Raw genomic sequence first — 115343 nt, forward strand, 5'->3', positions numbered from 1 at the left:
TGAAGTGCCGGCGTGTGCTTGATATCTTCATTGGACAACCTCCTCACAAGAAATATCGCTCTTTTTGGGGTGTCCACCAAAACATAGCAACTCCACCCCTTTCCCTTGCAAAGGGAAAGGGGACAGGGGATAGAGTTGTATCTCATCTTTCGAGCATCCCAGCAACTTGCTCCAAGACCATATGACGCTTCCCACCGCAGAGTGCACTCGGGAATAAACAGTCTGATGGAGCGCAGGAGCAGATATTTAATTTCCTGAGCAAAGTTAATAGCCAATAAAAAAAATAAAGAAATTCCTCAAAATTGACTATCCTCGCAGCAGAGCAACGAGGTATTGAGCCAATTTTGTGGTTTTACCACCGGAATTTCTTTGGCAACAACTACCAATAATCACCCGCGACGCAAGCGTCGGGGAATTCTTTGATTAAACACCTTTCGGACAGATATCGTTGAACCTTGGTAATAAAAATCTTGTCGCTCGATCTACCGGCATAAATTGATTTCTTTTATATTATCCTGTCCATCCTGTCAATCCTGTCAGAAAAAACAAAAGCGCCCCGGCTCTGGGGCGCTTTAATCAGACTCACCACTCGTTCTCGGTAACTACAGAAGCGATTTCGCGTTCTCCACCACATTCTCCACGGTGAAGCCGAAGTGCTTGAAGGCGTCTTGGCCTGGAGCTGAAGTACCGTAAGTCTCCATGGTGATGAATGCCGAGTTCCAGCCGGCGTATTTGTCCCAGCCGGTGCGGCGGCCTGCCTCGATGACCACGCGCTTGTCGACGGAACGCGGCAGGACGCTTTCGCGGTACTCGTCGGTCTGCTCGTCGAACAGCTCCCACGAGCACATATTCACGACGCGGGAGTCCACGCCTTCTTCGGCGAGGGCATCCTGGGCGCCGAGCGCCAGTTCCACCTCGGAACCAGAGGCCAGGAAGATAATCTCCGGATCGTCGCCGGAGTCGTTCATCACGTAACCACCCTTCCGCACGTTAGATGCTGCGGCGTATTTACTGCGATCGTAGATCGGGAGTCCCTGGCGGGTCAATGCGAACGCCGTGGGCCGGTCTGTCTGTTCCAGTGCGATTTTCCAGCACTCCACCACTTCGTTGGCGTCCGCGGGACGCAGCGTCAGGAAGTTGGGAATGGCGCGAAGCGACGCCACCTGTTCGATGGGCTGGTGCGTCGGGCCGTCCTCGCCGACGCCGATGGAGTCGTGGGTGAACACGTAAATGTTCGGGAGTCCCATCATGGCTGCGAGACGGAGCGTCGGGCGGAGATAGTCGGAGAATATCAGGAACGTCGCCCCGTAGGGTCGCACACCCTTGGTCAGCGACATGCCACTTACAATGGAGCTCATGGCGTGCTCACGAACGCCGAAATGCAGATTCCGCTGGTCGTAGGCATCTCTGGCGAAATTCTTTTCGGCATCGATGTAGGTTTTGTTGGATGGTTCCAGGTCCGCCGAGCCACCGATAAGTTCGGGTATGTTAGCCGACAGTGGCTGAATAGTGGCTCCGGACGCCTTCCGGGTGGCCATGCGGCCGTCTTCCGGACTGAAGACCGGCAGATCCTTGTCCCAGTCCTCCGGCAGCGATCCGCGCATCCGGCGTTCAAATTCCGAGGCCAGTTCCGGATACTCCTCGCGATAGGAGTCAAACATCTCCTGCCATTCGCCATACGCTTCAGCACGTTCGGTGACCTGTTCCTTGATGTGTTCGCTGACTTCATCCGGCACGTAAAAATGCTTCTCCGGATCCCAGCCGAGATTCTCCTTGGTCAGTGCCACTTCCTCTTCGCCCAGTGGCGAACCGTGGGCTGCGGAAGTATCCTGCTGATTCGGACTGCCGTACCCGATGTGCGTCCGGACAGCGATGAGATGCGGTTTGCCCTTCACTTCTTTGGCCGTCTCGATTGCCGACGACAGCGCATCCAGATTGTTGACATCATCAACCACCTGCACGTGCCAGTCGTATGACTCAAATCGTGTCGGTACATCTTCGGAAAAGGCCAAATCCGTGCTACCATCGATGGTAATTTTATTATCGTCATACAGGTAGATGACATCGTCCAGTCCCAGGTGTCCCGCCAGCGAGGCCGCCTCGGAGGAGATGCCCTCCATCAGGTCGCCGTCGCTGCATATGGCGTAAATGTTGTGATCAATGATGGGATAATCATCTTTGTTAAACTTTGCCGCAAGATGCTTGGCCGCCAGCGCCATCCCGATTCCGTTGGTAAAACCCTGCCCCAGCGGACCGGTAGTGGTTTCGATGCCTGGGACATCCCAGTATTCCGGATGTCCTGCGGTTTTGCTGCCCAGCTGACGGAACTGCTTCAACTGATCGAGCGGCATTCCGTAACCGGTAAGATGCAGCATGCTGTACAGCAGCATAGAGCCGTGTCCGGCGGAGAGCACGAACCGGTCGCGATCCGGCCAGTCCGGCACTTCCGGCGTGTGTTTCATGTATTGCGTGTACAATAAATACGCGATCGGCGCACAGCCCATGGGCATTCCGGGATGCCCGGAACCGGCTTTCTGTACGCCGTCCATCGCAAGGGTGCGAATGGTGTTAATGCTTAATGTTGAGATGTCAGACGTTGCCATAAATCACTCCCCGTTAAGGTTTCAACTACAGTGTTAGAGTATTCAAGTGTTCGTGTGTTCAGGTTAAAAGCGGTGTTATAGTGTTTATATTTGGCAATTTTTCCTTATCAAATTCCTTCGCAGTGTTAGGACTTTACGGTAAAATTTTGGGCGTTTTATCAGCGGTTATCTGCTTAATCTGCGTCATCTGTGTGCTATTTATCAGTTCTTCGCTTGCTTCATGCTCAGCCCGATCCGGTTTCGCTCCTCATCTACGCTCAGCACCTTTACCTTCACCACCTGGCCGACCTTCACCTCTTCATGCGGGTCATCCACAAATTTATCAGCTATTTCGGAAATATGCACTAATCCATCCTGGTGAACTCCCACATCCACGAACGCGCCGAAGTGGGTCACGTTGGTCACCGTCCCCTCCAGCAGCATTCCCTCTTTCAGGTCACCGATTTCCTCGACGCCCTCCTTGAACTCGGCGGTTTTGAATTCGTCCCGGGGATCGCGACCAGGGCGACGGAGTTCTGTGAGAATATCCTTTACCGTCGGGAGCCCTTTTTCGTCGTCCACATACTTTTTGGGATCCACGTCAATGCCCTTTCCAACGATAGCTCCCAGCGATTTGCCTACGTCTTTGGCCATTTTCTCTACGATATAATACGATTCCGGATGCACGTTGCTGTTGTCCAGCGGATTCTTCCCGCCCGGAATCTTCAGGAAGCCCGCGCACTGCTCAAAGGTGACCGCGCCGATGCCGGGTACATCTTTTATCTCCTCCCGTGATTTGAATTTCCCGTTGGATTCCCGCTGGTCCACGATATTTTCTGCAGTAGAAGTTGTCAGCCCGGAGACGTGGGTTAGCAGCTGTTTGGACGCGGTATTGATATCCACGCCCACCGCGTTGACGCAGCTGGAGATCACGGTGTCCAGTTCCTCCTTCAGCTTGGTCTGATTCACGTCATGCTGATACTGCCCCACGCCGATGCTCTTGGGATCGATCTTCACCAACTCCGCCAGCGGATCCTGTAAACGTCTTCCAATAGATATAGCCCCACGAACGGTGAGATCCAGATCCGGGAACTCCTCCGAAGCAACCTCGGACGCCGAATAGACCGACGCGCCGGATTCGTTCACCATCACCGGTATGGCCGGGAGATTCTGTTCGCGTACCACTTCTTTGGTAAAAGCTTCCGTCTCCCGTCCAGCCGTGCCGTTGCCAATGGCGATGAGTTCGATGTCGTACTTTTCCGCAAGAAATTTGATAATTTGCGCTGCTTCTTTCCGCTTCTCCTGCGGCGGATGGGGATAAATCGTCTCATTCTCCAGGAACTGTCCGGTTTCGTTCAGGACGGCGATCTTGCACCCTGTGCGGAATCCTGGGTCAATGGCCATGGTTCGCTTGTGCCCCGCCGGCGCCGCCATCAGCAGGTCACGGACATTCTTGGCAAAGACATCGATGGCTTCCTCTTCCGACTCCTCCCGCACTTCGGAGAGGATGGAACTGCTGATGGAAAGCGAGAGTAACCGGCCGTAGGCGTCTTCGATTACTTCCTGCAAGAATTCCTTGTATGGACTGTCCTCTGTTAAGACCTCTCGGGCGATATACTCGAACACCGGTTCGGGCTCAACATCGATGGAATAGTTGATGATGTCCTCATCCGCGCCGCGGCGGATGGCCAGAAATCGGTGTCCGGCGACCTTTTTCACCGGTTCGCTGTAGTCGTAATACTGCTCGAACTTGGACTGCTTTCCCCGCCACTCCTTTTTGGCCTTGGTCACCAGGAGCCCGTTCTGATACATGTACTCCCGCAGCCACTGCCGAATGTCGGGATCGTCAGCGATACGCTCGGCCAAAATATCGTGCGCACCGGCCAGAGCATCTTCAACCGACTCAACTTCATCGGATAAGTATTCCAACGCCAGATCCGCCAGCGGATCGCCGTTGACCGGCTGCAGCCAGATGCTGTCCGCCAGCGGCTCCAATCCCTTTTCCCGCGCCTTTTGAGCCCGGGTGCGGCGCTTCGGCTTGTACGGCGCATAAAGATCTTCTAATTCGGTCTTCTCCCGGCACTCCAGGATGCGGGCCTTCAGCTCGTCCGTCAGTTTATCCTGTTTTTCGATCGTGGCGAGGACGGTCTCTTTACGCTCCTCCAGTTCGTCGTAATACTGGTAGGCGTTCCAGATTTCCTTCAGCTCGATTTCGTCCAGTTCGCCGGTGGCTTCCTTGCGGTAACGCGCCACGAACGGGATGGTGGCGCCCCCGGCCAGGAGCTCCAGCGCGGATTTCATCTGCCCGCGACGATACTTTAAATCCTCGGTGAGCCAGTTCAGAATTTTTGCGGGGATGGATGATTTCTGGTCAGACATTTTTGCAAGGGACCTTTTTTAAAAATTTTCCCAGAGAATCATTAGCCGATTCGCTTCTCTGGCAGCTATATTCCGGAAATTGCCACATTATTAAAGATACGAAAAAAATGAACTGTCAGACAAACGCTATCCGGTCTCCGGTACTGTCAATTAACTGCCGGCGGAACTGTTCTGCCAGAGATTGTCGTACCGCTACCGTTATCCGGATTTTTTCACCGTAATCTTGGTCGGTAATCCTGGCTTCCATGTTTTCAATCGTTCTCATCACTGCGCTGATATCCTCGTACGTTGTTTCCAGAGAAACCGTTTCAGTCAGGACTTTCCGGACGATGGTCGCATTCTCGATGGTCAGGTGTGCGGACTCCCCATAGGCTCGGATCAGTCCGCCGGTGCCCAGTTTGGTTCCCCCAAAGTATCGTGTGATGATTATAATGACATTTGTCAGATCAGCGCCGGTGATGGCCTGGTAGATCGGCTTGCCCGCCGTACCAGAAGGCTCCCCGTCGTCATCGTAGTGGAAATCGGTCTCATCGCCCAATCCGATCACATATGCTGAACAATTGTGCGTGGCGTCGTAGTACTCCTGCTTTACCTCGGAAAGTCGCTGCGCCGCGTCATCTCTGGAATTGACAGGATAAATATGTCCGATAAATTTGGAACCCTTTTCCTTGAACCGGGCAGTTGCGTACTCTTTTACAGTGAGGTATTCGTCCGTCATCGGATGAGCACGAATTTGCCTGTTTGGGTCTGGTTTCCGGCGTCGAGTCTCAGAAAATAGACCCCGCTGCTGAGCTTTCCGGTGCTCTGCCCTTCTATGGGAAGCGTTAACTGAATAGGCCCGGAATCAAATGCCTGACCACCGAAATTATACTTGAGCACTCTTCGTCCGGTGACATCAAACAGATCTGCACGTATTGGTCCGGCTTCATTCAACACAGTGTATATTTGGATATTGTTGCCGTGTTCGGCCGGTACGTAAGTGTTGGGGAAAAAGGTTACGATCTTTTTCTCCTGTGATATCGAGATGGATGTGGTGTCCACTACGGGATTAACAAGCGCTCCAACACCAGCCATTCCAGATTTAGGAAAGGTTAGGCTCAAGGTTTGTTTTCCAAGAAAGAAGTCCACCGGGTTTGTGGACCCAGGGATGGCAATGGACCCTCCCCCCCTTGCATCTAGCGGATTGAAATTCAATCGGTAATGTTCCAAACCAACACCTGTGTGCATGAGATCCTGGTATAATATATCTCTGGCAGGAATCGACCGAGCCACCGGCAACGAGTCGGGAATGGTGATGGCGCCGCTGGTGGTAATCTCAGGGTACTCTGCGGCATCCGGATAGCCGTATCCATTGATGGCACGACTGCCGGTTAGCAGGTTCCAGGCGCCGAATTTTCGATAGGAACCCGCGAACGAATATCCGATATCTTTGAGCGCGTGATCGATAGCGGGATACGCTCGTTCCGTGACAAAATTGGCCCAGATATCGCTCCAGACAGTGGGCTCGTTATAACTGTTTAATATATAACCATAATGGGCGGTTTTATATCCTCCGCTGGTATGCAGTGGCTGGCTTTGACTGGCAAAATATGAAGAGACGTACTGGATATAATCATTCACCGCAGGGTACACCAAATCTTCAAACCAGCTGCTGGAGATTTCATACCACCATACGTCTTCCAACTTAAGGGTATAGGCCAGATGAAACTGGTGAAACAGTTCGTGCGCAATGGTCGCCCGGAGCGCGTTAACGCCGTGGGTGTAATAATTTGCCTCTACGTAATCGTTGTCGATCTCCGTATAGCTGGCGCGGGCCATATCGCTTGTGGGTGTTTTGATAACCTCATCTTCCCACCTGGTGATGCCATAAATTGATCCCGACAGATCGTGGATGTAAATATCCCGTGCCCCACCGGACGGATCACCATCCCGCCGGTCCCCTTCATCTGGATACGATTGGCTATCCATGGGCGGCGGTGGAAATCCCATCGAATCCACCAGCGTGAAGTAGGATTTGTGCAATGCTTTTTCTGCCTCATACACCCAATCCGGGATACCCTGGCTGTTGGTGCTGGTGGGATCGATAGCGTCCCCGCCTTCCAGGCTATAATGAATCAGGAAGACCGAATCCTGCGTCAGATACCGGTATTGCAGAGATGGGCGCTGCATCTGTGCCGCAGTGATTTTCCCCAGTTTTGCCTGCTCCATCAGCACGGAAAATCCGCATTTGACCGGTTTGTCGGGTTGGGCGAATGTATCTTTTGTAAAAAATAAAAAGAGTGAAAGAGATATATAGAGGATGATCCGTTTCATACGATTGTATCAAATATGAGGTAATTGCTGGATTAGTTCCAAATGAAAATTCAATCTGCGCCTGAACAGTTTTCTATGGCTTAATTCAACCCCGTTGGTGGAGGTAATGAATAATGACCGGTATCCCCTGTTACCGGGGATTTCCGCGTAAGAATTCTCCGGGTTTTGTACAATCGTAGATGCCTCTGGGAAAATCTGTGATTTTGACAACATTTCCTTTTTGGGAAACTCTTACATTTATTGCCCGTTTTTTCTTGATAAAAAACGGGCAGAAAAAATCAAGGAAACTCAGAACTCGCACTCCTATTATCACGTGACGGTCTTTCACAATTATTTCAAAAAAATATCCGAATGCTTACGACATCTATTCGGGTGCTCAAACACTGAGTTTCCGTTAAAAACAACTATGGCTTACAATGGCCGGGGTTGAAAGATTGATGATTACCAGCCGCTACTTCTGCCGAAACGACAGCGTCAGCGGGACACCGAAGAAGCTCCACTTCTCGCGGATCTTGTGTTCGAGGAACCGCCGATAGTGTTCCGGAATCAATGACGGATCGTTCACGAAAAATGCGAACACCGGCGGCGCCGACTTCACCTGGGTGACGTATTTTATACGTACGAATTTTCCTTTGACCCGTGGCGGTGGAGTCCGGTCAATTACCTCCTGCAGATAGTCGTTCAGTGCGCTGGTTTTGATGCTCTTGCCGCGCTCTTCATAGATTTTAGCAGCCAGCTTTATCGGCTTGTACAGACGCTGACGATGCAGTACGCTGATAAATACAAATGGATAGAACTCCAGTTCCGGAAACCGGTACACGATATCATCCTGGAAAATCTTCGCCGTGTTGGTCTCCTTCTCAATCAGATCCCACTTGTTCACTGCAATGACTAATCCCTTTTTCTTGTCCAGCACGTACCGGATAATTTCGGCATCCCTGCGGGAAAAGCCTTTGTCGGCATCCACGATGACGATTCCCACTGCCGCAGAATCAATGGCCTGATATGTCCGAACCAGGCTGTAATACTCAATCTCTTCGGCTATCTTGGATCGCTTCCGGAGTCCAGCGGTATCAATGAGGCGGAATTTTTGTTCGTAGTACGTAAAATCTGAATGGACCGTGTCCCGGGTCGTCCCGGGAATGTCGGTGACGATAGAAACTTCCTCGTTCAGGATTGCATTAGTAAACGAGGATTTTCCAACGTTGGGCATTCCGACGATGGCCAGCGGAATTCTGTCCGGATCTTTCGCAGGCCGGGTAGCTTTCTCCGGGAATCGTTCCACCAGTCTGTCCAGCAGATCGCCGGTGAGTCTCCCACTTTCAGCAGAGACGCCTATCGGTTCTCCTAATCCAAGATTCCAGAACTCGTGCACGTCCAGAGCCTGGTTGTCCGAATCGACCTTATTCACGACCACCAATACCCGCTCGGCCTGGCTCCGGAGTTCATTGGCGAGTTCCTGCTCTACCGAGGTAATGCCGGTTGCAGCATCCACCACAAACAGGATAAAATCAGCCTGTTCAAGGGCAACTTCCACCTGACGCCGAACTGTGGCATCTATTTGTTCATCACTTCTGGGAATATAGCCGCCAGTATCAATGATAGTAAAGGTATGCCCGGCCCAGTCTACATTCCCATAGATGCGATCCCGGGTTGTTCCTTCAATTTTGGAGGTGATCGCCTGGCGCTGTCCGGTTAACCGGTTGAAGAGTGTGGATTTCCCGACGTTGGGGCGGCCGACGACGGCGACGGTAAGCGAGGATTCTGTGATGGGGACTTCCTGTGCGGTAACCATACCTCTCATCCCACCTGCCCAATGCCGCTCAACACCTCGACTGCAGTGCTGCGAGCATTAATATCGATTTCCGGTTCATCGTTGCCTGTGATAATTTTCATAAAGTCCTCATCGGTGACAAAGGTGGGGACGCCGAGGTGATTCTGAATATCTTCCGGCGTTTTGTCATCCAGGGTGATTCCATCGTCGTTTATGAATCGCATTGGCAGATAGAGTGCATCACCCAGGTTCCGTGCCGCCAGCTGACGGATGACGTCCTGTGCGGTGAGCAGTCCTGCCACCGTGACCATATCCCCCCAGAAGTCGTTCCGGATGGCATACAGGTTGGCGTGGAAGTTTTCGATTTCGTTCAATACCGGCATAATGTGTTCCCTGAAGATCGGTTCCGCCAGTTTTCCGGTGACCAGGCTGACTTCCCTGGGCTCCGGGAGGTTCTCAGGGAAACCGCGGGACTGCGCTTCGAAATCGTCAAGAAAAGAGCGTACTAAACCGACGCCGTTTTCAATCTGGTATGCGTTCCCGTAATAGTCCATCGGCGGAATTTCTTCATCAGCCAGGATAAACCACTCGTCACTGAGATAGACAAACCGCTCGCCCTCTTTGTTCCGGTACATCTCGTCATACTTCCGGACCTTCGGCATAAAATCGCTGGCATATTCCGGGGAGACTGATTCCAGTTCAGCCAGTCCTTCCCGGTGCTTCGTAAGCCCAACCGGCACAAGCGCGACCGACATCAGGTTTTCCCGGAATTGGTATAAGTCTTCAAGGGTTTTGTCGAGCACTTCTTCGTCGTTGACACCCGGGACCAACACAATCTGCGTGTGGACCTCGATCCCGTTGGAGACCAGATAGTCCAGCTTTTCCAGGATATCGTCCTCTTTTTTATATAGAATCAACTCTTTGCGAACTTCGGGATCGGTTACGTGGACGGACACATAAATGGGACTCAGTCCCTGGGTGGCGATCCGCTCCATTTCCTTCCAGCCGACGTTGGTGAGGGTGACATAATGCCCCTGCATAAACGAAAGGCGGTAGTCACCGTCACGGAATTTCAGTGAGTCCCGAACTTCTTCGGGATTCTGATCCACGAAGCAAAACAGACAGTCGTTGGCGCACTTCCGTATCTTGATGGGTTCGAAGGTGACGCCGAGCTGCTCATCCGGGTGCTTGGCGAACTCTTCGATCGTAACTCGTTCCCCCTCCCTGAAGATCACCATTTCGATGGTATCCTCGGTAAAATGGAAGCGGTAATCGATAATATCCCGCACCCGCTGTCCATTGATCCGCAACAGCTGATCCCCGACCCGCAGGCCGAGTTCTTCTCCCAAACTGTTCGGTTGTACGTCTGTGATTTTCATAGCTAACAAAAATAGGTGGGAGACCACGGATTCACAAACAAAAACAGTATCTTAAAACCGTGTTAAAGTGTTAGTGTGTTATCGTGTTATAGTTAATGGCGGTTAGGAGTCTTGAGTCCTATGTCCGTGTGTCAAGCATTTTAATAGTACCCACTTCAGTGGATATTCGTTAGTCGTGAGTTGTTGGTTGTTCGTTGCGTTCGTTCCCCTTCTCCTTCTTTCATCCTACAAAAATTCCACGTACAGCGAAAAAAATCGGATAAAAATATATTCGCAAGTCTTGTGATCAACGATCCACAAACAACGAGCTATCCACAGTTTTTCCCTTTCTGCCTTCTCCCTGCTCCCTCCAGCTTTCTCTTTTCCAGGTAACAACCGATTAAGAGTAAGATTATGATTAAGATTAAGAAATACCTTGCTCTCTATACCCTTGAGCCTAATCCCCTATATCCATATCCCCTATACCTCTTTTTCTTTTCCGGCCTCCGGCCTCCGGTCCCCCGGTTCCGAACTCCGGTTCTATACTCCTTCATTCTGCATTCTTCAATTGAGTTATGGTGTTGGGTAATTAGACATTGGATATTTGATCTGGTTCCTTCTACCTGATGAGAACTGACAACCCTTTCATGCTGTTACAACGAACTACCAACTACCAACAACGAATAGTTTTCCCGTCTGCCTTCTCCCTTCTCCTTTCTCCCTGCTCCTTTCTCCCATTTCCCCCTTTACCCCATACCTTATACCCCTTTTCCTTATTCCCCTTCTTGACATCGATACCGATTCAAACTATCTTTACTTTCAATTACGCGGGCGTCGTATAATGGCTATTACCCGAGCTTCCCAAGCTCGAGACGTGGGTTCGATTCCCATCGCCCGCTCAGCCGAATTAAAAACCCTAACTTATTGATAAACAGTGAGTTAGGGTTTTTTATTTTTTGTCGAATGGGTGATTTCGGAGCTTTAAACCTACGGTAACTTTTCAAATATATTACATAATCTTACATAGTTTTATTTGACCACGCCCTGCATAATGCCCTGCATATTTGCCTATATTGTGGGTCTCAGAACTCACTGGATTATTCATATAGATTTAACTGATTCTCGTTCGGATGAACTTTTTCAATCACCATCGTATCCTCTACCGTTTCCTCGCGGAATCCCAGTGCTCCGCGAGTTTACCGTTCTCGATGCGAAACATGTCGAACCAGGTTGTGGTATAGGTTTTTGATTCGTCATTGGGATCAGGATATTCACGCGCAAAACTCAGGACAACCATATCGCCTTCGGCAACAATTTCGATGAGCGGCATCTGAATAGTATCTTTAATTGGTTGCGGTTCACCAAACTGTGAGAAAAATTCTACGAAGGCCTCCCGGCCGGTGGCGACATTCGGGTTATGTTGGATATAATCCTCCTTCATATACTTTTCAGCCTGATCCAGATGGCGCGCCTCCAGTACAATTCGCCAGCAATCGTATACCAGCTTTTTATTTTTTTCTAATTCCGGATCGTCACTTTCCAGCAACGCCTGTTGGTCTTCCGCCGGCGTTGGTGGTATCTGCGCGGTCAGGTCCGGCTGACCAATTAGTATGACCAAACAGAATACCTTTATATAATGACGCATTGTTTAACTCCTTGTTTCTGGTTTCATTGGATTAAAAACACGTAGGCTTACTCCCCCATCCTCATTATTCCCCTGGTGAGGTTCTCTACCGCCTCTTCAGAGTATCGCAAGAACAGATTCGGTTCAATAAGTTCCAGTTCCATGAGCTTTTGGTTCCCATCCGCAGAGCGAATATAATCAATCCGGGCATACAATGGTTCGGGATCAATCGCACCAATGATTTCCTCTGCAAACCGGCGTACTTCCCTGGTTACCGGCAATAGTTCTTCTCCGCCCCCGTGCTGCGGCTGCACCCGGAATTCGCCTTCTTTGGCAAATTTCCGGATTAGATGACTGACTTTCCCATTGATGTACACGGCAGAATATTCCCCCTCGTTGAGGATTGCCTCCTGAAGCGGTTGAATCATGCACTCCCCAGTGTCGGGCAACTGATTCAGGGCGCTACTGATATCCGATGAAGACGGATTTTTCAACAGCAGCGCATGATAGCCACCGGCCGAGATCGAGGGTTTCAGCACCACGTCGCTCCACCCATTCTCTACGATAATTTCTTCAACCGATTCCGGTTCATAGTCAGCAGTATATGCCGTTTGTACCACTGGGATTCCATTAAACTCCAGATCATGCATATACCGTTTGTTCAAATTCCAGAGAACGGTTTCTGCAGAATTGAGTAATATCGTGCGAGTAGCAACTTCATTGATCCACTGGATAAACTGGGTATGTTTCCGGGTATAATCCCACACCGAGCGCAAAATAACAACGTTGAACTGGTCCCATTTGATGACAGCATTATCCCAGACAACTAATTCTGCGTCAACTCCATTTTGCCGAAGTGATTGCAGAACCAACGCATCATCGGTATTGGTTTGGACCTCACTCTCACATGTAGCTATCGCGACTTTCATAGTCCTGCAATTCTCTGTCTTTCCGTGTTACGATGATCCAATATACAAAATAGACGGCAACTTTTGGACATCGGTCCGAAATTCCGCTAATGAAGAAAACAGATCGACATATCCGCATCAGTATATTACATTTGTTTTGACTGATGAGTAAAAAGGACGGGATTCCAATGAAGAAGATCCTGCTAGGCATTACCAGTTCAATTGCAGCGTACCGGATGCCGAATCTAATCTCCCAGGGACGGAAACAGGGATACGAATTCCGTGTCATCGTGACCGAAAAAGCGGAACAGTTCGTTGCCGTCCAGGCATTGTCGGTCATGAGTCAGCACCAGTGTTATCGGGACCAGGACGAATGGGGTACTACCGAACAGGTGCTCCATATCGACCTTGCGAAGTGGTGCGATGCCTTTCTACTTGCGCCGTTGACGGCCAACACCCTCGCAAAGATGGCCAACGGCATCTGCGATAATCTCCTCACATCGGCGGTGCGAGCTCTTGGTGAAACGCCACTCATTATCGCTCCGGCAATGAACACCCGGATGTGGGAAAACGCGTTTACACAGGAGCATATTCAAAAATTACAGGAAGTATATAATTTGACTGTCATCGAACCAATTACAAAAAAACTGGCTGACGGAGACGAAGGTATTGGCGCCCTGGCTGAGGACGACACAATTCTGGGTGTTCTTTCTTCACTTTAGTTTAAGCATGACTACGGTGTATTATTGAGCAAGTATAGATCTGAATAACTCTTCACTATTTCTTCAAACTAAAGATAACTACTTACTATGTCATACACATTGAGCAATGAATTAGATCAGGCGTTCAATGCCATTAAAAAACAATATGATGTCCATGCCGATATCGCCCTGACTCTCGGCTCCGGACTTGGCTTTTTCGCCGACGAAATTAATCAGACTCAGGTCATTTCATATTCTGAAATTCCCAACTTTCCGCAATCCACCGTGGAGGGCCACGCCGGCCGCCTGGTCTTTGGCGAATGGGAAGGCAAATCCCTGGTGATTGCACAGGGCCGCCAGCACCACTATGAAGGTTATTCCCTGGACGAGGTCACCTTCGCTACCCGGCTTTTTCATCGTCTGGGAGCACATTCACTCGTAGTAACGAATGCCGCCGGCTGCGCCAATCCCGACTATAATCCCGGCGAATTTATGACCATAACGAATCATATCCCTATGGTGGAAAAAATGCTGCCGGATGCGTACAAGACACCGACACCATCAGAGGTGTGGGATACGGAGTCGGCCGCAACATTACGCGACATGGCAGAAGCCAGTGATATCGTAGTCCGGGATGGCACTTACGCCTGGGTAACCGGTCCGTCCTATGAAACACCGGCAGAGGTGCAATATCTGCAAGCCCGGGGCGCCGATTCCATCGGAATGTCGACCGTCCCCGAAGCCATTGCCGCGGCTCAACTCGGGATGCGGGTACTCGGTATTTCATGCTTTACGAATTACGCTACGGGATTATCGGAGACGGAGTTATCTCACGCGGAAGTAAGTGCTACGGCAGAGAGGGTGAAATCCCCTTTCGCACAACTTGTGCGGTTGGTCCTGAATTACTGGTAAATCTCCTATACTATTCCATGGTAAGATTCCCGCCTAAAACTCCAGGCTGAATCCGCCCACTGGAAAAATACCGGTCTGGTGCGCAAATACGGTTTCTTTGGTATCGTTGTTCCAGAATCGGGTGTGTTCATTCTGCCGGTTGTATACATTTTCGACGGAGAAATACGAGACCAGGGTAAAATTTTTGTAATACGTTCGATGGTCAAACCGCAGATCCAACCGGTGGTAGGGATCGTAACGCTCCGAATGAATCCTGTCAAGGTCGCTGCGCCCCTCTCCTGCTGCAATTGATGCCTCGCGATCAAACGGCGTATACGGCCGCCCTCCTGCAAATCGCCATTTCCCGCTGATTTCCCAGCGCTTGCTGAACCGATATCCTGCGACAATATTCAGCACATGCCGGTTATCGAATGCGCCCGGACGGAGTACATCGTCCAGCGCTGCATGTTCAATGACGGAATAGGAATAACTAACCAGTCCATACAAGTTTTCTATGGACTTCTTCTGCAATAAAAATTCGATGCCGGTGGCATGCCCGAAGCCCTCACTGACTCCGGCGCCGGTGCCAACCGATCCGTAACTCGCCCCGGAATTGGCCATGGTTATGTGGTCGTAGGCTGTGTCCGATGACACCGGATAATCGAAATAATTCTTACGAAAAATTTCCACGGAAAACAATGTGGCATCGGTTACCAGATATTCCATTCCAACGATGTAATGATCACTCCGGATGCTCGTGAGCCGGTTTTTATTTCCGGAATCGCCGGTGATGGTAATCAGCTCAGGACTCTGATAAAATATGCCGGTTGCGGCGTTCACAGTGAGTTTGTTGGAAAGCTGATAGCTGGTACTCACCCTTGGCGCCAGGTCATGAGTGTTCAGCAGGTCGAAAAAATCGTATCGTAACCCGATATTCACGGCCCAAAGCGGTTTTAATTGCCTCTTGTAGTCCACATAGATGCCGGCCTTCGGCGTCCAGTTTTGACTCATATCGGTGGTATCCGCGGTAATCCTGCGTCCGTAACTGTCAATCGTATCATCCGGCGTGGGTGTAAAGATAATCTCGTGATTATAGGACATCATTCTGCCATAACCGCCAAAATGCAGTTCATCACCCGATTCAAACAGATATACCCAGTCCGTTTTCAGATCATTTACCACCTCTACAGACGCATTCCTGAACAAATCATAGGTTTCAATAACCTGACTTTCCAAATCATCATCGTCAGGCCGGTAGACCCGTTTATCCTGCATATTCACGTCGGTGAAAAAGTGGGTTTCGTTCCGCGAAACCGTAAAATTCGAGTGCAGTTTTTGGGTCCAGATTTTTGAGAGATTTGCCCCGAATGTGTACTGCTGATTCTTATTCTGCACCCATTGATAGCTGTTTACCACAGTATCTCCGACCGCGAAATCGTCCGTTTCCAATGTTGGCTGGATAGTAATGCGATCCGTGCCTCCGACTCCGATCACAGAGAGCTTCGTATCACTCGTCAGATCGTATACGACCTTGCCCTGAGTGTTCGCATAGATGGGCACACCGCCGTAGTTCAGGAAATCGGAGGCAAAATCCAGGAAGCTTCTGTGCAGGGCAAACATCCATGCGCCCTGTCCTTCGTTAAACGGCCCCTCAAAATTTGCGCCGAGCCCGGCAAAGCTCAGGTCGAATTTTCCGTCGTATCCTTCGCGGTTTCCGTTGCGATAATTAATATCCATGACGCCCGAAAGCTTTTGCCCGTATTTTGCAGGAAAACCGCCGGCCATAAAATTCACATCTTCGATAAACTGGGAATTGACCATACTGATCGGTCCGCCGGTGGCACCCTGGGTCGGAAAATGGTTGGGGTTCGGGATCTCAATATTGTCGATCATGTACAGGACTTCAGACGGGCTCCCTCCGCGGATAATCAGGTCATTTCGGTCATCTGTGCTGGGCGAAACACCGGGCAGGTTCTGCACCATCCGCCCCACATCCTCCCTGGCCCCTGGTGAACGCCGAACTTCCTCGTAGTTGAGATTCCGGTAGCTCACCGGGATCTCCTCTTCTTTGGTGAAATAGCTGTATGCTGTGACCGTGATTTCTTCGTCGCTCTCCAAATAGGACTGCCGTAGATTTACGTTTTTATACATGGTCTGGTTTGAATTAACCAGCACGTCCGTTATGATCTGTTTTTCGTACCCGATCATCGAATAGACCACGGTGTAAATTCCAGTTTCCACGTCAGGAATGACATATCGGCCATTCTCATCCGTCGCCGCTCCGTAATTTGTACCTTGCAGGATGATATTTACGCCAATCAAGGGTTCTCTTGTCTGCTTATTCGTAACCGTCCCCTGGATCGTGCCGGTTTGTGCCATGGCTATACCGATGCATCCCAACAAGAGTACACCAATTTGTAATACGTATCGAACCATTGCGGATACCTAGACCTTACTTTTCACTTGGCGCAAATTTACAATTTCACTGGGCAGAAACAATACAATTTTCCTCATGAACTACCACTGTTGGCAGATGTGGATAACTCGTGAATAAATAGTGTATTCTGTTGAAAATTCATCACATGCTCACGCTCTAACTACCGCTACACTGCTAAACCAGTTTATTCCGGACTGGATACATGCTAGTATAAATAGACATTTTAAACATATTAAATTATTATTTTTATTGTATTTAAACTCGTTAGACATTTTCACGCATTAGCGAAAGACACGGATTTTGTGCTCGGTCACCAAGAAACCACTTCGGTCAAACGCTCAACAGTCGTTCCTGTAATGTATTACATGAGATAATGTGCATAACTTCCGGTTTATTCATAACAACTGCTATTTTCCCGATACGAAAACAGCTGCATATCTACAATTTATCGCAGCGGATACTCTATTAAGGTATAGTATAGATGTTTATCCGTATCATACCATCGGCCAACAATTATATTCCGATGGAGTGTTACATTTGTAACATCTTCACTCCACTTTCGATGATATGTGCCTGCATCAGTGATCTGCTCTTTTCGCAAAGATGATTTTCTCGCCGAAAGCGTCATGGCAATTTCACGGCGTGCCTCTTTTGCCGACTGTTCCCAGGCCTGGGGCACTTCCATGTACGGTTTACTAATTCCAATACCGTATATCGCACCCGGCGATTCAGGCACCGCTGTGATCCATGCCGGTTCTTCACCACTCGGGTATGCCTGTTCACCTAAAGATACTTCTGAAGCATCCGGCGTGCCCAGGTTCCTGCCGATGCTCACTAAGACGTAGTAATATTCCGTCGTCCTGGCGCTATCAATAACGATCGCATTGGCGGCACACCGTTGAAAATTTGACGAATCGACAGTTTCCGTCGTGTATCCAAAGGACAGGACTTTCCCGGTATGCTGTGATTCTGCTAATTTGGATTTAACGGAGGTGGAATACTGTTTGGTGAGTTCGGACACCGCATGTTGTCGGGCCATGACATAAGTGAGTGAATCGCTAGTGTAATACGGAGCGATTCCCACGCCGTACAAATGGCTGGCATCCCGGGGTGGATTGTATAACCACGCCGGAGGGGCCTGCGCGGTTATGGACAGAGGAAAAAACAGAAAAACAATCCACCCGAATACCAGGCATTTCCGGGATACCTGTCGCGTTATAAAAATGTCCGCCCGGAAATTCAAATTCACGGAAACGGTTTATTCCATGTTATTGATTTCTTCTTTGAGGGCGTCAAATCCCTGCTGTGCCTTAAATTCGTTATAGAGTGCTTCCTGCTTTTGGGCTTCACTCAAGGTGGACTGCCGCAGCGATTCCAGCGGATATTCTACCAATGCATAAAAGGTCCCATCCTTGGCAGGATAGACTTCTTTAACTTTACTGCCTTCCAGGGAAATATCCACGACCTGTTTGCTAACACTCTGAGTGAATTCCAATGCCTGCGCGTTTTCCCCTACGCCGGATTCCTGCATAAAGTCCTTTAACATTGAGGACACTTTAGTCTGCACCTGGGATGCGATATCGTCCCGCGCCCGCGCAATCGCAGACTTTCTTGCCAGAGAAGGGTTCTGTTTTTTGGCACTCCCGACGCCATAAATTGCATCTTCGGCTTCAGGCTGAACCAGAAACCATTCAGGCACATCCTTCATGGGACTTTCTTCCGTACTCCCGGAACGGGAAGAGCCACAATTCTGCAGGCTGATACTAAAAACAAAAACTATGACTAAGAGACTGACTAACGTACGAACTGATTTACCCATTGCTCCTACCTCCTTTGTTATTCTATGGAAATACCTTGTTTGCCTTCGATCCAGTCGGTTTGCTACAAATAAATCTGCATGGCTAACATACGCAGATTACGATTGGTTGTATGTGAGCGAAATCATGCCTTGCTCCCATTCTGAACTGAATAAAATTACCGCATCCGCTATCGAATTGCAAAATGAATTCGTGAAAGTGATAATGGGTTGCCGCACTACGCCTTTTTAAAATTTTTTCCGGGGAGTTGTTCAACAATCGACTTCAATTCCATACCCAAAAGTATGGTTAATACCTTCGGAGAAGGTTGTCCCAGCGATTGCGCAATTTCATCGATATGGACTGGCTCATCGGACAACATTTTATAAACGGATTCTTCGTCTGGCGATAAATCAACTTGATTCACCTTCGGCTTCTGGTTTCTCTGAAAGTCAAGTTGTCCCGACAGCTCCTCGAGTATATCATCAACCGTTTGAACCAGTTTTGCACCGTGTTTGATCAGGCGGTTTGCACCTATACTACGCTTGCTGTCGATACGTCCCGGTACAGCAAATACCTCCCGGTTTTGCTCCAGCGCAATTAATGCCGTTAATATCGCACCGCTCTTATGCCCCGCTTCAATGACTACGGTTCCCAGTGATAGTCCGCTGATTATCCGGTTTCGTTCTGGGAAATTTTTCGCATCGGGATCGGTACCAAGATAATATTCGGTGCAGACCATGCCCTGCTGTGCAATTTTCTTCGCCAACGCTGTATTTTCTCTGGGATAAATCTGGTCGATGCCGCTGCCCAGAACGGCGATTGTCCTGCCGCCGGAGTCCAGTGCGGTAGTATGCGCTTCTGTATCGATACCACGGGCCAGACCACTCACAATAGTAAATCCGTTCTTTACCAGTTCAGTGGTCAATTCTCTGGTCACCTGATTTCCGTACTTACTGCTGGATCGGGTACCGACGACCGCGATGGCCTGATCGTCCGCTTCTTTCAATTCGCCAACACCGTACAACAGGATCGGTGCATCTGGCACTTGCCGTAACCGTTCAGGATAGTTTGAGTTGAGGAAATGGAATATCCTGGTACCCGTTTCCTTGATTCGTCGGGCCTTTTCCCAGTGATCGTCTCTGACTTTGCAATCTTGCAGTGCGTCAGCGAGCTGCTTTTCAAATCCGGCGACGGATGCAAGTTCCGGGGGCGTACTTTCAAAAACCCGCTGTGCCGCTCGATAATGCGAAAGCAGGATCCTCGCACGCCGGACCCCGATTTTTTGGCAATCCATCAGAGCGTAGATGGCTGCCAATTCTTCTATGGTCAGGTCAATGTTCAATGGTATGCGTTCGGATTTTATCCAGGGTTGTGCCAACACGATTCCGCAAAGTATCTAAGCCCTCTCCGGACACAGACGAAATCGGCAGTACGTCTATTATCTTCTCGGGAACATCATCTATCTTGGGGATTTCCTGTACCGTATCCGTTTTCGAGAGCACCAAATACCGGGGCTTCCGGGTAATTTTCGGATCGTATGCTTCCAGCTCCCCAACCAGTTTCTGATATTTTTCCAGGATATCCTCTTCGTTCACATCTATGAGGACCAAAAGGACCTTTGTCCGTTCGATATGGCGCAAGAACTGATCCCCGAGCCCTTTGCCCGCGTGTGCTCCTTCTATCAGACCGGGGATATCGGCCATGACAAATGATTTAAAGTCACTGTACCTGACAACTCCAAGATTGGGTGTCAGAGTAGTAAACGGATAGTCTGCGATTTTCGGTTTTGCCGAGGAAATGCGGGAAATCAGCGTCGATTTTCCGGCATTCGGGAACCCGACAAGGCCAACATCAGCAAGGAGCTTCAATTCCAGGCTGATTTTCCGTTCTTCGCCGGCAAATCCCGGTGTCGCCTTCCGGGGAGCCCGGTTTGTGGAGGATTTGAAACGGGTATTTCCTTTACCGCCGTTTCCACCTTTCGCAACGATTACCTGATCCTCCGGTTCCTGTAAATCGGCGAGTACTTCTCCGGTATCTAAATCCTTAACCACTGTGCCGGGCGGTACCGATAACACCACATCCTTGCCGCTGGCACCCGTTTTATTGGCGCTGTCGCCATGTTTACCGCCAGGCGCCTTGTACTTGCTGTGATACCGAATATCCTGCAGCGTCTGCAACTGGGGATCGACTTTACAGAGAACCGATCCACCCTTGCCACCGTCACCACCATCAGGTCCACCCTTTGGTACAAACTTCTCACGGCGAAAACTGACGCAGCCCATGCCGCCATGACCGCCGGCAACCTCCACTTCAACGTAATCAATAAATTTCATTTTTTGTCCAGCATCATTGGTTCACACACTTATCAGCACAAGGTACGGGAAACTGATGATATTTAAAACTATCCCTGAGTCAGGATAACTACAACTTCAGATTGGCGGTACCCGGAATTATCGTAGTGATTCCGTCAATTTGTGGTACTTATTTCGATTTTTTTCGCAAATATTTCCCGAATAGATAATCCAGGGAGAACTTACCTGGTCCAATTATACCCACCGTGCCGGCCATGGTCAGATACATCAACGATTTTTCCCTGGTGCCGAAGGAATCGCCGGCATGCTGGAGAAACGCGGCCACAAACATGGTTCCTATAAGGAAAATAGCCGCAATACGGGTCCCGAGCCCCAATACGAGCATCCAGCCACCTGCAAATTCAGAAAGAGCCGCAAGCCATGCAAATAATTCGGGCAGCGGAAAACCCAGGTCGGCCACACCATTGGCAAATCCATCCATATTGCCAGAGAAAATTTTCCGATACCCGTGTGTCATAATCCCGAGGCCCATCAGGACGCGCAGCCACAGTAATCCGATGTCAATACGATGTTGTTTGATATATTCAACCATGAGAAGTTATAACCTCCGACTGAAGGCAAACCCTTCTGCTTCATTTTCCGCCCCAGGCAATTAAAAAGAAGGCGGAGCAAAATTGCTCCGCCTGTTCGTCCGAATCGTTTGTCCGGAAACTCCTACATGTTTTCTATGATAGCGCTGGCAAACTCGGATGTTTTGAGCTTTGTGGCTCCCTCCATCTGGCGTTCCAGGTCGTAAGTAACTTTTTTCTGTTCGATTGTCTTTTCCATGGCTGACTCCACCATTTCCATGGCTTCGTCCCAGCCAAGATATTCCAGCATCATCACAGCTGAGAGTATCAAGGAGCCCGGATTGACCTTATCCATGCCGGTATATTTCGGAGCCGTCCCGTGGGTGGCTTCGAACAGGGCCACGTAGTCGCCGATGTTTGCGCCGGGCGCCATACCCAGGCCTCCAACTTGTGCGGCACACGCATCGGACAGATAATCACCATTCAGGTTCGGCGTGGCGATAACCTCGTATTCATCGGGGCGCAGGAGCACCTGCTGGAACATGGCATCAGCAATCCGGTCCTTAATCAGGATCTTCCCCTCGGGAACCTGACCTTCATGCTTTTCCCAGACTTCGTCCTCCGAGATAGTAATATCACCGAACTGTTCACGGGCAACTTCGTAACCCCATTCCTTAAAAGCCCCTTCGGTGAACTTCATAATGTTTCCTTTATGCACGAGGGTTACGCTTTTGCGATTGTGATCGATAGCATATCGGATGGCCTTCGCAACGAGCTGTTTTGTCCCGGTAATGCTTATTGGCTTAATACCAATGCCCGAATCCTCCCGGACATTCTTTCCCATGGTATCGTTCAGAAAGTCAATAACCTTGCCTGCGTCCGCTGTTCCTTCCTGCCATTCGATACCGGCGTAGACGTCCTCGGTGTTTTCCCGGAAGATAACCACATCCAGTTTTTCGGGCTCTTTCACCGGACTGGGGACACCATTATACCAGCGGACCGGACGAACACAGGCATAGAGATTCAGTTGCTGTCTGAGTGCCACATTCAAGCTCCGAATACCACCACCGACCGGCGTGGTCAATGGGCCTTTAATGGCAACAATATATTCGGTGATTGCGGTTTTAGTATCCTCCGGAAGCCACTCATCGTATTTATCTTTCGCCTTTTCGCCGGCGTAGATTTCAAACCATTCAATTTCTTTATCGCCACCATATGATTTATCTACGGCGGCGTCAATGACTCGCTTGGTAGCTTTCCAGATATCAGGCCCGATGCCGTCCCCCTCGATAAAAGGGATGACAGGATTGTCGGGTACCTGAAGTTCGCCATTCTCCACGGTAATTTTGTCACCAGATGTTGGTGGAGTGAGCTGGGTAAACACAGTAAAGTCCTCCTCCTGCTTCAGATGTTAGTCAGATTCAGTATTAGTTTTTTTTGATTCCGAAGATGATGCGTCCGATTTCGTATTTGATTCACTCGACTTGGATGAACCCTTTCTTCCATTGTTACCGCCGGAACCATTTTTGTTTTTATAATCGGTGATGTAAAACCCGGTCCCCTTGAATATGAGTCCGGCGCCGCTACTCATAAGCCGTTCAACGCTCTCTTCACCACATTCGGGACAGATTTTGATGGGATCGTCCGACATGCTCTGAAACTCCTCAAATCGATGGCCGCATGCCTTACATCCGTATTCATAGGTTGGCATTGCTCTATTCGCTCCTTTTATTCCTTATACCCGTTTTATTACTCAGCATTTCCTGCCTGAACCGCTGCAATAGTAGCCACGAGGACCACATCGTCGGCTGAACAGCCTCTGGATAAATCGTGCATCGGCTGTTTTGTTCCCTGCACAATAGGCCCGAGTGCGGTACACCCGCCCAATCGCTGGGCAATTTTATAGCCGATATTTCCGCTGTCCAGATCCGGAAATATTAACACATTTGCGTGACCGGCAATTGCACTGTCTGGTGCCTTCCGTTTTCCGATATCCGGCATGATTGCCGCATCGAACTGCAATTCGCCATCGACCGGGAGATCCGGGGCCTTTTCTCTAAGCATAGATAATGCTCTGGTCACCTTATCCACGCGCTCATGGCTCGCACTACCCTTTGTTGAGAAAGAGAGCATGGCAACCTTCGGTTCTTCCTCAGTCAGCGCCTGATGCGTTTTCGCCGTTGAAATAGCAATATCAGCCAACTGCTCCGATGTTGGATCAGGTACGACGGCAGAATCAGCAAAAGAATAGTTCGTGCCATCCGGGGTAATCATCAAAAAATTCCCGGAGACAACTTTAATGCCCTCCGCCATTCCAATCCCCAGGATTGCAGCGCGTATCACTTTGCCCGTGGCGGTTGCAGCGCCGGCGACACATGCATCGGCTTCCCCCAGATGGACCATCATGGCTCCAAACATTACCGGGTTTAGCACTTCGTCCCGAGCCTGGTTCCTGTCGACGCCCTTGTGCTTTCGGTTTTCAAAAAACACTTCTATAGCTTCATTAAGATACGAAGTTTTCTGAGGAGTTACAATTTGAACGCCATCCAAAGCAATGCCAATTTCCTCAGCTTGTTTGCCGACATCATCGCTGTTTCCGATAAGCACAGGATTGACGAGTTTTTCCTTCGCAAGTGTAGCTGCCGCTTCCAGGATTCGTGCGTCTTCAGATTCCGGAAATACAACCGTTTTGCGTTCTGCCCTGGCGCGTGTTCGTAATGATTCAATAACATCCATACTGGTTCTACTCCGAAAATTTTTCCTTGAGGTATGTCACGATCTTCCCCGGGACATATGGGCTCACATCTCCGCCGAAGCTGGCGACTTCCCTGACAATTGATGAATTCAAGTGTGTATATTGTTCGTGCGGCATCAGAAATACCGTACTGAGTTCTTCCGAGAGTTTTCTGTTCACCAGGGCCATCTGGAATTCGTATTCAAAATCGCTGACAGCCCGGAGCCCGCGAATCAGAGCGATAGCCCCTTGTTCTTTGGCATATTCTACCAGCAAGCCCTGAAATCGGTCTACGGAAACATTTTTCACGTCACAGACTTCTTCAATCATCTTCACCCGTTCCTCGGCCGTAAACAGGGGATTCTTACCTGGATTCTCTGCCACACTGATGACCACATGATCAAATAGCCGAACAGCCCGTTTAATGATATCAAGATGTCCGAAGGTAATCGGATCGAATGTGCCGGGATATATTGCTTTTTTCATTCCAGTTCTCCGTAAACGGTTACGACAGTACCGCCCATCGATTCCTGCCGGATTTCTGTGATATGGTCCGGTAGTGTCCCGGTGATAGGCAGACTCGTTTCCAGAAAGAATCGTCCGGGTTCGGTAAGCCGGTCTACTGCCAGTGGGATGAGTTTCTCAATGTCCTCGTATTCATAGGGTGGGTCAGCCACTATAAGATCAAACAGAGCTCCCGCCTCCTTCAAAAACTTGAGAGCATCAAGGCGTATTACCTGAGTTCGGTCCTCATATTCGGTTAATGCAATATTTTCCGTGGTTAGTTTCACTGCCTTAGATGCCGAATCAACAAAGGTACAACGCGAAGCACCGCGACTGAGTGCTTCTATCCCGAGGTTGCCGGCGCCACAGAAAATATCAAGGACGGTTAATTCACTCACGTCATACAGGACTGAATAGATCCACTCTTTGGTTCGGTCGGTCGAAGGACGTATAGATTTCCCGGGGGGATTATGAAGATTGAGGCCTTTGTGCTCGCCAGCAATCACCCGGGTCATAGATTCTCTGCACCGAATAGTGTGATAAACAGTTTAAAAATATACTGGTCAGAAGTATTCGCATTTCCCCGGGGCGCATAAACATAAATTTTAGAGACCCCGAAATTGTACCCATAATTCTTCAGGGAATGAATCACCCGAATAATCCCGGTCTTTGTTCCGGCCATCTGGATATATAACGGTCCCCTATTCCAGCCATTGACGTTATTGACCTGTTTCGCGTTCCACTCGGTAAGTTCAATTGTCGGAATGCTTATCCATTCCTTTAGTTGGTGGTGTACATCACCGATATCGACCTGGCGGAGATCGGTAGACTCTGCTTGCCGTTCCAGCGCTGTCAGATTTGCATATACCGACACCTCGGTAAAATTGTCACTGGTGAGTCCGGTTACCTGAAATAATTCTATATTACGGATAATACTGGTGTTTGTTACCTGCCGGCGTATCCGGTTTGCAAATGAGGGCGATTCGGTGATCGCACTGAGCGTCAGATGTTCATTCCCGATGGATAAAAATCCGAGATCACTTTGGTTCTGGATACTACTCAATAGGCGATAAGCGCTTTCCAGTTTTTTCTTGCCATGTGCTACCGCATAACGTAATTCCTGATCGCTAAATTTCTGAAAATAGCCGGGGGATTCAGCTCTTTCCGGGATTTGTTTGGTCTCCGGCGGCACCTGCTGTGACGCTTCAGCGGCGGGCTGAGTAGTAACCGTATCCTGGGTAATTTCCTGTACCGTCGTATCCGTACTCACCGGCACCGGTTCCGGCATATCCGATTTGTGGAAAAAGGAAAAATAAGCCGTCACACCAATTGCAATAAGCAACAAGAATACAATAAATCCGGTAGAGGGCCCCCTGGATAATGCCGCATCTTTCGGGGGGCGCTTGCGGGGCGGCTGTCCCGGCTGTCGCTTCTTCCCTCTCGGGAGATGAACCTTTGGTTCACTATCTTCGGCTGGTTCCGTTTCCTGCAGTTCTTCTTCAGGCTCTGCTGCTTGTGTTTCCGCTTCCTCAGGGGGGACGCCGGTCGGTTCTTCTTTTGGAACACCAGCATCTTCGGGAAGGTCAGATTCCAGCGGATCCTGGCCCAGGCGATCTTTCTCAAGCAGATTTATCCTGATCATAATGTGCCTGCCACCGCCTGTCGAATAGCTCCGGCAACCTCCGCATACTTTGATTCACCCGCCAAATCAGCTTCATCTCTGAAATTGACATGGAATCCCGAAAATGAAGGGAGGTAACTGTACCCTGTCTCGGACTCCACAGCAAAATGAATGGCCTCCGGGATATCCAGCCCGTAAACATGAACCGGTATGGATCCCATCGACTCGCCACTCAAAACAGCGGACAAAACCGCTCGAAATTCTTGTGCGACCGACATCCCACCACTACACCGGAGTAACTGGGGGCTTTCATCAGGTTGCAACCGATACAATCCCGCCCCTTCAATAACCCCGTTACTGAATTGCGTAATTTCGACCGTGTCTGTGGTAAACCGGGCTAAATACCTCATTTCGTTGGCTTGCGGAATATTACTGGATGCACTAACTGCGCTTAACTCGGCTGACTCGATGGTCAGATGGATTTCGTCGGCTGCCGCCTTCAAATTTTGCAGCAGTTTCTCCGGAAGATTGACACTTAGAATTTCTTCTATGCCGTCAGAAGTTCGCATAGGATACAGCCGGGTTTCCAACCGCTCATATTGGGACCCGATCCGTTTTTTTGCCTCCCAGTGAAGAAATTCACGTTGCCGATCTGGTGGTAATGCGGTATCGACATGTGCAATGTAAGAATGAATCCATTCAGGAGGCAGAACAATACTCAGTATACGATCGGGAAAATGCAGATCATTTTTGACGATCTGAAGTATTTCGTGAATTTCGCCCCGGAAATCCGGGGTTGTAATATTTCCCAGGTGCCAATCAGACGAAAGGTGAGTTTGGCCGGCCATTTCAATAACCGGTTTTCCCCCGTCAGTAATTTGTTGGATATAAACAACAGCTTTCCCAAGGAAAGATACGCCAACCACCCTATTTTCGCCCCAATCTTAGTCGAAGGTTCACCACGGGATGTGTGGGGATTATTCCTCTTCCCAGCTTACTTCCCCGTCTTCAATAAATCCATGACTGGTATCTGAAAACGCAAAGACCACATAGCGGCGTTCTCTATATTCACCTTCGATGGGAGAAGTGATACGTAAGTGCTGGACATCTCCACCGGTAATTCGAATTTCGTACGGTTTGCCGGTGAGTGGACCATACAACCATTCTTTTGTTGGCCGGTTCTGAATAGTTTCGGTAATCCACCGGGTCTCTCTGGTAATGCTCGTATCAATAAATCGAATATTCTCATACCGGAACTGCATATCACTTAAATCCCGCTTGGGAAACCAAAGTGTATCCAAAGCCGTAGTATCTTCTTCATCGGCAGATATAATGGCATGGAAGGAAGTATCAAAGACCGTGGTTTCAGTACGTTTGGAGGTAACAAAGGTCGTGTCGTACGCGCCTGCGTAGTCGCGGCCGACGAATAAATCATATGTAAACGGAATCGTTACCGTCTGTTGCCCTGACCATGTCGTATCAGCTTTGACGGAATCATAGGCTGCAGAGAGGAGCATATGAGCAAATTGCCCGGAATTGGTGGAATCATCTACAGCTACATTGTTAACATACTCAACTAGTTCTTGCCAATACGCCTGATACGTGGTATCAGCCAGGGTCGAATCAATCCATTCAACGATAGCATTCCGTTCAACATTCAGAGTAAATGATTTAGGAGGAACCGTTAACGACTGGTTCCCATAGAATTCTACACTGTCTTGTAATGAATCGTAGACCGCATTGACAACGGTGATGGCGTTTTCACCGATTTCCGTATACGAATCGGTCAAATCAAAAAAGACATTTTCAACTTTCCACAAATTTTGCATATTCTGCCGGCTTTCCTGGCGATACTGTTCTTCCTCTTCCCATATCTGTTTTGGAATCATCAGAACGGCGAAAAGAACACCAACCAACAGTACAATCAGCAGGTTTAATCCCCAATGCTGTTTCGATTCAATTTCGTAAGCCACGCTACCTCCTAATTCATTATGGGCTGACTCGGTTTAAAAATAGATAAATGGTTTCAATTTTTGAATTGTAGCCGGGCCTATCCCCTTCACTTTCAGCAAATCTTCAAACGATTTAAAATATCCATTCTTTTCGCGATGTGCAATAATTCGTTTAGACATCGCGGGGCCAATCCGGGGTAATTCCATCAGGGATTCCCGGTCAGCAGTATTAATATTAAGCTGTAAGGAGACCCGTTGATTAACCATCGGAGCGAGGGCGGGCGTTTTGCTGGTGGGAGCCTGATGCGTTTTCACCAGAGAATCCACCTGAGTTGCTCGCGCAACCAGCAGGGAATCCGTAAATTGTTGTTGGGCTGTGGGAACGGAACGATACGATTGAACCAGCCGGATGCCGCCGCTAACAAACAGGGTGATGACCAGGAAAGTAACCACCCGACGTTCCTGTGTAGTCAGCCGCAAGTGCCCCTCTGCTAATTCACTTAAATTTAACTACTGATTGAGCATAAACTCAGTCAGGCGTTGAAGGCATTCTTGACTTTTTCAAACAAACCGCCTTCTCCGTTTTCCCGGTGTTCTTCATCGAATTCCCGGAGTTGCCGAAACAGTTCCTTTTCCTCATCGGTTATTTTCTGAGGTGTAAATACTTTCACCTTCACCAACTGGTCCCCCTTCCGGGAGCTTTCCAGGGATGGTAATCCTTTTTTCCGCATCCGGAGCACTTTTCCGGATTGAATTCCTGCTGGAATTTTCAGGCTGGCTTTTCCGTTCAGGGTCGGAACTTTTATTTCGTCACCCAACACCGCCTGGGAGATCGAGATGCGTGCTTCAAGAAGAATATCATCGCCTTTACGGGTAAAAAATTTGTGCGATTTTTCCTCAAACAGTACAATGAGATTTCCGGGTGGTCCGCCGTGGGGTCCTTTGTTGCCTTCGCCGCGAATTGTCATATAGTTCCCATTCGCCACGCCGGCCGGAACATCCACTGCAATAGTTTTTTCCTGCTTGACCAATCCGGATCCGCCACATGTCCTGCAGAGGTCCTCAATCACTTCACCAGTTCCATCACAGTTGGCGCATTGTCGTACGTTCACCATCTGCCCAAAGATGGATTGAGTGCTCTGACGTACTTCACCCTGTCCACCACATACCTGACACGTTTTCACGGCATCGGGATCTTTGGCACCGCTGCCGTTACATTCTTCGCAGCGTTCCAGACGCCGGACTTTGACTTTTTTGGAAACGCCTTCCGCAATTTCTTCCAAAGATAACTTGAGCCGGATTTTCAGGTCGCTTCCTTTGTCCGAGCCGCGTTGCCGGCGCCGACCGGAACGACGTGCTCCTCCGAAGATATCGCCGAATCCACCGAATCCGCTACCGCCACCACCGCCAAAGATATCGCCAAACGCATCGAAAATATCTTCCACATTGGAGAATCCACCAAAGCCCTGGGCACCAGCACCGCCTGCACCAGCACCACTACCGACGCCCTGATGTCCAAAGCGATCATACTTTTTCCGCTTTTCTTCATCCCCTAATACGGCGTAGGCCTCTGCGGCTTCCTTAAATTTCTTTTCAGCTTCAGGATCGTCCGGATTTTTATCCGGATGGTACTTCACGGCCTTTTTGCGATAGGCCTTTTTAATCTCATCCTGCGAGGCATTCCGGTCGATCCCTAAAACATCGTAATAATCTTTCGGCATATCTATTTACTCACCACAACTTTAGCATGTCGAAGAACTTTATCTCCCAATTTGTAGCCGCGTTCGAATTCCTCAACAACGGTTTCGGAATCGTATTCGTCCGACTCACGGACCATCATCGCTTCATGGAGTTCCGGATCAAACGGCTCACCGACAGAATCGATGGGTTCTACCCCGCGGCGCTCCAACAGGTTCTTGAAATTATTGTAGACCAGCATTACGCCCTCCTTTAATTTTTCGAAAGAGGATTCCTCCCTGGTCGAATTTACAGCCCGTTCCAGATCATCTAGGATCGGGAGCACATCCCTGAACAAATCTTCATTGGCAAACTGCACCTGCCGTGAAAATTCGCGATCGGTCCGTTTTTTATAATTCTCGAACTCCGCAGCAATTCGGAGGTACTTGTCGTTGAGTTCGTTGTACTGGGCCTGCAGTTCATTCAACTGCTGCTCTAACCGCTCTTCTTCCGAAAGTTCTTCCTCTTCCGAAGCCTCGACCTCACCCTCCTGTTCGTCGTTCGTCGTATCCGCCGGTTCTTCCTGTTGACCGTTTTGTCGACTATCTGCTTCTTCGTCGAATATTTCTTTATCTTCAGCACTTTCCTGTGCTTGATCTTTAGTCTCTTCTGCCATAATTAAATTCCTGTAATTCGCTTTCAATTACGTTTCATTTGATTGTTCACTGATTAAATTCGCCGTTACCCGCACTAATGCTGCAATCCGGTCATAATACATCCGTTTTGGGCCAAGAATGGCAATGGTCCCCGTGAGACCGCTATAATTATAGGTACTGGCGACGATACTATAATCCGAGATTACTGCCCGCTTATTCTCTGAGCCTATTGTTATAAAGAGGTCTTCGGTTGAATCCTCATATCCCTGGAAAAGATCCGCTAATTGCTCTCCCTGCTCGACCAACTCCATAAAACTGGTCATTTTTTCCGGATCCTGCAGTTCCGGCTGTCGCACGATATTCTTTGCGCCGGAGACATGGACATCCACCCTTTCGGTAAAATCAAACAACGAATCGGATTTTTCCAGGATCATCTGAATTAACTCATCATCCGAATCCTCCAGATCCCGGAAGCGTTCATCAATGGTTCGCTTTACCTCTTCCAACGTTAATCCGGCCAGCCGTTCATTTAAAAGCTGCGAGATGTCCGGAAGCCGTTCCCGGGGGATGGCATGTGCTACTTCGATAATCACGGTCTTCACGATTCCAGACTTAATGTTGATGACGACTAACAGTTTATCACTGGAGATTTCAACCAATTCGAGCTTTTTCAGGATGCCCTGATAAAACTGTGGAGCCAGAACTATCCCAAGCTCGTCGGACAACTGCCCCAGAACCCGGGAAGTCTTTTTCAGAATTTCTTCCACATCCTGAGCATTCTGATCCACTTCCAGAGTTAACAGACTCCGTTCTTCCTTGGTCAGACCGGAAATTTTCATTAGCCAGTCGACGTAGTACCGGTACCCCTTATCCGTCGGAATCCGGCCGGCAGAAGTATGCGGATGGGTCAGATAGCCCTTATCCTCCAGATCGGCCATAGCATTCCGAATCGTAGCCGCACTGACATCCAGCACCGAATTCTTTGCTACATTCCGGGAGCCTACCGGCTTTGCCGACTGGACAAAATCCAGGATGACGGCTTCCAGAACGGCATTTTCTCTATCTGTTAATATTTCAGCAACCATCTCCGTTACCTAATCAGTTTTCACCAGATTATATCTGGAAAAATTATCCCCTATTTCAAATAAAATCAAGATACAACTCCCCACTGTTATATCCGGATCTGGGTAATAAACATCTTGATTGACCTGTAACTCCCCAGTAATCCAAACAATATTCCTGCTCCAATTACCCCGACAATCATTGGTAAATCCATTGCCAGGTTCGCCTGAAAAAAACTGCGTAACAAATAATTTGTTCCCTGGATGGCCCCGTATAATATACCCAGTGACAGGCCTGCCCCGATAATCCCCTGGAGCAACCCTTCTATGATAAACGGCGTCTTAATAAAAAGATCCGTGGCGCCAACCAGGCGCATTATGCGAATGACTTCCCGCTTGGCAAAAATACTGAGTTTAATAGTGTTTGCCACTAATAATATGGCCGCTCCAAGAATTATAGCCAGAATGATCCCTCCTCCGATGAGGACGGCATTAAAATAGCGGTCCAGCAGGCGCAACAACCCTTGTCGATACTGTACCTCGTCCACCCCGTTCATGCGGGATAATTCCTGGGCCACCAAAGATACGTCATTATAATCGTGATTGCGGGCGTCCAGAAATACCGTATATGATTCCGGTAGCGGATTGGCATCCAACACCTCATTGATATTTTCACCGAATTCTTCCCGAAACCGTTTCGCCGCATCCTCTTTGGTAACATACTCCCACCCCGACACCAACTCCGACTGTTCTAACTGCTCCTCAATCCGGGAGCGGTCGTAATCTGTGGCGCTGGGCAGCAAAAATACCTCCACGCCAAACTGTGATTTCATGGCATTGAATCCACGATACAGATTGGTGCCTCCCAGGTACGCCATCCCCAGTAGTGTAAGTGATATAGTTATCGTCAGGATGGCGACGAACGAGGGAAATTTCGCACGTGTCAGCCCGGTGAACCCTTCCTTGATTAAAAATCCGGCGCTCATTGGTCCACCATGGCTCCCTCTTCTAATCTGATCCGACGAAACGGAGTCTCTTTAATCAGATTGTAGTTGTGCGTCGCCATCACAACAGCTGTTCCTTTTTCGTTGATGCGCCTCAGTAGTGCCAGTATTTCCCGGGCCACCTGTGGATCCAGATTCCCGGTGGGCTCATCCGCCAGGAGCACAATCGGCTCTTTTACTACAGCCCGGGCGATAGATACCCGCTGCTGTTCACCGCCTGAAAGCTCCTGCGGATAATACTGAGCTCGGTGGCCTATTCCAACACTGTTCAGAGCTTGCAGGACACGCTTCTTAATCTTACGCCGGCGGACACGCATCACACGCAATGCCAGGGCAACGTTATCGTATACATTCCGGTCGTGCAACAGTTGAAAATCCTGAAAGACCATTCCCACCCGCCGGCGCAGATACGGGACACCATCCTTTTGCAGCATGCTGCTGTCAAAGTTATCGACTACGACTTTTCCGGATGAGGGTTTTTCATCCATGTAGATTAATTTTAAAACGGTCGATTTCCCGGCCCCTGAAGGGCCAACAATACAGACGAATTCCCCTCTGTGGATGCTGAAATTGAGGTCGCGCACTCCGCTTCCCCGGGAAAATCTTTTCGAGACGTTATAAAAATAAATCATGGATTAAGTTAACATACCTTTTGTTGGAACGAAACTTAGTAAAATTCTCAACAGCACAAAGCACTAATTTCGCAGGATTACTTTTTTACCACGACATGCACTCGTTCAGCCTCGGATGTCGCCTCCCGGAAGGACTCATCTTCATAAAAAAACCACGCTGAGAATGGCGAATCCTGCAAACATTGGTCAATTTCTTCAATGGTATACATTTTTTGTAAATGCTTTTCCAGAAATACCTGCTCTTCCTCTGTATCCTGCTCCCAAATATAGAACTCCGTCAGATTCAGCCGCTTCCTGGGCATAAAAGTATTCACCCGCTCATAACCATAGCGATCCGCTTCGTAAATCTCATCCATATCGATGAAATTATTTCGGATATTGTCCACGGTAGAAAAATCAAAGAGATAACTTCCCTCAGCAGTGAGATGGGAATAGACATTCTCCAGATGGTGTTGCACCCGAGTGGGATCGGTATAATAATTGACGGAGTCCTGGATATTCATAATCAAATCAAACTGGAGTGTCGTCGGCAAATGCGACATGTCTCCTACCCAGGACCGGCTCCGGAAATTCGGAAAATATTCATACAATTTTCGTATCATCGGCAGGCTTTGATCCATACAATACAAGTTACCGCTCCAAGTCTTCATATATGGAATAGTCCGGCCTGTGCCGCAAGAAATGTCCAACGTACGCTCAGGTACAATATCGTGTTTTTCCGCCAGCGACTGATAATAGCCAATCCACACCTCATAATCGATGTGAGCCATTACGGTGTCATAAATTGCCGCTAATTTGCTGTACGGCGGTACTTCCGTTATCTGTTCAGATGGATACGCGCCCTGCCTCACAAGCGGAATAATCCGAAATTCAGTCTATTAGAATATCGCATAATGTAATCCGACGGTTGTGGACTCCTTAATCTGGCGTTTGGTATCGATATCCCGGTCATACCAGAGCGTGAATTGAAACTGGAGGGTAATATTTTTCCTGAATCGAACAGCAAGATAATTTTTCCAGAACACATCGACTGTATTGAGTGCTTTCAAATCAGAAAACAATTCAAACTTGCTCTTTACTTCGACATTATCGCTAAAATTCTGGCTGTAATCAGCGACGAATTCAAGACCGGATTCGATTTTGTAGGTATCTGTGGAATCATCCATCTGCTCCTTCGCATACTTCGGGGCGAATGTCTCTTTGACAGAGTAGCCCGCCCGCGTCACAAGGATTTCTTCGATAGCATGGGTAAATCCCAGAGATTGTGTGACGTATCCGGGGTCAAAAAAAGCAGAGTTTTGTGCGGTATTTTCACCATCTACATAATTATATCCCGGAAGCAACTGGGTTTTCATAGTGAGTGCAGCATAGGGATCCACTGGCGGCTTAATCGTAAAGGAGTAAATTGATTCCAGTTCGAGACGATCATCCGTCTTCTGGATTTCCTGGCGATCAACCCGGGTATAATCCAGCACATAAAACGCCGTGTTTCTCCATTTCGATTTTTCGTGTTCATAGGTGAACCGCATGTCGTTATACCAGTTCAGACTTAAGGTATTCCGTCCACCTTTGGACCAGTTATCAAAACTGGTATGTGCAAATGTAAGATCGGTGCCCCACGCATTTTCCCAGGCTTGTGTTGCCGTAGAGTCTTCTTGCGCAACGAGTGCCACTGGGGAAAAAACAAATAGGAACGAGAGTATACCTATACGAATCATATTCATGTGTCGTCCTCCTGTGCTACAATCAAAATGTTTTGTTTATGTAATGTACTGAACAAAATGTGGATTTTAACGGAAAAATGCGAAAGGACGGAGTTAGCCGTCAACGTACAGATTGTTTTTCGTGATATACTCTTCAACGGCCGGAAGGACCTGATATTTAATCGACTTTCCCGCTTTCATCCGGGTGCGGATGTCGCTGCCAGAGATTTCTATCTCCGGGAGATCCAGAAATTGAACCGCATTCCGATACGGGGTCTTTCCATCAATGGGAGCATTCGGACGAGCTGCAACCAGCACTGTACATTCACGGACTAGTTCGTCGGCCTGCTTCCAGGAGTCGAGTTCGATCAGGTTATCCGCACCGATAAACAGGCCAATATCTTTCCGTGTAAGTCCTTGCTCCTCTTTAATCTCCCGGACGGTATCGATAGTATAGCTGACCCCCTTACGATCGATTTCTCTGGGATCTACCTCAAAATATGGATTTCCCTTACAGATCAGCGAAAGCATTTCCAGACGATGATCCGGGCTGCTGATATCGGCATCCTGTTTGTGGGGCGGAATATACGCAGGAATGAATATAATCTGTTGAATACTATGGGAGTCGCGGAGAATCTCCGCCAAGAGCAGGTGGCCCCAATGCGGCGGATCGAAGGTTCCGCCCATCAGACAAATTTGCACGGAGAATTACTCCAGATCCTTGGAGTTATCAGCGACAGCCGGGGTCTCGCTCAGTTCCTGTAAAAGACTCTCGGCTTCAATGCGAATTTCCTCTTCCGGATCACGGTTTAATAATTCCCGGATCTGGGTGATTGCTTCTTCATCCCGATCCAGGTTCATCAATGATTTGGCTCGTTCAAGTCGGGTAATGTTTGCCCAGGGCGTATCGTAATACTGGCTGAGTAATTCATCGTAGTAGATAATCGCAGAATCATATTGCCGGAGCACATAGTAAAGGTGCCCGTTGCTGTACATTTTGTGCGCCAACTTTGCCCGCAGTTCATCGATCAGGCCGGTCAACTCTTCCGCATATTGACTGTAGGGGTAACTTTCCAGGAAGCTCTGCATGGTATTAATAGCTTGCCTGGTGTACTGTTGTTCCAGTTGATAGTGTGGTGAGAGTTCCACCAGGCACATCCCGAGTTTATATTGGGCTTGCTCCACCAGGGGACTCTCCGGATACCGGCGCATTAACCGGCGATATTCTGAGGAGGCGACTACATATTCCGAAAGTTCATAATGAGCATCAGCAACAAAGAGCTGTGCGTCATCAGCATGCTCACCACCGGGATTGTTCAGGACAACATAATTAAAATCCTCGATTGCCTTGTAATACTTTTCGTCCTGGAAATATTCTTTTCCACGGTTGAACCGGAACTCAACATCCTGCTGTTCCCGCCTGGCGCCCCGGTTGCATCCAAGGAAAATTATCGCAGTGAGCAGCAGGGTAAACCAATGTGTTGTGCGCATATGTTTCATCATAGTATCGTCAAAGGTATGGGTGGAATGCTTCGCTTTCAATGAGTTTTTACCATCTGCACTCCAGGTTCACGGTACTGATAATTTCATCCTGAACCTGAGCTGGTTGATACCGCATCTGCATACGAAACGCTGTCCCCTCGTCGGCCTCCGGGGGAAACAGAATTGTTTCAAATGCTGAGGCGATGTGGTTAAACAGGACCCCGTAAATAAACATGGTACTGGTTTCCGCGAAGCTGTTCGCTTTGTCCCGTAATAACTTATTCTCATACCGACTGGGATTGATTTCGTCCGAATCTGTCGTATTATCCGGGTTTGCCGGATCATATGTATCCCACCCCATAGCAAACTGATCATACTTGTAGGCGTTTTCGTATCCCTCGTGGTCCCAGACCATCTCCCAGTCTTCCGGGCAGGTGGTCGGCGGACACGGATAATCCACACTGTTGTTGGTCACCGGATAGGCAAACTCTTCCCCGGTTGGTTTATACCGGATATGTACGGTATGCGTTGACGGATCACTCTGTGGATTATACAGATCAAGCCAGTCAGTAACACTCCAGTGGTCCTTGGCATGGGCCTGAAATTCATCCTTTTTATCCGCATACTTCTGATCGTACACCGAGTATCCAACGAATGCCGCGACTTCTATTCCCAGGAATATGCCACTGTGAGTATATTTTTCCTGGGATAATTGTCCCCAGCCAGGAATAAGCGCTGATTTAAAAAAGTTCTTGTTAAGCGGTGACTGCGGCAATCCTATGGAATCCTCCTGCGCTTGCAGGAGATAGGTATTCCACTCAATTACCGGGGATCGGGTAAGCCGGTTCTCCGACCGGAGCTGCGTGGCAAAATCAGCTGCGGATACGACGCTGCAGAGAATGAGGAAAACGGTAAGCAGACTTGTTAAATAACGCATGGTATACTCCTGATTATGTATCGAACTCAAACAGTAATTTCAGGTAATACCGCCACTCTTCCCCGTAGCCTTCCGTGTCATCGGACTGGAGCGTGAATGAGTTAAATCCGTATGCTGCATCCAGGGTAATGGCGGTCGGATACATATAAAAGGAAAACCCGCCGATCCGCAATTCCATGCCGGCAGCCTGTTTCCACTCGATATTGTTAATTCCGTCCGTCCAGGCGTCGCCGATCTGGTAATACGGCCCCAGGTAGATATCCCGAAAATTAAACTGAACAAATCGCCAATTCGCACCGGTGACCAACGGTACCATCCATTGCACCGTGTTATTCCATAGCCGCGATCCTTCGATGCTATAAAACGGATATCCTTTGATACCGGGCATACCACCACCAAAAAAATGGAAAAAGTCATCCACATTTTCCTTGGAAATCCATCCGGTATGGATTTTTCCTGTGAGCGCACTCTTGTCCCAAAACGGCAGGGTGACGCCGACATTCAGTTGATTCTCGATTTTATGATAATTGTTTGGTGTATACACTTCTTCCAGCAGGCCGGATTCAGAGATACGGAAGTCGTTGATAAAGTCGTTCTGCTCGTAACTATAAGCAACACTCGTTTTCAGGTGGGTTCCGCTATTGATATACGACAGCCGGCCGGTACGAAGTTTAAACGGTTCCCAGTCTACATCGAAATGCAGATGGCGGCCTATATAGTACTCGTAGCGCAACTTGGAGATAAAATTATTTTTATCAGGGAGTGACGGAATTTCTTCTGCGGAAAGTAGATATTTTATGAAGGTACTATATTGTTCAAATCGACCGTACAAGTCCCAAGACAGCTTCCCTAGCGGAAACCGATACCACTCCCCTCTGACGCCGAAATTCGTTTGCATGAGTGTAAACCGAATATCCGCCTTTTCCTGGGGATCGTTTGGCCCGGTGAGTTCCTCATGGAAATAAATTTTCTCGGTAATATTCCGGGTCAGAAATGCCAGATCCGCATAGAGGGTGGGCTTCAATTTGTTATAGTCGAACGCCAGGAACAGGTCAATATCTTTGATACGGTTAATGCTGGCAGAACCAATCACGCTCATCTGCTCCAAAATTTCGTTGGAGAAGAAATAAACGCCTGGCTTTACGGTCCCGTATTCAATCATCAGGCGGGGGACGAGGAACATATGCGAGTATTGGGAGGTATATTCCTCTGCATCCAGGCCGACCATATTTTCATCATTATAGTCGGCGGATGGTATCTCCTCGGGAAAATTTTTGTATTCCATTGAATCCGGCGTAACCTCCCCGTTGGGCTCGAATCTTCCCAGGCGATAGCCAGCGTCCTCATACAGTGCCAAATAGAGCATTCCGGATTCGGTCACCTCCGGCATAAATGCCCCACCTGTTACATTCGTGAGCGCCCACTCTTCCCCGGTATCCAAATCCCTCTGGTAGATATTGAAGATTCCCGTGCGATCGTCAGCAAAGGTGAGTGTATCGTTTCGGAGGACCGGTGTCCGGACATCCCAGCGATAATCCATGAGGAGCGTGAGTTCGTCAGCGTTCAGAAAATACTGGTATATATCACGACCAAATGTGGTATTCATGTCAAAGACTATAGAGGAACCGTCCGCAGAGAACCGCGGAGCAAAAACCTGCTCACCGTTACTGAAATCAGTGATTTTCCGGCTGGAGTCCGCGGCAAAATCGTACAGATACAGGTTCTGCGATCCGTCAAAAGATGAGACGTACACCACAAGTGAGTCCGTTGGTGACCAATCCGGGTTTTTTACGCGTTTATTTTCAGTAAGCCGCTCTTCCTCCTCTTTCTCCAGATCGTAGAGGTAAAGATCGTCATAGAGCGATCCGTATTTTGTGGGCTGACTTGGATGCGTATACACCAGTTTTCTACCGTCCGGCGCCCATCCGGCGCTCGAAGTCGCAAACGGCGAGATCATCCGGGATTTCTCCTTCGCAACATCATACAGGAAAAGTCCGGTTTGGGAGAGATAATCGTTCCCCTTGTTTGAGAGATATGCCACCAGCGAATCGGTTGGACTCAGGCGGGGATAGAAATTACCCGTGCTCTCACCGGAGAGGACTTCGATATCGCTTTCGGCACCACGAATATTCGCGGTGTGAAACGAGTAAAACTGTCTTAGTGAATCGGCCCAGTCAGTATAGACACTCTGCCCTGACCTGCCAGTGACGCGGCGAACGGCGTTGTCAAAAGAGATTGCGAGCGGTGACTGCATCTCATCCGTAATTCTGTGCAGGGATTTGTCGCCGTATTCTCTGGCAATATAGGACACGAGCGAAAATCCCTGGTTATACACAGATTCATTTCCAACACCCTTTTTCCCAAAGACATTCATGCCGTTCCAGGACAACAGATTCTCATGGAGCACGCGGTCCCGGAGAATCATATCCCGGTGGGAATCCCAGTAATCGTATGGCGTTTCCCTTACATTGTACTGCGCAGCTCCCTCAGCGAACCACGGCGGAATTACCGTACCTGCCACAGGATACGAAACCAGCGTATTCGGATATCCCCGGATGACATCCTCCCGATGCTCCCGTTCCGGATTTATCCACTGGAAGTAAATTGCCGGGACTTTCCGGGTGAACTTCATAGAGGCGTAGAGCTGGACAATATGGGTGAATTCGTGAGTAATCACGTCCCGGAGCCAGTTATGGCTGCCGCGAAGTTCAAAATCCAGCGGAAGCGCCCAGATGACGATCTTGTTATCGTAATAATATGCCGCGCCATTGGAATAGTCGTCAGTATCCTTCAGAATGAGATGCGTCTTTGAATCAAGTTCCACATCATACAGGTCGGTGACCGGGCCGTGAACTTCTTCGGCTATTTTTGCCGCAACACGAGCAGAACGCTCTGTCTCCTCATAGAAATGGACGTAAAAATGCTCGGTTTCAATAGTGAACCATTCCAGTTCCGGATGATTAGGTGTATTCAGTTGAGCAGAACCTGATACCGCACTGAAAATCATAAATCCCAGGAAAAACGCATGAGCCAATCGTCTCATCGGGTGATCGCAACCTTTACAATCTCGGTCTGGTTGATTCCGTTTCCGGTCACTTCCACCTGGCCGAAATAGACGCCGCTTGGCAATTCGGAGGTACTCCATGCAAATTCATATACGGATTCATTGGAATGGACGTTTAGCTCCCAGTTTCTGATAAACCGACCGGAGAAATCATAGAGTGAGACAAGGATTCTATCCCCCGCATTCACTTCGATTCGGAATGTGGCAAATTTTGATTTTATTGGATTGGGATAGACATAGGCCCGGCGAATCGGCTTATCATCCGGAGTGCCTGGTTCTAATACAGAAGCCGGTACATATCTGCTGTTGGATGCGTTCCCGTTTCGGCCACTCCAGAGAGTACGTCCGGCTTCAACACCGGATTTAAGCGGTCGGGAATAATACCCGTAGACCTGTCCGGATTGCCCCTGCACGAGTACGGAGTGGTCGTTGTTTTCACTTCCGAAATACAATGGCGCACTCACCGGCTCACCGATATCGATTGGGAAGTAACTCAGAGTGCTGCCGTCAGATGCAAAACCATAGATCTGTCCGGAATCATTCGCCGCAAATATCTCCGGGGTTCCGTCGAGATTTGCATCGCTCACCCCGAACGAAAGGTTTCGGTAATCGCCGTCAAGGTCGATGGGAAAATTATTGACCAATGCATCATTATTATTGTATGCAAAAATTCGCCATTCACCTGTTTCAGTCTGTCCGAGTGCAACAAGTTCATTCCGGCCGTCTGCGTCCATATCTGCAGCAGCAATCGTATGGTACTGGATTGCACTTTGATCCGCGGCCTCAACATATGAGATGTCATTGGCCGAATACACCCTTAGTCCTCTGTCATTTCGAATATAGACCTCATTCCCGGAGGTAACTAACTCTGAGGCTGGCTCTTCATCCCGGAGCACAACATCCTGGCCATCTGTGCTCAAATACAGACCGTTCTCAGTGCCAATGTAGAGATTCCCGTTATTCGTCAAACTTATTGATTTTATCGAATCAGGCACCTCTATAACCCAATCCGCTCCCCCACTGGTATTAACTCGGTGAATCTGATTGTGATCCGTACCAAAGATATAACCGGTCGTGTCGTCAATCACCTGAGTGACCGGTCTCCCCGCTACTCCACTGAGCAACGAGCGTTGCACAAGACTTCCGTCGTTTTCAATGGTCAATGTCTCCACAAATACCGAATCCGGTCCCACCCCGGAATTCACTTCCAGCAATCCAAAGACTGCCTGGTTTTGTTCATTTATTCTGCCGGCAATCGACTCAATATTCCGGTTGACTCCACCTGCTGGAAATGTAACGATATTGTTTCGGTTCTTTATCCAGACTTCCAAAGAATCCGGAGTGTTTGCTCCTATGGCTGTACTCACTAAAAAGTGATTGCTCCCGTATCCCAGCGAAAGAAAATGCGCCGGATCGCTGGCCAGACCGGTGATCGGGTAACCCGGAACATCCAGGTCAAAATCCACATGCACCTGAACCAGGGAATCAGCGGCCGGTATCTCTGTGATCGCAATGCCGGAAAACGTCCCGCTGTTTGTATATGAATCCGGATGTGTCTCCGGAGTAAAGCCGATGGTAGAATCGGCGTCAGTTGAATAGTCGGGATTCAGATGGAAAAACCCATCATTCCCGGCGAACCACAGGTCAAAAAACCAGCCGTTTTCGCGACCGCCGCCAAACACACCATAATACTGCCCAATGTCCTGTGCTCCGTCAGCCTCCTCCAAATCGATCGCGCGTCTGTCCGGATCGGTGTTAATTGCATTCTCAGCAAGCCCTGCCTGGATCTGTGATTCATCCACGTGCCAAATCAGGAGTCCGTCACCCGGAATTCCGGCATCATATTCTTCTACATCGGTTATGACGTGTGTTTCCGGATCCCGTTCGACAAAAAGCGTATCAAAATTCACCATAAACGAGTCCAGCGAAGACGACCTGATCTGACGCAACCGGTTTTCCACGAGATAGTATTCCGAGTGATTGATGGGAATTTTGAGAATTGTCGGTTCCAGCCCTCCGGCTTCCGGCGACTGAACACTGTAATCACCGGAGCTATTGACCGTTTTGGCCGTGTCCCACCCGGCATAGAGCCGCGTCCAGGCGCTGGGATAGGACGGTGCAATGCCGTTGGCGTTATTTGATCCCAAATCCATAAGTCCGAACTTTCCAACAACGGAGGCCCCGGTTTCGGTGTTATACAAAGCCGGTAACCCGATCCTGGATCCAAAAAGCAATGCAAAGGTACCGGTTAGTCCGATACCGATATCCAGCTGGCTCTGCGTTTCCGGCAAAATGAGTACGTGTTCAATTCCGGCATTTTCTAGTTCTGCCCGCCGCGAATCCGAAAAATGGTCCTGGAGAAATTCCGCATCCAGATAGGCTGACTGGATATCGAATGGCGAGTCGTCCAGCGGAATATCAAAATCCTGTCCGACTCCGGCGTGCGCAATGACCAGTGTGGAATATTGGCTGAAATCCACATCACCTTTGGTGAGGTCATAAGTTTCATCAAGTAATTTCGCCCAGTTACTCTCCTGGGTGGTATCAGCGAACCCTTTACCGTAACCCCGCATGGTCTCGGACAGGGTATAAGCGCCGTCAGTATCATTGGGAAATATCGGGGAGTTTTGCCAATCGATGGTAAGTGTATTGTTGGACACGCGGGAGTAGTAATTATGGAGAGCAACCAATTGGTCCTTGAAATACGCCGCGTTGTGCGGTGGGGGATCGATGATGGTATCGGTAATCGTAGTGGTGTCACTCAGGTCAAAGGTTCCATCACCTGTGGTAAGCACCGACGTATCCGGCTGAAAATCAACCCGGACAATTGCCAGCCGGTGATTCCCGTTCACAACGTTGTTTGCTACAGTGAAATTACCGGACAGCTGCACATTGGATTTACCCGGAATCTGGGCGGTAATCACTGGGATATCTGCAATACAGACGAACAGAAAAGATAATACAAAGATATTTTTTGCGAGAGTGCGAGCTCCCCCGCTGAACAGAGAACCGTAATGTTTCAAGATGATGTCCCCGCTAGAATTGCATATTGAGCGAGAACCGCATCGTATTGTTCAGGGGGTGATTATCGTCACCGGCAATGTATCCAAAATCAAACCCGTAGTTGGCGTACCGGATTCCGGCACCAAAGGTCGGAATCGGATAGCCACCGGCTTCGCCCGGATCATCACTTCCGGAGGTGAAGTCACCTGACACCTGGTAGAACCCGCCCACGCGGATGGCAAACATTTGACTGTACCAGTACTCGGCGCCAAAGTTGTGCAGGATCTGGTTGATTTCCGTCTGGGGGTCATCATCGAACCAGCTGGTGAAAATCGCCTTGTAGAACGGAACCGCCCGGCCCTGGTCATCTTTGGCAACCAGCATCTTGCTGGCATCGTATACGATGTTGACGGTATTGTGTTCTCCCTGGATGGCCGCAATATTCACCCCGACCCGCAACGTGGTGGGCGGCGGATCAGCCTGGTCAGCGTCGATAAAGGTGACGCTGGGCCCCATATTGGAGAGCGTAGCGCCAAAAGCTAATCTATCTGTAAATAATTGTTTGTTTAAATATGCCAGGTCGAATGCAAAATCGGTAGAGGCACCGTCCTTATCCAGTTCGGCCGCGGCGCCCTCCGGCGCGAGAAACTGCCGGTACACCTTGGCATTCATCCCGAATGCGGAGTGGTCATTCAATGCCGCGCCATAGGAGAGGCTGATATTCCACATGTAGCTATAAAATGTATCCAGGGCGTCCGGACCGGTTTCGCCGGTTCGGATCTGTTCCCCGAGACTGAGATACACAAAGTGGGCGCCAAATGTCCCGAGATTCGGGACGTTACGCTGATAGGCAACGAATTCGTAATAAAGATCGTCTGCCAGTCCCGGAAGCCAGTTGACGTGCATGGCAGCCAGTTCCTGTTTATCCTGGAAGGCAAGCCCTGCAGGATTCCAGTAACTGGCGTATGCATCGTTGGCCAGCGCGACTTGCGCTTCGCCCATACCGCCGGCACGGGCCCCTGGTGCAATTAAAAGGAAAATACCGCTCGCTTCGCTCTGCGCGAAGATTAACCCCGGAGATCCGATCAGAAGCAGAACGAGCAGCGTGTTTCGTACAAGTGTATTAAGGGTTTTCAACATAAAGCCTCCTTCATGCGACAGAAATCGAATGCCCTTTCATTCGCGTCTGTCTCTGAACCTGAGTACAGGTACATGTTCACAGTCCGTATTTTGTTTTCGGCAGGATTTCCTGCCAGGATTGCCAGGCGTATACCTGGGTTTTCAGTTCCCTGATATCAAAGGTTCAGTAAACGATCTCCTTGGTTGTTGAATTACTTGCATAAAGCGAGAATCTATACGGGGGCGGTCCAAATGTCAAGCCCCAATGATTAGAAACTTTCCGCCTCATCAATGAGCATAATCGGGATGTCATTTTCGATATCATATTTCAGCCGACATTCATTGCAAATCAGTTTTTGATTCTCTTCGTCATATTCAAGTTCCTGCTTGCATTTTGGGCATGCTAAAATCTCTAACAATGTTTGATCGACCATGTTCCCTCCTAATTTTCAACCAAATTAATCACTTGGTAACCGTTGTACAACTAATTCGTGCACCTTGCCCCCAAAGGAGCCATGGCTTTGAACGGCGCCGTCAGGCTGTATGCGGTAGAAACGCTCGTTGTCGTAATCGGCAGTCAGGCACGTGCCATCCACAGGATTTACTGCGATGTCATACAACGAGCCGGCACCGGTAAACATGCGCGTCGACTCTTCCCCCTGATATCGATAGATCCTGTAGATTCCCAGGGATGAATTATAGCTCCTGATCCACAGGCTGTTGTCCAGATCGCTATACTCGATCTGAACCGGATTGTCCACTTCCGTGATTTCGCCTTCCTTGTTACCGTTCTGAAGTATAACCACCTTCCCCGCTTCCCGAAGCGCTAAAAACATCAGGTCATCGCCGGCATCGGCTATGGACGTAATTTCAGATTCTTCCGGCACCTCATAAAACCGAACTTTTTGATAATTCCCCGAACTCATCCAGAGCAGGGAATTGTCTTCAGCTATCCAGAGGCCGCCATTACTGCCAACAGCCCCGGCGGTGAGTTTTCCCGAGAACCGGACGGTTTGAGTGGTTTGGCTCTCGATATCCACAGCGACAACCGTACTGTCTTGCCGCAGCATAAAAATTTTTGACGACCCCGCCGTTTTAAAAATATCCAAGACCTGATCCAGCTCGCTGACAATGAGGGACGGTTCACTTCCTGGCTGATACCAATACAGGGCGCCTTCATACCGATCATAAATGAGTACCAGATTCCTGAATCCCGGTGCTATAATAAGTTCCGGGGCGATGAAGATACTAATCGACTCATTAAGGTGAAAACCATCATGAGACAGGTGAAGCATCGATTGCGCTCCATCTGATAACGCCCAGTACCGGGTCGGTCCGGGAATAATGGTATCCGGCGTCGCCAAAAACGTTTCATCCTCATTCCCATTCGCCGAGACACTGTAAACATATGGTGTAAGATTTGTGACATCCGTATCTGTAAACCGAGAAACCGAGTCGGCCACTGAGGCAAATTTGCTGAGCGTATTTCCTTGTAATGCCCGATAAATGTTATATCCAGTGAGATCCGGGCTGTCCACAGGACTCCAAGCCAGCGTCACCCTGTTGCCGGAAGATTCCACTCGTAAATTGAACGGTTCTGCCTGAGTGTCAGAGTTCGGGTCAAACGGATTAATGCGCTCCCTGTCGTAACAACCCGTTATTACAACCACAAGTATGATAAGCAAGAGCGTTCGCGTCCGATATTTGTGAAGTTGTTTCATTTTGTTAATCTGAATTACCGTTTAAGTCATAGGATGCGCCCGTAATAAATTCCTGAGCCAGCGGATGTCCTCCGTTCTCAAATTCTGAAGGCGTCATGACCGCCTGGATTTGCCCGTTCTCCAGCAGGGCGATCCGGTCGGCAACCTTCATCGTCGCCGCCATATCGTGTGTTACGATGATCGAAGTCGTCTCAAACTCCCGGTTAAATTTCAAAATCAGGTTCACAATCATGTCCCCGGTTACCGGATCAAGACCGGTGGTGGGTTCATCATACAGCAGATATTTCGGCTGCATGGTAATTGCGCGGGCAAAGGCGGCGCGTTTTTTCATCCCGCCACTTAGTTTTTCCGGTAAAAGATGAGCATTTTCCTCAAGCCCCACCTGTTGAAGACAGGTCATTACTTTTTCCCGGATCCTTTCTTCCGGTTCATTTGTAAGTTTGCGTAATCCCAGCCCTACATTCTCTTCAACCGTCAGTGAGTCCAGCAAAGCTGAGCTTTGAAAGACCATGCCAAACTTTAGCCGAAACTCTCGTTGCTGATCAATGGAAAGCGGGACAATATCTGTGCCCTCAATAATCACTTTCCCGCTGTCGGGGGCAATTAAACCAAGAATATGCTTCAGCAGAACGGACTTTCCTACGCCGCTTTTTCCCAGGATGACCGTAATTTCATTTTCGGGGATTGCCAGAGATAAATCCCGGTAGATTTGACGGTTATCGAATCGCTTATACAGGTTTTGTAATTCGATCATGAAAATTGGTGTAAACTAGTCCATACCCTGGATTTCGGCTTCAAACGCGCCCACATCCTGAAAATCCCGGTACACCGAAGCAAACCGGATGTACGCCACTTTATCCACAGTTTTCAAATGCTTCATCACCACTTCACCGATCTCCTTGGAATGGACTTCTCTGGGATAGTTACGTCGGATTTCGTTTTCAATATCTGTGACTAACTGCTCGATTTCTCCGCTGGAAAATCCTCGCTTGTTCAGCGCAATTTTCAACGAGTTGTACAGTTTGACACGGAAAAAATCTTCGCGCCCACCATTGGATTTAATGACGGTCAGCTGCTTCGGAGCGTAGTATTCGTAGGTGGTAAACCGTTCCTGACATTCGTCGCATACCCTTCGGCGCCGCACCGAATTATCCCGTTGAACATACCTGGTCTCAATCACGCTGGTCTCGGTATGCTGGCAGAAAGGGCACCACATGGTTACATACCGATCTCAGAATAGAGCGGGAATTCGCTGCAAAGCGACAGTACTTTTTCATGTACCGATTTTCTGGTCGCCTCACTGCCGATATCGGAGAGAATAGTATGAATCAACTCGGCCACCTCCCGCATTGCTTCTTCGTCAAACCCGCGTGTGGTCAGTGCCGGCGTCCCTACACGAATACCGCTTGTTACGAATGGACTTCGCTCATCGAACGGCACCATATTTTTATTTACGGTGATGCCAGCCGCTTCCAGAGCCTGCTCAGCGGCCTTGCCTGTAATACCAGTTGCAGTGAGATCGATCAACAGGAGATGCGTATCCGTTCCGCCGGAGACCAAATCATATCCATAATCGCTCAGGGCTCCTCCGAGTGCCTTCGCATTGGCGATAATTTGCTTGGTATAGGTTTCGAACTCTGGCTGCAGCGATTCTTTAAACGCAATGGCCTTTGCGGCAATAACATGCATCAACGGGCCGCCCTGGATGCCGGGCATCACGTTACTGTCCAGAATCTCCGACAGATTTTTCACACGTCCGCTTTTGGATGCCGTAATATTCCAGGGATTTTCTCCGTCTTCCCCCAGTAGAATGAGCCCCCCTCTGGGGCCGCGGAGTGTTTTATGCGTGGTAGAAGTAACAACATGGCAATACGGAATAGCGTCGGGAATGAGTTTTTTTGCGATAAGGCCGGCCGGGTGGGCAATATCCGCCATCAGAAATGCATCGACTTCATCGGCAATCTCACGAAATTTGCTGTAATCGATGGCTCTGGGATAGGCACTCGCTCCGCAGACGATCATCTGGGGTTTATGCTCCTGTGCCAATGCCCGTACTTCATCAAAATTTATCGTTCCCGTCTCCTTTTCGACACCGTACGGGACAATATTATACAATTTTCCGGAGAAGTTGACCGGACTGCCGTGGGTCAGATGCCCGCCATGCGCCAGGTTCATTCCGAGGATGGTATCTCCGGGCTCGATAAAGGTTTGGTAGACGGCCATATTCGCCTGGGAACCGGAATGCGGTTGAACGTTGGCATGTGCAGCTCCGAACAGTTCGCACACGCGCTCTCTCGCCAGGTTTTCCGCCTGATCTACCCATTCACAACCACCATAATATCGGCGGCCTGGATACCCTTCGGCATATTTATTCGTCATGATGTTTCCCGCGGCTTCCAATACTGCAGGACTTACAAAATTTTCCGATGCAATGAGTTCCAGCGTCTCCCGCTCACGCCGTAACTCCCCCTCGATTGAGCGATAGACCTCGGGATCCTGTTGACGAATAGTTGAAAACATTCCCTCTTCATCCTCCAGATTTCAGATTATTGAAAATAGCAGGAACCGGCAAAGTCATTGTCTCTGCCGGTTCCCTAAACTAAATCTACCAGAATTTAATTGCTCGGTCGGCTCACTGAACGATCCAACCAGCTATAGCAATCTTTGGACGGAGCGATCTCCGGCCCTTCATCTTCATGGAAGAACCAGTCCCCCTTGGATGGAATAAAGTTCGTCAAATATTCAATCCGTGCGTTTATCTGACCATAGCCCATGGAGACAGCCTGCTGATAGTCCTCATACGCCATTTGATATACCAGTTTATCGTTAAAATCGGGACTACCTCCGGAGCATTCCGCTGCCAGATTTTCGTATACTTTACCCCGGGTTGCGTAACCAAGACCGTTTTCCGAACCGGTATTGATTGCCCGGCTGGCCCAGTCCATAGCCTGCTGAAATTCCTTCATCTGGATATACAGTTCGGCAATATCGGCCACGATATCTTTCCGCTGGGGATCGATATTCAGAATTCCCCGGTATGCTTCAATGGCTTTTGCCGGCTGTTCCAGATTATCGTAAGCAGCAGCCAGGCGGTTCCATGCCCGAATATTTTCAGAATCAATTGAGGTTACCTCTCGAAATACATTGACCGCCTTCTGGTATTCTCCGCGTTCAAATAACTTTTCACCGTATTCAACACCGTATGTTGAATTTTCCTTGTTGTTCTCCCAGCGGGTTTTCAGCGCGTCAATCGGATCTTTTCCGGCTTTTTCCATCGCCGTAATTAAACTGCTCTGTGCCACGGAATTTTGCGGATCAATTTCCAACACTTTTTGTAAAATCTCGATTTGTTTATCAAACTGATTCGTTGAAAAATAGAGATCCGCAAGATCCATTAGATATTCCACGTTGGTGGAATCCAACGCCACTAACTCTTCCTGTATTTCAATTTGTTTCTGGGTTTGATTGGTAATCTTATACATGTAGGCCAAATTCTGATGCAGATAAAGATTATCCGGCAAATGCTCAAGCCCCTCAGCATATACTGCGATGGCAGAGTCCTGTGTACCTACCTCGCGATACGCATTGCCTAAATACAGGTAAAGATTTTCTGCCATGCCGGGCCCACATCCGAGTTCTCTGACCTGCTCGTAATTTTCGATAGCTTTTTCCCAATTACGCTGCTTATAGTATTCATAGCCGTTACTCAGCATGAACTCACACTTCGCCTTGTTTGCCTGGAGGATCGAATCCTGTCGGGCCTGGGCAACGCTGTCTTCATAGGCTTTTCGTTCTTCAGGTGTCATTTGAGGGGGTTGACACCCGATACTTATCAAGGCAACAACCGCAATCATTCCTGCGATTGCGATGCCTGAATATTTCCTAATTAGAGCTTCCATCAGTTCAATCTCCTTTACCTGTTACGTATTCCGCCACGGAACCAAGGTTCACTCACTGTAATTCCGAGAGAAAATCCTACACTTGTTTCAATTGGATCTGTGTCTGCATATCCGTTTCGTCGGGCAAACGACACTGACAAATCCATCCGGTTCGCACTTTCACCGAACGGTACGCCGATACCACCAACCCATGTCAGTCCGATGGATTGGTTCCCATTGCCACCGGATGTCAGGTATTGTCGCCACCGTATTCCCGATCGAAAAGCCAGCGTCTGCCACCAGTCCTCGGCCTCGTAATCGCTTGCATATTCAATGCCGCCACCGATCTCCAGACCGTCATTATTCATAGAAAAATTACTGGATGTTATTGCATTCAAGTCGGCTGTCGGATGCCAATAATTGACTTCGGCGACCCCCAACCACCGCCCGGTTAACCGGGCCTGGTAACCGAAGCTCATTTCCAACGGCCACAAAATATCCTCAATTTCATCGGTGGTTACTTCCGGAGTATTTACACCATTGTAATATTCAGACTCTTTCCGCAACATCAGCGAGAGCGGAAGTTCGATGCGGAAACCGAGGTTGTCCGATTTCGTAATCAGTGACCGGTACGCTGCCCCCAGAACTATATTCCCGCCATATACATTCGTACTGCCATTCACATATCTTGATGAATAGGAGGGGTCTTGCATCTCCAGCGTCCGTCGGGTATCAATCTGTCCAACGAGTAACGAATATGCTGTGCCTATGGAAATTTTTTCAGAAATCCGCCATCCGAACCCGATAAAATTACTCCCAACACCACCAGAGCCGGTTAAATCAATGGAATACCCTACGTTTTCGGCAGGATTTTCCAAAGATGGAATGCTGTCCTGGCGTGCATAATGATAATTCACAAAACTCAGGGGGGCGAATCCCAAGGCGATGCCCACATGTTCTCCAATCGGGAGATGAAAGTTAAAGCCATCAAATGCCGACCGGTTATTGGCCCCACCGGCATCATTGGTTACCCGGCTGGACTGAATTTGCGTCGTAATCCCCGTAAAATCCAGATAATGCCAATACGCTGGATTGATTAGACTAATTTCCTGAAAATCCGGCATAGCGACACCATTAACACCCAGGCCGTCTGCCCGACTTGTGCTCGGGAGTGTCAGATCGCCAAAACCGGTACTGGAGTACATCGATTGTGCAGAGTTGCTTACAGGCCAGTTCAAAATCAGCAGCCCACAAGCGAACAGTAAGATCCATCGCTTCATATTACTCTTGCACCTCGCTGTACAGTAGATTGAGTGTACTCTTGCCTGGATTTATCCCCAAATGCTGGATACCTTCACCTTCGTTTCGGTACCCCAGAATTAACCCGGTATTCACCGAATCCCCATATACGATGCGTTGTATGTATCGTCTGAGGTAAGTATTAGTTTCCGTAGACTTCACAGTCACCATCGTGTCTTCAGAACTGACTGAAATAGAAAGAACCCCCGAAGATGACGGAACGCTGAGAGACGATAGATCCGCCGGGGCCTGCTCACCTAAAAATATTTGGTGATTGCGTCCACCAGTAAAGGACTGCTGCCGATTCAGTACAATATTCATTGACACGGAATGGATATACACGTTCTCCGACTGTAAACTATCCAGGAGTCCTGCCCAGCGAAAGCTCATGCGCTTGGCCTCAGACTGCTGTACAATAATATTATCACCCGTATCAGCCGGGTAAGTCCCCGGTTCCAGATGGGCATAATCGGCTGTCGCAGAAACCTGGACGGAAAAAGTAGAATCTTCATTGGCCGTATCAGCCACAGTAAAATTCAGATAGGGCAATGAAGCTGAAGCCCTTGAATTCGCAAAGATCAACAAATCTGAACTGGGCGACCGCACCAATAGTCCGTTATTTGCAGTAGAAGTATCCTGCCAGTCATCGACTAAAGATTGCTGGATAGAGAACCGAAGCGGATTATTGGTGATAGAGTCTGTCTGCGTGGGATAGGTAATACTGTCTATTGCCGTTGTAGCATCAAACATACTCCAGTCAATGCTTTCCGAATCTTCATCCCAATCAGCCTGAAATTGATGGAGATATACCGAAGTCATCGGAATTCCGGATGTCGTATCAAACTCCAGATAATTCACCGGCATAACGAGCTCAACTGAACGGATCTGCTCGTCAATAACATTGTTCAGAGCACCGAAACTCTCGAACTTTAACAGACTCATCCCGGTGTAATCCCGGTACCCACCTATCGGATTTATCCCCAGGATTTCCCAATGGACATCAACGGTCCCGGTATTCGTGATAAGTGAATCCAGGTGTATTTGACGAAACTGGTAATTCTCCCCAAACAAATTGTTGTTCGGCTCAAAAGGCTGATCTTGTTGGCAGCCAACGAGACTATAAACGGTAACAATTAAGATTAAAGCTGCGATTCTCTGCATAAATTCCATAATTCCATAATTAACCATAAAAAAAGTCAAACATCAAACGATGTTTGACTTTCTTTGTTTCAACCATTCGTAATTTAACGAAATGTTATTCTTGTTCGACCGTCTCTTGTAACACGATTTCGAACTGATCCGCGAGGTTTCCCCATGCTTCCCCGGTGTCTTCTTCCCAGGAAAGAACCTTGGGAGCACTGTCCCGTCCTGCCAGAACTTCCGATAATTGTTCATCCTCCTTGGCCAATTTCTCCATATTGATTTCCGGAGAATTCACGAGGACGACTTCATCGGCAACGGCTGCAGCCACATCGATTAGTCGGGTATCGTCATCCAGGTCCAGTCCGATACTATCCGGGTCCACGCCGGCATCAAACAATACGTCAGGTGTAAAACTCGCCAGTTCCTCAACACTATGGAGCGCCAGGATAGCCTTACTCTCAGCAAAAAACTCTTCCCTCGCAAATAACCGTTTTTGCAGGACGATGGCAAATGCAGACGCCCAATCGTTGGCGATGACGACTTCCGGCTGCCAAAACAGTTTTTCCAGGGTACGTAATGCGATCTTTGAAAACAGGCCGAACCGCTCGGTATTATCTTTCAGCGGGCGCCCGTTTTTCGCCTTATACAATAGATGCGAAACGTCTTCGAAATATGCTGGTAAATCAAGAAAATATACCTGCACCTTGGTCTCAGGTACAAAGGCTGACCGCACATTCCCGGTAATCACTTCTGTGCGCCACTTTGCTTCAATATCCCGTAACCGGATTACTTCCCGCAATACGTACTTGCGGGATGAGATAAATCCGTATTTCGGCATAATCAACCGGATATCGTGATCGTTTTCCTGGATATAGGGCGGCAGGTTGTTCATAAACGTTGCCAGCTGACTTTGCTGGGCAAACGGAGCAATCTCTGCAGATAACATATAAATTTTTAAGGCCATAAGACTTTCTGTGTTAGAGTTGGCGGAGATATTCCACTGCCTTGGATCTATAATCACTGTCCGGATAAAAATCTACCAGCCGCTGAAATTCTTCTCTGGCCTTGTCCCGTTGTCCAAGATTGAGATAACAGAGTCCGAGTTTTAATTGAGCATCGTCATCTTTATTTGATTCTTTAAAGGTAAAAACTTTTTCAAACTCAACGATTGCGCGTGTATAATTTTTTAGCCCGTAATAACATTCCCCGATCCAATACTGAGCATTATCTGAAAGGTCGCCTTCCGGGTTGCGTTCAATCAGATCGGTGAACAGGGTAATGGCACGGTTATAATCTTTCTGGCTGTACACATTGTACGCCTGTTGATACTTGTCCCGGTATGCCTCTTTGGAGAGTTTGTCCGCAGAGGAAGTCCCCGACTGTGAGGCAGTACCGGTGGAAGAGCCTGGCCCCCCGACTTGTGCTTCTAACTTTTCGAACCGCGTCAGCATGTCAAATTTTGTACTGTCAATAAAATCAATACGGTCCTCCAGCATTGATAGTCGATTTTCCATTTGGATAATTTTATCGGCGATTGCCTGTTCGTTATCCAGGTCAAATTTTTGCCCTTCCCGTTCGGCGAGCATGGATTTGAGCTCTGAATTTGACTGCTCCAGGGCATTAATCGTCTGGCGAAGTTGCTCAACCTTCTGCTGAAGCGAATCCGCATTTTCAGAATATTGTTCAAGCTGGGAATCGTGCTCACTTACCTGGCGTTGCAAATCCTCTGGGGCAGCTGACTGATCGCCGCCGGAGCCACACTGTAGCAAAAGCAGTGAGATCCCCAATACCGGGATCATTTTGAGCAGGTACCGTGTGGTTTTCATGCAGCCTCCAATGATTATAATAATGGATTTAATTTCAGTCACTCAGTATCCCTAAAATTTACTATTTTCTGTCCGAAAGTCAAACATTTAAATAGTTACAAAGGCTACTCGATCCGCTCAGAATTGCTATTCAAAAGGAGCCCGATTGCGGCAAAACTCATAACCAAAAATGATCCACCATAGCTAAAAAAGGGTAAGGGTAAACCCGTGACCGGCATCAAGCCTATAGTCATAGCAATATTGACTGCTACGTGGAAAAAGAGCAGGCTGCCTACTCCCATTAACACCATTCCACTGAATTTATCTCTGGCCTCAGATGCCAGATACGTAATTCGGAGAAGGAGTAGCATAAACAACACCAGCAATACAGCCACCACAATAAAGCCCATCTCCTCCCCGACCACGGAAAAGATAAAATCCGTGTGTTGTTCGGGTAGAAACTTCAAGTGCGTCTGGGTGCCCTGGCCGATACCCCGCCCCCACATGCCCCCTGACCCAATAGCTGTTTGCGACTGGAGAACCTGGTATCCTGAGCCCTGGGGATCGAGGGACATATCGAAAAGTGTCAAAATCCGCGTCTGTTGATATTCTTTCAGGCTGCTCCAAAGCAACGGAGTGACTAATCCCAGCGAAACATTTCCGATGAAGTGAAATACACTCAGGAACAACGGCCGACGGGAAAAATAGAGCACCACCAGAAGTATGCCGATCCAAATGGCAAAAGTCACAAAGTTAAACGCCGTCACAATTGACACAAATGGTGCAAGGATAGCAAACAGGTAAAATAGTGGGACATTCGCCCAAAATAGCATTGGGAACAGGATGGCAATGTAGACCATCGCGGTCCCCAGATCCGGCTGCTGAAAGACGATTACCGTTGGGAAAAGCGTTAACAAAAACGGAATGGCCAGGGTCTGGGGATTCTGAATATTTAACCGGTAGCTGCTCAGGTATTTCGCCAGCGCAAGAATGAGTGCAATTTTCATGAACTCCGACGGCTGGAACTGGATCGGGCCGAGCCGAAACCAGCGACTCGATCCGGCCCCCGTTCCAAAAAACAACGTCAGAACTAACAAGACGAGTACAACCCCGTAAATGAGATAACTCCATTCAAAGAGAACCTTCTTCTCGAGAAAGTAGATCGCAAACAAACCTGTTAACCCAAGGAGTCCCCAAAGAATCTGTTTATGGAAGTTGTTCCCAAAATATCCACCTGAGCTCTCTAGCGTTGCACTGTTTAATGCAATCAGTCCCACCGTGAACAGCACCAGGCAGATAGCCAGGATCCCCCAGTCAAGATCAGATAATTTCTTCTGAATCCAATAGTTATTCATTCCCAAGTTTCTCCGAGAGCATGGTGGGGATAGCTGTGTTGTTCCGTGATTCCCTCAGTTCGATACTTTTCCGCATAATTTTTCCGGCAATGGGGGCGGCAATACTTCCGCCGGAACCGCCGTTTTCAATCAAGACAGCGATAGCCTGTATATCCCCCTTATATTTCAGTATTCCGATAAACCAGGCATGGGATTCACCGTGAGGATTTTGTGCAGTTCCCGTTTTCCCGAAGACAAGCGCAGAAGGAATCCTCGCCCAGCGGCCAGTGCCGTGGTCTCCGTTGATAACCCGATACATCCCTTCCAGCACCGTTTTATACGTGCTCGAATCCAGCGCAGTGATCCTACTTGTGGGATATTCGAACTTCTCGAGGTATCCACCCTCAGTCTCATATGCCACTCCGATATGCGGCGTCACGACTTTTCCGGCCGTCGCCAGAATCCCTGCGAACTTCGCCATCTGCAACGGCGTAGTCAGCACATTTCCCTGCCCCACCGTCATATTTAATAAATGTCCCTCGGACCACCCCCGCTCACCATACCGGTTGTCCATCCATTGCCGATCAGGCAGTAAGCCGGCAGACTCTTCAGGCAAATCAACTCCGGTCCGTTCACCAAACTGGAAGATCCCGGCATATTTTGCCCAGTTATCTATACCGACTTTTCTGATAAGCTGATAAAAATACACATTGCACGATTGCTCAATAGCATCGTACATATCCACACGCCCATGGCCGCCTTCACGCCAGCATTTAAACACGCGCCTGCCGAGTCGATAGTACCCCGGACAATTCACCGTCCAGTCGGTTGGCACTATATCTTCTTCCAGCGCTGCAATCGCGGTCACTAACTTAAAGGTAGATCCGGGTGGATATGTCCCGACTGCGCCTCGATTAAAGAGCGGCCGGGTGGTATCAGCCTGCAAGGTATGCCAGTCGCTAGCATTGATGGCTCCCGAGAACACTGACAAATTGTAACTTGGAGAGCTCACAAAACTCAGGATCTCTCCATTCTCGGGATTCATCATGACGGCTGCTCCCCTCAGAGTATCGAACATGGATTCCGCATATGTCTGTAATTCCACATCCAGGCTCAGATACAGATTCGAACCCGGATGGGGCAGTACCGGTTCCTTGTCCGGGACCGGCCCTATCTCCTGGCCGGAAGCGTTGACCTGTACATACTCGTATCCCTTTTTACCGCGCAGCACCTGCTCATACTGCCGCTCTATCCCACTCCATCCCATAAGATCACCCAGCTGATATTTTCCGGATCGGCGAATCCGGTTCATTTCCCGCTCATCAACCTCCCGAAGATACCCGAGAACATGCGCCAGAGAAGCCTCACTGGGATAAAACCGAATGGGATCGTTGGAGAGAAAAATTCCCGGCAAGTCCAATCGGTGCTCCTCCAGTCTTGAGATCGTTGGAAATGTAAGGCCGCTGGTGAGCCGCACCGGAATGAACGCTCCCCGGTATCCCTCCTGGAGCTGGAGACGTAATTCATCTCTCGACATATCAACATACTGCGCCAGTTCAGGGATCACTTCCGGCGAACGCCGGACCTCCCATGGAATAGCCGAGAGCATATACGTAAATCGATTATCCACCAAAAGATTTCCGAGCCTATCCATAATTAATCCACGCGGACCGGGATGTGCAACTTCGCGAATTCTGTTGGCTTCAGCCCTGGAGGCAAATTTCTGATGCTGATAGATCTGAAGATCATAGAATCGTATCATTAACACCAGAAACGTCACAATTACCATTCCCAGGACCGTTACAAGCCGCCCCTGGGAGACAATATTATCTTTGGAAATCATAGATGTTCAACGTCAACGGGTATAACGAATAAGAGCAGACTGCCAACGACGAGCGTATAAATAAACGATGGTAAAACCAGGCGCTGGAGCATCAACCCAAATGAGATTGGTGCGCCGGCGTAATAAATACCGTAATAAATCAAATTTCCCAGTAAGATGAGCAAGACTACGATTGCATACAGGATAAAAGGATTAATCACGTGGAATTTCCTCTGAAGAAATCCGGCGCCAAATCCCAGGATAGATTTTATAAGGGAGGAGATACCAATAAACGCGCTCGCTGCTACCAAATCCTGTAACAAACCGAAGCCAAACCCAAACAGAATCCCCGGAACCTTCCCTTCCCGGTATCCTACGTAAATAATGAACAGCATTATAAAATCCGGTTTGATACCAGCCACTCTGATCCAGTTAGCCAGTGTCATCTGTAACAACAGAATCAGGAGCCCCGCGCCAATATATTGAAACACACGGACAATCATGACTTGGTCGCCAATGAGTCAACTTCAGGGCGTTTCACAACTACGAAGACCTCTTCCAGTTCGTTAAAATTTGCAGACGTTCGCACCTGGATTCGTTTGTGATAGCCCGGAATTTCATTCGATGCTGTTATCACCTGCCCTACCTGCAGCCCTTCCGGAAAAATGTCGCTGTACCCTGATGTAATGACCGTATCTCCAACCTGAACGTCCAGTGTTTTCGGTACGTTATCCATGGTGCAAATATTATCGTGCTGCCAGAGAAGAATTCCGTTAGCGCGTGTCCGTTGGGTTTTTACGCTCAACCGGAAATTGACATCGGTGAGTAGCTGAACGATTGAGGCTTTATCTCCTGCCTCAATGATTTTTCCTACGACGCCTTCGGAGACCACTACCGCCTGATTTTTGTGGATGCCGTCTGCTGCTCCCAGGTTGATGGTTGCAGAATTGACCAGCGATGAAGTGCCCAGGTTGATAATTTTTGCGGGCTTTATTTTCAGCTTCGATTCATTCTGAAATCGCAGGAGTTTCCGCAGACGCTGATTCTCCAGCATGGCCTCTCGTCGTTGTTGGAGTTGAATCGAGAGTTCCACGACCCGTTGATGTAGTCGGGTATTTTCTACCTGCAGTTCATTCAGACGTTCAATTTTAAGTAATGGTTCCTGAACAAAGGCAAAAAAGTCAACGGCTTCCGCCCGGAAGGCATTCACCTGGGGATTATCGTTAGAGAACATCAGGACAAATGAAACCAGTACTGCTAGAACAAGGAGAATGTATTCCCGGAATTTATATATAAAATCATACAGGAAACTCACAAATGGAACTCATGACCTTCGGTGTTATGAAAGAACATCTGCGAACTTGCTCAGATTGTCCAAGACTTTCCCGGTACCTTTGACAACGGAAAGCAGCGGCTCCTCGGCCACATTCACCGGTAAATCCGCTTCAAGACGAATTCGTTGATCCAGCCCTTTGAGAAGGCCTCCGCCACCAGTCAGGATAATCCCGCGATCCAGGATATCGGAAGAGAGCTCCGGCGGAGTCCGCTCCAGCGCTTTTTTGATAGCGTTCACCAATATATCGATGGTATCTTTCAGGCATTCGCGAACTTCATCACTGGGAATTTCGATGGTTTTCGGAATTCCGGTTACCAGGTTGCGACCTTTCACGCTAATCATGACTTCGTCAATCGGAACGGCCGAGCCAACGGCAATTTTTATGTTTTCCGCAGTCCGCTCACCAATGAGCAGGTTGTGCTCGCGCTTAAAGTGCTCAATGATGGCGTCATCCAGCTCATCACCGGCCACGCGGACAGATTCCTTCGTCACAATACCGTTCAGTGCAATCACGGCGATTTCGGTGGTCCCGCCGCCGATATCCACGATCATGTTCCCCACCGGCTTGCTGATATCAATACCGATACCAACGGCCGCCGCCACCGGCTCTTCAATGAGGTAGACCTCTCTGGCGTTAGAACGTTCGGCGGAATCCTTTACCGCCCGTCGCTCGACTTCCGTGATTCCCGTGGGGACACAGATCACCATCCGGGGCCGCGACACTCGCGAGAGACGCACCTTTCGGATAAATCCCTGCAGCAATCCGTCGGTCATTTCAAAGTCGGCAATAACGCCATCCTTGAGCGGACGAATCGTTTCGATATCCTGATGGGTTTTCCCGAGCATTTCTTTGGCTTCGTTGCCAACGGCGATGACCTGGCCGTTCTGCTTCGCCTTGGCCACAATAGACGGTTCATTAATCAGAATTCCACGTCCTTTGACGTAGATCAGGGTGTTAGCTGTGCCGAGATCAATGGCTAAATCGCCGGATATCCATGGTACGTTTGGTAATTTCATATAGTTGCTCTTCTGTTCCTGCCCCTAATGCTTAAAATGCCTGTTGCCTGTCATAATCATTGCCATATCACGCTCATCAGCGGCTGCAATCACCTTATCATCCCGAATCGATCCCCCAGGCTGAATCACGGATCGGATCCCGGCGTCATACGCAATCTCCACCGCATCCGGAAACGGGAAAAATGCATCGGAGGCCATGGAAGCGTCTTCCAGAGATAACCCGGCCTCTTCCGCTTTCCTGATAGCAATTTTCACCGAGTCGACGCGAGACATCTGGCCTGCTCCGACACCGACTGCCTGCTCCTGATTCGTGAACACAATCGCATTGGACTTGGTGTGCTTCACCAGACGCCATCCGAGCTTAAGTGCTTTCATTTCTGTGTCAGTTGGATGCCGCTTTGTAGCGGCATTCGCGGTGATTTCAGCTATTTGCGGATCGCGTTGCTGAACCAGATACCCAGTCAATGCGGGACGAATTTCGTATCCCCCATCGGACAATTCCCCAGGATAACAGCGTATTATACGTAAATTTTTCTTGGATTTAAAGATTTTGATAGCTTCATCCGAAAAATCCGGTGCGACGATGCATTCGAGAAATGACTCCGTCAATGCCGATGCTGTGGCGCCATCCACTTCTTCGTTAAATCCGACGATGCCGCCGAAATAGCTCACCGGATCGGTGGTCACGGCCCGGCGATACGCATCTTCCGTTGAGCTGCCGTAGGCAAAGCCACACGGATTACTGTGCTTGATAATCACGCACGCCGTCTCCTGAAATTCTCCAATGATGCGGAGCGCTGCGTCGAGGTCCATTAAATTGTTGTACGAAAGCGGCTTTCCCTGGAGCTGACGTTTCGAAAAGTCGAACGGCTCATTACCGAGCAGATCGAAATACGCCGCATCCTGGTGTGGATTTTCACCATACCGGAGCGAGAGCGACTGCGAAAAATTCAGCGGCAGCAGCTTTGGAAATTCCGCTTCCTGCTCGCTGCGGGATTGTTCGCTGAAGAATTCCGCGATACTCTGCTCATATTGCATAGTATAGGCAAATGCCGTTTTTGCAAATGGTAACCGCAATGCATCCAGGCTGTCGGCATTTGATTGCTCCAGCGCCCGGCTCACCAGATCATATTGGCTCTCATGGCATATCGGGAGTACACTCTGATGATTCTTTGCCGCCGCCCGAAGCATGGACGGCCCACCGATATCGATATTTTCGATAATCTCCTGGAAATCTGCGTCTTTATTCTGCACCGTAGCTGTGAACGGATAGAAATTCACAACGACCCCGATAATCGGCTTAATTCCCTGATCGGAGATCTCTTGATTGTGCTTTTCATTGGAATTATCGGCAAGAATACCACCAAAGATCTTCGGATGCAGAGTCTTTACCCGGCCATCCAGAATCTCGGGGAATCCAGTCACATCCGACACATCGGTAACTTCAATTCCCTGTTCCCGAAGATAGGATGCCGTCCCGCCGGTTGAATAGATTTCCGCACCGTGCTCTACGAATGCCGTGGCAATCTTTTCCACACCAGGTTTATGATATACGCTGATCAGAACTGCACCAGATAATTCCATCTCAGATCTCCCATTCCTTTTCCGGGCCGGTATAAACGGTTTTATTATCCTTTGTCTCTATCCAACCCTTACTCAGCCAGCGGACCACCTTGGGATACGCCTTGTGCTCATACTCCAGTACCCGCGATGCCAGCGATTCGGCTGTGTCGTCGTCCCGCACGCGCACCGGATACTGATAGATAATCGGGCCATGATCGTAGATTTCGTCCACAAAATGCAGGGTAACACCAGTATATTTTACGCCGCGATTAATCACTGCCTCATGGACGTTCATTCCGTAATACCCCTTGCCGCCGAATGACGGTAACAACGCCGGATGTATGTTGACCATCTTGTATTGATATTGCCGAACCAGTTCCGCGGGGATTTTTTTCATATATCCCGCTAACAGAATATAATCTATACTATGTGAATTGAGTAGTTCGGAGATGCGCTGTATGTAGGCATCGCTGGAATCAAATATCGACTCCGTCTCATGATAAGCGGTCAGACCGAATTCCTCTGCTTTGTCCAAAACCGGCGCGGAAGCATTGTTGCTAATCACGCACGAAATCTCCCCATCGATGTTTCCGGATTCGATCTCCTGATAGACTGCTAGGAAGTTGGATCCCCGTCCTGAAGCGAATACGGCAAATTGTGGACGTGCCAAGCGCGGAACTTTCTACTGGTTATGTTATCGGGTTTTATTCAACGTCGAAAAATAATCAAACTTTACACGGTAGTCAACGGGATAACGACAGTGTTAAAGTGTTCAGGTGTTACCGTGTTTTAGTTCGGCACCTTCTTAATCTTACTCTCCCCGTAGGGATCCCTCTGGCATACTTCTAAACGGAGTCCGTATGTTGTCCGTTGTTAGTTGTAGAGATTTTTCCCGGTTCGTTTCCTGTCCGCGTATTTATTTTTACAACGAACAACCAGCAACGAACCACAAATATTTTCCCTTTCTCCTTTCTCCATAATATTCCCCAATACCCTACACCTTTATACCTTTCTTCAACCAAAAATCGACTTCAACACCACCGGCATAATATCAGTTAATGATTTCACAGACTTTGCCAGGGTATGACTATGCTTTCCCCAAATAATTGTTGGGACTTTATTCCGGTTATGCGTATTCGTACTCAGATCTTCCAGGTTTCCGTGGTCACTGACCAGAACAATGGTATGTCGTTGCAAATCAATTTCCAGCAATAACGCGATCATCATCTCCTTAATCTGCGCAAGGCGAAAATGGGCCGCAGATATATCCTGACGATGTCCAATGACGTCTGTGAGAATATATTCAAAGAAAACGAAGTCGTGTTTACCCAATAGTGATGCGAGAATCCGGCCGGATTGCATCGACCGACGGACAGGGACTCCAAAGCCGAACCGGTTCATAAACCTGTTCGTGAGATCGTGGGAAACAGCAGTTCCACGGTGAAGATCATTCAAGTTATGATAGTCAATTCCTGCGGCGAGCCAGCTCCAGGTGCTGACTGAGAATCTACTGTGCCGACGGCCAAAATACCCGGCGTGATAGGCATTGGCGAAAACCGGGCGTCCACCCCGATCTTTGATGTACTTTAATAAACTTCGCTCCGAGATGAGTTGACGCAATGCGGTCGTCGGAAATGCATTGACATGTCTGCCGGCAACCTTGGCGGCATTCTGGCCAGTCAGAATAGTCGCCTGCCCGGTGGCACTTTGCGGTAGTCCCGGTAATCCAAGGGTGGCATCTGTGGGGCACAGAACTCCACCGTGAAAGTCATACTCAATTTCACTGACGGGAAACGGCCGGTTTATATACTGCGAGACAGGATTCACCCGATCATCCGGCGGTGCGATCCCCACTCCGTCAAAAAACAACAGCAATGTACTCATAGAATCAGTCGGATCCGGATTCGCCTGGACAATACGATTCGATGACCTGCATCAATTGGTTGACCTTTTTCGTGTCTTCAAACACGTTGAAATTATCGGCGTCTACTATATGGATAGGGATATCATCTTTGGCATTTTTAATCCACCGCTCGTATGCCACGTTCAGCTGGTGCAGGTATTCCGGGGAAATCCGCTTTTCGAACTCTCTGCCGCGTCTGCGGATCCGGGAGATAAGCGTATCCGTCGATGCCTTGAGATAGATAATCAGATCCGGCTTCTTAAGGTACTCGGTCATTATGCCGAACAAATCGCGGTAATTCTGATAATCTCTGGTGGTCATATTCCCCATTTGATGCAGGTTATAGGCAAAGATCTCCACATCCTCGTAGATGGTGCGATCCTGCACGGCGGAGAAATCGCCCTCGGTCATCCGCTTATGGGTTTCGAATCGCTTGGAGAGAAAATAAACCTGCAGATTGAAGCTCCAGCGCCGCATATTGGCATAGAAATCGTCCAGATACGGATTGTCGATGACGCTCTCGTAAAACGGCTTCCAGCCGAACCGATCGGCGATAATGTCAGTGAGCGTGGTTTTCCCAACGCCGATGTTGCCGGCGATACCAACGAAATATGTGGATTGTTCGGTCAATTATTCCAATGATTATGCAATGGTTAGGCCGCCTCGACCTGTTCCCGGATAACATTTCCCTTGAGATAGTCACCGTCCCGTTCGGTGAGTTGCACCGGTAGGAGTTCGTTAATCAGTTCAGGCTGATACGGTATCCGGACTCTGGCGTAATTGCCAGTCCAGCCGTCAAGGTAGGTTTCCCCGTCTCCTGGCTCCAACAACACATCCCGGACGGTTCCTACCTGTTTATCCAGGAATTCCCGACGCTTCCGTTTGCTCAGCTGTCTCAGGACAAAGCTCCGGCGCTGGTGCGTCTGCGGATCAACCTGATTTTCCATGTCTGCAGCATCGGTCCCCATCCGCTGGGAATAGGTGAAGACGTGCAGATATGAAAACGGCAGCGACTCGATTAACTCGCAGGTTTCGGCAAAGTCGTCATCGGTTTCACCGGGAAAGCCGACCATCACGTCGGCACCAAGTCCGGCATTAGGCATGAGTGCGAATGCTCGCTCCACGACGTCCCGGTATCGTTTTGTCTGGTAGCGACGTCGCATCTTTTTCAGGATGCGATCGCTCCCGTTTTGGAGCGGCAGATGGAGATGCATACAGATCTTCGGCCGTTCTGCAATGAGCTGTAGCATATCGTCGGTCATCCGATCCGGTTCCACCGAACTCAGTCGAATTCTTTCCAGACCCGGGAGTGTCGACAGCCGGTCGAGGACGTCGATTAATTGGTTCCCGTCATCGTCTAGATACGTCCCGGTATTGACGCCGGTGAGGACAATCTCCTTATATCCGTTTTCGGCAATCTGCTGGGCCTGGTCAACGACTTGTGACAGTGGCAGTGAGCGTCCCGAACCACGGACACTCGGTATAATACAGAATGAGCAATTGTAATCGCAGCCATCCTGAATCTTCAGGAAGATCCGGGTTTTGCCCTCCATCTCCAGGGTGGGCACCGACTCCATGGAGCGATAATCGCCGGCGTCACACGCCAGCATCACTTCCGGCGTCGGATTCTTCTGCCAGACGTTCTCGCCTTTGGATTCATTGGAGAGCATGTCAAGTAATTTGAACTTTTCCTCTGCTCCGAGGATGAGATCGACGCCATCAATGGAAGCAATTTCGTCCGGATTGTGCTCGGCGTAGCAGCCGACTACTGCGACAAACGCTTCCGGTGATATGCGCAATGCGCGCCGAATCTGGCTTCGGGCTTTGGAATCGGCTTTATGGGTCACGGTGCAGGTGTTGATTACGTACAAATCCGCCGGATCATCTATGTCGACAATCTCATATCCATGCTCGTCAAATTGATGGGCAATGGTGGAGGTCTCGGACTGATTCAGTTTGCAACCGAAAGTGTGAAACGCCACCCGTTTGACCTCTGACGGTCGGAATGTCTCTTCGATCTTTGGCATTACGCAGCCTCTCCTACATTGGAGTCCTGTCTGGCATACATGCATGCCGCCCAGTGATCGGGCCGCAGCTCTTCCAGATGCTGCTCGACTTCGCTGCAATTTTCTCTCGCCACCGGGCACCGGGGATGGAAATAACATCCGGGCGGTGTATTTGCCGGCGACGGCACATCCCCTTCCAGCACCGTCCGCTTCTTCTTGTATTCCGGGTCCGCCACGGGAATAGCGCTCAGCAGCGCCTTGGTATACGGATGCATCGGGTTACTGTAAATATCGTCCCCGTCAGCCAGTTCGACAATTTTTCCGAGATACATCACTGCCACCCGATCGCAGATATGCTCCACGACACTGAGATCATGGGCGATAAATAAGTAGGTGAGGCCAAACTCCTTCTGAAGATCCTGCAACAAGTTAATAATCTGTGCCTGAATGGAGACGTCCAATGCCGAGACCGGTTCATCGCAGACAATAAATTTTGGTTCCACCGAGAGCGCCCGGGCGATGCCAATGCGCTGGCGTTGTCCGCCTGAAAATTCATGGGGATAACGCCGGGCATGCCGCGGCGCTAATCCTACCGTGTCAAGCAACTCGGCAACCCGCGTCTGAATCTGATCTCTGGGAACAATATTATGCAGCTTCAGCGATTCGCTGAGCATACCGCCGACGGTCATCCTGGGATTTAGCGAGCCGTAGGGATCCTGAAATATAATCTGGATCTCTTTGCGCATCTCCCGGAGTTCATTCTTTTCCATGGCCATGAGGTCTTTTCCCTCAAATATCACCGATCCGGCGGTGGGCTCAATCAGTCGTAACAGCGAACGGCCGGCAGTGGTTTTTCCGCAGCCGGACTCCCCCACAAGCCCCAGCGTCTCACCCTTCCGTATTTCGAAGCTCACATCATCCACAGCCTTCACCTGTCCCTGTACTGTGGAAAAGAGCCCCTTTCTGATGGGAAAATATTTTTTCAGTCCGTCAACTTTAACCAGTGTTTTATTTGTACCGTTCATAAAATCCTATTTTTTTAATGGGTGGAAGTGTTCCTACTCTTCCGGACCATCAGAGTTTCATGGGACCGTTACGTTAATTCAATTCGACTCTGATTACCAATAATGAACCGGTGCGTCCGGGGCTTGGGTGAAGCTCTGATAATTTCTGCTTCTTTACCCAGCAGACTACTCTCAATGCGGAGCGCCACATCGTCGATACGGCAGTCGTCCAGAATAATACTGTACTCCACCTCGCTGTTCAGAATCACCGTATTATCATAGATGGAGGTGTACGGTCCCACATACGAGTTTTCGATAACACAATTTTCTCCAATGATGACCGGGCCACGAATGTTCGAGTTGATGATTCTGGCACTTTCAGCGATTTCGGCCCGCCCAAGCACTGCTGAGTCTTCATCAATGCTCAGATCTACATAATTCGTCTTGAGATTGTCCAAAACCAACCGGTTCGCTTCCAGCAAATCCAACGGTTTCCCGGTATCCTTCCACCACCCGGTAATTTCGGAAAAACTCACCTCGTACCCGTGTTCAATGAGATACTGGTGCGCATCGGAGATCTCCAATTCACCACGATCGCTGGGTTCAATGTTGTTTACCGCTTCGAAGATATGTTTGTCGTATAAGTAAATCCCGGAAACCGCAAAATTGCTTTTGGGGTGCTCCGGTTTTTCCTCCACCTGGATGATCCGGTTATCTTTGATTTTTGGGACACCAAACCGCTCCGGATCCTTCACCTTTGCCAGAACCAGGTGACAGTTACTCTTGGCCCGCTCGAATTCATCGATAAATCGCTGTACACCACCAACCACAATGTTATCACCAAGATAAAAGATAAAGTCATCATCACCGATGAAATCCTCGGAGATCTTAATCACATGCCCCAATCCCAACGGCGCGCTCTGGGGAATATAGGTGATCTCAACGCCCCATCGGCTGCCGTCGCCAATGGCATCCTGCACGTCGGTACTGTCGGCATTTGTCACTATGCCAACCTCTGTTATCCCTGCCTGGCTGGCATACTCCAGTGCGTAGTGCAGAATCGGCTTGTTCGCAATAGGGATCAGGTGCTTGTTCTGGGTGTGGGTAATCGGCCGCAGCCGCGTGCCCCGTCCCCCGCTGGTGATAAGTGCCTTCATAGTACAGTCCCTCGAATTCAATTAGTCAGAAAGTTTAAGAAAAATCTTGTTGGAGAGTAAGGGATTATTTTCGGTCTCGTATTGAATCAAGGTAGTTCGATTACATAATACAGTCCTTCAATTGAGGTTTTAGAAGGAAGTATCGAGTACTGCGTATTACGTAAACAAAACTCTGCGCCAGTAATTACGTAATACACAGTACGTAATAATGACATTCCCACCTCGTGATAAGATTGCGAGGTTCTTAGCCTTGGAATCTCATTCCAGGGGTTCCCAACCGTATAGACATTTTTGCTCAGAAATTCAAATCCGCCGGCGTCGGTTCCTCACCGGAATAATCATAAAATCCACGGCCGGATTTTTTGCCATACATTCCCGATTGCACCATCTTTTTCAGGAGCGGCGGTGGGGCGTAGCGCTTTTCCCGATACTCATTAAACATAATGTCCGCGATATGATACGTGGTATCCAATCCGACAAAATCCAGCAGGGTCAGGGGACCCATGGGATGTCCGGCGCCCAGCTCCATGCCCTGATCAATATCTTTGATGCCGGCGACGCCGTTTTCTACCGCCCGAATGGCATCCAGCATATACGGAACGAGCAACAGGTTCACCACAAAACCGGAATTGTCCTTGCATTCGATGGGCTTTTTCCCCAGGTCTTCGGCAAAACCAAAAGCCGCGGCAAAAACCTCATCGGTAGTTTCAAGTGAACGAACCACTTCAACCAGTGGCATCCGGGGCACAGGATTGAAAAAATGCAATCCGACGAATCGTGCCGGATTTTCCGACACCGACGCCATATCTGTGATAGTCAGAGAGGAGGTGTTACTGGCAAAGATTGCCATTTCGTCACATACTTCCTCAAGTGCGCCGAAGAGTTCACGTTTCTCATCGAGATCTTCCACAATGGCTTCGATGATAAGATCGCATCCGCTGAACTCCTCCAGGTTAATCGTCCCATGGATCTTGTGGAGTGCTTCGTCCATCTCCTCCTGGGTGATTTGTTCTCTGTCCACCGATTTTCCCAGCGAGGCACGAAGCTTATCCAGCCCGCGATCCAAAAGATTTTGATTTACCTCCCGCACCACTGTTTCGTATCCCGCCAGCGCACAAACCTGGGCAATGCCTGACCCCATAATACCGCATCCGGCGATGCCAACTTTGGTAATTTTCATGATTTACCTCCTGTGGGACTGATGAATATTCAACCGCAGTTCGTTTCGGCGAACCCAATATCAATTGATGAAGTGCTCTGTTTTTCCACCGGCTTGTTCGCTGAAGCCGGCGGGTAACTTTCTTCCTATCCACCTTCCGCTTCTGAAGAAGAAGGGAAATACGTTTATATGCGCCTGAGTCTTATTTTCCCCTCTCTTCCGAAGAGAGGGGAATTAAAGGGGTGAGTTGTGTTTGTCTGCATTTAAAAATTCCGCTTTTCCCGGGTGATGGCTAGAAATATTTTTTTCTTAAAAAACACAACTCCATCCCCTGACCCCTTCCTCTTCGGAAGAGGAAGGGGAACGCGCTTCCAATCATCCGAGTCTTATTTTCCCCTCTCTTCGGAAGAGAGGGGAATTAAAGGGGTGAGTTGTATCTAATATCTCAGCGCCTCTGTTCTTCCACGATCCTGGAGAGTTGTTTAACAACCACCGGGAGTTGCTCCAAAATCATTTTATTCGTCCATCGTTCAATTCTGATATCATACTGCCGGATTATCTCCGATAGCCAGCGATCATATTCCCTCCGAGACCGATGTATTTTGCCATCCAATTCGATTGCCAACCGACATTCATGACTATAAAAATCAACGATGTAAAAACCCGTATCCCCTCTGTCTGTCACAATCAATGGAGCCTGTCGATAAAATTTTACACCTCCAATTTGCCGGTTTCGAATTGCCTCCCACATTTTTTTCTCAACTGGAGTTTGTTGTTGTCGGAGCTTCCGACATCGTTTTTTAATATGCTCCCGTAAGTCAGGATTAATGCTAGCAAGTGAAAATGGATTGTCTAAGGTGTTCATTTGTCGCATAACACGTAGAGTCTACAGATTCTTGCGTCGTTTCAACACAACTCCATCCCCTGACCCCTTCCTCTTCGGAAGAGGAAGGGGAACGCGCTTCCAATCGTCCGAGTCTTCTTTTCCCCTCTCTTTCGAAGAGCGGGAAACCAAAGGTGTGAGTTGTGTTTGTCTGCATCCAAATATTCAGTTTTCCCCTTCAATATAGGTTGAATCGGAGTGAGTCACTTCGATATTGGATATTCTGCAGTTGGACGTTCATAATTCGCTTTTTACAGTGCCTCCACAATCACCGCCGCACCCTGTCCGCCGCCAATACAAGCGGCCGCCAGTCCGAATTGTTCTCCTCTGCGTTTTAATTCCTTGAGAATCGTAATAGTCAGTCGTGTGCCGGACGAGGCCAGCGGATGACCAACGGCAATAGCACCGCCATTGACGTTGGTGATTTCCCTGTCAAGGCCAAGTGCCTTTTCCACAGCCAAATATTGTGGCGCGAACGCCTCATTTACTTCGATCAACGCCATATCATCCAATGAATATCCGGTCGACTCAAACACTTTCTTCGATGCCGCGACTGGCCCGATTCCCATGATGCTTGGCTCCACACCTGCGACGCCCCATCCATGCAGTCGCCCGATGGGCTCCCAGCCTTCCTTTTCGGCTCGTTCTGCAGTTGTTACTATAACCGAAGCCGATCCGTCACAAATTCCGCTGGCGTTTCCCGCGGTAACCGTCCCATCTTTGGAGAAATACGGAGAAAGTTTTGCCAGTTTTTCTACTGAGGTGTCCGGGCGAATGTGCTCATCGAGGAATAATTCCTCCTCACCCTTTTTGGTCTTCACATTCACAGGGAAGACCTCATCCTGCATCCGCCCCTCTTCCCAGGCGGCGTGTGCGGCCATCTGGCTGCGATAGGCATATTCGTCGCACGCTTCCCGGCTAATGTCGTACTTCTCCGCCAGATTCTCCGCCGTCTCCGCCATGCTGCAGCCGCAGTAGCTATCAGTCAGAGAGGTCCAGAGGATATCAACCATCTTGCTGTTCGAAAGACGCATATCGCCCCAGCGGGCGCCCCAGACCGAATGCGGCGCCTGGCTCATACTCTCGGTGCCACCTGCGAGAATGACTTCCTCTTCGCCCAGCAGAATATGCCGGGCTGCATCGATAATCGTTTCGAAGCCCGACCCGCACAGCCGGTTAATCGTCACCGCTGGCACATCTTTGGGAATACCGCTTCGTAAGCCAACATGTCGCGCAAGATACGCCGCATCCGGCGAAGTTTGCACCACATTGCCAAAGATAATATGCTCGATGGCTTCCGGTGAAATTCCGGATATTTCCAGGAGGGTTTTAGTGGACTCAACCGCAAGATCCGTAGCGGAATACTCTTTCAGCGAACCGCCGAACGATCCGTACGGTGTCCTGAGTCCATCGACAATCACAATTTCTTTATCCCGTGGCATTTATTCCCCCGCTTCCTGCGATTTTAACGCTCTGATATAACCGGTCACGCCCTGCATCTCCATGAGGCGCGTGATGAAGTCGGGACGCTCTTCCGACTGGTATTCCCTGCCGGATTCGATCATGGTTATACTCCCCGTCTTCGTATCGATCTCAAGAGTCTGTCCGGATTTAATTTCGCTGGCGGCATCCGGAGCAACCAAAACGGGCAGGCCCAAATTCAAAGCGTTCCTGTAAAAATATTGCGGGAATTCACTCCCAACGATGGCTTTTGCACCTGTGTTTTGTAGCGCAGTCACTACCGACTCATTTACCGATCCGTGGGCGAAGTTGCTGCCGGTAACCAAAATGATCTCACCTTCGGCGCTCAAATTTATATCTGAGGTTGCAAATGCCAGAGATGGCGTGAGCGCTTCCTCGCCTTCGCCGTAAAATTCCGGAGAGAGAATTTCGTTGGCGCTAATATTATCTCCAATAGTAACCGCGTGTCCGGTAATCTGTTGTTCATCTTGAGCCATCAATCGGATTCCCCTTTTAGAATTCCCTGTTTCGAGAGTTGATCCGCCCGCTTGTTTCTTTCTCTGGGCACATGCTCGATGGAATAGTGTGGAAAAATCTGCAATGCATTCATTACCTTGCCGTACAGTTTTTTCATACGATCGTTCTTCACCTGGTATTCACCGTTGAGCTGCTTCACAACCAATTCGCTATCCGCATAGATGAATACTTTGTCCGGCTCATATTTTTCGAGCATCTCGATGCCGAATAACATGGCACGATACTCCGCCTCGTTATTGGTCGCCTCACCGATGTTCTCGCTGAAATTTTCGATTTCGGAATCATTCAGGTAGAGGACGCCGCCGATAGCCGCCTGTTTCCTTTGTGGCTGGGACGCGCCATCCACGAACAGTGAAAATGAGCGGACTTCATCATTGGAACCGTCCACAGCCTGCTCCTGGAGCCAGTCCAGGATTTCGTCCCGGACTTCCGACACTTTACGCTCGGAGAATTCCGGATTGGCATCCAGAAACTCCTGTACCGGGAGGTAGTCGAAGATGGCACGGGTTAAATCAATCTTTTCACTGGAATTCACTGTCTGCTCCTGGAGTTGGTGTTTCAATTTCGCCTATCAGATCGCGCGGGTCGGTCAGGTGACCGGTGACGGCCGAGGCGGCTGCCACCGCCACGCTGGCGGAGTAAACCTGGGACCCGTTCTGGTACGATCGGCCTCGGGTGGTGACAACACCGGTCTCACCAGGCGCCAGTTCAGCGATGGCGGTGTCCGGGCACGGCCCGCAGGTCGGCGCCCAAATGGATGCCCCCAGTTCGGTAAAGATGCTTGCCAGCCCCTCGTTGATTAACCGGCGGTAGGTTTCCACTGAGCCCGGGATAATAAGCAGCCGGACGTTTTCGTCAATTTGGCGATACTTCATCACCTTCGCCGCCAGATACAAATCCTCGACCTGGGCGCCGCCGCAGCCGCCGATGACTACCTGATCCACCGGCACAGACTTTTCCAGTGCCGACACACCGAACACGGTGCCAGGCCGTTCAACATCGGCAATGAGTGGTTCCAGTTCCTCTGCGTTAATCTCGATTGAGTCTTCATATTCTGCGTCATCGTCTGCCATGAAATACTGGGCTTCCCGCTCGGCCTTGTCGCCGAGGTATTCCAGCGCCTTACCGTGAGGCACCATCATTCCGTTAATGGCTCCGCACTCGAAGGCCATATCGGCGAGAATAAAACGGTCACCGATGGGAAATACTTCCAGCGATTCGCCGGCAAATTCGATGGACTTGCCCAACGCTCCAGTCGGCCCCAGTTCACGGAGCATCATCAGCCCCAGATCTTTACCGGTCACCAGCTGACTCGGCTCGCCGGTAAAGGTAACCCTGATCGCACCCGGTATTTGTATCCAGAGTTTTCCGAGAGTCATCGCCATGGCCAGATCGGTGCCACCGACCGGCATCCCAAAGGCGCCGAGCGCACCGTAGGCACACGCGTGGGAATCGGCAGCGACAACCACATCGCCGGGAATCACGCGGCCGGAATCACTGTTATGGATATGCGCCACGCCGCCGCGGCCTGGCAGGTCATGTTTCGCTATTTTAAATTTGGAAGCAAATCGGCTGACGGTCGAATTACGTTGAAGGGCGGTTCGACTGTTATTTAAATGAAAATGATCGCTGGCGACAGCCACTTTCTCCGGATTAAACACCTGTTTGGAATCAAGATCTTCCAAGACCCGGCTGGCCTGTGGGATGGCATTGTCCGAGCCTGCAGCCAGATTAATCTCCGGGAAAATTACTTCTCCCGGTTCAACAGCATCTACGCCGGCAGCGTGCGCCAGCGTTTTTTGAGTCATCGTCATCCCCATGGTAGCGAGTGCCCTCCCGTTTAATCTCAGAAATGTAAAACGAAGTTAGAGAGCACCGGTATGAATGTCAACGGCTCAGGGGTAGGACAGGGTGATAGTGTTAGAGTGTTCAGGTGTTTCCCAAAGGGATCCCTTCGGGGCAGGTTGAAAAGCGTGTTAAAGTGTTATCGTGTTATTGTTAGGCACCTATTTTTTCCGTTCTCCAGTCTCCCGCTCCCAGATACGCAATACGCAGTACGTAATGCTTTTTCTCATATATCCTTCATCTCCAATTACTCTTCCCCGGAGGTAATATCTCCCAACACCTCCCGCACCTTCTCCTCATCCCCCTTTTGGTATCCCTGGTGGAAATAGCGGATAAGACCGGCCTCATCGATGATGACGGTTGCCGGGAGCCGCGCCATATTTTGCTTATTCACCACTTTGTATTTTTTCGCAACGACACTATAGGGATCGAGCAGAACCGGGAGATCAAACCCCATTTTTGTCACAAATCTGGAGACCGTATCTGGCTTTTCCGCAACATTGACGAGCATGATTCCGACCTGAGGAAACTCCCCCTGGATATCGTGCAATTTTGGTATTTCTGCCCGACATGGGATACACCACGAGGCAAAAAAACTGAACACGAGCGGCTTCTGTAATCGCTCACGGGCATCTTCCCCGACGTACCGGCTGAGAAAAAACGGATCCCCCTCGAGCGACTTCAGAAAAAAGGTGGGCGCCGCTGTTCCGATCACAGAGTCAATAGTTGTAGAGGTTTCCACCTGGACAGTACTGTCCACCTGCCCGTCAACATGCATTGGAATTGTAAAAAGGAGCAAAAGTGCTATCAGTATCCGGGAATATATCATTGGAAAATCACCTGGTTTGCTTTGGGTTGCGCTCATGATAATCATTCAGCCAGGATTGCACCCGGGGATGTGCCGGGATGGACTGTTCCATGGGATGAAGTCGGTAAAACGAAGGGATATAATGAGAGCTATTACTGGAAAATCGAATCTCTCCAACATATTCTCCGTTCCCACCAGCCTGCTGAACTGCCACTCCACGGATGAAATTCAGAGTGTCAATCACCGTCTGCGAATGGCCTCCTACGATCAGGTCAATTTCCGGAAATGCGGACGCATACACGGTATCCTGCTCGTAACCTGAGTGTGATAACAGTATCAGAAGTTTGCCAGATTTTCTTTCCTTTGCACACCATTGCCCGATCACAGAATCCGGCTCCGGCAATTCCACATTCGGGAATCGTCCGTCCGGGTAAAACCTGGTTGTGGCCGGATGCAATATCCGGAGCACAGAAATCTTTGTGTCTCCCCGGGTAAGGACTCTCGGCTGTCTGGTCATTTTTAGCGATGCAATAAACGCCTCACCACCAAACGCCAAATCCTGGTCCCCCACATTAGTCACATCATATGGGATGAGCTGAAATATCTTATTTATGAGTTCCGCTTGTTCAGGTGTCGTATAGTACAGGAAATTGTCACCGTTGTCTAAGATGATCGCATCCGGATGCTTCGTCACGTATTGGGTGATAAATTGCGCCCGCCGGTCCAACGCGCCGTATTGTTTTTCTGGACATTGGCAGTATTCAATTTCTCCATTGCAATTGCTGGTAAAGAGGATGCGGAAATCCTTTTCAGCGCCCGGACAGATTCCATGCCATAAAAGACAACACGTGAAAAATACACACCACTTATACATTATTTTATCCGGCAATTGGCAGAGTGAAAACTGAGACCTCCCTATTTACGGCATTTTTGTATTTATATGCAAGGGAAACTATCGTTAGACAGTGTTATAGTGTTCAGGTGTTAGAGTTAAAAACCTACACCCACCTGAAGAGCAGGATTCCGGTCTCCGCCTTCCTATCATTGCCGTTCGTATTTTCCCATCAGCTCGCCCTTGGCCAGAACGTTGCCATCCATAGTGTTTATCACGTCGGCTTTTCTGGCGGTACTGTCGAGATCCAAGGTGTTGTCGAGGGCATACACCTTAAAGAAATACCGGTGAATACCACCCGGAGGACATGGACCACCGTAGCCATTGCTGCCGAAATCAGTAATACCTTGAATAGCACCATTTTTCAGCGTCGCTTCTTTGGGAACACCTTCTCCCAGAGAAGTTACTTCCACAGGCAGATTGAAGAGCACCCAGTGTACCCAGGTTTTACCCGGCGCATCCGGATCATCAGCAATCAAGACGATCGACTCAGCAGCATCCGGAACTCCGGACCATTCGAGTGGCGGACTGACGTCGGCACCGTCGCAGGTATACTTCTTTGGAATCATCCCCTCCTGTTCGAATGCGGAACTTACTATTTTAATAGACATCACTACCCTCCCAGTTTAGGATGAGTGTTAAAGTGTTCAGGTGTTGGGTAACAACGTGTTATAGTGCGGTACACACCGTCTCCAGTAATCAGCCTGATCGTACTTCAACATTCGATATTGGACCTCGTATATTCAGTCTCTTCTCTTTTTCCTTCTGTTTTTCCTTCCCGGACTTTATACACAATACCTTATCCATATTTCGCTATACCTTCAACGCAATTTTCCCTTTCACGCCGCCCTTCTCAAGTCTCCGATGGGCTTCTGAGACATCCTGTAGTTCCATCACAGAGTCTACCAACGGCTTCAGCTGTTCGCGCTCAATCAGGGTGCGGAGTCGATCCAGCTTATAGCGTTCCCGTTCGATGAATAGAAAGTGTACCGTTATATTCGGAAAATTCGCCCTGCTGAGATCGGTATTGGTGCCGACGATATTAACCATCCGGCCATGAGATTTTGTTACATCGATGCTCTGTGTCATCGTGTTCCCACCCACAGTATCAAAGACAAGGTCAACACCGTCGCCATCGGTCTTTTCATGCACGATTTCAACAAAATTATCCGTCTTGTAGTTGATCGGCTCCGCGCCATATTCTGTAACCGTCTCTTCCATATAGTCGCTGCAGACGGTTATAACGCGGGCCCCTGCTGCCACGGCAATCTGGGTTGCGAGGGCTCCGACACCCCCGGCACCGTGGATGAGAACCGTATCTCCGGCCTCAACGATCCCACGGGTGATCATCGCATCATAGGCCGTGGCACCGGCCAGAGGGATCGTCGCGGCCTCTTCATGTGAAATATTCTTTGGTTTTTTTGCCACAATTGATTCATCCGCCACGTGATATTCAGCGTAACTTCCCTGACCCTTGAAAATTTCCGGGGTATAAAATACCTCGTCACCCGGTTCAAAATCCTTTACACCATCACCGATACCTTCTACCACCCCGGACACATCGTATCCGATGATTGCCGGCGGTTCCACGCCTGCCCAGGATCCCGCCTGACGGATCTTAAAGTCCACCGGATTAATAGATGTTGCGTGAACTTTTACCAATAGTTCGGTTGGACCCGGTGTCGGCTTTTCCCAGTCCTGTTCTTCGAAGACATCAGTATCGCCAAAATCGGTGATTACCATCGCTCTCATACCGTACCTCCCGTCGTCACAACTTTGTTAAAATCGATATCAGTTATTTATAAAAGGTTACTATTCAGAACCGAATTTTTCAAATTAACGAGAAAATGGATCCTTATGATAATGGGCTACTCTGGTACCGAGGAAACTACACAGTTGCTTGTTTAATGATAGCAAATTCCGAAGAGAACAGAGGTACACTGATGTGGAGGTCGCTTGGATACTAATTCAAGAACATAATAAAAGAAGGAACACCCAATATATGGAATATTTTAGGGAATGCTAATCGGATTGACAATCGGGGCAGAGCGAAAGACTCAGGTCACCCGTGGTGTTCATTCTCAGGTATTCTTCCGGGGTTTGCCACAAGTCCTCCCCTGCCTTAATTCGGTGACAGGATTCGCAGAGTTCCATATCATTTTGCAGCAGTTGGATTATCCGGTTCGCCTCCTGCAATTCCTCGATCAAATTTTCGCGATCTCGTTCCAGTATCTTCCGTTTGGTGATATCCCGTAAGACCACTACGATGGTGTGCGGGATCCGGTTTTCATCCATGCGTACCGAGGTCTGCGCCTCGGCCATAAATTTATCCCCATTTTTTCTCTGAAGATGCAATTCGAACAGTTCCTGCTTTTTCACCCGGTCGTAAGGTTTCTCCTGAAAAATGCTCTCTCCGAAGTACTCAATACTAAGTTGTAAAATACGCTTCGATTCCTTCTCGCTGGCCACCATATGCCAGAACGATAATCCCTCTTCCACATCCTGTTGTTTAAAGCCTAACACGAATTCTGCTATCCGGTTGATGAAGAGGACTTTCGGGTTTTCAATATCCAGACGAACCTCTACAACGGCACCTGGCAAGTGGTATTTAAAGTGTTGAAATTCACGTTTCAGCGCCAAAAGCTTGCGTTCAAGGCTCTCTTTCGATTTTTGAGCGATTTCTGTGTTCATCGGAAAATCCCCATGGCTCAGTCCCTGATGATTTTAGTTTGATTCTTTATGGGAAAATTTTATTACAGTTAACTCAAGGGGAAGACTCAACTGAAAAAATTGCCAAAAATTCCCTGGCTTTAAATAATATTTCTTATAGAAAGGGGGCATTCTCATAATGGACAAACTACAATCCCATTCAAGTCACCGTACATACACAACTTGTCCAATTATTAAAAAATGGAACGCTGAGTGAAGGCAATGTCTCATAAATCTTTGGAAATATCCAGCAAATTATGACAAAATATGCACAACTCTTGCTATATCGGGATAGAATGTAACGAAAGCATTCATCTGGAATACAATGTATAAATGAAAGGGGAGATAAGTTTTTTCGATACAGGAATGAACGGAGTTCCGCTCGTTTGATAAGAATATTCCAAGCGGAGAGCTCCGTTCATTTTATATCATACGGAATGCTTACTTCCCTAGAAGTAGTAGTGTGCTCCAATTCCTCCGGAGAGTTCAAAATCCGTAGCGGGAATCAGATTCAGCGTTGGAGCGAGTTCAAAGAAAAAATCGAGTGGCTTATCGTTGAAATTAAAGTCCAGACCAACCGGGATACGGATACCGAGTCCCCCCTGATCGGCAATTCTGGCCTGAAGCCCAACACCGTAGTAAAGCGGCACCGAACCGCCGTCAAATGAGATCCCCAGGAGATCATAGTCGTAAAAGACGTAATCCGCTTGTAATATCATTGAGCCGTTTTGACCTAAGTCCCAAGCCGCGGCGAAGTTCATCGACCGGCTCGGCTGTTTCCATATTTTTACGCTCAGGCCTGTTGGTGCTCCGAGGCGGGCGCCGATACCAACATTTCCTCCGGTGGCCGCCTGTAATTGAGTTCCCCCCAATCCAATCATCAGTACTGTAGCGAAAACCAGTATTTTTTTCATTCTCTCTGTCCTTCCTTTTTTCGTTCCGCCCCACAATTATAATTGATTGTACTTCTCGGAATTGACAATTCCAAATGTATGGATCACAATATCCCACCCCATGAAGAGATTACACCAACCAGGAAACTGGTCCCGGGAAAATTCCCCGGGACCAGTGGTTAAAACTTCAAGTGTGTTATAATTGGGGCAGGTATTCTACCTCGATTTTATTTACGACGCTGTCGGCGCCGGCTTCATAAGTTTCCTGGGTCGCCTGATTTTTCTCATACGGGGTATTCACCGTACCGCTCAGGGTAACAACGCCATCATTCACGGAAACATGAATATCGCTTTCCGTCAGGTACGAGGACCATTCGAATTGATACCGAATGGCGTCTTTTAATTGTATAGCCTGATAATCCTTCGGCGTATAATCAAAATCAGTGCCCACCGGATCCCAGTCGGCGAATGCCTGCTGCGATGATTGCTGTTCATACGGTACCGAAATATTATTATCCATAGTAACTACACCGTTTATCTTACTGACGATATTGCCGATTTGCCACTTGGCAAAGTACGATTCAGCCGTACCGTTCAGCGTTACATGCCCATCATTTACCACCACACGAATTGCCTTGGTTGTCGTGAAAGGATCACGGCTAATGGCCTGCTGAATTTGCTGTTCTAATTTACTGTCGGCTATGGACTTAACTGGCCCGACGTTGATGTTATTCGTTAGGTAACTTACGCCGCGGGTATTCTTGGCATCCTGTGCCGCAGACCGTTTCGCTTTCATGTTGTCCACAGACCCCGTGAGCGTCACTTTGCCGTCAACCACGCTCACACTAATACTCCTGGCATTTACACGCGGGTCCATCTTTAGGGCCTCAACAATGGCCGATGTGATCTCCGAATCCTTTAAAGATTTCCCTTTATCCTGAATCATTTCGGCGCGCTGCCATGATTTAACCTCCAGACTGCTGGCATCGACAAAACTTGCACCGGCTACATAGGCCTTTTGTTTCGCCAGTCGCTTTTCGTGTGCGCTGCCAACGGTACCAGTTAATCTTACCAAATTATTTTCCACCGAAACCCCAATGCTGCCGGCGTCAATGCGGGTATCCCAGCGTAACGCAGATTCCACCTCGGGTTTGATCTCCGAATCAGGACGCTGCAGATCAAAGTTGACGTTGATATTATTTTCAATTTCGGTCACACCCCTGATGCCCTTCACAACTGTCTCGGCCAGCTCGTGCTCCTGCCAACTATCGACATGACCAGCCAGGGTTACTTTCCCATTATTCACCTTGGTTTCCAGCGATAGATCTTCGGTCGCCGGATCGGAGTCAAGCGCCATCGCCACATCGCTTCGAATCTTCGCGTCGGGACGGTCGGAATTTACTATCAGGTTATTGATTACCGCCCGAACGCCTTTGACCTGCTCTGCTAACCGGCTTGCCCGATCCTTAGCCAGCAGATTATCTATCTGCCCGGAAAAGGTCACGATACCTGAATCTGTTTTCACCCGGATATTTTCAGGAGAAACGATCCCCCGGGCGTTCCGCATGGTATTCTTTACCGCCTCAGTGATTTTTGCATCAGCTGGTTGTTTATTCATAGTATCCGATTGTGCCGTATTATTTCCGCAAGATTGAACTAAACCGAATACGGCGAGTACCAGGAAAATTCCCACAGAATACAGGATATGCTTCATAATTTTAAGATTTCCACGCTTCATAATTAATTCCTCCTTACCTGTTATGTTACATCCATTTTTCGAACCAATTCCTTTATGCAAAAAAAATTCAAAATCTGTTCCTGGTAAGGATTCGGGGAAAATTAGTCAGATCCTCTGAAAGATTTTCAGAGTCATCAGGGATTTTTGGAAAGAATTGATAATTTGTCAGAGTAAAACTCCCCCAATGAAGTGGTATAGCTGTTCACACCTGGGTAATTGGAATTCTCGTCAACTATTGCGAGCTTTTATCAAATTGGATATCAACAGAGAAATAGGTGGTTTACTATGGGACAACTGATTAACGGCGAATGGACAACCAGGAATGCATTGTTATCGGACGAGAAGTCCGGGGAATTTAACCGGCAGGCCTCTGTTTTTCGGAAGTGGGTTCAGGATGAACCGGAGGCGGAGTATCCGGCGGAAGCGAATCGGTACCATTTATATATTTCCAGAGCGTGTCCCTGGGCGCACCGGACAGCTATCCTGCGGCGTCTTAAGGGATTGCAGGATGTGATTTCCATGTCCATTGTCGAACCGGTGCGGATCGACGACGGCTGGGAATTCTCCGACAAATACCCTGATCCCATCCATGGAAAACAATATCTGCGGGAGCTGTACCAGATGGCCGATTCGGAGTTTACCGGACGGGTGACGGTCCCAACCCTCTGGGATACCAAAACCAATACCATTGTCAATAACGAATCCAGTGAAATTATGCGGATGTTCGATCTCGCATTCGACAGGCTCGCCACTACGGATGAGAATTTTTACCCCAGGGGATTGCAGGATCAGATTGACGAAACAATTGAGGCGATCTACGAGCCGATCAACAATGGTGTATACCGTGCCGGATTCGCCGGAACTCAGGCAGTGCACGAGCGCGCAGTGAACCAGTTATTTGAGGCATTGGATTATTGGGAAGGGGTTCTGAGCGAACAGCGGTATCTCTGCGGCGACAGGATGACGGAAGCAGACTGGTGCATGTTCACCACACTCTTCCGGTTCGATTCGGTATACCACACCCACTTCAAGTGCAACGTCCGGAAAATCATCGAGTATCCGAATCTCTGGAATTTCGCGAAGGAGTTGTATCAATACAAAAATGTGGCGGAGACGTGCAGCCTGGATCACTGCAAACGACATTACTATGAAAGTCATTATTGGCTGAATCCGACGCAGCTGGTTGCAGTGGGTCCTGACCTGGACTTCGATGAGCCGCATAACCGGGACAGGTTCGGACGAGTCGCCTGAGCGATTCCCGTCCCTCCTAGGCACAATCGACAATAAACCAGCCGATCCACCACAGCGGTCCGACCATACTGACGGCTGTGGTTCCGGACTGTGCCCCAGCCTTTGCTTCTCCCATGACAACCTCCTTTTATTCGTTTGCGCTCTGGTAACCTACCTTGTCAATACAAAGTTTGGAGAACGAAACCGGGATGAATATATTACATTAAACTAAATCGGTTTGTACCATGCAAACGCTAACATCACTGGATAAATAATGGACCCCGTCGCTGTACTCCTGCTCTCCTGCCCGGATCAGAGAGGCCTCGTCGCACGCATTTCCCAATTCATTTATGAAAATGGCGGGAATATTCTGGATCTGGATGAACATGTTGATCCCGAGGAAGAAGTGTTCTCCATCCGGGTCTCCTGGGAATTGGAAGCCTTTCAAATTCCAACCGAGGAACTCCGATCTGCCATTCAATCTCTGGCACAATCAATTGATGCCACCTGGGAGATTAAATTTTTACACAGGAAAATGCGGGTTGCTATATTTGTTTCGAAATACGACCATTGCCTCTATGAGATCCTGTGGCGACATAGTATCGGGGAATTTAATATCGAAATCCCGGTAATTATTTCCAACCATGATGATCTGCGCCCATTGGCGGAACAGTATGGTATCCCGTATTACCATTTTCCTATCACTAAAGAGAACAAGGAAGACCAAGAAAGGCGGGAAATCGAAATCTTGCAGGATAATGATATCGATACCATTGTCCTTGCCCGGTATATGCAGATCCTCTCACCGCAATTCGTGAATGCCTATCCGAACCGGATTATTAATATCCATCACTCGTTTCTGCCGGCGTTCCGGGGTGCTAATCCGTATCGGCAAGCCTACACCCGGGGGGTCAAAATCATCGGAGCGACCAGCCACTATGTCACCGAAGATTTAGACGAGGGGCCGATCATCGAACAGGATATTATCAAGATTACGCACCGGGATACGTTGCAGGATCTCAAACAAAAGGGGCGGGATCTCGAGCGTATGGTCCTTGCCCGGGCGCTGCAACACCATTTTTCCCATGAAGTGTTGGTGCGCGGCCGAAAAACAATTGTCTTCGAATAAGTGATTGCATCTCCCTTTTCTGGGTGCAAATTATTTCCAATCTTATCCCAATTCCGCATCCTGTCCCTTGACAAATGCCCTTTCTCACAGTACCATTATTTATGAGAGGAAAATCCGGGAGATTTGATCGATTCATTCAGTTCTTATTGTTTTATCTCTTTCAGCGGCGCGAAGCACTCCCAGGCCTTTCATAAACCAATAATTTTAAGGAGGAACTTATGCAGCGTATCAACCGAGTACCCCTTTTTGGATTATTGTTCCTCTTAATGGCAGGCTGCAGCATGAATCTCTTTCGAGATGATGCCGGTGGGGGCGAATTTACTTTTGATTACCTCGGGGATTCAGCAAAAATCGTTTCAGTCAACGATACAGATGAATCCGGTCAGCCGTACAACATTCTCCGGGTACCGGCAAGGGAATTAGTTGCGGTGGATTATCAACAAGACAGAACGATTGACGTGGTAAAACGAGGCTCCCAAACGCTGGATGAAGCCCAACGAATCTATGATATCGGTCTGACGGAAGCGATTGTCTCCGGGCATGCTTTCCAGAAAGAACCCTCCCAAACCCTTTATTCCCGGATCGACCCCGATGGAACCGGCTACTACCTTATCACCAATGGCAAGCCGGATCGAAGTCACAGTATTATCTTCAGAATTGTTTCGGCTGATGGTTTTATTTTGGCCACGGATAAGGACATGGATGGGAATATTGATACCGTTCTGGAAAACTCTATCGCGGCTATTGACATCTCGATGATTCAGCCGGAATACGAAAAGACGCTCCAGGCTGCTCAGGTCGAAGATAAAGTTCATTTGACCTCTAACCAGGTACAGATTCCACGAAATTCAGACTGATCGCCGGAAAACCAGATACCGATATTGTACCCACTCACGACTCAGCGTAATTCGGTGGGCAACATTCCCCCGGCGGCTGTCCAGAAACGGATGTTGGACCGGTATTAAGTATGCTAAACCATCCAACAGTTGCCAAATCAGAGAATCACTCTGTAGATATGGTGTAAGATCTCTGTTTTCTAACAAATCAAATCCGTATTCCCCAGCGATATCGGTCACAGTATGAACCGTTGGCAACTGTCCGAGGTGCCACCCGTCCCGGAAACGTCGAAGCCATTTGTCGGCGGCGAGATTACTCCCTGGTTCACTCGTTCGCAGGTCATCACAAATTATTAACAGCCCCCCAGCTACTAGGTAGTCTGTAAGTTTTTCGAAGAAAAGTTTTGCGCTTTGCATGTGAACAAAAGATTCAATGGCCGTAGCAACTTCGTAGTGTTCATTCCTGGAGAAAGTTAAAAAATCACATCGATGAAAATCACATCGTTCGCTGATATTATTCTCTGCTGCCAACCGGTTTGCATCAGCTAACTGCTGATGACTTAAAGTGATACCGGTAGTATGCATCCCGGAATGTTTCGCAAAATACACGCAGGTTCCGCCGATACCACACCCGACATCCAGTACATTAGTCTCGTCAGGCGACCATGATAAATATGCAACGATATCTTCGGCGATGAGCTGGTTTATGTAATTCAATGCTTCCCGGCGATTGGTGACTTCCGGCCCCCATACTTCCCTGTGCATAGCCCCGGTTTCGGAACGGCGGCCTGTCCTTCGTAGCCAGTTGTGATTCGATTCGTAATATTCGACGACCGATTGTTGATGTGCTGTCTTTGCCATTGGGCACCGTTTATTCCCCGGAGTCCCGGAGCGAGAGCAGGTAATACGTCAGTGCCTCCCGTTCCTCCTTCCAGAGATCATAATTTTTCATTGGCGTGTCCGGGATCAGCCGTCTTGCATCGCCAATAAACGTATACATCCAGTCAGGTTTGAGTCGATCACCAACCCCATCAAGTGCCGGGCCGATCTCCCCGCCTTCACCATCGATCACATGACAACTTCCGCACTGGTATTCCCCATACAACTGCTTGCCTTTTGTAATCATTGCCGTGTCGCGCACCGTCCAGTCCACCTCGTTCGGAACAAGTGAATCCTCACCCGTTTCCTGACTCAGGAAGGCCGCCAGGCGCTCCGATTCTGCCCGAGTCAAGCGGTAATCCGGCATACGGATTGTCGGTCGTACCCCCTTTTCTTCATACCGGCGATCATGCGGCTCCAGCATATACTCCTCAAGCCAGGTCCTCTGATATCGATCGCCGGCGCCGTAGAGACTTGGCGGAATATTGGTCCCCTTTGGATCCTGATCGTGACAGGTACCGCACCGCATCGGCAGGTACGCCTCATACAGTCCGGCATCCACGAGATCTTCGTTAGGTGATCGAGCCACTGTGTACCAGTCAGACTCCGCTGATTCCCGCGCAAATTGACTTTCCAGCGATTGCCCGCTCTGCCAGCCCCATATCGTTAATGCAACCACTGAAACCGGTACAATAATACCGAGTCCCGTGGCTAACGGTCTGTGTTTGAGCCGGCGTTCCTTGTTTCTATCCAGGAACGGCAACAACAGCATTCCAATGATGAGCAATCCAGGAAGTACGACTCCACCGATGATTTCCAGTTGCCCTTCAAAGATTTTCAGGAGTTGATAGAGCGGGAAAAAATACCATTCTGGCCGCGGAACGAAGGTTGTTGTATTCGGATCCACCGGTTCCCCGACTGACGCACCAAACAAAATTGACATACCGATGAGGGCAAGTGTGACCACTGCCATTCCGGTAAAGTCCTTCCATGCCTGGTTCGGAAAGAATGGATCCGTAGTCTCCGGTGATTCATCCATCCGCTTCCCCGGCGGGGTGATGCCCCTGGTCACCACCAGATAGACATGAATCCCCATGATGAGGGCAATTCCAATGGGAATCCATAGTATGTGCCAGATGTAAAATCGATTCAGGGTCTTGATACCCATTTCGGTACCGCCCTGTAGTAACTTTTTTACCAGGTCGCCAACAACCGGGACGAGTGCCCCCACTTCGATGCCGACCTTGGTGGCAAAATAGCCCTTCATATCCCAGGGCAGCAGATAACCGGTAAACGCCATCCCTAACACGAGGGTCATTAGGATAACCCCGGCAATCCATGTCCAGTGACGCGGCTTTTTGTAGGCGCCGGATAAAAATGTTCGAAGCAGGTGCAATCCCAGTAAAATCACAAACGCCGAAGCCGCCCAGTGATGGACGCCGCGCAGAAATCCCCCAAAAGCAACCTGCTCCTCAATATACCGGATACTGGCCAATGCGGTTTCCGGTGTCGGAGAATAATATATTGCTAGCAACAGACCGGTTATTACCTGAATAAAAAAGAGCCACACGAGCGAAGAACCGAAAATATTCTGCCAGCCAACCCCTTTCGGCTGAGGCTCGTAGAGAAAACTTTTTATCGCGCTCCAGAGGGGACTCCCATTTCGTCTGTTCATGCCTGGTCCTCCCCGGGTGTAATCCAGAGACTTCCCTCTTCGATTTCTGTGGAAAACTGACGCAGCGGCTTCGGCGGTGGTCCGGCGATGACTTCACCTTCCCTGTTGAATTTTCCCCCGTGACACGGACACTGAAACTCCGAGGCTTCTCTGTTCCAGGCGACGTTACATCCCATATGAGTACATATCGGTGAAAACACATTCACGTTTTTTCCTTGCCGCAACACATAAACAAACTCCTGTTCCTCCTGAACCTGGTATCCTGCCTGCTGCACGACGGAATACTCAACCTGGGTTGGTTCGCCTTCCGGAATGGCGCGCAGGTCGCCGAGTTGGATTCGCTGAGACTGAATTTTTTCATATAAGGGCTGTAGCAAATATCGAATTCCCGGTATGATCAACAGCGCCGCCAAAATCGATTGCGCACCGATCCATAGATACAACAGGAATCGCCGGCGGGAGTTATTAAGGTAACCTCTATTACCCTCTGTCGCCTTCTCCATAAGGCCTCCAATATTTCATCAATGGATTGAAATGCAATAAATCTGATGACAACAAGAAAGTACGAGGCATCTCTCTTTCTTGCAAGATGAGAACAATCAAGGATTTATGAACATCAACATGCAATTAATGAAACATAAATATAAAACCCCGGCTGCAAATGGTTTCGCAGCCGGGGTAATTATTCAGACATTTTAATGTAACTATTTCACAAGAACCATCTTGTGTACCTGGGTGAATTCACCCGTCCGGATTCTGTAAAAGTACACACCGCTGGAGTATTCCGAGGCATTCCACCGGATCGTGTGATACCCGGCATCTAATTGCTTATTAATAAGCGTTGTTACTCGCTGTCCCAGCAGATTATAAACTTCCAGCCGGACATTCGATGCTTCCGGTAGTCCGAATTGAATTGTGGTTGCCGGGTTGAACGGATTCGGATAGTTCTGAGACAGTGTGTACCGATCCGGGAGATTGGAGTTACCATTCTCCGGTTCAATAGCGGTGATTGCATCAGGGCCGCGAAATACCACGACACCGTTAGCATTAGTTGCCAGCCAGATGTCTCCGTTGGATGCGACAGACAATCCCTCGACTGCTGATCCCGGATAGTTGGAGTTCAGCGAGTTGTATTCAGTCCATTCCGATCCGTCGTACATACCGACGCCGGCAATTCCATCAAAGTTGAGGTCGAAACCGACCCAGATATTCCCCTGCAAATCTTCATCAAGCGATGTTATGGTTTCACCTGTCAGGTCCGGTGTAAAGTCGGTCCAAGTGCTGCCGTCAAACCGAGCAAGTGTCCCGGCTGAAAATCCACCTCCGAAATATACAATGATATCATTTTCTGATGTTACAAGTATCTCTCCGACTCTGTCATCCAGAAGCGGGTCATCGTAATTCGTCCACGTTGCCGAAGTCGTATCATAAGAAGCCAGACCGTTTCCATAGGTTCCTATCCAAACTTTTCCATTTTTATCGAGGGCAACCGAGGTTACTTCATCCCCAGGCAGATCAGAATTGCCGGTAGTCATCACCGATTTTATCGTATCCCGGGCGCTTGCCAGCCCGATATCGGTGGCAATCCAGACAGAGCCGTCCGCACTGGCCTCAATATCGTTAATATTAGCACTTTCCAGCGCTGAATTAGAGGTGTTGAAATTCGTCCAGACAGTCCCGTCATACCGGTAGACACCATCATCACGCGTACTTTGGGCCATCCAGATATTGCCGGAGGCGTCCTCCTCTAGCACGTCGATCGCCTCTATTTCAATGCCGCTTTCGCTTTTATTGTACAGATTCCATTTACTATAGTCATATTCGACCAATCCGCCGCGAAACGGCGAACCGAAAAATCCGGAACTGGAATTCACGCCAATCCAGACTTTTCCGTCAGAGGCGTGGAGAATATCCGCAGTAGAATTCGATGGGAGTCCTGTCTTTGAAAGGTCCAAATCTGTCCACTGTGATCCGGATTTTCGAACAAGGCCCGGCTTTCCATCCAATTCACCAAATGTGGGCTGAATTTTTGTCCCTACCCAGGTCTGCCCGGACTCGTCAACCAGAACGGCACTCACATTATCACTGAGAATTCCGGAATTATCCTCATTGTAGACTGAGAATCCGGCTCCATCGAAATGGACCAAACCTCTGGCCTGTGTCCCGGCCCAAACATTGCCCTCGCTGTCGAAGTCGATGGCCTGGACCCAGTCATCCGGGATGTCGGAGTTATCTTCATCGTACACCGTAAACTCGCTGCCATCATACTGTATAAGTCCGGCAGATAGTCCTCCGGCTCCAATCCAGAGAGTACCCGATCCGTCGACATTAATCGCATCAATTTGATTGGCGGGCAGGTCCGAATTATCACTGGTATACTCGGTGAAATCAGCGCCGTCAAATTTGAATAACCCACTGGCTTCAAATCCGACCCAGATATTCCCTCCCTGATCAACTGAGAGGGCATTTACCCTATCCGGCGGAAAGCTGGCTCCGTCATTTTCCGACATAGTATAGTTCGTAAATTCCGAACCGTCATATCGAGCTAATCCCCCGTTCGCGCTACTTAACAGGGAGTACGAGCCGGAAACGAACCATATATTATCCTCGCTGTCCACTGAGACAGCAGTCACCTGATCATAGTGGAGGTCGCCGGATTCACTGTTAAAAATGGCCCAATTACCGTTGCTATACCTCACAAGCCCGTTATTTGATGTTCCCAGCCACTTATTTCCCTGGGAATCGATAGCAACTGACAGCACGTTCCCCAGATGGACGCCGGTGTTCCCCTGGTTCATCAGGTTCACTTCATCCGTTTTTTCGTTCACGAGCACCAAACCGCCATTGGTGGCAACCCAGAGAGAATCGCCTTCTTTGGCCAAATCGTAAACCACTTCACTGTTCTTGTAGACCTGCCACGCTGTGGACGGTCCGGAACTCTCGCTAAAGATCTCGATAAAACCTGTCTGTTTCAGCGTATCGGTCCCATAGGTGTTTTCGGCAATCAGTGTTACATCATATGTGCCGGCGGCACTATACGTCACTGTTGGATTGCTTACGGTTGATGTTGCAGGGGAACCTCCCTGGAAGGTCCATTCAAGGCTGGTTGGGTTGCCAGCGGATTCATTGTGAAATGTTATTGTTGTCCCTTCATCACCGCTACGTCCCGTAGTGGAAAATTCGGCCACAGGCGCGGAACCTCCCTGCATCAGATCGACTCCGGCGGCACCATTTACGATCCACTTATCACCATTATCGCCAAAGGCTACTGCCCGGACATCATTGCTGGCCAGCCCGGAATTGTTCTTACGATAATGTTCAATCTGGCCACCGCTGAACCGGATAAGTCCGTTGGTCCGCGTGGAAATCCAGACGCTGCCGCTGGCATCCGTGGTAATATCGTTTACGATTCCGCCGGGATACACGGAGTTTTGTTCTCCGATGATAGTCCAGGAGCTGCCGTCAAACCGGGCAATTCCTGCACCGTAATCATCATCCCATCCCAGTCCGGCCCAAACGATATTATTATGATCAACCGTTACCGAGTGAATCAAAGCCCCGGTGAGATTTGTGGATTGCGGGCTGTACTGGGTCCAGGTGGTTCCGTCAAACATTATTACACCGTCGCGCCGGGTACCGATCCAGGCGTTACCGTTCCCGTCAATATCGATTGAGGTCACATCATCCAGTGGGACGCTCGTGTTATTGGAGGTGTACGTAGTCCACTGCGAGCCGTCGAACGTCGCGATCCCACCATCGAAATCCTGGGTGACAATCCATGCCGTCCCGTCAGATTCCACCGTGATATCCACAACGACATCCTCGGGCAGTGGCGAACCGAACCCCTCGAAGACTTCCCACGTCGAACCGTCGTAAATGCCGAGTCCATCGTCAGTTCCGGCATAGATGTTCCCGTTTGGTCCAACAGCTACCGATAACACCGTATTATTCGGCAGACCGGAGTTCGAGGTATTAAAAATTTCCCAGGTGCTGCCATCGTATTTCACCAATCCGTACCCATCGGTCTGAGACTCTTCACCGGTACCGATCCAGACGGTTCCATTCCCATCGATGGCAACATCACCAGTCATGGAAGTCTGCTGTAGTCCTGAATTGTATGTCTCATAGGACGTCCAGGTGCCACTCGCCAGCTTTGCCGTTCCCGAATTCGTTCCCATGTAAAGCGCTCCGCCTGACTTCAAAATAGCGTGTACAGAATTTCCCGGGATATCGGAATTCGACTCATTATGCGTATTCCAGGTACTACCATCGTATGTGACTAATCCGCTTTCAACCGTTCCCACATAGACGCTGTCTCCACCTGCTGCTTCCAGAGATGTCACAATGTCCGTTGAGGGAATATTCGACGTCTGTTCTGACCAGGTGGAGCCGTCATAGTGGAACAGTTCACCAAAGTCGTTTCCAGCCCAGACATGACCCTCAGTATTTGTTGAGAGCACACCGACATTCACAAAATCTATGGTCGTATTATCTTCCACAAGCGTCCAGTTCGACGGAGAATTTAGAGCAAATTTGGCAATACCGTCGTTGTCCAATCCCACATAGGCCGTATCATCGGACGTGATTTCTATGGTATAATAGTTATCCGGCTCACTATAATCGGGTGATTCATATAGTTTCCATTCACTCCCGTTATACATATAAATCCCGTTGGAATGAGCAACCCAAACCGAGTCGCCTGCATCAACAACCACATCATTGATTTCGTTACTTTCCAGCATTGACGACCCCGAATCGAAGGTCGACCAGGTGCTTCCATCGTATTTGATTAAGCCGGATGCATTAGTCCCAATCCAGAGTGTCCCGGAGGAATTTAATGCCAGTGCGGTAATTGCATTTCCCGCTAACCCGGAATTGGCATGTGTATATTCTGTGATATTTCCGGAAGCCTTGTCAATCTGAAAAAGTCCTCCCATCGTCCCGACCCAAATTGTTGATTCTGTCTCAACCAAGTCGGTTGTAAGTTGACTTGCAGTATAATTTTTCCAATCGATATCCTGGGCATTGATAACCAATGGAATAGATAAAAGAACGGCAACCAATCCGTTGGATAGGACCCTGCACCATCGTTTGAAATTCACACCTTCACTCATAGGCTTTTCCTCCGTTATTTTGGTTATTTATTCCTAACGGTACGGGATAGACAAGGGGGCAAAACCTGAGGATTCACTGGTCGTTACGCTCGGATCCAGGTTGAACTCACATATTATCCCCTACCAGATTTTCTTAATCTTTTCATCCGTCAGACAGGTAAGAATTTTTTACCTGTACTGAGATAGGTCAAAGCGTAAAAATCATAATGGTGACTTTCAAGGTCACATTAAAAATATAACAATAGGATATTTTATTTCGGTGGTTTGGTGTGATACAAATCAACAAAACGTGAATTGAAGGAGATAATACTTTACAGAAAAAATTCAGAGCCGCCGGATCTGGACCGGCGGCTCTTCATGCACTACCTTATTTAAAAGATACTATTCTATTTCATGCATATGATCGTCTTCGTGTTCACTTTCCCCTGCGCCGGAATGTATATCTTCTCCCATACTTTGTAATTTCGTCAGGTCGAGAGTCTCACGAAACATAACACTCGACTCTTTCTCCGATGGCAGCCCTGAAATGGAGACGGACACCTTTGCCTTTTTGGCCTCGAGTTCCGAAAAGTTGAACTCACCCCAGAGCATGGAATTCCTCATGTCTTCGCCATGCCCCATCTGCTCATCGGAATGGTCGCTTATATGATCATTGTTCATCTCCGCCTGATCACTGTGCATCTGCTCGTCGCTCATGCCCATTTGGGCGTCATCTTGCATCATTGTTCCATCATCCGATTCGTCCTCCATCGATGCCTGTTCCATCATTGCATGAGATTTGAGTTTAACCGAATGCTTCTCGCCGGATTTCAGTATAACCATAGCCTCGCCTGTGGCATCTTTGACTTCTATGGGATTCTGATTATAATCGTATGCATACACGGCCAAACCGTGAGTCATCGGCACAATCTCAAAGTGATGCTGGCTAGTCATAACGACGGTCCCGTCGTGCATCATCGCCTGCTCATGAGAATGCCCGGCTTTGTCCTCCATCTGTTGGGCGTAAAGATGAGGGACAGCGAAAACAAGGCTGAAGATAGTGAGTATGATTAAACTTCGTTTCATTGTTTCCTCCTTTTCTTAGTCATCATCTTCTTGAAATGATGGTACGAATCGTATGTTATGAATCCCTCACTGAATCATCACAATTGTGTAACAAATCACTATTCCAATGGTCAATCCAATTAATCGGCGGACACCTGATACTTCATAGATACCGCTGCCGCCATTTGCTCGACAGTTTTTCCGTCTTCCAGACCATTTTGGATAAACCGTTTGACCTCAGTCGCTCCACCAGGCGCCGCACAGTCACATGCCGCCAGATTGTCGTTGCAATCGCCGCAGGGACACATAAACTGCTCCGCCACCTGGATAACTTCCGCCCTCAGGGCTTGCTGTTCCGGGGAGGTCATCGTCTGTTGAGGAGCATCATTGCCGCTCATCAGTATAAATCCGACGACGATAATTCCCAGCACTCCAAGGACAAGGGCAGGTATCGGAATTGTAATACCGTTTTTGCCCAATTTCCCGGATGATTTTTTCTGCGGCTGCTTTTGTTTTTTATCTTTTCCCTTCGTGGCCGCTCCACAGGAGGGACAAAATTTTGCGTTTTGCTTTTTTATCTCGTTTCCACATTGTGTACAGTACATAATATTCCTCTGGTTCGTTTTGCGTTATCTTATCAGGAAAGATGGCATTTTTATCTCACCAAACTATTGCTACTCAATACAATCCAGCGCTTCTTCATCGGCGCGTCCGGATCGGATTTTCACCACATTCTGCACGTCACTCACAGCGATCAGACCGTCGCCCGCCCCGCCAGTGTAGGCATTCTCCCGTATAATTCCAATGATGGTCTCAACGGCTTCACCGCTGCAGATGAGTTCCAGTTTGGCCACTTTGGAATAGCGCTCCACGTATTCCATGGAGTACTTGGCTTTGGATTCATCGATGAGTCCAGGGCCGAGCGCCATTACATCAATGACGGTGACGCCGGTAAGTCCCATCTCCTCCAGCGATTCGATGACCTCGTTGACCTTTTCCGTGCGTATGTAAGCTTTGATTTCTTTCATAAATTTGCTCGCTTCCGATTGCCAGTTGTTCAACCCCTTCAGAGGGAAAAGTTGGAAATCGTGTTAATGTTTTAATGTGCTATAGTTGGTACGTTTCAAATCCATTGTCATAAGTCCGGTGCCCTCAGTATCCAGTCTCTTTTTTCCACGTTTTTAATTTTCCCCGGCACGACGGGCAGTATTCTTCAATTAGCGTTTCTTGCGCACCTTAGAAGCTTTATCCTTTTTGCTTCCTCCTCATTCCACTAAGGATTTAATAGTCATTCATCATTGCTGTTACAACTAACCACGAACAACTAACAAATGGATTAAGAGTAAGATTAGGATTAAGATTATGATGAAAAACCCCAGCCCTATTACCCCATCCACTCATTCCTCCTCCAGCGCCAGGTTTACCACCGTATTCCGCTTCCAGAGATAAAAGATCGTCGGCATCACCAAGAGCGTCAGCACGGTCGCGGTAAACAATCCACCGACCATCGGCGCCACAATCCGCTTCATCACCTGGGAACCGGTGCCGGCACCGTACATAATCGGTACCAGTCCGAGGATAGTGGTAGCCACCGTCATAATCACCGGCCGGAGACGCTGTACCGCACCGTCGATGACCGCGTCAAACACATCCGATGGCTTGTACGCGCCCTCGTACATCGGCTTCTCCTTCAACGCGTTATTCATGTACACCAGGATGACCACCCCCAGTTCGGCCGCCACCCCGGAGAGCGCAATGAACCCAACCCCCACGGCGATACTGAAATTGTACCCCAACAGCCACATGAGCCAGAATCCGCCTACCGTAGCCAGCGGGAGCGAGATCATTACTAAAATACTCTCGGTAATATTTTTAAAGTGGATATATAAGAGCAAAAATATCAAAACCAGCGTCACCGGTACGACGACCTGCAGGCGCTTTTTCACCCGTTGCATGCTTTCGTATTGTCCACTCCAGACCAGACTGTATCCTTCAGGGAACTGGACATTCTCATTCACTACTTGTCTGGCTTTCTGAACATAGCCACCGATATCAGAAGTATTCAAATCCACGTAAATCCAGGCGGTACGCCGCGCGTTTTCGCTCTTAATCATCGGCGCGCCCTTTTTGACCTTGATTTCCGCCACCTGGCTAATGGGTATCTGTGCTCCGGTAGGCGTTGGCACCAGAGTTCGCCGGAGTTTGGTCAGATTATCCCGGAGCTCCCGGCCATACCGTACGTTAATTGGATATCGTTCCAGTCCCTCGACCGTATTGCCGACATTCATCCCCCCGATGGCAGACTTGATCACGTCCTGCACGTCACCAACGGTCAAACCGTACCGGGCAGCTTCGTCCCGGTTGATCTCGAAGTCGATGAAGTTTCCGCCGGTAACGCGCTCGGAGTAGACGCTGGCCGTCCCCGGCACATCCTGGAGGATTCCCTCGATCTCCTCGCCGATATCGGAGAGGGTTTGGAGATTTTCGCCCATCAGTTTGATCCCGACCGGCGTTTTGATACCGGTTGCCAACATATCGATACGGGTTTTGATGGGCATCGTCCAGGCGTTGGTAACTCCCGGAAACTGGATGGCGTCGTCCAGCTGCTGGATTAGGTCATCCATGGTAACTCCCGGCCGCCAATGTTCCTTGTCTTTGAGCATGATAGTAGTTTCGATCATGGTCAGCGGCGCCGGATCGGTGGCAGTCTCTGCCCGGCCGATCTTTCCAAAGACGGTCTCCACCTCTGGGAACGACTTGATAATCTTGTCCGTCTGCTGCAGGAGTTCCTTGGCCTTGGTCACAGAAATTCCCGGCGGAGTCGTGGGCATGTACAGCAGATCCCCCTCATTGATGGGCGGCATAAACTCCGAGCCGATTTGCGAAACCGGGTAGGCCGTCACCAGGAGTAAGATAGCTGCAATTGCCACCGTCGTTTTCCGGAATCTGAGTACCACCCTCAGGAGCGGCTCGTACATCCAGTGCAGCGCCCGGCTTACCGGATGCTTCTCTTCCGTCCGAATTTTACCACGGATAAAAAAGCCCATGAGCACCGGCACCAGCGTCACCGCCAGAATCGCAGAAGCCGCCATAGCATAGGTTTTGGTGAACGCCAGCGGCTTAAACAGGCGGCCCTCCTGCGCCTCCAGGGAAAATACCGGGATAAAGGACACGGTGATAATCAGAAGCGAATAAAACAACGCCGGGCCGACTTCTTTGCTGGCACGCAAAATGAGCTGCCAGCGCTCGGCGTTGTCCTCCGGCTGCTCACGTTCCAGATGCTTGTGGGCGTTCTCGATCATGACCACCGCAGCATCCACCATCGCCCCGATGGCGATAGCTATACCTCCCAGGCTCATAATGTTCGCGTTAATGCCCTGGTAATACATGACGATAAACGACGCCAGGATTCCCAGTGGGAGCGTAACAACAATGACAAAACTGGATCTGAGGTGCAGGAGGAACCCGATAATAATGAGCGAAACCACCAGCATTTCTTCACCCAGTTTGTGATACAGGTTCTCCACTGCCTCCAGGATGAGCGATGATCGGTCATACATCGGCCGGATCTCCACACCCTCCGGGAGCCCGGGCCTCAGCTCCGCCAGTTTCTCTTTCACATCTTCTATGACTTTCAGCGCGTTTTCACCGTAACGCATCACGATAATGCCACCGACCACTTCGCCCTCGCCATCCCGTTCGGCGATGCCCCGCCGGAGTTCCGGCCCGGTATGGACGTTCGCCACCTGCTTCAGCAGGATGGGCGTACCGCTCTCATCCACGCCAAGGGGAATCTTCTCGATATCCTCAATGGATTTGATATACCCCAGACCGCGGACCATATACTCGGTCTCGCCCATCTCCAGCACCCGGCCGCCAACATCCTGGTTGCTCTGCTTGATCTGCATTTTCACGTGGCGCAACGGAATGTTGAACGCCGCCAGCTTGTTGGGGTCGACTTCCACCTGGTACTGCTTCACGAAGCCGCCGACGCTGGCAACTTCCGCCACCCCATCGACGCTCAGGAGTTCATATCTGAGGAACCAGTCCTGAATAGATCGCAATTCTGCTAATGAATGTTGCTCGCTCTCCACAGAGTACTCGTATACCCAGCCGACGCCGGTGGCGTCCGGGCCGAGCTGAGGCGTCACGCCGTCCGGGAGTCGATCCGAAAGGGAACTGAGATACTCCAGCACCCGGCTTCTCGCCCAGTACATATCGGTACCGTCCTCAAAGATGATGTAGACGAAAGACGTTCCGAACATGGAGTAGCCGCGCACCGTCTTTGAGTACGGAACAGACATCATTGCCGTGGTGATGGGATACGTCACCTGATCCTCCACTACCTGCGGTGCTTGTCCGGGATAATCGGTCTTGATAATTACCTGCACATCACTGAGATCCGGGATGGCGTCCAGCGGGGTGTTGGTTACGGCAATGTATCCGGCGCCGATCAGGAATAGTGTCGCAATTATCACCAGGAATCGGTTGTTAATTGACCATTCTATAATTCGTTCAATCATGTGATATCCATAACTATAATTTTGTTTTCCGAGAGCTGCCGCTTTAAGCCGTTAGAATATCGGCTTAAAGCGGCTATCCCTATCATTTGCTCATTATTCGATATAGCGTCACCGACACGTTTAACAGTGAAGAGAACCTCACAGTAGAGACGTTTCATGAAACGTCTCTACAAATCACGCCTCCGCCAGTTAACACCGCTAATTCATCCCTTCGTGCCCGCTCTGATCCTCAGACATCTCCATTTCTTCCCCCGAATCCATTTCCATGGTTGTGTCGGCCGGAGCGGATTCCGATGAACCCGATTCCCGCTTCGAGAGCATCTTCTGGAGGGCTTCCTTCAGTTTGCTTTCGGAATCCAGCAGGAACTGTCCGGACGTGACGACCGTCTCTCCTGCACGAGCACCGCTCAACACTTCGTAGTATCCGTCGCCGCTAAGTGCACCGAGTTTCACATCTCTGGGCGCAAAGTGACCATCGCCCAGGGCGATAAATACTAACGTCCGCTCGCCAGACCAGATGACTGATTCTTCCGGTATCGCAGGGACGTTCTTTCCGATCTCGGAATGTACCCGCAGATTGGCGTACATCCCCGGCTTCAATTCGCCGTTGGGATTCGGGAAGACTGACCGCACTTTCACCGTCCGGGTTTTTTCTTCCAGATAGGGATAAATGTAATCAACACGCCCCTCATAAGTTTTGCCGGGTGTATATGAGAGATTCATTTCCACCTGCTGATTTTCCTCGAGCCACGGGAGTTCGTATTCGTAGAGTTCCGCCTCCACCCAGACAGTCGAAAGATCTGCAATCTCATACATACGCATTCCAGGCTGCACTCGCATTCCATCAATGGCGTTCGTAAAGACCACGACCCCGCTGAAGGGGGAATACAGGGTCATAGTCTTCCGAACTTCACCTGTCTGTTCTAAACGATTTATTTGTTCCTCAGAGATATCCCAGAACTCCAGTCTGCGGCGGGCCGAGCTCAGCAGATCTCCTGATGCGCCTCCACTTCGCTGGGCGCTTCGGTACGCCTGGAGGTATTCCTCCTGGGTGGCGACCAGCTCCGGGCTGTAGATTTCGACCAATGGCTCACCCTTTTTCACACGTTCTCCGGTGATTTGCACATGAGTCTCCTCAATGTATCCAGTGACTTTGGTATGAACATGTGCAAGATTGGTCTCATCATAAACCACGTTACCAACCGCCCGGATTTCGCGGGTCAGATTCCGTTTTCGGACTGGTGCGGTACGAACGCCCATATTCTGCACGACCGTCGGATCAATGGTAATGGTATTTCCGAGGTTACCGACCTGATTCTCGTAGACCGGTACCAAATCCATCCCCATGGGGGATTTCCCCGGCTTATCCGAGATATAACTGGGATCCATCGGCGCCTGATAGTACATGATTTCGCCTTTACCCTCCACTTTGGAAGCCGTCGCGTTCCCGCTTCCGCCACTCCGCTTCATCGGGACAAGATCCATCCCGCAGATGGGGCACTCACCCGGTTCGTCCTGCACCACGTTCGGATGCATGGAGCACGTCCAGAGCTGCCCGGCCTCCTCCTGACTGCCCTGCTGCGACGTCTGGTGTTCGCGTTCCTCGTGATTCTCCGGCGCTGCTGCCTGTTGCGTATTTTTCATTGGCACCAGATCCATGCCGCAAATCGGACAATCGCCCGGCTGATCCTGCACCACATTCGGGTGCATCGAGCAAGTATAGAGCGTCTGCTCCTCGGCGGTCTGTTCTGTTTTTTGTGCTGCATCCTCACTGGAACAGGTGCTGAGACTCAGCAAACCACCGAGGATGGCGATGCCCGCCAGAATTGGGATTACCTTCTTTATGTACGTCAATCTCATCGAATTATTCTCCGGCATTCATTTGATGTTCGTGTTCGCTCTGATCATCCATTACGACCAAGTCCATCCCGCATTCGGGGCACTCACCCGGTCCTTTTTGTACAACATCAGGATGCATCGGGCAGGTGTACATAGCATTCTCAGAAGTCCCCATACGCTCCATATCGTTATGGCCTTCCATCGCCTCTCCGGAGGCTTCAACTTCCGAGGCCGGTTTCAAGTCCATTCCACAGATGGGACATTCGCCATCTTCGGACATTTTGACGTTCGGATGCATGGGACAGGTATAGTATTCGACATCGCTGGCAGAGGATTGATCCATCTGCTCCATAGTCTGCGTTTTATTCGTTTCGGTGTTTTCACTTTCGCCGGAACAGGCGGTAAACAGAAAACTCATTCCAACGATGGATATAGCAATCAGGGTTTTCGAATTCAGTCTGTATTTCATAGTTATCTCCTTACAGGTTCAGGTCCGTGCCGACGGCTTTTTCCAGCTCGGCCAGACGTTTGAAGTAGGTGGCTTGTTCTTTATAGTGATTGAGCCTGAATTGTACGATCATTCGCTCACTGTCCAGCAGGTCGAGAAAACTGACCGAGCCGGTTTTGTACGCGGCAAGCGCGGATTGCAGCGTCTGCTCTGCCTGGGGAATGAGCGTAGAATCATACAACGCTAGCGACTCACGCGTTTGCTGAATCCGGAAATGTATGGTCCGGACCTCCGATTCGGCGGCGTTCCGCTTGTCGGCATACCGGTACTGCACTTCCGACAGGCCGAGCTTCGCCTCCTGCACCCGTGCCTTATTGGCCCCGAACCAGAGCGGTAAATCGATTTTTGCCATAACCGCGAAGGCATCCGCGCCTGGTGTCGGTGCTCCCGGCAGCGATGTATTACCGATTGTAATATAATTCATGCCAACTCCCAGCGACGGAAGATTCATCTTTTGTCGCAGAGATACTTTGGCACGATTGGCTTCGATCATCTCTTTCAGCCCCTGCAGATCCTCTCGATAGGTTGACAGGGAATCCAACAATTGTGATTCTGTCAGATTGTATTCCGGTAACGCCAGCGTATCGATAGATTCCACCCGTGCATCGATGGGACGATTCAGGAGCGCATTCAAATTATGGGTGAACGTGCTGCGCATCTCCCGAAGGTTCAGGAGACGTTCGTCAAGTTTCGAACGCTCAACCTGCGCCTTGAGGACGGAAGTCTGCATCCCCTTTCCGGTGGCGTACCGCGTCTCGGCGATATCCTGGAAGGTACCGACCAGTTCCTGATACTCGATGACTGTTTTTATGGATGCTTCTATCCAATACAGGTCCGCCCAGGCGGATTTGACTTTGGCGATGACTTTGCGCTTCACCGCTTCATAATCCTGTTTGGCTTTGGCGGTTTGTCGCTGGGCGATAGTGCCCTTGAGTCCGGTGGTGCCCCAGAGCGGGATCATCTGGTTCACAGCAATCTGCTGATGCTGGGGGCCGTTCCGGGTTTCGACGGATTCTACAAACTGAGTGAAGGAGAGTTGCGGTTCCGGCCAGGCCGACGCGACAGTAATATTTTCTCGCGCGGCCTGCCAGGCGGATTCGGTGGCGCGAACATCCGGATTGTTCTCCAGCGCCAGCGATATCGCCTGCTCCAGGTTCCGGACGTCACCGGCATCTTTCTGGGGAAAAATTGTGTTGGGTATAGTTGCCACAGCCAGTATCAGACTGAGGTATACAACGATAGATTTCACAGTGTTCCTCTCTCATAAATTGGTTCACAAATTCAGTACAGACTTGCTGAACAGATGTAGCTGTTCGACAATCTTACTTTATGTCAACAATTTTGAGAGAGATCAGATTATAAGAATAGAATGTTCGGCGAGTTTTTCGCGGGAGGAATCGAAGAGGCCGCTGACCACGGTGTTGATGCGAAATCGAATCTGGTCAGTTTTTTGGTGCACGACCTTAGTCAGTCCGGTCATGGCTGCTTCGGGCAGACTTTCGGCTTTCACCTTGGTTTTTGGAGCTTCGGCATTCACTTCCAGAGAGTCAGGTGTTTTTTTATCTCCGGGCAGGCAGGAATTCATCTCCATACAGGAATCATCCATAACGGACTCTTCCCCGGCTTCTGCAGTCTCGGAATTCGCCATCATGCAGCAGGACATTTCGCATGCCTGTGCCTCCATTTCGAGACCGGCCAGTAACGGTGCGGCCATTCCTGCCAGCAGGATAAAAACGAGGGATAATATTGTGACCTTTTTTATCATGGTCGGAAAGATAGGCCAGAATTTATCCGGAGTCAAGCCTCTGTTTATAACATTTATGTCACGGTTGAATTTCCATTTGGGATATTTCACCAACACAACTCACCCTCTGGCTTCCTCTCTTCGGAGGAGCGGGAGAACGCATGAGATTAACCATACTATTCCCCTTCCTCTTTCGAAGAGAAAGGGGTTAGGGGATGGAGTTGTGTTTGAAATATGAGCAAGATGCCATCTTGCTCTACAAATATACCCCCTGTCGGTAATCGCTCCGAGCGTCACCGACAGTTTTCAATTGCGTGAAATCGCGAACGGCGCTATAAGCGGCCGTCCGCGAAAGTAAAGAATCACGCTCGCATCCATCGAATAATCTCTGGCAGGGTCGGCCGCTTCCCGTACATCAGGATGGCCGTGGAAAACACCTTGCCGGCTAACCTGATTGTTATGTACGTAAATGACACCAGCAATCCCAGTGATACGACATATTCCCAGACCGGCAGCGTGGCAATGTTCATCCGGAGGATCATAAAGAACGGCGTCAGCGGCGGGATATAACTGAGAATCTGCACCATGGTGGATTCCGGATTGTTCATGGCAAACGGTAGAAAAATGATTGGCGCAATGGCAATAAAGCTCATCATTCCACTAATCTGCTGGGCCTCCTGTTCCGAGGTAAATATGGAACCAATAGCCGAATAAAACGCCGCATATAACAAAAATCCTGGAATGAAGTAGACGATAAACCCCAGCAGACTGGACAATTCAATGAGCGAGGTTCCCTTATACACGGCCGCGGCCTGCCCCACAGTCATGTAAATGGCAATTTGGACAACTCCCATGGCGCCGAGGCCCAGAATCTTCCCGGACATCAGCGTGTTCGGTGTAACCGAACTGACCAGCACCTCCACTACCCGGTTCTGGCGTTCCTCCAGGACGGAGCGCATTAAGATCTGTGATGACATAAAAACCGCGAAAAACAGGAGCATGATGTAAAAGTACGGGCCGAAAAACGCCATCAACTCATTCCCCTGAGATACCTCGTCTCCTTTGATCTCAAACGCCTCTAAATTCACCTGGCGTGTTATTTCAGAGATTAACTCCGGATCGAGATCCTGTTGTTTCATCCTGTATTCTGAAACTATCGAAGTCAGTTCGTTCTGCAGCCTGCTGAGGTCCTTAAAATTTCCGACATTTTTCCCGTAATATTCCGCATCCCGCGTATCCAGAATATCCCCGGGAAGCACGAGATATCCATTAATCACGCCATCGTTCAGCAGGGAATCAGCGACGGATTTTGCGGCTTTCAGTTCCCTGCTCCCCAGCGGCAAAAACTGATACTGCGGCCGTCCGTCCTTTAGCGTATACTGTTCACCAACGGTAGTCCGGAGCTCCTCACCTACCCAACCTGTCTCGTCAATAAGTGCAAAGGTTTTCGACTGGGTATCTTCCTGCATCAACAGCGTCGGGAGCACGGCAAATCCGAGGATTATTAGCGGCAGTACCAGTGTCGATATCAGGAACCACTTGGATTTAATCCGGTGAATAAATTCCCAGCGAGCAATCGTCAGGACTTTCATTCGGCGCCCCCCCGCACTCTGTCGATAAATATTTGTTCCAGAGATGGCTCTACCACCTCGTACTTTCGGATCGGGATCTCCTCTACCAGCGTCTTGAGATAATCATGCGGAGCGATGTCATCCCTGAGTTCTCCCAGGAGCTCACCGTTCTCAAATTCTGTATAGGTAAAAGCAGAATCCTCGCGTAGGTGTTCCAGGGAGGCATCGCTACGGATACGAACAGTCTGAGTGCCGTACTCGCGCTTGATTTCCCGGAGATTGCCGTTCAGCACCGCTTTCCCTCGACTTATGAGACAGATACGCTCGCAGAGTTTTTCCACCTGTTCCATCTGATGGGTTGATAGTAAAATCGTTGTGCCCCGATCCTGTAATTCTCCTATGATTTCCTTAATCAGCACCTGATTTACCGGATCAAGTCCCGAGAACGGCTCGTCCAGTATCAACAGTTTGGGTTCATGGATAATGGATATGGTAAACTGAATTTTTTGCTGGTTTCCCTTGGACAGCTCTTCGATTTTATCCTCGGCACGGTCTAACAAGTCAAACCTCTCCAGGTAAAATTCCGTATTCTCTTTCGCCTTACCGGGAGTCATATTTTTTAATGCGGCAAAATATTCCACCACCTCGCGGACTTTCATCTTTTGATACAGTCCCCGTTCCTCTGGCAGATAACCGATTTCATCTTTCTGGTCGAGAGTCAACGGCTTTCCATCGAGCGTAATTTGCCCACTGTCCGGCTGAATAATTTGCATAATCATCCGGATAGTCGTGGTCTTCCCGGCGCCGTTCGGGCCAAGTAAACCATAGATATCACCAGCTCCGATGTTCAGAGACAGATTTTCGACGGCCATGACGTTTTCAAACTGTTTAGTGATTTCTTTCACCTCAAGCATTGGCTTTACCTTTGTGCGAATTCTTGTTGGCTAAGGTGTTGAAAAACCGGGTTAAATATAAAACGAAATTAGATATGGGGAAACGGATTTGTGTTATCTAATTATTCACGTCAAATTTGTTGTGGGGAACACGAACCATAGCACACAACCCAACTCACCCTCTGTCTCCCTTTCTTCGGAAGAGAGAGAATGCACGAGTTAAACCATTCTATTTCCCTTCCTCCTCCGAAGAGGAAGGGATTCAGGGATGGAGTTGTGTCTTTCAGAATAAGCAACATATCATCTTGCTTTATTTACATCCAGCCTGTCGGTGTGAAAGATCCTTTCAGGGTTTCGACCGGATTCACTTACAACAGTTATCCCGAGCGGAGTCCCGGCTCAAACGGGACGGAGCCGATCCAGGGGATCCACCTGGGGATGAATCTCGTTCCTCTTAGGATGGGAGGTTTATTCACGAGATTCCTCCTCCGGGAGGAGTCTCTGGTGAGACGCTCATCCGGCAGCTGCCGGATTCGGTCGGAATGACTTGTATGTCGGATCGGAATAGTTTTATTAATCGAATCTCCGCACCGTCCATTCTACTTCACCGCCGAACGGATCATCGGAAACCGTGTATCCGTCTTTGGAGGCGGAAAGCCATACGGTCTTCAGGTCCTGTTCAGGCAGGCAGACCTTGGCCTGGACGTCCTCATCATCACTGGAAAAGACCACGAGCTGCAACTCCGACCAGTCCATCTCCATGGTGGACTGCGCCAGTTCGATGTGCGGCAGGACTGCGCCGTCACGCACCAGCATGATGATAGGCAGTTCGCCTGCTTCGATGTGGTGCCATCCGGTGGAGTACTGCTCGCCGGTCTGGTAGTCGATCCAGTCACCCGGTGGCAGGTAGACGTCCCTGGCATCCACATCCTCGAATAGCGGCGCCACCAGCATATCGGAGCCGAACAGATACTGATCGTCCACCAGCCACGAGCCGGGATCCTCGGGATACTCCACGAACAGCGCCCGCAGCATGGGCCAGCCGTATTCGCTGGATTCCTTCGCCTGGGCGTAAATATATGGCATCAGTTCGTAGCGCATGTTGTCGGCCTTCCGGAACATATTCAGGAAATCCTTGCTGTACTCCCATGGCTCAGTGGGCGGAGTTCCGTGGCTCCTCACGTGAGATGTCAACATCCCAAAGGGTGTCCAGCGGCGGTAGAGGTTTTCCGGGGTTGCCGTCACGAATCCGCCAATATCGTGCGACCAGAAGGTAAACCCGGAAACGCCCATGGATAATCCGCCGCGCAGAGTGGCTTCCATGGCGGAATTCGTGGTGGCAGGATCCCCGCCCCAGTGAACGGGATAGCGCTGGCTGCCGGCCCAGGTGCTTCGGGCCCAGATGATGCGATCGCCGGTGACTTCTTTGGTAATATCGGACGCCGCCTTGTTGTAGCGCAGCGGATATAAATTATGCTCGTAAAATCCGGTGCGGCCGGAGGCGTACACGCCGTTTGCCGGCGCCGCTTCGCCGAAATCCACCTTGATGGCGCCGACGCCCATTTCCAGGAGACCGGCGAGTTTGACCTGGTACCAGTCAATGGTTTCCGGATTAGAGAAATCCAGTACCGCATCCTCGTACGGTAAATTGCCCTTTTCGTCGCTTACGTACAGTCCCTTCTCAATAATTTCCGGGAAAAGGGTGTTTTCCGGGGTGAAATACGGGAGCTGCCACAGGGAGATATGAAATCCCTGACCTTTCAGATCGGAGACCATTTCTTCGGGCTCGTCGAACCGGGATTCGGCGAACTGATAGTCGCAACGCCAATCGGTCTCGAACCAGCCGGTGTCGAAGTGGATGACGTCACTGGGGATCTCGTGTTTGCGTAAATTCATTGCCACATTGCGTCCATCTCCCTCCGAGAAATAAGTTATCCGGCTCATCCAGAACCCGAACGACCAGAGCGGCGGCATGGGCGCCTTGCCGGTCACCTCGGTGTACTCATCCAGGATGTCCTTCGGCTCGCCCAGGAAGACGAACAGATCCAATTCATCGTCGCCCATCATCATGGTATTGGCTTCGGCAAAATGCTTGCCGAAATCCACGGTAATCGGCGAGGAGGTATGCATGAACATGCCGTAGCCGCGACTGCTCATGTAGAACGGGATCGGCTTGTACATGGTCTCGTTCTGGGTGCCATTAGCGTCGTCCGTGTAGAGGACGACCTTCTGGCCGCGCTTGTTGAACCCAGTGTATGACTCGCCGCAGCCGTAGAGTTTTTCGTCCGGTGAGAGTTGGAATACAGCCGCCATGCTGGTGGAGTAATCCGATGCTCTCCGGACAAACGAAAACGGCAGCACCGGCGTAAACGTGGTGCGGTTGTCGGAAATATGTCGGGTGTGGGTCAACACTTTTCCGCTGGCATCTTTGATAGTTACCCGCCACGGATATTCGGAAATAATCACGGATCCGTTTTCGCTGGTATACTTATGTCCGTCATCCACCTGCTCGTATGTCCAGTCATCCCGGTTCTGTTCAACTTTCCCATCGACCAGCATCAGCGATTCCCGATCCGGCTGAGTCTGGAAGCGAGAAACCGCTCTGATGCGGACCGTCCTCGACGAAACCAACTCCACCGAAAACGGCAGGCTCGGCGAGGCTTCGTATTCGATGGCCGGGAATTCGTTCTGCTCCACCGGCTGCAACACGCCGAGCATGTTGTTAAACGCATGGCGCGTCACATACTCATACCGCCGGTACACGATCTCGCCGCTTCCGGTCTCCGGGTCAAAGTTGGCGAGGCTGTCCGCCACATAGTAGGTGTTGGAGAAATTGCGGAAATCGCTGCTGATATCGATGGGCTCGTTCAGCAACGCCTGGCACTCGTCCGGCGAATGCATGGGAATTTGGGCAAACGTCGTGGCGGTGAAAGATGCCAGAATCACGATTATCAGAAATAGGCGAAACATATTCATTATTCATCTCCGGGTTTGGATTTCAACTGATAGAAATAGCACCCTGTCCCCGCCAAGTTGGGGAACGCTGAAAAAACGGATAACCACAGGCATACTTCTAAATTTGACGGTTTTAGGTTATCCGATTTTTCCAAGATAAGGTATATTCCAAAAGCCTGCTCATAAACCATTTAATATCGAATGCCGCAGCTCCTCCATTTCCTGCCGGTTTTGAACAAAGCCTGATGAATATCTATTATCTACATATCTTCAGAGTAATTAATCTGTCTGAGAGAAGGTGAATTCAATTCACCCGCTTGATATTCCTCGCTTTGAAGAGCAAGGAGACCGAAGATGGTGTGTCTGTAAAGATACATATCCATCTTTGAGAGTAAAAAATACATGAGTTTCACCTCTATTTTTACTCTACTTTTCTCCTATAACCTGGAACTCACGGAAATATAAATGGAATAGAGCAGATTCCCACGCATACACGACTAAACCAGGTTTTTTAAAATTGGCTTCCTTGCGTATATTAAAACCTGCTTTTCCGTGGGTAATCGGATTATATAAAAAGATAATGAGCCAGACGGAACCAAGACAATATGGACATTAACTTATCTTTCCCTGACAAGAAGCCAATAGGACATCTACTTCAAGAATTTTCCTATGCAACGAGCCGGAGCCTTCGTTGAGTGATTCGGTTTACATCCTGGGTATCTCGGCCTTTTACCACGATAGTGCCGCCGTGTTGGTCTGCGATGGTAATATTATCGCGGCAATCCAGGAAGAACGTTTCACCCGGAGAAAGCATGATTTCAGTTTTCCAGAGAATGCCGTAGCGTATTGCCTTCAGGAAGCCGATATCACGCCAGCCGACCTCAGTTATATTGGGTTTTATGATAAACCGTTTCGAAAATTTGAGCGGATTCTCGAAACCTACCTGCAATATGCCCCCAGAGGATTTCGTTCGTTCATCAAGGCTATCCCCGTCTGGATTAAACAAAAGATTTGGATTAAATCTCTCATCACTGATGCACTTCCGGAGTTTACCGGTGAAATTTTGTTTCCGGAGCATCACCGTTCCCACGCAGCCTCCGCCTTCTTCCCCTCCCCCTTCTCCGAAGCAGCAATCATCACTACTGATGGTGTTGGTGAGTGGACCACCACCAGTATCGGATTCGGCCGGGACAATCAGGTCAATATCTACAAGGAGAACCGGTTTCCGCATTCACTGGGAATGCTGTACTCCGCATTTACCTATTATACCGGATTCCGGGTGAACTCCGGCGAATACAAAGTAATGGGACTCGCACCTTACGGTGAGCCAAAGTATGTGCAAACCATTCTTGACCACCTCATTGATGTGAAAGGTGACGGATCATTCAGGCTGAATATGGAATACTTCAATTATCCGGTCGGACTGACCATGACGAACCGGAAATTCCATGGGCTATTTGGCGGCCCTCCGAGGCGACCCGAATCCGATTTAACCCAAAAGGACATGGATTTGGCCAGGTCGGTGCAGGAAGTAATCGAAATGGTTATCCTCCGAATGGCCCACCATACGAAAAGTATAACTGGCTCAGAATATTTAGTCCTTGCAGGTGGCGTCGCTTTGAATTGTGTCGCCAACGGGAAACTACTCCGCTCCGGCGTATTCAACGATATCTGGATTCAGCCGGCGGCTGGCGACGCCGGTGGCGCGCTGGGTGCAGCTTTGGGGATCTGGTATGAGTATATGGAGAAGCCAAGGGCAGTAATTTCGGGACAGGACGGACAGCACGGATCCTTTCTCGGCCCCGCGTACAAACCCGCAACAATTGAGTCCTTCCTGGAACGATTCTCAATCCCCTACCGCAAATTATCGGAAGATACACTCTTCTCCCAAACAGCAGAATTACTGGCGCAGGAAAACGTAATCGGCTGGTTTCAGGGGAGAATGGAATATGGGCCGCGAGCATTAGGTGCCCGGAGTATCCTGGGCGATCCGCGATCGCCGGAAATGCAGCGCAAGATGAACCTAAAGATCAAGTTCCGGGAATCGTTCCGTCCATTTGCACCATCTGTGCTGTTTGAGTGTGTCAGCGATTACTTTAAACTAGACAGGCCAAGTCCCTACATGCTGCTGGTTGCTGAAGTTGCCGATGAGCAGCTCAAATTTAATGGAGACACCGACCACAACCTCTTTGGATTGGATCGATTGCACGCTGTCCAGTCGGAGATACCGGCAGTGACGCATGTAGATAACTCTGCCCGCATCCAAACGGTGCACCAGGAAACCCATCCGAGATATCATGCGCTGATCAGCGCATTTGCTAATCAGACGGGATGCCCGGTACTTGTAAACACGTCCTTCAATGTGAGGGGAGAACCGATCGTGCGCACGCCCAGGGATGCCTATAAGTGCTTTATGCGCACCGAGATGGATTATCTCGTACTGGGTGACTTCTTGCTGGACAAAACCAACCAGCCCGGGGAAATTGAGGCCCTCGATTGGGACGAATCATTTAAATTGGATTAAAAACCGTATGGCTATAAACATCTTATGGTAAAAACTAAAGAAAGTACTCGGAAAGACTGGCGGCAATTCGGTCTTGGATTAGCCGTTATTCTCGCCATCCTGGGAACTCTCCAGTGGATTTTACATAATCCGCTTTATCTCTGGGCCTATTCGCTATCCGGAGTGATCGCTGTCTCAGCGCTTGTCTTCCCTGTTCTGCTGAAACCGGTATTTATCATGTTCAGCTATATCGGGTTGGCTATCGGCTGGGTAATGACACGGGTCCTGTTGTCTCTGGTTTTGTATGTAATAATCACGCCTATCGGCATTCTTTCTCGCCTGTTAGGAAAGCCCTTTCTCGACATGAGATTCAAAACTGATGAAGACTCTTACTGGATTGACCGGGAGGAAACCGGACCGTCAAAAGAACATTATGAAAAACAGTATTAGTCAGATAAATTAAGCCGTATTTATTGACCTCTGCTGAAGGAAAATCATGTCGAAATTTTCAATCATCGTTGAATTTTGGGAATTTCTGCGGGTGCGGAAAAAATGGGTACTCGCTCCTATTGTGCTGTTTTTACTCCTGCTCGGAATGTTAATCGTCTTCACAGAAGGATCTGCGCTCGCCCCGTTTATCTATACGCTATTTTAATTTTAATCCAAAAACCCGTCCGATGGTCCATATTTTTCCACACTGGAACCGTTCCTGAACGGCGAATCCCTGGGAAAGCGCCAAATGACCGGTGACAAACTCCGGTTAATGTGGCGAACCGAATTCTCTCCGGGCTCACTGCGAGCCGTTGGCTTGACCAATGACGGGACGGAAATTACAGCCACTGTGGCTACCGCCGGTGCACCATCGCGTATCACCCTGGAAGCCGATCGGCAGACTATCAGCGCAGATGGGAAAGACCTCTCCTTTGTGACTGCACGTATCATAGATGATGCCGGTGTCCTCGTGCCTCATGCCGATAATCTGGTAAATTTTACTGTAACAGGTCCCGGCTCAATAAAAGCTGTAGGCAGCGGATCTCAGACCAGTCACGAACCATTTACCACTGACGACAGGAAGGCGTTTAATGGTCTCTGTCTTGCCATTATACAATCGGAAGAAGAAGCAGGCGATATTACGCTGACAGCCTCAGCGGATGGTCTACAGCCTGCCGTAGTCACGATTAAATCCGAGTGAAGCGACAATTGGCAACCGGAGTACTTCCTGCGTACTAAGAAAAATTTTTTACAGCCTGAATAAAGGCTTTTATATTTTCGGAACTTACATCGGGAGGCATTCCGCCGCCGCTTGATAAAACAAGCCTGGAGTGATCCTCCGTCTCATTGAGCAAGGATTTAACCGCCTGGGTTACCTCATCGGGACTCCCTGCCGCCAGTACATCCCGTGGCGGAATATTCCCAAGGATGGCCATCCTGTTATCGGTTACAGCCTTGATTTCATTGAGAGTCATATGTGTACCCGGGTTGAACAGGTTGATACCCAGGTCCGGGTAGTGTGAAACCGAAACGGTGCAATCCGCATCGTTGTGAAAGAACTTTATACTGGCTGGTAGGTCATAGAGTTCTTCGAAATAGGGGTAGCCAAATTCCAGGAATTCATCCTCTCCGACAAAGCCTACGATATCATCCAGCATCAGCATGCCATCAATCGAGGGGATCGCTTCCCGCTGCAGCCGGTGCCACTCTTTCAGAAAGTCAGTGACTTTCCGCATTAGCGTGTTCACGGCGTCCGGTTCCATCATCATAGCGGTCATCAGTTCGGTGGATCCCATGAGAAAAGAAGCCACGTTTAGCGGACCGCGAGATACCGAGAACCGAATGGCGTGCCCGGCATCCTCGATTGCATCCTGATTGGCGGTCAACCGATGGAGCATAAACGGAAGCAATCCGTCAGTTTCGGCATTGGGCACCTCGAGCGCATCAATTTCGCTGGTATCATGGATCACCTTCTCTGCAAACGGGAATTCGTTCTTCCAGTAGATACTCTTTGCCCCGAAAGCTGACGGTTCGGTACACATACCGAACTCACTCCAGAACCCCGGGAGAAATATCACATCTGGGAAGGTTTCAATAGCGGCGAGGTTCGCACGGAGCCACTGTTCTTCACTGGAAAAGTAATCCAACATGGAAATGCCGAACCAGTTTGGCAGCCAGGGTGAATCGATGATAAATCCAATGGGAATTGACTCTGGGATTTCTCCCTCTATTACCGAGACGAGCTGTTGCCATTGTTCATCCGTCATGATGTGAACTCCAATCAGTCAAAATGTGGTTTCCGAATTCCCTCTATGGCTGAATTATTAAGGAAATCCGGCTGGAAAAAGGAAATAATCTATTGCTTTGCGTCAGGGAATATATAAACTTCATACAGCCAAGACAATTACTTCCGATACCATAACCGACGGAGATTTTGCTTCTTTCCTATTGCTGAAGGACAACTCTTTTCATACAAAAAGTATACACCAATCGAGCGGAAGAGGAGCTCTATGGGTAAGATATCCCAACAAGTCGAATCCGGACGTATATTGCTGTCAGACGGTGCGTGGGGCACGTTTCTCCATCAGAAAGGCCTCTCCACCGGCCAATGTCCGGAAATATGGAACGTGGATCGGCCAGACGACGTTCTGGACATCGCGCGGAGTTATGTCATTGCCGGTTCGAACATGATCGAGACTAACAGTTTTGGCGGTAGCCGGTTTAAGCTGGAGGCATATGGACTGGAGGATCGTGTTACGGAACTGAACCGAGCCGCCGCTGAAATTTCCAGGGAGGCCGCCGGAGAGGACAGGTATGTCCTCGGCTCCATCGGTCCGACCGGCAAATTTGTGGTGATGGGAGATGTCAGTGCCAAGGAACTCTACGACGCATTCTCAGAGCAGGCAGCGGCGCTAGCGACTGGTGGCGTGGATGCTATCATAGTAGAAACCATGTCGGACATCCAGGAAGCTACTGCTGCCGTACAGGCTGCCAGTGAAAACACCGACCGCGAGATCATCTGCACCATGACATTTGAGCCCGCCGATGACGGGACATATTATACCATAATGGGAGTTACACCTGCTCAAATGGCCGAAACCCTGATCGAGATGAATGTGGATATCATCGGTGCAAACTGTGGAACCGGATTCAGACATATGGCCGACATCACCAGGGAAATCCGGACCGTTAACACCGATATCCCGATCCTGATCCATGCCAACGCCGGCGCACCGGTCTTTCGGGATGGGGAAACGGTATTTCCGGAGACACCTGACGATATGGCCAGCGGGATTCCCGAACTTATTGAGGCCGGTGCCAATATCATCGGAGGTTGTTGCGGCACTACACCGGAATACATAACTAAATTCGCCGAAACAATTCGAAACTCGTAACCGAAGGTTAGTTCGCTGTATATTAACTGCATCATCGCTGGTAATGATACAATTTTATGCCACGGAGAAAGAAGATGGACAATGAATCACTGTTGAGCCAACTGGCAAAATGTGTAGAATTCGGAAAGGTGAACAAAGAAGCGACGTATCCGCCTGACATGCAGGGCAAGGAGGGCGCGGACGAACTCACGAGCCAGGCGTTGGAAATGGGAATTAAGCCATCGCGAATATTGGACGAAGCACTTATCGCCGCAATGGACAGGGTTGGTGAAAAGTTCTCGCGAAAGAAAATTTTTGTGCCACAGATGTTAGTGGCGGCCAAGGCAATGAACGCTGCCATGGAACACCTGAAACCGTATTTCCAGTCCGGTGAAGTCAAAAGGAAAGGCACATTCATCATCGGCACTGTCTCCGGTGATCTCCACGATATCGGTAAAAATCTGGTGGCAATGATCGTGGAAGGTGCCGGCTGGGAAGTCATTGATTTGGGCGTCGATGTCAGCGCTGCCAAATTTAAAGCCGCAATCGCCGAACGTCCGGATGCCGTTATCGGCCTCTCTGCCTTGCTGACGACCACCATGCACAACATGAAAACCACGGTCGGCGAAATTAAACAGGATTTCCCGGACACTACCCTGCTCATTGGCGGAGCACCGGTGAACGAAGATTTCCGGAAGGAAATCGGAGCCCATGGATATTCGCCAGATCCCCAGGGCGCAGTCAGCTATCTGAATTCTCTGGCGGCGTGAATTGATGATCGTCATATGACATTTTCAGGATCTCAAATTCCAGAGACCTTCCCGCGTTCCTCAAAGACCTGTGGGAGAGCAGATTTCCTCATAGTTCCACTGCTTTCGTGGAACAGATGATGCCGTCGCTAGAAGAGAAATTTTTACCGAAAGAATACGGATTATAATTTCTATGGAATCTCAAACAAATATAGCCGATACAGATCTGCCGTTTCAGGGTGCGATCCTTGAACCATCAGAACAAGATCTCCCGGTTGACCCGGATAGAATTCTGGAATCATTTGAAATGGATCGTTCCCAGGCCGATGAATACCTGATGGATACCATCGGGCAGTATACCGCCAGGTGCCGTGAACTGTGCGAACCACTGGCACGGTATGCACTGTTTAATAATCTGGATTTTGCACCGGGTGCCGGGGCATTAACACTGGATGGAGTCCGCTTCAATCTCGGAGAATGGGTCACTGGATTTCTAAAAAAAAGTACCTGGATAGCTGTTTTCCTGGGTACTGCCGGTGAGCAGGTAGAACAATTGTCCAAACAGTTGATGCAGGACGGACATCTGCTGGAAGGCTACATAGTAGATCTTATTGGCTCCGAGTTGGCCGAAGGTGTGGCAGTATCTGTTCATCATGCAATTGAAAATAATGCGCGGCAGGCAGGCCTTAACATTACAAATCGGTATAGCCCGGGATACTGTCACTGGCCGGTGTCCGATCAAACACAGATCTTCTCCCTGATCGGGAAAGACAGTTGCGGTATCCGGTTAACACGATCATCATTGATGATTCCGATGAAGTCAGTGAGTGGAATCATTGGCGTCGGCAAACATGTGAAACAGATGGGTTACAAATGCAGGGTCTGCCCGGACGAGAAGTGTATTATGCGAGAGAAGAACGGTAATGAGGGATCGGAAACACCAGTGTTTCTGTGTTAGAGTGTTATCGTGTTATAGTTAAAACCTGTCGTGAGTCGCGTATCTTCGCGGCTATATTAATCTTTTCTTCGGTGCTTTTCAGTGTTCAATTTGACTTAATTCGTGGTCATCCGTTGTCGTTTGCTATTTGATGGTTTTTGTTTCATTCGTGATTCTTCGCGTATCTTTGCGGCTAAATTTTTCTTTTCAAAGTTCTGTTTGTTTTAATCTGTGGTCATCCGTTGTTTCCGCCTCATCTGCTCCGGGAGGAGCCCCTTCCGGGGCGTGCTATTCTTTCTGTTTTTAGTTTTCTTTTCACTTTCTCCTTAACCCTTGTCTCCCGCTTAAACCCGCTTCCCGGACTTTAAGCGAGAGACCAACCTTATACCTTATACCCTATACCCTATTCCTTGTTACCCTATCGATTCGTAATCCGCGACCATCCGGTCCATTGTTTTGTCCAGATCCTCGTCGACGGAAACATCATCCTGATTGGACAGATACCAGTCGGCGATTTCCTTTGCTCCGTCGGTGAACGGTACTTTTGCTTCGAACTCAGGAACCATTTTCTTGATCTTCGAATTGTCAAAAATCATACTATGGGCCTTATCTCCAAGCAAGCCAGCGCCAAACTCGGCATCGTATTTTACAATTAAATCTGAAGGGAGATGTATTAATTCGGCACCCAGGCCGGCGTTCTCCAGCAGTAACCGGTTGATTTTGTTCCATGGCAGGTATTCATCGGACGTGATATGGAAATCCTCGCCGATCGCCTCGTTTTGTCCGAACAGTCCGCAAAATCCGATGGCAAAATCGGTGTTGTGGGTGAGCGTCCAGAGTGATGTTCCGTCGCCGTGCACTACGATTTTCTTCCCCGCTTGTGCTCGCCGGAACAGCAGGTGCGCTCCCGGAACGGGAACTGACCTCCGGTCATAGGTATGCGATGGCCGAACAATAGTCACGGGAAATCCATTTTTCTCGTATTCCCCCATCAGATATTTCTCGCCGGCTGCTTTATCTCTGGAATATTGCCAGAACGGGTTACCCAGGGGAGTCTCCTCGGTCACCGGGACGGATTCCGGCGGTGTCTGATACGCTGAAGCGGAACTGATGAAGACGTATTGTCCGGTACGTCCGCGA

General features: G+C 49.4%; 100 protein-coding genes and 1 tRNA gene (1 of these 101 running past the window's edge). 13 read left to right on the forward strand and 88 right to left on the reverse strand.

Annotated features, from left to right (window positions below; genetic code table 11):
* Nucleotides 1-602 precede the first annotated feature (602 nt).
* The 6 genes from tkt to K9N57_02250 all read right to left on the reverse strand — a co-directional run bounded on the left by tkt (nt 603) and on the right by K9N57_02250 (nt 10427).
* A complete protein-coding gene (gene tkt / locus K9N57_02225) occupies nt 603-2603 on the reverse strand; it encodes a transketolase (protein MCF7802984.1) in 2001 nt (666 codons plus the stop codon).
* 201 nt (nt 2604-2804) lie between these two features.
* Nucleotides 2805-4961: an RNA-binding transcriptional accessory protein gene (locus K9N57_02230; GenBank protein ID MCF7802985.1), complete on the reverse strand. Its 2157-nt coding sequence runs from the start codon at nt 4959-4961 to the stop codon at nt 2805-2807.
* Nucleotides 4962-5076: 115 nt separating this feature from the next.
* Nucleotides 5077-5679, reverse strand: coding sequence for a YigZ family protein (locus K9N57_02235; GenBank protein MCF7802986.1), 603 nt, complete (start codon nt 5677-5679; stop codon nt 5077-5079).
* Nucleotides 5676-7274 (reverse strand): T9SS type A sorting domain-containing protein, encoded by a 1599-nt coding sequence (locus K9N57_02240; GenBank protein ID MCF7802987.1) that lies wholly within the window; start codon nt 7272-7274, stop codon nt 5676-5678. The genes K9N57_02235 and K9N57_02240 overlap by 4 nt, the downstream gene beginning before the upstream one ends.
* 451 nt (nt 7275-7725) lie before the next feature.
* Nucleotides 7726-9069 carry a ribosome biogenesis GTPase Der gene (gene der / locus K9N57_02245; protein MCF7802988.1) on the reverse strand — a complete coding sequence of 448 codons (1344 nt, stop codon included), beginning with the start codon at nt 9067-9069 and terminating at the stop codon, nt 7726-7728.
* 5 nt (nt 9070-9074) lie between these two features.
* Nucleotides 9075-10427, reverse strand: a complete 1353-nt coding sequence (locus tag K9N57_02250) for a DUF512 domain-containing protein (protein MCF7802989.1) — start codon at nt 10425-10427, stop codon at nt 9075-9077.
* Nucleotides 10428-11233: 806 nt separating this feature from the next.
* Here K9N57_02250 and K9N57_02255 point away from each other — a divergent pair.
* Nucleotides 11234-11305, forward strand: a tRNA-Gly gene (locus tag K9N57_02255).
* A gap of 260 nt (nt 11306-11565) precedes the next feature.
* Here the strand turns inward: K9N57_02255 and K9N57_02260 are convergent.
* Together K9N57_02260 and K9N57_02265 are read right to left on the reverse strand one after the other, a co-directional pair.
* Complete coding sequence (locus K9N57_02260; protein ID MCF7802990.1) at nt 11566-12051, reverse strand: nuclear transport factor 2 family protein; 486 nt, start codon at nt 12049-12051, stop codon at nt 11566-11568.
* Nucleotides 12052-12098: 47 nt separating this feature from the next.
* Entirely contained in the window at nt 12099-12959 is an 861-nt protein-coding gene (locus tag K9N57_02265) for a hypothetical protein (protein ID MCF7802991.1), read from the reverse strand.
* A gap of 167 nt (nt 12960-13126) precedes the next feature.
* Between K9N57_02265 and K9N57_02270 the strand changes: the two genes are divergently transcribed.
* The gene (locus K9N57_02270; protein ID MCF7802992.1) at nt 13127-13660 is read left to right on the forward strand and encodes a phosphopantothenoylcysteine decarboxylase; all 534 of its coding nucleotides are present in this window, start codon (nt 13127-13129) and stop codon (nt 13658-13660) included.
* Nucleotides 13661-13747: 87 nt separating this feature from the next.
* Nucleotides 13748-14551: a purine-nucleoside phosphorylase gene (locus K9N57_02275; GenBank protein ID MCF7802993.1), complete on the forward strand. Its 804-nt coding sequence runs from the start codon at nt 13748-13750 to the stop codon at nt 14549-14551.
* 33 nt (nt 14552-14584) lie between these two features.
* On the opposite strand, the gene K9N57_02280 is transcribed toward K9N57_02275, so the two are convergent.
* The 63 genes from K9N57_02280 to K9N57_02590 form a co-directional block, all read right to left on the reverse strand.
* Nucleotides 14585-16966, reverse strand: coding sequence for a TonB-dependent receptor (locus K9N57_02280; GenBank protein MCF7802994.1), 2382 nt, complete (start codon nt 16964-16966; stop codon nt 14585-14587).
* A 446-nt stretch (nt 16967-17412) separates the two neighbouring features.
* Complete coding sequence (locus K9N57_02285) at nt 17413-18216, reverse strand: LPP20 family lipoprotein (protein MCF7802995.1); 804 nt, start codon at nt 18214-18216, stop codon at nt 17413-17415.
* A 9-nt stretch (nt 18217-18225) separates the two neighbouring features.
* Nucleotides 18226-18786, reverse strand: a complete 561-nt coding sequence (locus tag K9N57_02290; GenBank protein MCF7802996.1) for an LPP20 family lipoprotein — start codon at nt 18784-18786, stop codon at nt 18226-18228.
* A gap of 215 nt (nt 18787-19001) precedes the next feature.
* Nucleotides 19002-20144: a DNA-processing protein DprA gene (gene dprA / locus K9N57_02295; GenBank protein MCF7802997.1), complete on the reverse strand. Its 1143-nt coding sequence runs from the start codon at nt 20142-20144 to the stop codon at nt 19002-19004.
* Nucleotides 20098-21099, reverse strand: a complete 1002-nt coding sequence (gene obgE / locus K9N57_02300) for a GTPase ObgE (GenBank protein ID MCF7802998.1) — start codon at nt 21097-21099, stop codon at nt 20098-20100. Before obgE ends, dprA begins: the two co-directional genes overlap by 47 nt.
* A gap of 148 nt (nt 21100-21247) precedes the next feature.
* Complete coding sequence (locus tag K9N57_02305; GenBank protein ID MCF7802999.1) at nt 21248-21670, reverse strand: DoxX family protein; 423 nt, start codon at nt 21668-21670, stop codon at nt 21248-21250.
* A gap of 122 nt (nt 21671-21792) precedes the next feature.
* Nucleotides 21793-23031: an isocitrate dehydrogenase (NADP(+)) gene (gene icd / locus K9N57_02310; GenBank protein MCF7803000.1), complete on the reverse strand. Its 1239-nt coding sequence runs from the start codon at nt 23029-23031 to the stop codon at nt 21793-21795.
* A gap of 27 nt (nt 23032-23058) precedes the next feature.
* Nucleotides 23059-23358, reverse strand: coding sequence for a zinc ribbon domain-containing protein (locus K9N57_02315; protein ID MCF7803001.1), 300 nt, complete (start codon nt 23356-23358; stop codon nt 23059-23061).
* Nucleotides 23359-23396: 38 nt separating this feature from the next.
* Nucleotides 23397-24383: a phosphate acetyltransferase gene (pta, locus tag K9N57_02320; GenBank protein MCF7803002.1), complete on the reverse strand. Its 987-nt coding sequence runs from the start codon at nt 24381-24383 to the stop codon at nt 23397-23399.
* 7 nt (nt 24384-24390) lie between these two features.
* The gene (coaD, locus tag K9N57_02325) at nt 24391-24867 is read right to left on the reverse strand and encodes a pantetheine-phosphate adenylyltransferase (protein ID MCF7803003.1); all 477 of its coding nucleotides are present in this window, start codon (nt 24865-24867) and stop codon (nt 24391-24393) included.
* The gene (locus tag K9N57_02330) at nt 24864-25400 is read right to left on the reverse strand and encodes an RsmD family RNA methyltransferase (protein ID MCF7803004.1); all 537 of its coding nucleotides are present in this window, start codon (nt 25398-25400) and stop codon (nt 24864-24866) included. The genes coaD and K9N57_02330 overlap by 4 nt, the downstream gene beginning before the upstream one ends.
* Nucleotides 25397-26527: a hypothetical protein gene (locus tag K9N57_02335; protein ID MCF7803005.1), complete on the reverse strand. Its 1131-nt coding sequence runs from the start codon at nt 26525-26527 to the stop codon at nt 25397-25399. The genes K9N57_02330 and K9N57_02335 overlap by 4 nt, the downstream gene beginning before the upstream one ends.
* Nucleotides 26524-27354: a hypothetical protein gene (locus K9N57_02340; GenBank protein ID MCF7803006.1), complete on the reverse strand. Its 831-nt coding sequence runs from the start codon at nt 27352-27354 to the stop codon at nt 26524-26526. Before K9N57_02340 ends, K9N57_02335 begins: the two co-directional genes overlap by 4 nt.
* 129 nt (nt 27355-27483) lie before the next feature.
* The gene (locus K9N57_02345) at nt 27484-28479 is read right to left on the reverse strand and encodes a hypothetical protein (protein ID MCF7803007.1); all 996 of its coding nucleotides are present in this window, start codon (nt 28477-28479) and stop codon (nt 27484-27486) included.
* Nucleotides 28480-28512: 33 nt separating this feature from the next.
* Nucleotides 28513-28725 carry a helix-hairpin-helix domain-containing protein gene (locus K9N57_02350; protein ID MCF7803008.1) on the reverse strand — a complete coding sequence of 71 codons (213 nt, stop codon included), beginning with the start codon at nt 28723-28725 and terminating at the stop codon, nt 28513-28515.
* 266 nt (nt 28726-28991) lie between these two features.
* On the reverse strand, nt 28992-30179 hold the full coding sequence (gene dnaJ / locus K9N57_02355) for a molecular chaperone DnaJ (protein MCF7803009.1): 1188 nt from the start codon (nt 30177-30179) through the stop codon (nt 28992-28994).
* 2 nt (nt 30180-30181) lie between these two features.
* Nucleotides 30182-30811 carry a nucleotide exchange factor GrpE gene (grpE, locus tag K9N57_02360; protein ID MCF7803010.1) on the reverse strand — a complete coding sequence of 210 codons (630 nt, stop codon included), beginning with the start codon at nt 30809-30811 and terminating at the stop codon, nt 30182-30184.
* A 27-nt stretch (nt 30812-30838) separates the two neighbouring features.
* Nucleotides 30839-31876, reverse strand: coding sequence for a heat-inducible transcriptional repressor HrcA (gene hrcA, locus K9N57_02365; protein ID MCF7803011.1), 1038 nt, complete (start codon nt 31874-31876; stop codon nt 30839-30841).
* A gap of 86 nt (nt 31877-31962) precedes the next feature.
* Nucleotides 31963-32838 (reverse strand): ABC transporter permease, encoded by an 876-nt coding sequence (locus K9N57_02370; protein MCF7803012.1) that lies wholly within the window; start codon nt 32836-32838, stop codon nt 31963-31965.
* Nucleotides 32835-33488, reverse strand: a complete 654-nt coding sequence (gene ftsE, locus K9N57_02375) for a cell division ATP-binding protein FtsE (protein MCF7803013.1) — start codon at nt 33486-33488, stop codon at nt 32835-32837. Before ftsE ends, K9N57_02370 begins: the two co-directional genes overlap by 4 nt.
* A 77-nt stretch (nt 33489-33565) precedes the next feature.
* A complete protein-coding gene (locus tag K9N57_02380; GenBank protein ID MCF7803014.1) occupies nt 33566-34339 on the reverse strand; it encodes a class I SAM-dependent methyltransferase in 774 nt (257 codons plus the stop codon).
* 27 nt (nt 34340-34366) lie between these two features.
* Nucleotides 34367-35212, reverse strand: a complete 846-nt coding sequence (locus K9N57_02385) for a DUF3078 domain-containing protein (GenBank protein ID MCF7803015.1) — start codon at nt 35210-35212, stop codon at nt 34367-34369.
* Nucleotides 35213-35305: 93 nt separating this feature from the next.
* On the reverse strand, nt 35306-35893 hold the full coding sequence (nadD, locus tag K9N57_02390; GenBank protein ID MCF7803016.1) for a nicotinate (nicotinamide) nucleotide adenylyltransferase: 588 nt from the start codon (nt 35891-35893) through the stop codon (nt 35306-35308).
* A 6-nt stretch (nt 35894-35899) separates the two neighbouring features.
* Nucleotides 35900-36682 (reverse strand): outer membrane protein assembly factor BamD, encoded by a 783-nt coding sequence (bamD, locus tag K9N57_02395; protein ID MCF7803017.1) that lies wholly within the window; start codon nt 36680-36682, stop codon nt 35900-35902.
* 58 nt (nt 36683-36740) lie between these two features.
* Nucleotides 36741-37610 (reverse strand): hypothetical protein, encoded by an 870-nt coding sequence (locus K9N57_02400; protein MCF7803018.1) that lies wholly within the window; start codon nt 37608-37610, stop codon nt 36741-36743.
* Between the two features lie 13 nt (nt 37611-37623).
* A complete protein-coding gene (locus K9N57_02405; protein MCF7803019.1) occupies nt 37624-40653 on the reverse strand; it encodes a hypothetical protein in 3030 nt (1009 codons plus the stop codon).
* Entirely contained in the window at nt 40650-43697 is a 3048-nt protein-coding gene (locus K9N57_02410; protein MCF7803020.1) for a T9SS type A sorting domain-containing protein, read from the reverse strand. Before K9N57_02410 ends, K9N57_02405 begins: the two co-directional genes overlap by 4 nt.
* Before the next feature lie 13 nt (nt 43698-43710).
* Entirely contained in the window at nt 43711-44817 is a 1107-nt protein-coding gene (locus tag K9N57_02415; protein ID MCF7803021.1) for a PorV/PorQ family protein, read from the reverse strand.
* Nucleotides 44818-45065: 248 nt separating this feature from the next.
* Complete coding sequence (locus K9N57_02420; protein MCF7803022.1) at nt 45066-45230, reverse strand: Trm112 family protein; 165 nt, start codon at nt 45228-45230, stop codon at nt 45066-45068.
* Between the two features lie 24 nt (nt 45231-45254).
* Nucleotides 45255-46517 (reverse strand): fibronectin type III domain-containing protein, encoded by a 1263-nt coding sequence (locus K9N57_02425; GenBank protein MCF7803023.1) that lies wholly within the window; start codon nt 46515-46517, stop codon nt 45255-45257.
* Between the two features lie 4 nt (nt 46518-46521).
* Complete coding sequence (locus K9N57_02430) at nt 46522-47271, reverse strand: ATP-binding cassette domain-containing protein (protein MCF7803024.1); 750 nt, start codon at nt 47269-47271, stop codon at nt 46522-46524.
* Nucleotides 47272-47286: 15 nt separating this feature from the next.
* Entirely contained in the window at nt 47287-47733 is a 447-nt protein-coding gene (gene nrdR / locus K9N57_02435; protein ID MCF7803025.1) for a transcriptional regulator NrdR, read from the reverse strand.
* A 2-nt stretch (nt 47734-47735) separates the two neighbouring features.
* The gene (locus K9N57_02440) at nt 47736-49037 is read right to left on the reverse strand and encodes a serine hydroxymethyltransferase (GenBank protein MCF7803026.1); all 1302 of its coding nucleotides are present in this window, start codon (nt 49035-49037) and stop codon (nt 47736-47738) included.
* 95 nt (nt 49038-49132) lie between these two features.
* Complete coding sequence (locus tag K9N57_02445) at nt 49133-50416, reverse strand: tetratricopeptide repeat protein (GenBank protein MCF7803027.1); 1284 nt, start codon at nt 50414-50416, stop codon at nt 49133-49135.
* Between the two features lie 14 nt (nt 50417-50430).
* Nucleotides 50431-51675, reverse strand: a complete 1245-nt coding sequence (locus K9N57_02450) for a hypothetical protein (GenBank protein ID MCF7803028.1) — start codon at nt 51673-51675, stop codon at nt 50431-50433.
* Between the two features lies 1 nt (nt 51676).
* Entirely contained in the window at nt 51677-52855 is a 1179-nt protein-coding gene (locus K9N57_02455) for a hypothetical protein (protein ID MCF7803029.1), read from the reverse strand.
* 94 nt (nt 52856-52949) lie between these two features.
* Complete coding sequence (locus tag K9N57_02460) at nt 52950-53801, reverse strand: glycogen/starch synthase (GenBank protein ID MCF7803030.1); 852 nt, start codon at nt 53799-53801, stop codon at nt 52950-52952.
* A gap of 13 nt (nt 53802-53814) precedes the next feature.
* A complete protein-coding gene (ybgF, locus tag K9N57_02465) occupies nt 53815-54663 on the reverse strand; it encodes a tol-pal system protein YbgF (protein MCF7803031.1) in 849 nt (282 codons plus the stop codon).
* 104 nt (nt 54664-54767) lie between these two features.
* Nucleotides 54768-55997, reverse strand: a complete 1230-nt coding sequence (gene rodA / locus K9N57_02470; GenBank protein ID MCF7803032.1) for a rod shape-determining protein RodA — start codon at nt 55995-55997, stop codon at nt 54768-54770.
* On the reverse strand, nt 55990-57819 hold the full coding sequence (gene mrdA / locus K9N57_02475) for a penicillin-binding protein 2 (GenBank protein ID MCF7803033.1): 1830 nt from the start codon (nt 57817-57819) through the stop codon (nt 55990-55992). Before mrdA ends, rodA begins: the two co-directional genes overlap by 8 nt.
* Nucleotides 57816-58301 (reverse strand): rod shape-determining protein MreD, encoded by a 486-nt coding sequence (mreD, locus tag K9N57_02480; GenBank protein ID MCF7803034.1) that lies wholly within the window; start codon nt 58299-58301, stop codon nt 57816-57818. The genes mrdA and mreD overlap by 4 nt, the downstream gene beginning before the upstream one ends.
* On the reverse strand, nt 58298-59113 hold the full coding sequence (gene mreC, locus K9N57_02485; protein ID MCF7803035.1) for a rod shape-determining protein MreC: 816 nt from the start codon (nt 59111-59113) through the stop codon (nt 58298-58300). Before mreC ends, mreD begins: the two co-directional genes overlap by 4 nt.
* 24 nt (nt 59114-59137) lie before the next feature.
* Nucleotides 59138-60151 carry a rod shape-determining protein gene (locus tag K9N57_02490; GenBank protein ID MCF7803036.1) on the reverse strand — a complete coding sequence of 338 codons (1014 nt, stop codon included), beginning with the start codon at nt 60149-60151 and terminating at the stop codon, nt 59138-59140.
* Nucleotides 60152-60175: 24 nt separating this feature from the next.
* The gene (purH, locus tag K9N57_02495) at nt 60176-61735 is read right to left on the reverse strand and encodes a bifunctional phosphoribosylaminoimidazolecarboxamide formyltransferase/IMP cyclohydrolase (GenBank protein ID MCF7803037.1); all 1560 of its coding nucleotides are present in this window, start codon (nt 61733-61735) and stop codon (nt 60176-60178) included.
* A 1-nt stretch (nt 61736) separates the two neighbouring features.
* Nucleotides 61737-62384 carry a phosphoribosylglycinamide formyltransferase gene (purN, locus tag K9N57_02500; protein MCF7803038.1) on the reverse strand — a complete coding sequence of 216 codons (648 nt, stop codon included), beginning with the start codon at nt 62382-62384 and terminating at the stop codon, nt 61737-61739.
* A gap of 344 nt (nt 62385-62728) precedes the next feature.
* Nucleotides 62729-63598, reverse strand: coding sequence for a hypothetical protein (locus tag K9N57_02505; GenBank protein ID MCF7803039.1), 870 nt, complete (start codon nt 63596-63598; stop codon nt 62729-62731).
* 4 nt (nt 63599-63602) lie between these two features.
* The gene (locus K9N57_02510; protein MCF7803040.1) at nt 63603-64247 is read right to left on the reverse strand and encodes a deoxynucleoside kinase; all 645 of its coding nucleotides are present in this window, start codon (nt 64245-64247) and stop codon (nt 63603-63605) included.
* 23 nt (nt 64248-64270) lie between these two features.
* Entirely contained in the window at nt 64271-65644 is a 1374-nt protein-coding gene (mtaB, locus tag K9N57_02515) for a tRNA (N(6)-L-threonylcarbamoyladenosine(37)-C(2))-methylthiotransferase MtaB (protein MCF7803041.1), read from the reverse strand.
* Complete coding sequence (locus tag K9N57_02520; protein ID MCF7803042.1) at nt 65644-66648, reverse strand: ABC transporter ATP-binding protein; 1005 nt, start codon at nt 66646-66648, stop codon at nt 65644-65646. Before K9N57_02520 ends, mtaB begins: the two co-directional genes overlap by 1 nt.
* Before the next feature lie 68 nt (nt 66649-66716).
* Nucleotides 66717-67784 (reverse strand): glucose-1-phosphate thymidylyltransferase, encoded by a 1068-nt coding sequence (locus K9N57_02525; GenBank protein MCF7803043.1) that lies wholly within the window; start codon nt 67782-67784, stop codon nt 66717-66719.
* A 295-nt stretch (nt 67785-68079) separates the two neighbouring features.
* A complete protein-coding gene (locus K9N57_02530) occupies nt 68080-68964 on the reverse strand; it encodes a 3-hydroxybutyryl-CoA dehydrogenase (GenBank protein MCF7803044.1) in 885 nt (294 codons plus the stop codon).
* A 424-nt stretch (nt 68965-69388) separates the two neighbouring features.
* Entirely contained in the window at nt 69389-69817 is a 429-nt protein-coding gene (locus K9N57_02535; protein MCF7803045.1) for an endonuclease domain-containing protein, read from the reverse strand.
* Between the two features lie 260 nt (nt 69818-70077).
* Nucleotides 70078-71268, reverse strand: coding sequence for an acetyl-CoA C-acetyltransferase (locus tag K9N57_02540; protein ID MCF7803046.1), 1191 nt, complete (start codon nt 71266-71268; stop codon nt 70078-70080).
* Nucleotides 71269-71784 (reverse strand): hypothetical protein, encoded by a 516-nt coding sequence (locus K9N57_02545; protein ID MCF7803047.1) that lies wholly within the window; start codon nt 71782-71784, stop codon nt 71269-71271. It abuts the gene before it with no gap.
* Nucleotides 71784-72359: a ribonuclease HI family protein gene (locus K9N57_02550; GenBank protein ID MCF7803048.1), complete on the reverse strand. Its 576-nt coding sequence runs from the start codon at nt 72357-72359 to the stop codon at nt 71784-71786. Before K9N57_02550 ends, K9N57_02545 begins: the two co-directional genes overlap by 1 nt.
* Nucleotides 72346-73632 carry a 3-isopropylmalate dehydratase large subunit gene (locus K9N57_02555; GenBank protein MCF7803049.1) on the reverse strand — a complete coding sequence of 429 codons (1287 nt, stop codon included), beginning with the start codon at nt 73630-73632 and terminating at the stop codon, nt 72346-72348. Before K9N57_02555 ends, K9N57_02550 begins: the two co-directional genes overlap by 14 nt.
* A 284-nt stretch (nt 73633-73916) precedes the next feature.
* A complete protein-coding gene (locus K9N57_02560; GenBank protein MCF7803050.1) occupies nt 73917-74534 on the reverse strand; it encodes a TlpA family protein disulfide reductase in 618 nt (205 codons plus the stop codon).
* Complete coding sequence (locus K9N57_02565) at nt 74506-75351, reverse strand: hypothetical protein (protein MCF7803051.1); 846 nt, start codon at nt 75349-75351, stop codon at nt 74506-74508. The genes K9N57_02560 and K9N57_02565 overlap by 29 nt, the downstream gene beginning before the upstream one ends.
* Nucleotides 75352-75518: 167 nt before the next feature.
* Nucleotides 75519-75980, reverse strand: coding sequence for a YbhB/YbcL family Raf kinase inhibitor-like protein (locus K9N57_02570; protein ID MCF7803052.1), 462 nt, complete (start codon nt 75978-75980; stop codon nt 75519-75521).
* A gap of 202 nt (nt 75981-76182) precedes the next feature.
* Nucleotides 76183-77121, reverse strand: coding sequence for a zinc-dependent alcohol dehydrogenase family protein (locus tag K9N57_02575; protein ID MCF7803053.1), 939 nt, complete (start codon nt 77119-77121; stop codon nt 76183-76185).
* A 270-nt stretch (nt 77122-77391) separates the two neighbouring features.
* Nucleotides 77392-78060, reverse strand: coding sequence for a PAS domain S-box protein (locus K9N57_02580; protein ID MCF7803054.1), 669 nt, complete (start codon nt 78058-78060; stop codon nt 77392-77394).
* Between the two features lie 467 nt (nt 78061-78527).
* Nucleotides 78528-78992, reverse strand: a complete 465-nt coding sequence (locus K9N57_02585; protein MCF7803055.1) for a hypothetical protein — start codon at nt 78990-78992, stop codon at nt 78528-78530.
* A gap of 175 nt (nt 78993-79167) precedes the next feature.
* Entirely contained in the window at nt 79168-80709 is a 1542-nt protein-coding gene (locus tag K9N57_02590) for a BON domain-containing protein (GenBank protein ID MCF7803056.1), read from the reverse strand.
* 285 nt (nt 80710-80994) lie between these two features.
* Here K9N57_02590 and K9N57_02595 point away from each other — a divergent pair, with 285 nt between their 5' ends.
* The 3 genes from K9N57_02595 (at nt 80995) to K9N57_02605 (ending at nt 83925) form a co-directional block, all read left to right on the forward strand.
* Nucleotides 80995-81960 carry a glutathione S-transferase family protein gene (locus tag K9N57_02595; protein MCF7803057.1) on the forward strand — a complete coding sequence of 322 codons (966 nt, stop codon included), beginning with the start codon at nt 80995-80997 and terminating at the stop codon, nt 81958-81960.
* Between the two features lie 253 nt (nt 81961-82213).
* Nucleotides 82214-83068: a formyltetrahydrofolate deformylase gene (gene purU / locus K9N57_02600; GenBank protein MCF7803058.1), complete on the forward strand. Its 855-nt coding sequence runs from the start codon at nt 82214-82216 to the stop codon at nt 83066-83068.
* Nucleotides 83069-83349: 281 nt separating this feature from the next.
* Complete coding sequence (locus K9N57_02605) at nt 83350-83925, forward strand: hypothetical protein (protein ID MCF7803059.1); 576 nt, start codon at nt 83350-83352, stop codon at nt 83923-83925.
* On the opposite strand, the gene K9N57_02610 is transcribed toward K9N57_02605, so the two are convergent.
* The 15 genes from K9N57_02610 to K9N57_02680 form a co-directional block, all read right to left on the reverse strand.
* Entirely contained in the window at nt 83917-84765 is an 849-nt protein-coding gene (locus K9N57_02610; GenBank protein MCF7803060.1) for a class I SAM-dependent methyltransferase, read from the reverse strand. The genes K9N57_02605 and K9N57_02610 overlap by 9 nt on opposite strands.
* Before the next feature lie 10 nt (nt 84766-84775).
* Nucleotides 84776-86458, reverse strand: coding sequence for a cytochrome b N-terminal domain-containing protein (locus K9N57_02615; GenBank protein ID MCF7803061.1), 1683 nt, complete (start codon nt 86456-86458; stop codon nt 84776-84778).
* Nucleotides 86455-86961: a ubiquinol-cytochrome c reductase iron-sulfur subunit gene (locus K9N57_02620; protein MCF7803062.1), complete on the reverse strand. Its 507-nt coding sequence runs from the start codon at nt 86959-86961 to the stop codon at nt 86455-86457. The genes K9N57_02615 and K9N57_02620 overlap by 4 nt, the downstream gene beginning before the upstream one ends.
* 201 nt (nt 86962-87162) lie before the next feature.
* On the reverse strand, nt 87163-91572 hold the full coding sequence (locus K9N57_02625) for a T9SS type A sorting domain-containing protein (protein MCF7803063.1): 4410 nt from the start codon (nt 91570-91572) through the stop codon (nt 87163-87165).
* 381 nt (nt 91573-91953) lie between these two features.
* Nucleotides 91954-92637, reverse strand: a complete 684-nt coding sequence (locus K9N57_02630) for a hypothetical protein (protein MCF7803064.1) — start codon at nt 92635-92637, stop codon at nt 91954-91956.
* A 119-nt stretch (nt 92638-92756) separates the two neighbouring features.
* A complete protein-coding gene (locus K9N57_02635) occupies nt 92757-93221 on the reverse strand; it encodes a zinc ribbon domain-containing protein (protein MCF7803065.1) in 465 nt (154 codons plus the stop codon).
* 69 nt (nt 93222-93290) lie between these two features.
* Nucleotides 93291-93644, reverse strand: a complete 354-nt coding sequence (locus K9N57_02640) for a P-II family nitrogen regulator (protein ID MCF7803066.1) — start codon at nt 93642-93644, stop codon at nt 93291-93293.
* A gap of 369 nt (nt 93645-94013) precedes the next feature.
* Nucleotides 94014-97139 carry an efflux RND transporter permease subunit gene (locus K9N57_02645; GenBank protein MCF7803067.1) on the reverse strand — a complete coding sequence of 1042 codons (3126 nt, stop codon included), beginning with the start codon at nt 97137-97139 and terminating at the stop codon, nt 94014-94016.
* Between the two features lie 198 nt (nt 97140-97337).
* A complete protein-coding gene (locus K9N57_02650; protein MCF7803068.1) occupies nt 97338-98999 on the reverse strand; it encodes an efflux RND transporter periplasmic adaptor subunit in 1662 nt (553 codons plus the stop codon).
* A 4-nt stretch (nt 99000-99003) separates the two neighbouring features.
* Nucleotides 99004-99447 (reverse strand): hypothetical protein, encoded by a 444-nt coding sequence (locus K9N57_02655; GenBank protein MCF7803069.1) that lies wholly within the window; start codon nt 99445-99447, stop codon nt 99004-99006.
* Between the two features lie 10 nt (nt 99448-99457).
* Entirely contained in the window at nt 99458-100735 is a 1278-nt protein-coding gene (locus K9N57_02660; protein MCF7803070.1) for a TolC family protein, read from the reverse strand.
* A 102-nt stretch (nt 100736-100837) separates the two neighbouring features.
* A complete protein-coding gene (locus K9N57_02665; GenBank protein MCF7803071.1) occupies nt 100838-101200 on the reverse strand; it encodes a hypothetical protein in 363 nt (120 codons plus the stop codon).
* A 392-nt stretch (nt 101201-101592) separates the two neighbouring features.
* Nucleotides 101593-102822, reverse strand: a complete 1230-nt coding sequence (locus tag K9N57_02670) for an ABC transporter permease (protein MCF7803072.1) — start codon at nt 102820-102822, stop codon at nt 101593-101595.
* On the reverse strand, nt 102819-103715 hold the full coding sequence (locus K9N57_02675; GenBank protein ID MCF7803073.1) for an ATP-binding cassette domain-containing protein: 897 nt from the start codon (nt 103713-103715) through the stop codon (nt 102819-102821). The genes K9N57_02670 and K9N57_02675 overlap by 4 nt, the downstream gene beginning before the upstream one ends.
* 552 nt (nt 103716-104267) lie before the next feature.
* Nucleotides 104268-106664: an alpha-xylosidase gene (locus tag K9N57_02680; protein ID MCF7803074.1), complete on the reverse strand. Its 2397-nt coding sequence runs from the start codon at nt 106662-106664 to the stop codon at nt 104268-104270.
* 676 nt (nt 106665-107340) lie between these two features.
* Between K9N57_02680 and K9N57_02685 the strand changes: the two genes are divergently transcribed.
* The 4 genes from K9N57_02685 (at nt 107341) to K9N57_02700 (ending at nt 110344) form a co-directional block, all read left to right on the forward strand.
* Nucleotides 107341-109173: a carbamoyltransferase gene (locus tag K9N57_02685; protein MCF7803075.1), complete on the forward strand. Its 1833-nt coding sequence runs from the start codon at nt 107341-107343 to the stop codon at nt 109171-109173.
* Nucleotides 109174-109197: 24 nt separating this feature from the next.
* A complete protein-coding gene (locus tag K9N57_02690) occupies nt 109198-109602 on the forward strand; it encodes a hypothetical protein (protein ID MCF7803076.1) in 405 nt (134 codons plus the stop codon).
* 46 nt (nt 109603-109648) lie between these two features.
* The gene (locus K9N57_02695; GenBank protein ID MCF7803077.1) at nt 109649-109807 is read left to right on the forward strand and encodes a DUF5989 family protein; all 159 of its coding nucleotides are present in this window, start codon (nt 109649-109651) and stop codon (nt 109805-109807) included.
* Nucleotides 109808-109891: 84 nt separating this feature from the next.
* Nucleotides 109892-110344, forward strand: coding sequence for a hypothetical protein (locus K9N57_02700; protein MCF7803078.1), 453 nt, complete (start codon nt 109892-109894; stop codon nt 110342-110344).
* Nucleotides 110345-110378: 34 nt separating this feature from the next.
* Here K9N57_02700 and K9N57_02705 read toward each other — a convergent pair whose 3' ends face one another.
* Nucleotides 110379-111410 (reverse strand): uroporphyrinogen decarboxylase, encoded by a 1032-nt coding sequence (locus K9N57_02705; GenBank protein MCF7803079.1) that lies wholly within the window; start codon nt 111408-111410, stop codon nt 110379-110381.
* Nucleotides 111411-111653: 243 nt separating this feature from the next.
* Between K9N57_02705 and K9N57_02710 the strand changes: the two genes are divergently transcribed.
* From K9N57_02710 to K9N57_02720, 3 genes are all read left to right on the forward strand, one after another.
* Nucleotides 111654-112538 (forward strand): homocysteine S-methyltransferase family protein, encoded by an 885-nt coding sequence (locus tag K9N57_02710; GenBank protein ID MCF7803080.1) that lies wholly within the window; start codon nt 111654-111656, stop codon nt 112536-112538.
* A gap of 74 nt (nt 112539-112612) precedes the next feature.
* The gene (locus K9N57_02715) at nt 112613-113287 is read left to right on the forward strand and encodes a corrinoid protein (GenBank protein ID MCF7803081.1); all 675 of its coding nucleotides are present in this window, start codon (nt 112613-112615) and stop codon (nt 113285-113287) included.
* 172 nt (nt 113288-113459) lie between these two features.
* Entirely contained in the window at nt 113460-114224 is a 765-nt protein-coding gene (locus K9N57_02720; protein ID MCF7803082.1) for a hypothetical protein, read from the forward strand.
* 392 nt (nt 114225-114616) lie between these two features.
* Here K9N57_02720 and K9N57_02725 read toward each other — a convergent pair whose 3' ends face one another.
* Nucleotides 114617-115343: the 3' portion of an NAD-dependent epimerase/dehydratase family protein gene (locus K9N57_02725; protein ID MCF7803083.1), read on the reverse strand. It continues 257 nt past the right edge of the window; only the last 727 of its 984 coding nucleotides appear in the window; the start codon falls outside the window, past its right edge — the gene reads right to left on this strand; it ends in the stop codon at nt 114617-114619.

The organism is Candidatus Neomarinimicrobiota bacterium (genome assembly GCA_021734025.1).
Lineage (GTDB): Bacteria > Fidelibacterota > JAANXI01 > JAANXI01 > JAANXI01 > JAANXI01.

Coding starts and splice junctions, on each gene's coding strand:
- K9N57_02585 (MCF7803055.1), bottom strand. CDS start 78,992: ATGAAAAAAATACTGGTTTTCGCTACAGTACTGATGATTGGATTGGGG.
- K9N57_02630 (MCF7803064.1), bottom strand. CDS start 92,637: ATGAAACGAAGTTTAATCATACTCACTATCTTCAGCCTTGTTTTCGCT.
- K9N57_02415 (MCF7803021.1), bottom strand. CDS start 44,817: ATGTTGAAAACCCTTAATACACTTGTACGAAACACGCTGCTCGTTCTG.
- purU (MCF7803058.1), top strand. CDS start 82,214: ATGGACCCCGTCGCTGTACTCCTGCTCTCCTGCCCGGATCAGAGAGGC.
- K9N57_02615 (MCF7803061.1), bottom strand. CDS start 86,458: ATGAACAGACGAAATGGGAGTCCCCTCTGGAGCGCGATAAAAAGTTTT.
- hrcA (MCF7803011.1), bottom strand. CDS start 31,876: ATGGTTGCTGAAATATTAACAGATAGAGAAAATGCCGTTCTGGAAGCC.
- K9N57_02305 (MCF7802999.1), bottom strand. CDS start 21,670: ATGGTTGAATATATCAAACAACATCGTATTGACATCGGATTACTGTGG.
- K9N57_02430 (MCF7803024.1), bottom strand. CDS start 47,271: ATGATCGAATTACAAAACCTGTATAAGCGATTCGATAACCGTCAAATC.
- K9N57_02275 (MCF7802993.1), top strand. CDS start 13,748: ATGTCATACACATTGAGCAATGAATTAGATCAGGCGTTCAATGCCATT.
- K9N57_02700 (MCF7803078.1), top strand. CDS start 109,892: ATGACCGGTGACAAACTCCGGTTAATGTGGCGAACCGAATTCTCTCCG.
- K9N57_02240 (MCF7802987.1), bottom strand. CDS start 7,274: ATGAAACGGATCATCCTCTATATATCTCTTTCACTCTTTTTATTTTTT.
- K9N57_02675 (MCF7803073.1), bottom strand. CDS start 103,715: ATGCTTGAGGTGAAAGAAATCACTAAACAGTTTGAAAACGTCATGGCC.
- dnaJ (MCF7803009.1), bottom strand. CDS start 30,179: ATGCCGAAAGATTATTACGATGTTTTAGGGATCGACCGGAATGCCTCG.
- K9N57_02460 (MCF7803030.1), bottom strand. CDS start 53,801: ATGGCCTTAAAAATTTATATGTTATCTGCAGAGATTGCTCCGTTTGCC.
- K9N57_02580 (MCF7803054.1), bottom strand. CDS start 78,060: ATGAACACAGAAATCGCTCAAAAATCGAAAGAGAGCCTTGAACGCAAG.
- K9N57_02590 (MCF7803056.1), bottom strand. CDS start 80,709: ATGAAGCGTGGAAATCTTAAAATTATGAAGCATATCCTGTATTCTGTG.
- K9N57_02405 (MCF7803019.1), bottom strand. CDS start 40,653: ATGAGACGATTGGCTCATGCGTTTTTCCTGGGATTTATGATTTTCAGT.
- K9N57_02720 (MCF7803082.1), top strand. CDS start 113,460: ATGGAATCTCAAACAAATATAGCCGATACAGATCTGCCGTTTCAGGGT.
- K9N57_02335 (MCF7803005.1), bottom strand. CDS start 26,527: ATGATCAGGATAAATCTGCTTGAGAAAGATCGCCTGGGCCAGGATCCG.
- K9N57_02560 (MCF7803050.1), bottom strand. CDS start 74,534: ATGAGCGCAACCCAAAGCAAACCAGGTGATTTTCCAATGATATATTCC.
- K9N57_02290 (MCF7802996.1), bottom strand. CDS start 18,786: ATGGGTAAATCAGTTCGTACGTTAGTCAGTCTCTTAGTCATAGTTTTT.
- K9N57_02715 (MCF7803081.1), top strand. CDS start 112,613: ATGGACAATGAATCACTGTTGAGCCAACTGGCAAAATGTGTAGAATTC.
- K9N57_02280 (MCF7802994.1), bottom strand. CDS start 16,966: ATGGTTCGATACGTATTACAAATTGGTGTACTCTTGTTGGGATGCATC.
- ftsE (MCF7803013.1), bottom strand. CDS start 33,488: ATGATTTATTTTTATAACGTCTCGAAAAGATTTTCCCGGGGAAGCGGA.
- K9N57_02680 (MCF7803074.1), bottom strand. CDS start 106,664: ATGTTTCGCCTATTTCTGATAATCGTGATTCTGGCATCTTTCACCGCC.
- K9N57_02350 (MCF7803008.1), bottom strand. CDS start 28,725: ATGGTTAATCAACGGGTCTCCTTACAGCTTAATATTAATACTGCTGAC.
- mreD (MCF7803034.1), bottom strand. CDS start 58,301: ATGATTGTCCGTGTGTTTCAATATATTGGCGCGGGGCTCCTGATTCTG.
- K9N57_02625 (MCF7803063.1), bottom strand. CDS start 91,572: ATGAGTGAAGGTGTGAATTTCAAACGATGGTGCAGGGTCCTATCCAAC.
- K9N57_02330 (MCF7803004.1), bottom strand. CDS start 25,400: ATGACCCGGGTGATTGCTGGCGAGCACAAAGGCCTCAATCTTCATAAT.
- K9N57_02595 (MCF7803057.1), top strand. CDS start 80,995: ATGGGACAACTGATTAACGGCGAATGGACAACCAGGAATGCATTGTTA.
- grpE (MCF7803010.1), bottom strand. CDS start 30,811: ATGGCAGAAGAGACTAAAGATCAAGCACAGGAAAGTGCTGAAGATAAA.
- K9N57_02655 (MCF7803069.1), bottom strand. CDS start 99,447: ATGAAATACAGACTGAATTCGAAAACCCTGATTGCTATATCCATCGTT.
- ybgF (MCF7803031.1), bottom strand. CDS start 54,663: ATGAAAACCACACGGTACCTGCTCAAAATGATCCCGGTATTGGGGATC.
- K9N57_02620 (MCF7803062.1), bottom strand. CDS start 86,961: ATGGAGAAGGCGACAGAGGGTAATAGAGGTTACCTTAATAACTCCCGC.
- tkt (MCF7802984.1), bottom strand. CDS start 2,603: ATGGCAACGTCTGACATCTCAACATTAAGCATTAACACCATTCGCACC.
- K9N57_02445 (MCF7803027.1), bottom strand. CDS start 50,416: ATGGAAGCTCTAATTAGGAAATATTCAGGCATCGCAATCGCAGGAATG.
- K9N57_02455 (MCF7803029.1), bottom strand. CDS start 52,855: ATGCAGAGAATCGCAGCTTTAATCTTAATTGTTACCGTTTATAGTCTC.
- K9N57_02385 (MCF7803015.1), bottom strand. CDS start 35,212: ATGAATATGATTCGTATAGGTATACTCTCGTTCCTATTTGTTTTTTCC.
- nrdR (MCF7803025.1), bottom strand. CDS start 47,733: ATGTGGTGCCCTTTCTGCCAGCATACCGAGACCAGCGTGATTGAGACC.
- K9N57_02670 (MCF7803072.1), bottom strand. CDS start 102,822: ATGAAAGTCCTGACGATTGCTCGCTGGGAATTTATTCACCGGATTAAA.
- K9N57_02530 (MCF7803044.1), bottom strand. CDS start 68,964: ATGAAAATTACCAAAGTTGGCATCGCCGGATGCGGTATTATGGGGTCA.
- K9N57_02695 (MCF7803077.1), top strand. CDS start 109,649: ATGTCGAAATTTTCAATCATCGTTGAATTTTGGGAATTTCTGCGGGTG.
- coaD (MCF7803003.1), bottom strand. CDS start 24,867: ATGAAAAAAGCAATATATCCCGGCACATTCGATCCGATTACCTTCGGA.
- K9N57_02370 (MCF7803012.1), bottom strand. CDS start 32,838: ATGAGCGCCGGATTTTTAATCAAGGAAGGGTTCACCGGGCTGACACGT.
- K9N57_02570 (MCF7803052.1), bottom strand. CDS start 75,980: ATGTCTATTAAAATAGTAAGTTCCGCATTCGAACAGGAGGGGATGATT.
- bamD (MCF7803017.1), bottom strand. CDS start 36,682: ATGCGCACAACACATTGGTTTACCCTGCTGCTCACTGCGATAATTTTC.
- K9N57_02265 (MCF7802991.1), bottom strand. CDS start 12,959: ATGAAAGTCGCGATAGCTACATGTGAGAGTGAGGTCCAAACCAATACC.
- mrdA (MCF7803033.1), bottom strand. CDS start 57,819: ATGATTTCCAAAGATAATATTGTCTCCCAGGGGCGGCTTGTAACGGTC.
- K9N57_02270 (MCF7802992.1), top strand. CDS start 13,127: ATGAAGAAGATCCTGCTAGGCATTACCAGTTCAATTGCAGCGTACCGG.
- K9N57_02450 (MCF7803028.1), bottom strand. CDS start 51,675: ATGAAGCGATGGATCTTACTGTTCGCTTGTGGGCTGCTGATTTTGAAC.
- obgE (MCF7802998.1), bottom strand. CDS start 21,099: ATGAAATTTATTGATTACGTTGAAGTGGAGGTTGCCGGCGGTCATGGC.
- K9N57_02235 (MCF7802986.1), bottom strand. CDS start 5,679: ATGACGGACGAATACCTCACTGTAAAAGAGTACGCAACTGCCCGGTTC.
- K9N57_02490 (MCF7803036.1), bottom strand. CDS start 60,151: ATGAAATTACCAAACGTACCATGGATATCCGGCGATTTAGCCATTGAT.
- K9N57_02635 (MCF7803065.1), bottom strand. CDS start 93,221: ATGTACTGTACACAATGTGGAAACGAGATAAAAAAGCAAAACGCAAAA.
- K9N57_02440 (MCF7803026.1), bottom strand. CDS start 49,037: ATGTTTTCAACTATTCGTCAACAGGATCCCGAGGTCTATCGCTCAATC.
- K9N57_02650 (MCF7803068.1), bottom strand. CDS start 98,999: ATGAGATTGACGTACATAAAGAAGGTAATCCCAATTCTGGCGGGCATC.
- K9N57_02315 (MCF7803001.1), bottom strand. CDS start 23,358: ATGCCAACCTATGAATACGGATGTAAGGCATGCGGCCATCGATTTGAG.
- K9N57_02535 (MCF7803045.1), bottom strand. CDS start 69,817: ATGCGACAAATGAACACCTTAGACAATCCATTTTCACTTGCTAGCATT.
- K9N57_02520 (MCF7803042.1), bottom strand. CDS start 66,648: ATGAACGGTACAAATAAAACACTGGTTAAAGTTGACGGACTGAAAAAA.
- K9N57_02665 (MCF7803071.1), bottom strand. CDS start 101,200: ATGGCCGCACCGTTACTGGCCGGTCTCGAAATGGAGGCACAGGCATGC.
- K9N57_02605 (MCF7803059.1), top strand. CDS start 83,350: ATGAATCTCTTTCGAGATGATGCCGGTGGGGGCGAATTTACTTTTGAT.
- K9N57_02705 (MCF7803079.1), bottom strand. CDS start 111,410: ATGACGGATGAACAATGGCAACAGCTCGTCTCGGTAATAGAGGGAGAA.
- K9N57_02230 (MCF7802985.1), bottom strand. CDS start 4,961: ATGTCTGACCAGAAATCATCCATCCCCGCAAAAATTCTGAACTGGCTC.
- K9N57_02505 (MCF7803039.1), bottom strand. CDS start 63,598: ATGAGTACATTGCTGTTGTTTTTTGACGGAGTGGGGATCGCACCGCCG.
- K9N57_02645 (MCF7803067.1), bottom strand. CDS start 97,139: ATGATTGAACGAATTATAGAATGGTCAATTAACAACCGATTCCTGGTG.
- K9N57_02340 (MCF7803006.1), bottom strand. CDS start 27,354: ATGGCCGGCCAAACTCACCTTTCGTCTGATTGGCACCTGGGAAATATT.
- K9N57_02575 (MCF7803053.1), bottom strand. CDS start 77,121: ATGAGAGCGATGGTAATCACCGATTTTGGCGATACTGATGTCTTCGAA.
- mtaB (MCF7803041.1), bottom strand. CDS start 65,644: ATGCCAAAGATCGAAGAGACATTCCGACCGTCAGAGGTCAAACGGGTG.
- K9N57_02710 (MCF7803080.1), top strand. CDS start 111,654: ATGGGTAAGATATCCCAACAAGTCGAATCCGGACGTATATTGCTGTCA.
- K9N57_02525 (MCF7803043.1), bottom strand. CDS start 67,784: ATGAAGGCACTTATCACCAGCGGGGGACGGGGCACGCGGCTGCGGCCG.
- K9N57_02545 (MCF7803047.1), bottom strand. CDS start 71,784: ATGGCTCAAGATGAACAACAGATTACCGGACACGCGGTTACTATTGGA.
- K9N57_02260 (MCF7802990.1), bottom strand. CDS start 12,051: ATGCGTCATTATATAAAGGTATTCTGTTTGGTCATACTAATTGGTCAG.
- K9N57_02250 (MCF7802989.1), bottom strand. CDS start 10,427: ATGAAAATCACAGACGTACAACCGAACAGTTTGGGAGAAGAACTCGGC.
- der (MCF7802988.1), bottom strand. CDS start 9,069: ATGGTTACCGCACAGGAAGTCCCCATCACAGAATCCTCGCTTACCGTC.
- K9N57_02690 (MCF7803076.1), top strand. CDS start 109,198: ATGGTAAAAACTAAAGAAAGTACTCGGAAAGACTGGCGGCAATTCGGT.
- K9N57_02610 (MCF7803060.1), bottom strand. CDS start 84,765: ATGGCAAAGACAGCACATCAACAATCGGTCGTCGAATATTACGAATCG.
- K9N57_02400 (MCF7803018.1), bottom strand. CDS start 37,610: ATGCGTTATTTAACAAGTCTGCTTACCGTTTTCCTCATTCTCTGCAGC.
- pta (MCF7803002.1), bottom strand. CDS start 24,383: ATGGATGTTATTGAATCATTACGAACACGCGCCAGGGCAGAACGCAAA.
- rodA (MCF7803032.1), bottom strand. CDS start 55,997: ATGAATAACTATTGGATTCAGAAGAAATTATCTGATCTTGACTGGGGG.
- K9N57_02540 (MCF7803046.1), bottom strand. CDS start 71,268: ATGCCACGGGATAAAGAAATTGTGATTGTCGATGGACTCAGGACACCG.
- purH (MCF7803037.1), bottom strand. CDS start 61,735: ATGGAATTATCTGGTGCAGTTCTGATCAGCGTATATCATAAACCTGGT.
- K9N57_02425 (MCF7803023.1), bottom strand. CDS start 46,517: ATGAAACAACTTCACAAATATCGGACGCGAACGCTCTTGCTTATCATA.
- K9N57_02555 (MCF7803049.1), bottom strand. CDS start 73,632: ATGACTCAAAAAACGCTGGCGCACGCTGCCGGCGTAGATGCTGTTGAA.
- K9N57_02640 (MCF7803066.1), bottom strand. CDS start 93,644: ATGAAAGAAATCAAAGCTTACATACGCACGGAAAAGGTCAACGAGGTC.
- K9N57_02565 (MCF7803051.1), bottom strand. CDS start 75,351: ATGTATAAGTGGTGTGTATTTTTCACGTGTTGTCTTTTATGGCATGGA.
- K9N57_02420 (MCF7803022.1), bottom strand. CDS start 45,230: ATGGTCGATCAAACATTGTTAGAGATTTTAGCATGCCCAAAATGCAAG.